Origin of the sequence: Rhodococcus sp. 14-2470-1b (genome assembly GCF_002259415.1) — a bacterium.
Classification (GTDB): domain Bacteria; phylum Actinomycetota; class Actinomycetes; order Mycobacteriales; family Mycobacteriaceae; genus Rhodococcoides.
Genome location: NZ_NPFY01000019.1, coordinates 169,331 through 282,081 on the forward strand (window position 1 = coordinate 169,331; position 112,751 = coordinate 282,081).

The window sequence follows — 112,751 nt, forward strand, 5'->3', positions numbered from 1 at the left end:
GGCAGTTTCCGCCACCGCGACATTGATCGACGTCCGAAGTGAGAAGTCGCGAATCGAGTTCGGCACCGTCGCCGGAGCCATCGTCGTCGACAAGGCTGCCGTCGAGGCAGAGTTCGGCGCCCCCGACCGTGATCGCGACGAGCCGATCGTCGTGTTCTGCGGATCCGTCCAGGGCTCCGGCCCCGTCGTCGACGAACTGAAGGGGCTCGGCTACACCGACGTCTCGCACGTGGACGGTGGGTTTCCTGCACTGAAAGAGCACGGCGTCCCCACGGTCGACTGAGTCCATCAGCAGAGAAGGGTGCACACGCAGTGAGCAAAGAAAACGGACTACTTCTGGCTGTCGAACTGGACGGCCGCAACGAATCGCCGAGGGCACTGAAGGAAGCGGTGACGGCCGCCGAACGCGCCGGATTCACCCTCGTCACGTTCGGGGATGCGCTCGTTCCCGAAGCCGACGAAAAAAACCGCATCGACGCGGGGACCCGTGCCGCGTTCGTCTCGTCCACGACGTCGACGATCGGACTGGCGCCGACGGTCCACACGCTCACCACCGAGCCGTTCTTCCTCGCCACCCAGCTGGCCAGCCTCGATCACACCTCGCACGGACGCGGTGCCTGGGTCGTCGGCGCCGACAATCGCAGCGCCGCCCACGACGCAGTGGGATCCACCGTGCGCGACGCCGACGCGATCACGCCGGAGGTACGCGACGTCGTCGATCTCGCACGGCGACTGTGGGATTCGTGGGAGGACGACGCCGTCATCCGCGACACCGCGACCGGCAGGTACCTCGACCCGGACAAGGTTCACCACGTTCGATTCGAAGGAGAGTTCTTCGATGTCGTCGGACCACTCATCACTCCGCGCTCGCCGCAGGGCCAGATCGTCGTCATCGGTCGCGCGGACCTCGGTATCACCGATCTGCTCGACATCGTCCTCGTCGACGATCCGACCTCGGCCGCCGAGCACGACCGGCTGGTGTTCACGGATGTGTCGGTGACGGAGGATGTTTCGCCGCTCGTCGGCGTTGTCGACGGAGTTCGGTTCACGCCGGCATCCGCCGGGGAGTTCGGTGACCTGATCGACCGGGTCGCGCCCGCACTGGCCGAGGCGGGGGCACTGCGCCGCCCGGAACCGGGCCGCACACTCCGAGAGAACCTCGGACTCGACCATCCCGTCAGCCGCTACGCCGTGACGGCACAGAACTAGGAGAACTCTTGTCGACCATCGACAGCCATCCCGACACCGGTGCCGCCTACGACGAGAACGCACAGATCCACCTCGGAGTCTTCTACCCCGGCATCGGTGCCCAGACCGTGTGGGAGGACCCGAACGCCCCCGACCAGGTCGCCGCGGACACGTTCGTCGAGGTCGCACAGAAGCTCGAACGCGGACTGTTCGACGCCTTCTTCCTCGGTGACGGCCAGCGCGTTCGCGAGAACCGCGGCGCCATCCTGTCCACCGACATCGCGGGCCGCCCCGACGCCATCACCCAACTCTCGGCACTCGCGAGCGTCACCGAGCGCATCGGGCTCGTCGCAACGCAGAACACCACGTACAGCCTTCCGGTCGAACTTGCTCGGCGCCTCGCGAGCCTCGACGCGCTCTCCGAGGGGCGCGCAGGCTGGAACATCGTCACCACCGACAATGCCTGGACCGGTGAGAACTTCCGGCGCGGCGGGTGGCTCGCCCACGAACGTCGATACGAGCGCGCAACACAGGTCGTCGAACTTGCCAAGCAGTACTGGGCCGGTGAGAAGATCGGCTCGGACACCGACCTTCTGACGGCGCACGCGACGCCGAACGTCCCGGCCAGTGCACAAGGTCGACCGATACTGTTCCAGGCCGGCGACTCGACGGGCGGACGCGATCTCGCTGCGCGTCACGCCGACGTCGTGTTCTCGGCCAACAACGCCTACGACGACGCCGTCGCCTACGCCCGCGATCTCCGTACCAGAACCGCGGCGTTCGGGCGGGCGGCGGATGCCGTGAGGATTCTGCCCGGCGTGACAGTCGTCCTCGGGGACACTCCCGACGAGGCCGAGGAGAAGGTACGCTGGCTGCGATCCAACGCGCACAACGGTGTTCGCGCCATCGCGTTCCTCGAACACTACTGGGGCAAAGACCTGTCGGCGTACGACCCGGAGGGTCCGCTCCCGGACATCGATCCGGTGGACACCGAGCTCGATCCGTCCAGAGGCACGCTGTCGATCGACGCGCGCACCGGGAAGTTGGACCAGATCGAGCGGTGGCGAAAGCTGGCGTCGGACAAGGGGTTGTCCATCAGAGAGCTCGTTCTCGAAGTATCGCCTGCGTCGCGTTTCCACTCGGGTACGCCGGCCCAGGTCGCAGACCGCTGGACCGAGCTGGTGCGCCACCGCGTCGTCGACGGATTCAACATCAACCCCTACCACCTGCGCGACGGTATCGACGACCTCGTCGACAAACTCGTTCCTGCCCTTCAGGAACGTGGCGTCCACCGCACCGAATACACATCCACCACATTGCGTGGCCACCTCGGTCTGGACGACGAGCACGCCGCATCGGACCGAAAAGCGTCGTGACCTACTCAGCAGCGGAGAACCGCTACGACAACGCGCAGTTTCGCCGAAGCGGCAGAAGCGGATTGACGCTTCCCGAGTTCTCGCTCGGTCTGTGGCAGAACTTCGGCGACAACCGCAATTTCGAGACCCAGCGCGAGATCATCCTGCGTGCCTTCGATCTGGGAATCACGCACTTCGATCTCGCCAACCGCTACGGTCCACCATTTCGTGCCGCGGAGAAAGTGTTCGGTCGCGTACTCGGTAGCGATCTCGGGCAGTATCGCGACGAGATCGTCATCGCGTCGAAGGCAGGCAACCCCATCGGCGCGAGCCCGTACCTGGCCGGTGGCGGACGGAAGACACTGCTCGATTCCATCGACATCACCCTGCGTGACCTGGGAGTCGATCACGTCGACATCTTCTACTCGCACAGCCCGGACCTCGACACGCCGCTGGAAGAGACCATCGGAGCCCTGGCCTCCATCGTGGCGCAGGGCAAAGCCCACTACATCGGCATCTCCAACTACACCGCCGAGCGCGCTCACGACGCGGCGATCATCGCGGAGAAGCTGGGCACACCTCTGCTCGTGCACCAATCCAGGTACTCCATCTTCGATCGGACCGTCGAACGGAGTGGTCACCTGGACACTGCAGCTCAGGACGGCACCGGTGTGGTCGCCTACTCGCCGCTGGCACAGGGACTGCTCACCGACAAGTACCTGCAGGGCACCGTGCCTGCGGATTCACGCGCCGCCGACAGTGCTTTCCTGAACGCCGACGACATCTCCGACGTCTACCTCGCGCGAGCCGCCGCGCTGAACACGATTGCGCAGGCACGTGGTCAGTCGTTACCTCAGCTGGCGTTGCAGTGGGTTCTTCGCCGTCCGGAGGTCACCACTGCGCTCATCGGTGCGAGCTCGACCGCTCAACTCGAACACAACCTGGCAGCAACCACTTTCGCCGATCTGGACGACGCCGAGCTCGCCGCCGTCGACGAGCACGGAGTGCACGGAACGGTGCTGCGCCCGAAGAAATAGCGCGTCCACCCGATGGTGCATCATGTGGAGTGTGACCGACGAGCCGCCTGCTGGACCCGCCACCCGTCCGGACGAACGATTCACCCTGGCCAGCGAACGCACCTTCCTGGCGTGGATGCGCACGTCGCTCGGCTTGCTCGCAGGCGGTATCGCCATCGTCCACCTCGTTCCCGACTTCAGCACGGGGTGGGTGAGAACGACACTCGGACTGGTGTTGATCGGGTTGGCGGCCTCGGCCGCGGCCGTCGGATTGCGACGTTGGTCGAAAGTCCGCCGGGCACTCGAAGCCGGAGCGCCGATGCCCGACGCCAAGGAACTCTGGGTGTTCGCCGTCGGAATCGGTGCAGTTGCCGTCCTGGCCGGAATTGTCACGGTGCTGGGGATCCGCTAGCCCACCGTTTCCATCGGGAGTGCACAATCGAGGTACTAGTGACTTTCGACGAGGGAGTAGCGCGTGGCACAGGCTTTGAAACTCGGATACAAGGCGTCGGCAGAGCAGTTCGGTCCACGTGAACTCGTGGAACTGGGCGTACTCGCCGAGCAGCACGGCATGGACTCGGCGACGGTCAGCGACCACTTCCAGCCGTGGCGTCACGAAGGCGGACACGCACCGTTCTCGCTCGCATGGATGACGGCCGTCGGCGAGCGAACCACGACCATCCAGCTCGGCACCTCGGTCCTCACCCCGACCTTCCGCTACAACCCCTCCGTCATCGCGCAGGCATTCGCCACGATGGGCTGCCTGTACCCGGGACGCATCATGCTCGGCGTCGGCACCGGCGAAGCACTCAACGAAATCGCCACCGGATTCACCGGAGAATGGCCCGAATTCAAGGAACGCTTCGCGCGCCTCCGCGAATCCGTGCGCCTGATGCGAGAACTGTGGCTCGGTGATCGCGTCGACTTCGACGGCGAGTACTACACCACCAAGGGTGCATCGATCTACGACGTCCCCGAAGGCGGAATCCCCGTCTACATCGCTGCGGGCGGACCCGTCGTCGCCCGGTACGCAGGCCGCGCAGGCGACGGCTTCATCTGCACCTCCGGCAAGGGCATGGAGCTCTACACCGACAAGCTGCTCCCCGCCGTCGAAGAGGGCGCAGGCAAAGCCGAACGCGACGCAGGCGACATCGACAAGATGATCGAAATCAAGATCTCCTACGACACCGACCCGGACCTCGCGCTGGAGAACACCCGATTCTGGGCGCCACTGTCACTGACCCCGGAGCAGAAGCACTCCATCGACGACCCGATCGAAATGGAGAAAGCAGCCGACGAACTGCCCATCGAGCAGGTCGCCAAGCGGTGGATCGTCGCCTCCGACCCCGACGAGGCCGTGGAGAAGGTCAAGCAGTACACCGACGCGGGCCTGAACCACCTGGTCTTCCACGCTCCCGGACACGACCAGAAGCGCTTCCTCGAACTCTTCGAGCGCGACCTGTCCCCGCGGCTTCGCAAGTTGGGTTAGTTCGGCCGCTCCCCGCCGGCATGGATGTTCCACCGCAACGCGTAGACGGTTGCGGTGGCACATTCATGCGGGTGGTCAGGGATGCACGGCCGCCAGTTCGAACATGCGCATGTCCCGGTCGGTGCGGTTCTTGTACTCCCCGTAGACGCGGACCATGTCGTTGAACGCCGCGTAGATGCGAGCTTTCTCCGCGCCGACGACGGGGGTGGCGGTGACGGGGATCTTCCTGCCCCCGATGGCGACGGTGGCGTTGGGGTCGGCGAGGAGATTCGACGTCCATGCCGGGTGGTGCTGTTGCCCGAAGTTGCTGCCGACGACGTACAGCTTGTCGCTCTCGCGGTAGTAGAGCAGTGGCGACGTCCTGGGTCGGCCGGATTTGCGGCCGGTCGTCGTCAGGAGCACGACGGGTGCAGCGATGGGACCGAGGATCGTGAATCGGCCGTTCGTTCGCTCGAGCAGCCTGCGGTCGACGCCTGCGAGATTTCGGATCACCCACGATCCGGGTTTGGTCGCGGCGAACGCGACGGCGGGTGTGCGGATGAAGCTCGTTTCGCTGCCCCAGCGCACATCGGGAAACGGTGATTCGGCCATGACCGATCTGACTACCGCAGGTCACCTTCTGTCAACAGTGGAACCAGTACGCTGACTCCCATGGCCGAGCCTGCATCGAGCATCTACATCGCCTCACCCGAGGGCGACACCGGTAAGTCGACCATTGCACTCGGAGTGCTCCAGATGCTGTGCGCGTCTGCGGCCCGGGTCGGTGTCTTTCGGCCCATCGCGAGGTCGACGACGGAAACCGACTACATTCTGGAACTTCTCGTCGATCACACGACGGCGGATCTGTCCTACGAGCAGTCGCTCGGCGTCACCTACGAGGCCGTGCACGCCGATCCCGACGCCGCTCTCGGTGAGATCGTCGCACGCTTCCACGACGTCGCCGCGCAATGCGATGCCGTGGTGATCGTCGGCAGCGATTTCACGGACGTCGGCAGTCCGTCGGAGCTGAGCTTCAACGCCCGTGTCGCTGCCAATCTCGGTGCGCCTGTGCTGCTTGCACTTCGAGGTTCGGAACGGTCGACGGGGGAGATCGTCCAGTTGGCACAGTTGTGTCAGGCCGAGCTTCGCCAGCACCACGCGCACCTCGCCGCGATCGTCGCCAATCGATGCGACCCCGACAAGCTCGACGAGGTGACCGAAGCGTTGACACCGCTCGGAGTGCCGGCGTGGAGCCTGCCGGAGATCCCGCTGCTGATCGCTCCGACGATGGCCGAGCTGCTCGAGGCCGTCGACGGAAAGCTCTACAGCGGAGACCCCGAGCTCATGCAGCGCGAAGCTCTTCGGGTCATGGTCGGCGGTATGACGGCCGAGCACATCCTCGAGCGTCTGACGGATTCGGTGGTCGTCATCGCCCCGGCCGACCGCTCGGACGTGCTACTGGCACTGGTCAACGCCCATGAAGCAGAGGGCTTTCCCTCGCTCGCCGGCATCATCATGAACGGGGGCATCGAGCCGCACCCGGCGATCGCCAGGCTCGTGTCCGGTCTCGGACCCAAACTGCCGATCCTGACGACCGATCTCGGTACGTTCGACACCGCCTCCGCGGCCGCGAAAGCACGTGGCCGGGTGGCCGTCGGCTCGCAGCGCAAGGTGGACACCGCACTGAGCCTGATGGAACAGCGCGTCGACGCACGGGCCCTGCTGGATCGGCTGGAGCTGAGCATCCCGTCGATCACCACCCCGCAGATGTTCGAATATCAGCTGATTCACCGGGCTCGTGCCGATCAGAAACACATCGTGCTCCCCGAGGGCGGAGACGACCGCATCCTGCGTGCGGCGGGCAGGCTGCTGCAGCGGCAGGTGGCCACGTTGACGATCCTCGGCGAGGAAGGCCCCATCCGGCGTCGCGCTGCGGAACTCGGTGTCGACCTCGGTGACGCGCAGGTGCTCGACCCCAAGACCTCGGATTACGCCGAGGACTTCGCCGCCGAGTACACCGAACTACGCAAGCACAAGGGCATGCGCATCGAGCGGGCACGCGAGATCATGACCGACATCTCGTACTTCGGAACCATGATGGTGTACAAGGGAATTGCCGACGGCATGGTGTCGGGTGCCGCCCACACCACAGCTCACACGATCCGTCCGTCGTTCGAGATCATCAAGACGGCCGACGGCGTCGACACCGTCTCGAGCATCTTTCTGATGTGCCTGTCCGACCGCGTTCTCGCCTACGGCGACTGCGCTATCGTGCCGGACCCGACGGCCGAACAGCTCGCTGACATCGCGATCTCGTCGGCGACGACATCGGCTCAGTTCGGTATCGAGCCCCGCATCGCGATGCTGTCCTACTCCACCGGGGACTCGGGAACCGGCGCCGACGTCGACAAGGTGCGCGAGGCCACCAGGCTCGTGCGTGAACGAAACCCGGAACTGCTCGTGGAGGGTCCGATTCAGTACGACGCAGCGATCGAGCCGTCCGTCGCGAAGTCCAAGCTGCCCGATTCCGACGTCGCCGGCCGCGCAACGGTGTTCATCTTCCCGGACCTCAACACGGGAAACAACACCTACAAGGCGGTGCAGCGGAGTGCGGGTGCCGTCGCGGTCGGGCCGGTCCTGCAGGGTCTACGCAAACCTGTCAACGATCTCTCTCGCGGCGCACTCGTCGAGGACATCGTGAACACCGTTGCCATCACGGCTATCCAAGCACAGGGGCAGCAGGCATGAGCGTTCTCGTCGTCAACTCCGGCTCGTCGTCGGTGAAGTTCCAATTGGTCGAACCCGAGACCGGCCGGTCCGTCGCCTCCGGGCTGGTCGAGCAGATCGGGGAGCCGGAAGGCCGCGTCGTCCTCGAGTTCCACGGCGAGGAGACCGAGAACCGCCGGGAGATAGCCGATCACGGTGTCGGTCTCGCCGTCGCGTTCGACATGCTGGAGAACGCAGGAGTGGAGCTGGGTTCCGACGTGACGGCGGTGGGCCACCGCGTCGTACACGGCGGTGAGATCTTCTATCGGCCGACACTGATCGACGACGAAGTGGTGAAGCCGATTTCCGACCTCAGTGCGCTTGCGCCGCTGCACAATCCACCGAACGTGCTCGGTATCGAGGTTGCCCGCGAGCAACTGCCGTCGATCCCGCACGTCGCCGTGTTCGACACCGCGTTCTTCCATTCGCTGCCCGCCGCCGCGGCCACGTATGCGATCGACCGAGAGGTGGCCAGGAAGAACGGGATCAGGCGCTACGGCTTCCACGGCACGTCGCACGAGTACGTCTCCGGTCGGGTGTCGGAGTTCCTCGGCCGAGACGACCTGAACCAGATCGTGTTGCACTTGGGCAACGGAGCGTCGGTGTCGGCTGTCCGCAGCGGCGTTCCCATCGACACGTCGATGGGTCTGACACCCCTGGAAGGCTTGGTCATGGGCACTCGCAGCGGTGACATCGACCCCGGCGTCGTCATGCACCTGCGGCGCAACGCGGACATGGACGTCGACGCGATCGATGAATTGCTGAACAGGCATTCCGGGCTCAAAGGACTGGCAGGTGTCAACGACTTTCGAGTGCTCGCTCAGAAGATAGACGATGGTGACGACAATGCCGCACTCGCCTACGACGTCTACATTCACCGACTCCGCAAGTACATCGGTGCGTACATGGTGAATCTGGGCCGTCTCGACGCCATCACGTTCACGGCAGGCGTCGGCGAAAATGCCTCCGCTGTGCGCGCGGACGCACTGGCATCCCTGGAAGGGTTCGGCATCGTCGTCGACCCCGAGCGAAATGCCGTACGCAGCAAAGACGCTCGCGTGATCTCGGCCGATGACTCGGCGGTGACCGTCCTCGTCGTCCCGACCGACGAAGAACTCGCCATCGCCCGCGCCACCGAACAGGTCGTGTCGGAGCAGAACGTGTCAGAGCAGAACGTGTCAGAGCAGAACGTGTCAGAAGAGTGACTGTGGCCTGATGGCGTTGGCGAGGTCGACGAGCGTGTAGCGGTGCGCGCGGTCGGTCGCGTTCCGGGCAAGGGCGCGTAGCCCGGTCTCGGTGCCCGAGCGCAGGCCCGTCTCGGTGAACGGAGCGCCGAGAATCGGCTCACGTTCGGCTTCGACAGCCTGACCGGACCGAACCCAGTCCATTGCCATCGCCAACACCAGCGTGCGCATCTGCAACGCTCGTGGTTCTCGCCGCGGGAGCATGGCGACACGTCTCGCGGCCTCGCGGAAGTCGTCCTCCTCGAGGTCGGGGGACGGCCGATCCATCAACAGCGTCAGCACACTCGTCATACGAGCGACGGCGTAGTGCCGCGAGCTGATGGGAACCTGATCCAACACTCCGACAGCCGCGGTGGGGTCGCTGCGGTACATCATCTGGCGCGCAAGGCCGAAGGCGGAGCTGACGACGGCGCGGTTGGTGCGCCACACCGAGAGATAGTACGACTCGGCGCAGGCCCGCCACTTCTCGCGCTCTTCCGGATCCTGGACCGACGTGCCCTCCATGATCAGCTCGGCGCTCGCCGCCAGGGCAATCTTGGGCGCCAGCTCACCCGGCATCGCATCCAGAACGTTCTCGAAATGTGTGGATGCATCCGAGAACTCGGTGCGCAACAGGTCGAGAAGGCCGGAGTACCACTCGACGCGCCACGGATCGGGGCCGTCGGTGATCACCTGGTTCAGCACCGACTGCGCGGTCCCGGTATCTCCGAGGTCGATGTGCGCCTTCACCTCCGCGAGCGTGATCTCGAGCCCGCCCGGCGATCCGTCGGCAAACCTCTCGATACCGTTACGGCGCGCGTGCGCAAGGGAATCCAGCGTCTGCTGCGGTTCGCTGTGCACCGCCGCCGCCAGCAGAGGCGCACTCGGATCGAGTGGATCGACCAGTGGAACAGGAAGAGCAGAGACGACGTCGCGAGCGCTTATCCTGTCGCCGCGCACCTTGCCGTCGACGTACGTGTCCGTGCGCCCGACGGACTCCTCGGTGCCGAACGTGGTGCGCGGCGGACTGAACGCCGTCGACAGGCCTGGACGTTCCGTTCCGGTCTGCAGAGACAGAATTTCCCGGAGCACACCGGTGGCTTGGCTGGCCAGCACATCCGCGGTGGAGAAACGCTGTGCTGGATCGGGATTAGTGGCACGCAGCAGCAATCGATGGAACGAGGGGTACTTGCGGAGCAGTTCGTGATCGTCCGGCGACGGTATGCCCGGGTCGTACTTCCCCTTCGTCTGAGGCATGTCCAGAGTGAGAACCGCCAGCGTGCGCCCGACGGTGTAGATGTCCGATGCGACCGTCGGGCCGGTCTCGACGATCTCCGGTGCCTGATACCCGGCGGTGCCGTAGAGATACCCGAAATCCTCGATACCCGCGACCGCGCCGAGGTCGATGAGCTTGATCTGATCGTCGGTGACCATGATGTTCTCGGGCTTGAGATCGTTGTACACCAACCCGATGGAGTGGAGGTAGGACAGCGCGGGCAGTACTTCCAGAACGTAGGCGATGGCTTGTTCCACCGGCATCCGAACCCGCGCACCCGACTCCGCGTCCTTGCGCGAGGACAGGATGTCGCGCAGCGAACGCCCACCCACGTACTCCATGACGATGAACCCGATGCGGGTGCCGTCGGTGCGTGGCTGCTCGACGAAGTTGTAGATCTTCACGACACCCGGATGCGCCACCTCCGCGAGGAATTGACGCTCGGCTACGGCGACCGCGTGGGCTTCGTCGTCGCCGAAGTGCAACAGACCCTTCAACACCACCCAGCGATCGCTGACATTGCGGTCGATGGCCAGGTAGATCCAACCGAGACCACCGTGAGCGATGCACCCCTGCACCTCGTACTGCCCGACGACGAGATCGCCCGGCTCGAGCAACGGCGTGAAATCGTACGTCGAACCGCAGTGAGGACAGATCCCCGACGGCATGTCCGGCTCGCCATCGGCGCTGCGGCCTACCGGTGAATTGCATTTCCAGCAGAACCGTTTGCGTTGCGGAACAGTGGGATCGGACATCACCGCCGTCGCCGGGTCGACGGGATCGACGCGAGGAATGTCCACCAGGCCTGCGCCGAGGCGTCGGCGAGGATCCGTTCGATTCGACCGACTCGGCCTCGTCCTCCCGGACGTGCGCGACGAACGAACCTGCGATACAGGAGAAGCCTGGGTTCGGTCGGCGGCCTGGGTTCGGTCGGCGGCCTGGGTGCGCTCGGATGCTTCGGTTCGGGCGACTGCTTCGGTTCGGGCGACTGCTTCGGTTCGGGACACTGCTTCGGTTCGGGACACGGCTTCGGTTCGGGACACGGCTTCGGTCCGCTGTGAGGGTGCGGTGGCTCGACCGGTCGGGGTCTCGGGGTCTCTGGTGCTCATGTCAGTCCACGTACTGGGGGAACGGCGGGCCGGGCGAGCTGCCCAGGACGGAAAGCCAACGGTTGTAGAGGCGGTTCCAGGTTCCGTCACCGCGGATTCGCTCCAGGGTGCCGTTGACGAACCGCACCAGATCCTCACTCTCCTTCTTGATTCCGACACCGTACGGTTCGGGGCTCAGGCTCTCGCCGACGAGTTCCAGGTACGGGTCCTGGGCGGCGAGGCCGGCGAGGATGGTGTCGTCGGTGCTGATGGCGTCGACCTGGCGCTGTTGGAGGACGACGAGGCAATCCGACCACATCGCTGCCGTGGTGATCTGCGCTGTCGGGACGATGCGTTGCAGCCGTCGCAGCGACGTCGTTCCGTCCACCGCGCACACTCTCCGGTTCGCCAGGTCCGCAACGCCGTTGATGCCGGAATTCTTGACCGCGAGCACCCTGTGCTGCGCCTGGAAGTACACCGTCGAGAACGACACTTCCTGTTTGCGCGCGCAGGTGATGGTCATTGTCTTGACTACGACGTCGACCGTCGAGTTCTGCAGTGCCTCGATGCGTTCCGCCGAGGTCAGGATGCGAAAGTCCACTCGATCCGGATCGCCGAACAGGTCGCGGGAAATCTCGCGCGCGATGTCGACGTCGAAGCCGACGAGTTTGCCGGTCATCGGATCACGAAAGCTGAAAAGGTTGCTGCCCGTGTCGAGACCGACGATCAGACGGCCCCGCTCGCGGATCTGGTCGACGGTCGGAGACGGAGGCGTGCTCTCCGGGGCCGGACCGGACTGTCCTGAACCGAACTGTCCTGAACCGAACTGTCCTGAACCGAACTGCATGGGACGAAGACTGGCCGTCGGGCGCGCGCACTGAGGGTCGGGAGAGTCGACTTCCGGTGCATCCGTGGCGGGCCCCGCTCCGTCGGGCATGGGCGGTTCGGTGTAGCTGATGTCCGGCTCGGGCGGCAGCGCCTCCGGTGCAACGCAACTGGTGGTGAGCAGACCCACGAGGATCGCAGCGACGACGAGAAGGGTTCGGTTCACAGGTACTCACGCAACCTTGGAACGAGACCGCCTGCGACACCCGCCGCAGCGGCGATCGTGAGGACGATGGCTCCGGAGCTCAACGCGACGAGAGAGGTCTTGGCCCGCTCGACGTTGCCTCGAAGCTCGGTACGGCCCTGCTCGATACCGGCGATCAGCATGTCGTCGAGAGCCTTGAACTGAACCGCGGAATCCGCGACGCCGCTTCCCGTCGCGATGGTGACGGCGGTGTTGAAATCGCCGACGGCCAAGGCGTCGTCGATCCGTTGGTGCGCGGTCTTCCACTTGGCCAGCGACTCCGTCATCGCCGTATCACCGTGGAACAGATCGGCCAGTTGCTGCGTGTTGTCGTTGAATTCGGCGTCGTACTCGCGTGTGCTGCCGCGGCGCACGAGGTTGAGCGTCTCGTCGGACCTCGCCTGCTGAGCGAGGATGAACCCCGTGGTGAGCTTCTGCAACGGGGTGACACCACGGTCGAGCGCACGATCGGTCGCGGTCGCGGAGATGAGCCCGGCCACGAGCATCCACCCGAGGAGCACCGTCACCAGACCGGACGCCGTGAGAAACCCCCAGTTCAGCGTCCGGTGCGTGCGCCGCGACAAGTACATCTGTGCCAACACCAGCAATCCGAGGACGACGATGATCGTCGCGATCGCGAACACCGGTGGGTGCACGAATCTTTCCTGATCGGCCGACACCCGCGACGCCTGTGCCGTGTACAGCCCTTCGGCTCGCGGGAGCAGCGAGGTCTGCATCAGCGTGGACGCCTCACCGAGATACGACGATCCGACGGGGTTGCCACTTCGATTGTTGGACCGGGCGGTCTCGACGAGGCCCGTGTACACCGGCAGTGCCGCACCGATCTCCGTGAGAGCTTCCCTGGCCTCGGTGTCGGACTCGCCGAGGCCACCGGACGCACGAATCAGCTCGGTGCCTGCGTCACCGATGGCCTGCGCATACCGGTCACGCACCGCCTGAGGTTCCAGGCCACCCGAGATGAATGCCGTCGACGCCGCGGCATCCGCGACCGACAGGGCGCCATACAGGTTCTGCGCGGAATTGGCCAGCGGCTCGGTGCGCACCAACAACGAATCGAGAGTGGACTCGCGATCGGACACAGCCTCGCTCGTCACGAACCCCGTCGCGACCAGCAACACGATGAGCAGACCGCCCATGGCGATCATGCGCGCAGGCGTCGACCGTGCCAGGCGCCGCAACTCGCGCCGCGAGTCGCTCTCCGAGGCCGTGGTGGCCGTCGTGGGAGGTACGGCAGCAGTAGGTGTAGTGCCGACCACGTTCACAGGTTCGAGCATATAAGTTTCCGCCCGCGGTGCGTACGTGGACGGCGAACACACCGAAGGTCCAGTCCCCTAAGGTGTGGAGGTATGCGCGGCGACGGTGACGGGTGGGTAGTCGGGGAGAACGGCACGCGGCACTGGGGAAGGTACGGAGCCGCAGGTCTGCTCCTTCGTGCGCCGTCCGCGGACGGCGAGCCGACAGTACTGCTTCAACACCGCGCCCTCTGGAGCCACCAGGGCGGTACGTGGGCGCTTCCCGGCGGCGCGAAGGACTCGCACGAGAGCGCAGTGACGGCCGCCGTACGCGAAGCCGACGAAGAAGCAGGAATCGGCGCGGCTCGGCTGAACGTCCGCGGAGAGAAGCTCACCGCGACGGCTCCCAGTGGCTGGACGTACACCACCGTCGTCGCCGACACCGACGCACAGCTGCTCACCACCCCGAACGGTGAAAGCACCGAACTGCGTTGGGTTCCTGAAAGCATGGTCGACGCACTACCGCTGCACCCCGGCTTCGCGGCGAGCTGGCCCACCCTGCGGACCGAACCCCTGCGCGTCCTTCTGGACACCGCAAACGTGCTCGGCTCCCGCCCCAACGGCTGGTGGAAAGACCGCAGCGGCGCAACAGGAGACCTGTTGACCTCTCTCGCCGACGCGCTGCCACGCACCGTCGAACTTCCGGGCGGCACCTACGGGTGGCTCACCACCATCGAAGCCGTCCTCGAAGGCGACGCGCGCGCTGCCCGATTCGACGACGCCAGAGTCCCCGTCATCCATGCGTCGGGCAGCGGCGACGACGAACTCGCCAGGCGCGCACACGACGGCAGCGCGTTGACCGCGCTCGTCACCGCGGATCGCGGCCTGAAAGAACGGCTTCCGACGGCGGTGCAGGTGCTCCCGCCGTCGACTGTCCTCGGCTGGTTGAGCTAGTTGCTCTTCAGCTTCTCCGCCAGCGCCTGAGCTGCAGCCTGCGGGTCGCGGGCCTGTGTGATGGCGCGGACGACGACAACACGGTCCGCGCCGGCCGCAAGAACCTCGTCGACGTTGTCGGCGTCGACTCCGCCGATGGCGAACCATGGCCGAGACGGAGCCGAGTCGGCCGTGCTGCGCAGAAGTTCCAGACCCGCAGCCTTGCGATTCGGTTTCGTCGGCGTCGCCCACACGGGCCCGGTCGCGAAGTAGTCCACACCGTCCTCGATGGCGGCAAGACTCGCCTGGCTACGGTTCTGCGTCGAGCGCCCGATCACCACGTCGGGTCCCAGAATCTGCCGCGCGTAATGCACCGGCAGGTCGCCTTGGCCCAGATGCAGGACATCGGCGTTGGATGCCAGCGCCAGGTCCGCCCGGTCGTTGACGGCCAGCAGCGCGCCATGACGCCGTGTCGCCGCGGACAGAACGGCCAGCGCAGCCAGTTCGTCCTTGGCCTCCAGCGGACCGAACTCGCGCTCACCGGCGGAGTTCTTGTCGCGAAGCTGAATGATGTCGACGCCGCCGGACAGTGCCGCCTCGGCGAACTGAGCCAGATCGCCGAGCTCGCGCCTGGCGTCGGTGCACAGGTACAGGCGGGCAGAGTTCAAGCGTTCACGGGAGCTCTGAGTGGGATGCACGTCTCCAGACGGTAGTCTTCTCGTCGGAAAGACAGATACACGGGAGTCCCGAGGTACGCGGGGCTGAGAGTGGACACGCCCGTCCTTACCGTCAATACCTGAACCGGATCATGCCGGCGCAGGGAGTGAGGGTGGTTCTCGGTGAAGTTCGAACAGTCGCAGCTCGGAACTCTCGCTGTCGTCGGAGGCGGTGTCATCGGCCTGGCCGTCGCAGCCAGGGCGCAGCGCGACGGGTGGTCGGTGCAGCTCTACGACCCGAACATCGGGTCGGGCGCGTCCTGGGTGGCGGGCGGAATGCTCGCGCCGCTGTCCGAGGGATGGCCAGGCGAACACGAACTTCTGCACCTCGGAGCGCACTCGCTTGCCCGTTGGCCTGAATTCGCACGCGAGCTCGGAGTCGACGTGTTCACCGCATCGGGCTCCCTGACCGTCGCACTCGACGCCGCCGACGCCCAGGATCTGCGGACCATCGCAGAATTCGTCGGCGCACACGGGCATCAGCTGGACATCCTGAACCGGGCGGAGATCCGCGAACTCGAACCATCGCTCGCGCAGAACATCCGCCTCGGGCTTCTGGCGCCGACGGAACTGGCCGTCGACAACCGCGCCCTCGTCGACGCACTGACAGCATCCGCAGCCGGCGTCGACTTCGTCGCCGAACGGGTGACCGACCTCGACGCCCTGACCGCCGACCGAATCGTCGTCGCCGCCGGAGCGCAGGTCCCCGCCCTTCTCCCGGACATCCCCGTCCGACCCGTCAAAGGCGAGATACTCCGACTCAGACGACGACCCAGCGCGACGGCACCGCCCAGCCGAACCATCCGAGGCAGCGTCCACGGCCGCCCCATCTACCTCGTGCCACGAGGCGACGGCCTCGTCGTCGGCGCCACCCAATACGAATCCGGCCACGACACCCAGGTCACCGTCGCCGGAGTCCGAGACCTCATCGCCGACGCCGAACGCCTGATGCCCAGCATCGGCGAATACGAACTACACGAAGCCGCCGCCGGACTGCGCCCCATGAGCCCCGACGGCCTACCGCTCGTCGGCCGCATCTCCGAACGCGTCATCGTCGCCGCCGGGCACGGACGCAACGGAATCCTGCTGACACCCATCACCACAGACGCTGTCGCCGCACTACTCACCGGCGACACACTCCCCGAAGCCAAGGCTGCAGATCCAGCCCGATTCGAGACAGGAAGGCACCGATGATCACCGTCAACGGCGAAGAACACGCACTTTCCGAGGGGCTGACGATGCGTCGACTCCTCGCCGATCTGTCCATGCCGGACACGGGCATCGCCGTCGCCGTCGACGGAACAGTCCTGCCGAAGAGTCGATGGGACGCCACCACTGTCGAACCCGGCTGGACCATCGAAATCCTCACCGCGGTGCAGGGTGGCTGACGTGCTGACGATCGCGGACAGAACCTTCGAATCCCGACTCATCATGGGCACCGGGGGAGCGGCGAACCTGACCGTCCTGGAAGAGGCGCTGGTGGCGTCGGGCACCGAGCTGACCACCGTGGCCATGCGACGCGTCGACGCCGCAGGCGGCACCGGTGTCCTCGATCTACTGCGCAAGCTCGACATCGCACCCCTGCCCAACACCGCCGGTTGTCGCGGCGCCTCCGAAGCCGTTCTCACCGCACAGCTCGGACGTGAAGCGCTCGAAACCGACTGGGTGAAGCTCGAAGTCATCGCCGACGAGCGAACACTGCTGCCCGACGCCATCGAATTGGTCAAGGCCGCAGAGCAACTCGTCGACGACGGGTTCAACGTACTCCCGTACACCACCGACGACCCCGTCCTGGCACGCAGACTCGAAGACATCGGCTGCGTCGCCGTCATGCCACTCGGTGCACCGATCGGCACCGGTCTCGGCATCTCCAACCCGCACAACATCGAGATGATCGTCGACGCGGCAGGCGTGCCCGTCATCCTCGACGCAGGCATCGGCACCGCGAGCGACGCAGCCTTGGCGATGGAACTCGGGTGCGACGCAGTCCTTCTCGCCACCGCCGTGACCCGCGCCAAGGACCCCGCACTGATGGCGTCGGCGATGCGGCACGCGGTGAGCGCCGGCTTCGAGGCCCGCCGCGCGGGCCGCATTCCCAAGCGTTTCTGGGCTCAGGCCAGCTCCCCTATGTGAGTGGTCATCCGAAAGGATGAGTCGAGTCGAGACTCGCGGGCGATGTGCGAGCACCCCTCGGCCTGACACAGTGGATCCCATGATTCAAGTGACGGGGTTGACGAAGCAGTACGGTGCGGTGAAGGCGGTCGATGATCTGTCTTTTTCTGTGAAGCCGGGGATTGTGACGGGGTTTCTCGGGCCTAATGGTGCGGGGAAGTCGACGACGATGCGGATGATTTTGGGTCTGGATCGTCCGACGAGTGGTCAGGCGTTGATCGAGGGTAAGCCGTATGGCGAGTTGAAGCAGCCGTTGCGGAGTGTGGGTGCGTTGTTGGATGCGAAGTGGGTGCATCCGAATCGTTCTGCGCGTGCGCATTTGGAGTGGATGGCTGCGTCGAACGGTATTCCGAGGTCTCGTGTGGACGAGGTGCTTCGGTTGGTGGGGTTGAGTGAGGTTGCGAAGAAGAATGCGGGTGGTTTTTCGCTCGGTATGTCGCAGCGGTTGGGTCTGGCGGGGGCGTTGTTGGGGGATCCGAAGGTGTTGTTGTTCGATGAGCCGGTGAATGGTCTCGATCCTGAGGGCATTGTGTGGATTCGTAAGTTCATGCAGCGTTTGGCGGCGGAGGGTCGGACGGTGTTGGTGTCGAGTCATTTGTTGTCGGAGATGGCGCAGACGGCGGAGCATCTGGTGGTGATCGGGCGGGGTCGGTTGGTGTCGGATACGTCGGTGCAGGATTTCATCGATCATGCGTCGGAGGCGTCGGTGAAGGTGCGTAGTCCTCAGTTGGATGCGTTGCGGAGTGCGTTGACGTCGGCGGGGTTGACGGTGCGTGAGCCTGCGGGGGTGGATCAGTTGCAGCCGGCGATCGTGGTGACGGATTCGTCGACCGAGGTGATCGGTGATATCGCTGCTCGGCATCAGATCGTGTTGCATGAGTTGTCCTCGCAGCGTGGGTCTTTGGAGGAGGCGTTCATGAAGCTGACGGGTGAGGATGTTCAGTATCACGGTGCGGGTGCTGATGGTGTGGATGGTCAGGGGTCGGATTACAAGGCGATGGGTGGTGCTCTCTGATGGGTGTGTTGGCTGCGGAACGTATCAAGATCACCTCGACGAAATCACCCTGGTGGTGCACAATCGCCATCATCGCCCTCGGACTGGGGCTCGCATTCGCAGTGGGACTGGCGGCCAAACTGGGTCTGCAGTCCTACAACAACCAGATCGCCGAGGGCAACAAACCCGAATTCGAGCCCTACCTACCGTCGGTCTTCGAAGTGGTCGGCAGTGGCGTCGGCGGCATGGGGCTCATGGTCCTCATGATCCTGGCTGCGCTGACGGTGACCAGCGAATACCGCTTCGGCATCATCAGAACCACGTTCCAGGCGGTCCCGAACCGCGCCGCAGTGCTGGTCGCGAAAGCGTCGCTCATCGGTGTCTTCGGTTTCGTGCTGACGTTCGTTCTCGGATTGCTGGCGTTCTACATCGGTAAGGCAGTCGCCGGACCGGATGCAGGCGCTCTGCTGAGCTTCGACATCGACGGCACGTGGCGAGCGATCTACGGAACCGCCATCCTGGCCTTCCTGCAGGTGTTCATCGCCGTCGGAGTCGGTGCTCTGCTGCGCCAGTCCGCAGGCGCCATCGCACTGCTTCTGCTCTGGCCGCTACTGGTCGAGTCGCTGTTCGGCCTGTTCGGATCCTTCGGCCGCGCGGTACAACCGTTCCTGCCCTGGCTCAATGCCTCTCACTTCCTCGGATCCGACGGCGGAGTCGACTTCCACTGGGGACCGTGGGGGAGCCTGGTCTACTTCGTGGTCTTCACCGCCATCGTGTTCGGCGCCGCAGTGTTCGTCACCGATCATCGAGACGCCTGACGGCCGGAGAAGCTAGGGTGCTTCCATGCCACGGAAGACCTTGCTTGCAAGTTTCGCAGTCGGCGCGCTCGTCCTGGCCGGTTGCTCCACGTCCTCGGACAACTCCGGGGCCGAGGAGCAGCCGGCCGTGTCGGTTCCGACGCCGATCTCCAGTCCCGACGGCCCAGGGCTCGCGGACGCCGTCACCGGCGACGCCGTGGTCGCTCACCTCGAGGAGCTCGAACGGATCGCGTCGGAGAACAACGGCAACCGCGCCGCCGGCACCTCCGGATACGACGCCAGCGTCGACTACGTGAGCGGAAAACTGCAGGCAGCCGGATTCGAGGTCGAGACACCGGAATTCGACTTCGACCAATTCACCGTGGACACCGAGTTGCTGACGGCCGGAGACGAGCAGATTCCGGTCGGAGCGCTCGAGTACTCACCGGCCACGCCCGAGGACGGCATCACCGCGCGGGTCGTCGCAGCTCCCGCCGACGAGTCACCCGGTTGCGAGGCAACCGATTACGACGGACTGGACGTCGGCGGCGCCATCGTCGTGGTGAACCGGGGTGTGTGCCCGTTCGCGGCGAAGCAAACCATCGCGGCGGACCTCGGCGCCGTGGCGGTCGTCGTCGTCAACAATGTTCCCGGGCCGGTGGACAACGGCACTCTCGGTGGTAAGGAAGACGCGAGGATTCCGACGGGCGGCGTCTCGCAGGAGGACGGCGCGGCCGTCGCGTCGGCGCCGGAACTGACGCTCACACTGGACACGGTCACCACAACGACCAAGAGTCGCAACATCATCGCGCAGACCTCGACGGGAGACACCTCGAACGTCGTGGTCGCGGGCGCCCACCTGGACAGCGTCGAGGATGGCCCAGGCATCAACGACAACGGAAGTGGCACCGCGGCCGTGTTGGAATCCGCACTGCAACTCGGCAGTGAACCGGAGGTGACCAACGCCGTACGCTTCACGTTCTGGGGCGCGGAAGAGAACGGTCTCGTCGGATCGACCGCCTACGTTGACGGGCTGAGCGACGAGGACAAGGCGAACATCGCGTTGTACCTCAACTTCGACATGATCGGATCGCACAATGCCGGGTACCTCGCCTACGACGGAGACGACTCCGACAAAGTCGGTGAACCCGCGGGACCGGCGGGCTCCGACGCCATCGAGCGCGTGTTCGTGGATTACTTCGGTGGTGAGGGCATAGCGGTCGACGGAACCGATTTCGACGGCCGGTCCGACTACGGCCCGTTCATCGCCGCCGGTATCCCGGCAGGCGGCGTGTTCAGCGGTGCAGACGACGAGAAAACACCCGAACAGGCAGAGAAGTGGGGCGGCACGGCAGGGGAGACGTACGACGAGAATTACCACACGGCCGAGGACACACTGGCGAACATCGACCGCGAAGCGCTGGCGAAGAACGCGTCGGCGATCGGCTTCGGAATCGGAACGTACGCGCAGTCGGTCGAGGGACCGAACGGCGTTCCTGTCGGTGACGCACGCACCCAGGCGCGTTCGGGCCAGTGACCCACGAACCGGGGACCTTCGGTCTGAGGAGTGTCTGTAACCCTCGGTTACGCTTCGTGTCGTGAAACTGTCGTCGATGGTCGGCTGGGTGCAGGATGTCAACCGCAGCCCAGGGATCGTCGACGTGGTGCGGAGGTTCCGGCGTGTTCTGCCGGGCGACCCTACGTTCGGTGATCCGCTGTCCCTGGCAGGTGAAGGCTCGGCACTCGCCGTGGCCCGTGTCGCCGACAAGTTCCGTGGTGATGAGCCGGGTGCCACCCGTGAAATCGGTCTCGGAGCGCTGCAGGTGTGGCAGGCAGTGCTCGAGCGGACCGGCCGCGGCCGGGGTGAACGCGACGTGACCATCGTCTTCACCGATCTGGTGGGGTTCTCGTCGTGGTCCCTCGTCGCAGGCGACACCGCAACTCTGACGCTGCTGAGGAAGGTTTCCCAGGCAGTCGAGCCGGCCGTCGCCGCGGGCGGTGGACACGTCGTCAAGAGGCTGGGCGACGGCATAATGGCGGTCTTCTACCGGCCGGACCAGGCGCTCGAAGCGGTGGTCGCGGCACGAACGGCGCTCTCGGACGTCGACATCGACGGATACACACCGACCATGAGAGTCGGCATTCACACCGGAAACCCTCGGCAGATCGGATCCGACTGGCTCGGCGTCGACGTCACCATCGCCGCCCGTGTCATGCAGACCGGCGGTAACGGCAACCTGATGATCTCCAGGAACGCGTTCGACGCAATACACCCCGACACGGTCGACGCACTCGGATTGGCTCCGCGGCCCTACCGTCGCGGATTCTTCGCCCCCAAACTCACCGGCGTACCCGAGGACCTGAAGATTCTCCGGCTGGTACCCCAGCGCTGACCGGGATTCGGCGCCCTACGAATTCTGGACGTGGAGTCGCCACAGCGGAGAGACGGGCCCGTGGCCTGCGCCCAGGTCGTACGACGCTGCGAGGCACTCGGTGACCCAGTCCTTGCCGAACTCGACCGCATCCGGCACCGAATATCCGTTGGCGAGCGCGCTGGCGATGGCGGCAGCCAGGGTGTCTCCACCTCCGTGATCGTTGCCCGTGTCGATTCGCGGCCGGGAGAACTCGGTGAAGGTGTCGCCGTCGAACAGGATGTCCGTGCTGGTCGTCGACGTGCGTAGGTGACCGCCCTTCACGATCGCCCACCCCGCGCCCAACGCATGGAGAGCCTCTGCCGCACGGCGGGCGGTGGCGTCGTCGATCACGTCGATTCCGGTGATGAGGCGAACCTCGTCGAGATTGGGAGTGACAACCGTCGCGATCGGGATCAGAACGTTGCGGATGGCGTCCAGCGCCTCCGCGTGCAGAAGCGGATCACCGTGCATCGACGCGCACACCGGATCGACGACGAGCGGAATCGTGCCGTTCTTTCCGATGCCGACCTCGGTGCATACGTCGGTGACCGCCTCGATGATGGCTGTCGACGCGAGCATGCCGGTCTTGGCGGCGCTGATTCCGATGTCGCCGACGACGGTGCGGACCTGGTCGGCGACGACGGCCGGGGGGATCTCGTGGAAGCCGCTGACGCCGACGGTGTTCTGCACGGTCACCGCGGCCACGGCGACACAGGCGTGTACGCCGCACATCGCCATGGTGCGGCTGTCCGCTTGAATGCCCGCACCGCCGCCGGAATCGGTCCCGGCAATGGTCAGAGCGCGAACAGGCGTGGAGCCGTTGGGGGTCAGCGGTAGGAACTTCACATCGCGACAGTACCGGCACGGCTCGTGCGGAGGACGCCGGGTTTTACCGCACCTTCGGGAGATGCACGATAGTGCATGAATGTTGTTGCATCACAACGGCGATGGAAACTCTGTATGACCGATACCAGGGTCTGTGTTGTATGGAGGTTGCATACCTACGGAACCGAAGGTTTGTTGCTACAAACGGGTGACAAGCTATCTCATCGCATGTTTAATAGTGGTGCACGTCACATGTAATTGCTTCACTGCACATCCCGGAAATGTAAAGGAGGTGACCCATGCTTGCCAGTACTCCCAGTGCTGATGTCTCCATCAACACCGACCAGAATCGTTTCGAGTTGCGGCTCAACGGTGATCTGGTGGGAATTGTCGGCTATTTCGAAGTCGAGAACACGCAGAAGCGCGGCGCCCGTACGCACGTCGTGTCGTTCATGCACACCGTCGTCACCGAGGACTTCGGCCATCAGGGCCTCGCGGCTATCCTCGTTCGCCGATCCCTCGACAGTGCGCGCTCGTATGGATGGAAGGTGAAGCCGGTGTGTACGTACGTACAGCGGTTCCTCGCCGCCAATCCGGATTACTCCGACGTGGTCGTTCCACTCTGAGTCTTCCGGTAACGGTCCGGGTTCGGCGCGACGTCGAATTGCTATCCAAGTAGCCGACTGTCCCTCGTGAAGGGCCGACCTCCGCTCTACTCGGGGGATGGAACACACGTCGAGCACGCTGGCAGCGTCGGTTCGCATAGTGGACAACGCCGAGCATCACCGATTCGACCTGTTCGTCGGGGACGATCTCATCGGCATCCTGGGATATCGCCAGTCGGGGAGTGACGCCTCCGTGGCGTTCATGCACACGGTCGTCACGGAAGATTTCGGTGACCGCGGCTGGGCGGGGGTGCTCGTCAGGGGTGCACTCAACACCGCACGCGACCGGGGCTGGTCCATTCGTCCGGTGTGCACCTACGTCCAGCGCTATCTGGCCCGGAACCCGGAATTCCTCGATCTCGTCGCACCGGACTGAGAGAGCAGTGCTCTTGTTTTCTTCGTACCCCTCGTGAATACTCACTTCAGAACGAGAGCACCGCTCTCGCATCCTGAGGGAGAGCACGCATGCGATCGACTGTCGGGCTTCTGGTCGCCACGGGCGTCCTGTTCGCGATCTATCCGATACTGAGGCCCTACACCTCCGAGTCAGGGCAGGCCGGCGCCGACACATTCGCGTCCGGACTGTGGGTAGCGGCGCACGTCAGCGCGATGCTCGGCTTCATCACGCTCGCTCTCGCCGTACGCACGATGAACGTCGGCGCCGTCGCCGAAGTAACGACGTGGGTCGGTGTCGGACTGACACTGCCGTACTACGGCGCCGAGACGTTCGCGCTCCACGTACTGGGATCCGACGCGCTCGACACTGGCGATCTTCGGCTGATCGACCTCGCCGAACCCATCCGCTACGGCCCCACGCAAACGGTGATGTTCGGTGCCGGACTGATTCTCGTGACCGTCGGCGCCGTGGCGGTTGCACGGGGCCTGCCTGGCTGGCAGTCCGCGCTGTTCGCGTCGGGATTCGTCCTGTTGCTTCCGCAGTTCTTCGCGCCGCCGTGGCTACGTGTTGCGCACGGGCTGCTCGTTCTCGCCGGCGCAGCAGCGCTGGCGGTGTACTTCGCTGCGGGCCGTGATCGTCAGGAAATATCGACGACGACGGGCGCGTGATCGCTGGCGCCCTTGCCCTTGCGCTCCTCACGATCGATCGAAGCGCCCGTCACCCGGGACGCAAGAGCCGGGGAAGCCAGAGCCATGTCGATACGAAGTCCCTGCTTCTTCGGGAAGCGAAGCTGCGTGTAGTCCCAGTAGGTGAACGTCCGCGGCTCGGGCGTGAACTGCCGAGTCACCTCGGTGAATCCGACCTCCGCGAACGACTCGAACGCATCCCGCTCCGGCTGCGACGTGTGGGTCTTGCCCTCGAACAACGCCGGATCCCAGACATCGTCGTCGGTAGGCGCGATGTTCCAATCCCCGACGAGCGCGATCTGCGCGTCCGGGTCCGCCGACACCCAGGCCTGAGCGTCGGCCCGCAGCTTGGCGAGCCACTCGAGCTTGTACGTGTAGTGCGGATCCGCCAGCTCGCGTCCGTTGGGTACGTACAGGCTCCACACACGAACCCCGTCGCACGTGGCTCCGATGGCCCGCGCCTCGCGTACCGCCTCGACCTCAGGGTCCTTGCTGAACCCGGGCTGATCCTCGAAGCCGATCCGTACGTCGTCCAACCCGACCCGCGACAGCAATGCAACACCGTTCCATTGGCTGAGGCCGACATGGGCGACCTCGTACCCGATCTCGGTGAATCGCTCGTACGGAAACTGCGCGTCCTTGCACTTGGTTTCCTGCATTGCCAGCACATCGACGTCGGATCGATGGAGCCAGTCCACGATCCGATCCTGACGAGAGCGGACGGAGTTCACATTCCACGTAGCCAATCGCACGGCGATCAGACTAACGGGTGCCCACTCACACAGGGTCGGCGTAGCGATAACGATGATGCTCGGTGAAGCCGAGGCCCTCGTACATCGCCACGGCGCCTGTATTGGCCGCCGACACCTGTAGGTACGCGTGCGTCGCACCCTGCGTGCGACCCCAGGCGACCAGCTCGCCGCACACTCTCGTCCCCAGGCCGTGACGACGATGCACTTCCGCGACCTCGATGGCCGTCAGTCCGACCCAGCGTCGACCGTCGGGGGCGTCCGTCACCGCTGCGCGCCCGATCGCGAGCATCTCGCTGGACGCCGAGCCGATTCGGCCGAACGCCGCCACACCGTCACGCACCGACGAAATGACCTCGAGCGCACCGTCGGGCAGGGGTTGTCCGCGGTAGCGGTACAGGCCGAGCCAGTCGGCGTCGGGCACGTCGGAGAAGACCGACAGGGTTTCGGTGGGCAGCTCCAGCCTGGAGATGTCCGCGGCCATGACCTGTGTTTCGTCCCGCGTCACCCACCCGGCGGGCGGTGAACCGAGCCGGTCGGGGAGGAGCAACACTGCAGGCAGGCCTCGCTCGGAGAACCATCGGACGATGTCGTCGAGGGACGCAAGACCGGCCGACGGCTCCAACGGCAACGCGGAGTTCGCCCGGCCGGTGAACCCGTGCCCGGCGCGCAGGAGCCACCCGTCGATCCAGGCCTGTTCGACGCCGGGCCAGCCGTCCGCGGCCGCACGTTCCAGCGATCGAATCTCCGACGTGCGAATCGGACGCGGGCCGAGCTCCTTCAGCGCGACGACACGATCGGGCGCGACTCTCACTTCGCGACCGTCCGCGGACTGCACCGCGACCACCGACCGGCTGTGCTCGATCAGTTCGCCGATGACGTCCGTCATCGGGTGGCTGTGGCCGGGTGGCAGCCGGTAGCGCAGCATGACCCGCGGTCCCACCGCGTCAGTCCTCGTGGCCGAACGGATCTTCGACGGTGCCGGGGACCCAGGACAGGCCCGGCTTGCCCCAACCAGCGCGTTTGATCGCCTTCTTCGCGGCACGCGCATTGCGGCCGATGAGGACGTCGACGTACAGGAAACCATCGAGGTGCCCGACCTCGTGCTGCAGCATGCGAGCGAAGAAACCCGTTCCTTCGATGTCGACGGGCTCGCCCGCGGCGTCGGTGCCCGTGACGCGTGCCCAGTCCGCACGTCCGGTGGGGTACTGCTCGCCAGGAACCGAGAGACAGCCTTCGTCGTCGTCCTCGGGATCCGGCATCGTCTCGGGGATCTCCGACGTCTCCAGGACGGGGTTGATCACCTCGCCGCGGCGACGGACGACTTTGCCGTCCTCGCCCTCGTCGGGGCAGTCGTAGATGAAGAGCCGAAGGGGTTCGCCGACCTGATTGGCGGCGAGTCCGACGCCGTTGGCGGCGGCGAGCGTGTCGTACATGTTCGCGATAAGGTCGGCGAGTTCGGCGGGCGTCTCGGTGACGGGCCGGGTGGGGGTGTGCAGTACCGGGTCGCCGACGATCCGGATCGGGAGAATTGCCATGGTCGACAAGAATACTGGCGTGAAGCCCCTCGCCGTGCACACGGTGAGGGGGCGCGACTCGCCGCACGTCCTGCGAGCTGTGCCCAAGCACTGCGCACCGTGGTTCAATAACTACCGAAACACACGTGTGTAATTTCGTGCCGACTGCCCGCCCCTCGGGTGCGTCGACGCGGGTCTGGGGCTCGTGGCAAAAGGTGGGGACCGGCATGACGGCACAGGACAGCATCACGGCACAGGATCGGGATCCGGCGACACGGATCCGCGAAGTCGAGGAGTGAGATGGACGGCGCAGCAGCGCGTGACTCGAACCAGTCTCAGCAACCGGGAAACACGGGGGACATCAACGAGGTCGGAGCAGACGGCCTGACCCGTCGTGAACACGACATCCTGTCCTTCGAGCGCCAGTGGTGGAAGTACGCAGGCGCAAAGGAAGAAGCCATCAAGGAACTCTTCTCGATGTCCGCGACTCGCTACTACCAGGTGTTGAACGCACTCGTCGACCGCCCGGAATCACTGGCAGCCGATCCCATGCTGGTGAAGCGTCTGCGCAGGCTCCGCGCGAGCCGTCAGAAGGCAAGGGCTGCGAGGCGACTCGGCTTCGAGGTCTAGCCGTCAACTAGTGTCTTCCAGTGTGAGCAGTCCCAACCCGGAATCGTCCGGCCCTCCGCTCCGCGCCTTGGCAATGGTTCTCATTTCGCTTGCGATTCTGTTCGCGGCGATCGGTGCACTGTCGTTGACCGGTTCCGGAGACAGTGAAAAAGCGGCCGCCCCCGAGGCCACCAGCGAAGTCGCGGAAGCGACCTCCCCGGCAGCTCAGGCACCGGCCGCGACCACCAGCGCCCCGACGACGTCCGTCGCACCGGCCGAGGTCGAAGTCCGCGTGCTGAACAACAGCGACGTATCCGGCCTGGCAGCCACGACGGCGGATACGCTCACCGCCCAGGGCTGGGCGATCGCCGAAACGGGCAACTACGCCCAGACCCAGGTCGCCGCGACCACGGTGTACTACGGAGACGCCTCCGGCGCGGAGGCCGCGGCGCAGGAGATAGCCCAGCAATTGGGCGCCACCGCCGAAGCCATGCCGGCCACACTGACCGGCTTCGGAGACAGCGTCGTCGTGATGGTCACTCAGTAGAAGCATGGCCTGCCCGGTGACGACCGGACTACACCCGACCGGACTACTGCCGACTGGACTACTACCGGGGATAGTTATGATCTACGCAACGCCCAGCCTGTCCGACGAAGGAGCATTTTCCATGGCATCGACCAGCACAGCCCGATCCCGGACGATCAGGTCGTGGCGCATCGCTACTCCCGTCGTCGCTGTCGCCGCATTCGGGCTGGTCGCGTGTACGGCCCCGGAAACCCCGTCCGACGTAGCGGGCACGACGCCTCCCGTCTGGACCGGCCACGAAGATCCGTCCGGTCACGGCGTCGCCGCCGACAGCCCCGAAGGCACCGTCGAAGCCGAGTTCGAGAACGCAGCAGGCACCACCGTCGGCACCGTCTCGTTCGTCGAAGAAGGCGACCACCTCGTCGTCACCGTCGAAGCAGAAGGCCTCACCCCCGGATTCCACGGTCTGCACATCCACACCGCAGGCCTCTGCGAGCCCAACTCCGTGGCACCCGCAGGCGGCGAGCCCGGCAACTTCCTGTCCGCCGGAGGGCACCTGCAGGTCGACGGCCGCACCGAACACCCGGCCAGCGGTGACCTGACGTCGCTGCAGGTCGGCGAAGACGGAACAGCGATGCTCGTGACGACCACCGACGCCGTCACCATGGACGACCTCCGTGCCGACGGCGGACGCGCCGTCATCATCCACGAGGGCCCGGACAACTTCGCCAACATCCCGCCGCGCTACACCCTGCCCGACGGCGCAGCCGTTCCCGACATGAATACCCTCATGACCGGCGACGCGGGTGGCCGCGCCGCCTGCGCGGTCCTGGAATAAGCGGTTCCCGCACACATGCCGGGCCGCCCCACCCACTCCGCAGGCTCCGCTCCCGCTACATCGGGTCACTCCGCAGGCTCCGCTCCCGCTGCATCGGGTCACTCCGCAGGCTCCGCTCCCGCTACATCGGGTCACTCCGCAGGCTCCGCTCCCGCCATAGCGTTCAATTCCTCCCCGCGCCCGACCCTCGGCGTGGAGTGGGAGATCGCGTTGGTGGACAAGGATTCGCTGGATCTCGTCAACTCGGCCGCCGAGGTCATGGACGGCGTGACCGAGCTGGCGGGCGCGGAAACCCCGCGGGTGACGAAAGAGCTGCTGCGCAACACCGTCGAGCTCGTCACCGGAGTGTGCGAGAACGTCGGTGAAGCGATGGACGACCTGGGCGAGTCGCTCGACCTGGTGAGGCGCGCCGCGGCCCCGCTGAACATCGACCTGTTCAGTGCAGGCACTCACCCCTTCGCGGAATGGTCGACGCAGGTGCTCACCAGCACCCCCAGCTACGACGAGTTGATCGCCCGCACACAGTGGTGGGGCAGGCAGATGCTCATCTGGGGCGTGCACGTCCACGTCGGCGTGTCCTCTCCGGACAAAGTATTTCCCATTCTCAACTCGCTTCTGCTGCAGTACCCGCACCTGCTTGCACTGTCCGCGTCGTCGCCTATCTGGTCCGGCAACGACACCGGATACGCCAGCAACCGCGCACTGATGTTCCAGCAGCTCCCGACCGCAGGCCTGCCGTTTCAGTTCGAGGACTGGACTCAGTTCGAAGGCTTCGTCCGAGACCAGATGAAGACCGGCGTCATCGAACAGCTCGGCGGAATGCACTGGGACATCAGGCCGGCTCCGAAGTGGGGAACCATCGAGGTGCGGGTCTGCGACGGCGCATCCACCAAGCGTGAGCTCGCCGCGCTCGTGGCGTTGACACATTGCCTGATCGTCGACCTCGACCAGCGCCTCGAAGCAGGGGAGACGCTGCCGAGCATGCCCCCGTGGCATGTTCAGGAAAACAAATGGCGCGCAGCTAGGTACGGGCTCGACGCCGAGATCATCCTCGACGCGGACAGCAACGAACGCCTCGTCACGGACGACCTGAACGATCTTCTGGAACGCCTCGCGCCTACCGCGGTGCGGCTCGGATGCGCCGACGAGTTGGCCTCGGTTGCCGACATTCCCCGGCGGGGCGCGTCGTATCAACGCCAACGCAAGGTGGCGTTGGACTCCGATGGAAACCTCCGCACAGTGGTGCAGTCGCTGGTCGACGAGCTGCGCCGGTGATCGACCTTCGATCGTGACCTTCTGCATGTAATTCTCTGTTCATGCTCCGTTTACTATGAACGACGTGCTTCAGGGGGATGAGCGAACTTCACACGTCGAAAGAGCGGCGCCGGGCGCGTTACGCATCTACGGTGTGGGCGCCGTCGTCGTTCTGATTTTCCTCGCATCGCTGCAGGCGGTCGCGTTGTGGAAGGGTTTCCCGGGTCCGCTTCCGAGCATCTGGAACGACGTCGTCGGTACTCCCAAATCCATGGCCGTGCCGTGGGGCGGTCTGGCGTTGGCCCTCGTCGGAGTGCGCATGCCGATTCGACTGTGGGCACTCGGAATCGCCGTACTGATCGACGCAGTGGGCGCGCTCGCTCGGTTGGAAGCCGGGCATCCGTTCGCCGTCGGCAACGGAGCCGTGATCGCGCTGGTCGGACTGGCGGTGTTCACGATCTGGCGCCGCGACGTCGGAGGCATCCGAGCAGTGTGTCTCGGCGGACTTCTCATCCTCGCCACCAAGGGCGGGGACGCATGGTTGCAGATCACCACCATCGTCCGGCCCTACGTCCTGGACGAGTACGCGCAACTCGCCGACCATGCGCTCGGCAACCCGTCGTGGATCGTCGGAAGCTGGCTCGATGCGCTCGGCCCGGTCGTCTTCGCGGTCCTGCACTGGGTCTACATCCAGCTTCCGGTCGCCGCGATCGCCATCGCGATCTACCAACTCCGTGGCGTCTCGCGCACCGGGTTGTGGCCGTCGCACTACCTCGTCAGAACGTTTCTCCTCATCGGCCTCGTCGGACCCGTCTTCTACGTACTCTTCCCCGTCGTCGGCCCGGTTTTCGCGTTCGGTTCTGCTGGCGACGGGTTCCAGCTCGGAAACTACTGGCCGACGCTGGTGCCGTTCGATGCCTCGCCGTCGGCGATCGGTTTCGACGAACTCACTCCGCGCAACTGCATGCCGTCGCTACACACAGCCTGGGCGCTGAGCTTGTTCATCCACTCCAGGCGCGGGCCGTGGTGGCTCCGATGGGGTGGCACGGTCTGGTTGGTGTGCACCCTGGCCGCCACGCTCGGCTTCGGATACCACTACGGCGTCGACCTGGTCGCAGGTGTCGTACTGTGCCTGACCCTCGAGTCGGTACTGCGCAACCCCGAGCGCGGCCTGAAGGATCCCGCTCGGATCCGGATGATCGCATACGGCGCTGCGACGATGGTGGCGTTGTTGCTCTGCTACCGCTACCTCGCCGTCCCCATGGGCACGTACCCGGAGCTGTTCGGGCCGCTGATCCTGATCGCGATGGGATCGGTGATCGGGATGTTCTACACGACGTTCTTCGCGAACAGCGACGTCAGCGATCGTCCCCTTCGTTCGTCTCCATCTCGTTGACGATCAACAGTCCGTCACGTCCACGCTGCTCGCGGTAGGCGACGCGACCGACGGTGTGCGCGATGACCGGTGCCGTCACCAGGGTGAACACCCCGACGAGTACGAGCATCCAGATGTCGACGTTGCCTCGCAGTTGGATCACGGCGCCCGCCAGGACCAGCAGAAGGCCGACGACCTGAGGCTTCGTCGCGGCGTGCATGCGTGACAGCGTGTCCGGGAAGCGCACGATCCCGACGGCCGCGGTGAACGCAAGAGTGGCGCCGAGCAGAATCAGAATGCCCGAGATTACTTCCAATACCGTGTTCATTCGTCCCTCACCCTGAACCTCGCGACACTGACGGATCCGATGAAACTCACCAACGACAGGGCGACGATCGCGGGCACGATCGTGGTGTCGGCGCTGTAGACAGCCCACACCGCCAGCCCGCACATCGACACCGCGAGGATGGTGTCCATGGCGACGAGGCGGTCGAGTGTGCTCGGCCCGTCGAGTAGACGGTAGGCGGTCACGACGGCTGCAGCGACGAGAAGGATGCCCGAAATAGCAAGTACGACAGTCACTTCCACTCACCCTTTCGTTCGTCGTCGGTCTTCTTGTCGTCCCGGAAAGTGCCGTCCGTTCCCGGTGCCGGCGTGATGTCGTCGCCCAGGACTCCGTGGTATCGCTCGTATTCCTGGAAGTGAAGCGGACTCGGCTTCCAGTCCGAATCACGTTCGAACGCGGCGATGAACAGTTTCTCCAGGTGGCGTACGTAGGCGTAGAAGGAATCGACTGCCTTCTGGCTGCCCATGTCCAGCACGTGTACGTAGAGCAGGCGCCTGGTCTGGTCGATCTCCAGAACCATGGTTCCCGGAACGAGATTCATGGCGTCGACGAACAGTGTGAGAACCAGATCGGACTTGATGGCGATACGGCACCGGAGAACACCGGTGACCGGCGGGGCTTTGGGGCGCACCGCAAGCCAGGCGACGTTCACCGAGGACTCGGCGGCGTAGTAGAAGAACCAATAGGTCAGTTTCAGCAACGACCACAGGTGAATTCGACCCTCGACGGGTACCTTCGGCAACGGAAGCAGGATCATGATGCCGAGGCCGACGACGATTCCGCCCAGTACGTTGGCCGCACTGACGTTGCCCCACAACAACACCCACACGGCAGTGAGCCAGCCGAGGATCCACAGGCGCAGAAGGACGAAGCGATTCAGATATTTCATCGTCCAGCCTCTTCTCCGGCGACCTGGTCCATGGATTTGTCTCCGAGGAACTCCGCACCGCGCACGGCGTCGATGTAGACCGACCGATCACGAAGATCGGCGGCGGCACGGTCGCTGATGTCGATGATGCGGCCGGCGAAGACGGTCAACGCCAACCCGACGGCGACGAGCCCGACCGTCGGAATGAGCATGAAGGCCGGCATCCGGCCCACGTCCTCGCGGTCGGCGAGCTGGATGTCACTGGAATCGTCCAGCAGAGCCGACGGGCTGTTGTCCGCGAGGTCACCCTCGGGGGCATCGGCACGAGCACGCCAGAACGCCTTCGTCCACACGCGAGCCATCACGTACAGCGTCAGCAAGCTGGTGATGGTGCCACCTGCGACGAGGATCCACGCGAGGACACTGCCCTCGGCGCTACCGGCCTGCAACAGAGCCACCTTGCCGATGAAGCCCGAGAACGGAGGAATTCCACCGAGATTCAGTGCAGGTACGAGGAAGATGATCGCCAGTACGGGGCTTGCCGCGGCGAGACCACCGAGACGGCGCAGCGAGGACGACCCGGCCTGGCGCTCGATCAGACCGACGACCAGGAACAGCGTCGTTTGCACGATGATGTGGTGCGCGACGTAGTAGATCGCTCCCGACAATCCGGACTGCGTGGACAGAGCGACACCGAACACCATGTACCCGATGTGGCTGACGAGAGTGAACGACAGCAGTCGTTTGATGTCGCTCTGCGCGATGGAACCGAAGATGCCGACGAGCATCGTGAGCAGACCACACACGAGCAGTACGTTGTCCAGGCCCCCGTCGGGGAACAGCAGCGTGTGCGCGCGGATGATCGCGTACACACCGACCTTGGTGAGCAAACCGGCGAACACCGCGGTGACCGGGGCCGGTGCGGTGGGGTAGGAGTCCGGAAGCCACGTGGACAGCGGGAACACGGCGGCCTTGATACCGAATGCGACGAGAAGAACCGCGAAGATCGCCGTCCTGGTGCCCGACGGTACGTCGTCGAGGCGCGTGGCGATGTGAGCCAGATTCAACGTGCCGGTCGCACCGTAGACCAGCGCGATACCGAACAGGAAGATCAGCGACGAGACCATCGACACCATGACGTAGGAGACACCTGCACGCACCCGGTCCGCGCTTGCTCCCAGAGTCAGCAGCACGAACGACGCGGCGAGCAGAACCTCGAATCCGACGAACAGATTGAACAAGTCGCCGGCGAGGAACGCGTTGCACACGCCCGCGCTCAGAGCCAGATACGTCGGAAGAAAAATCGAGACGGGCTGGTTCTCGTTTCCGTCGCGAATACCCTGACCGATCGAGTACACCATGACCGCCAGCAACACGATCGCGCTGACCAGCAGCATCAGCGCGGACAGACGGTCGACGACGAGTGAGATACCGATCGGTGAGTCCCACCCGCCGACCTGTAGTGCGAACGTTCCGTCGCGGTCGGCCAGGTACAGCAGGAATGCGGATACGACGACGATCGACGTCAGAGCGACCATCGTGATGAGGCGCTGTGCCCGTGGCCTCCTGCCTGCGACGAGTGTCAACGCCGCAGCGAACAGGGGGATCAGGACGGGTAGGGGCGTGAGAGCGCTGATGGTGCTTGCGGGGATGCTCATTCGGAGCCTCCCTTCTTGCGCTTCTTGGCGCTGGGTTTGGATGTGTCCTTCACTGCGCTGTCTATGCCGTCGAGGCCCTTCAAGTCCGGTTCGTCGTCGTCGTCGAAGTCACCTTCGTGCAGGTCCTCGTAGCACTCGAGGTCCTCGATGTTCTTGAGGTCCTCGATGGGAATCGGGTTGCCCTGGCTGTCGAAGGCGTCGCCACTGAAACTCGGCTCGCCGGTGACCGGGTCGTCGGACCGGTCGCGGTCCGGCATGTCGGCCATGGACCGGCGCTTGGAGACCTTGGTGTCCTCCGGGTCGTTCTCGACGTCGTCCTTGGTGTTGAGCGTGAACGAGCGGTACGCGAGTGCCAGCACGAACGCCGCGATACCCATCGTGATGACGATGGCGGTCAGAATCATGGCCTGCGCCAACGGATCCGCCATGGTCTCGTGAATCGACGTCGTTCGGCCGACGATCGGGGGATTGCCCGTCGGTCCACCGACGGTCAGCAGCAGAATGTTGATTCCGTTGCCGAACAACAGGAGTCCGAGCAGCATCTTCGTGATCGAGCGTTCCAGGAGTAGGTACACCCCCGTCGCGACGAGGATGCCGACGACTATCAGCATGCCGAGGTTCGCGGTCATCGGGCCTTCACCTGGCTCTGCATCTCCACCTGTGCGTCGAGACGTGCGCCGAGACTTCGGAGAACGTCGAGTACGAGACCGACCACGATGAGGTAGACACCGAGGTCGAAGAACAACGCGGTGACCAACTTGATGTCACCGAGTATCGGCAGGGTCACCTCGAGCGTCGCCGACGACAACGCCGGGGCGCCGAGGAACATCGACGCGATCGCGGTGCCCGACGCGAGGATCAGGCCGAGACCGAGGATCTTGCCCGCGTCGATAGGAACGGCTTCGCCGAGCTCGTATCGACCGCCTGCCAGGTACCTCAGCACCAGCGCGAGTCCCGCGGTCAGTCCGCCGGCGAAACCACCGCCCGGAGCGTTGTGTCCGGAGAAGAAGAAGTACACCGACAGCACCATGATCGTCGGGAAGATCAGACGAGTCGTGACTTCGAGGATGAGCGACCGATGCCGCGGGTCGATCAGGTCTCCGCCCAGCAACCACGTCGTGTCGGTGCCGGACGGGCTGTCGGAATCCGTTGCAGGCGCATCCGAGACGCGAGGTGCGCTCCCGAAGCGTCGGTTGCGGAAGACCAGCGATGCGACGCCGGTGGCTGCTACGAGCAGCACCGAGATCTCGCCGAGGGTGTCCCACGCGCGAATGTCCACCAGGAGCACGTTGACGATGTTCTTGCCGTCACCCAACAGGTACGCCGCGTCCGGAAGCTGCAGTGAGATGGGGGCGGTACTGCGCGCGTTCATCGCGAATGCACCGAGGACTGTGACCGTCGCGCCGACGGCGATCGCGAGGGCTGCGCGTGGCAACCGCGAGCCGGCTGCGCCTCGGTCGTCGACCTCGGCAGGTAGCTTTCGCAGCACGAGAACGAAGACCACCAATGTCAGCGTTTCCACCAGGAACTGAGTCAATGCCAGATCCGGTGCGCCGTGCACAGCGAAGATCACACCGCAGCCGTAGCCGGTAAGCCCGACGAGGATGACGCTGGCCAGGCGGTTACGCATCACCGTCGCACCGAGCGCTCCGGAGATCATGATGAGCGAGATGATGACCTGAAGTGGTGTGTCGAACAGGACGAAGTCCAGTCCGGGTTCGCGGCCGAACGCCAGTACGGCCATCGGAAGCAGCACCAGCGTCAGCAGGATCGTTCCCTGGGTGAGCGGCAGCGATCCTCGCTGGGTGGTGCCGGTCAGGCGGAGCGAGATGGTGTCCATCGACTTGAGCACCGCGTCGTAGACCCGGTCCGCGTTTCCGAGTGGTGGATGCTCGAACTTGAGGCGGTTGACCATGCGGTGCGCGATGAAGAGACCGACACCGCCGGTGACGACGACGACCGTCAACCCGAGTGGCAGGTTGACGCCGTGCCACAGTGCCAGGTGGTAGGGCGCCTGGCCGTAGGAATCGACGGTGCTCGCGTACGGGCTGACGATGGCGTCGACGACGGGCGAGAAGATGCCTGCGGCCGCACCCAGAAGTGCGAGGAACGCCGGTGCTGCGAGGAACAGCGCCGTCGGCTCGTGCATGTTCTTCACCGCGGGGCTCGGTCGCTTGAGTTGCTTGCGCCCGAACGCTCCCCACACGAACCTGATGCTGTAGGTGACGGTCAGAATGGACCCGACGACCATGCCCGCCACGACGATCCAGGCCACGGCAGGATTGAGCGTCGGGGTGTCGATGACCGCCGACAGTGCAGTCTCCTTGCCGACGAACCCGAGGAACGGGGGCAGGCCCGCCATGCTCGCCGCGGCGAGTGCGGCGATGGCACCCAACAGCGGTGCCTTCTTGCCCAGGTGTGCGAGCTTGCGGATGTCGCGCGTGTGCGTCGTGTGGTCGATGATGCCGACCACCATGAACAGTGCGGCCTTGAACATCGCGTGGGCGATGACCATGGTCAGACCGGCAAGCATCGCCTTCTCGGAGCCGATGCCCACCAGGACCATCAGGAAGCCGAGCTGACTGACCGTGCCGAACGCGAGGATCAGCTTGAGGTCGAACGCGCGCAGTGCACGCCACCCCGCCAGAATCATCGACAACAGACCGAGGGTGATGACCGTCGCACGCCAGGGGCCGGAATCGGCGAAGCCCGGGGCGAGGCGCGCGACGAGGTAGATGCCCGCCTTCACCATCGCCGCCGCGTGCAGATACCCACTGACGGGTGTCGGTGCGGCCATCGCGCCCGGAAGCCAGAAGTGCAGCGGCACGATCGCGGACTTCGACAGCGCACCGATCAGGATCAGCACGATCGCAACGCCGGCAAGCCACCCCGACGGGGCGTCGGCGACCACGTCGGACAGGTTGTAACTGCCCGCCACCTGACCGAGGACGATGATTCCGACGAGCATCGCGAGGCCGCCCGCGGTGGTGACCAACAGAGCCTGGGTGGCGGCGCGTCTCGAGGACGCGCGCTCGGCGTAGTGCCCGACGAGCAGGAACGACAGGACGGTCGTGATTTCCCAGAAGATGTAGAGCACCAGCATGTTGTCGGCAGTGATGAGCCCGAACATCGCACCGGCGAACGCGACCATTTCGGCGGCGAAGATGCCGAGTCGTGGTTCGTCGTCCTCGAAGTAGCGGGCGCAGTAGACGAGGATCAGCGCACCGATACCGAGCACGAGCAGCGACATGATTGCGGCCAGTGAATCGAACCGCATGTCCAGGTCCATCGACAGGCCGGGGACCCACTCGATGTTCAGAGACTGTTCGGTGTTCCAATTGGCGAACACCCATACCAGGCTGACGAGTGGCACCAGTGCAAGCGGAAAGAATGCGTTACGGCCCCACCAGCGGACCAACAAGGGCGCGAACACGGCCGCAACCGTGTGCGCGAGCAAAATAGCGAGCAAAAACGTACTCCGTCGTCTCGGGTCGCGTCATCCTGGCGCGGATCACGCGGTGGTCGTGGGGCGGCGTCGAGTAGGCGAACAAACGGAAAATATGCTCGCGAGCCGTGTGCTCGGCCGGCGAGTATAAGTTCACTCCATCCTACTTTGCGTGGTCGACGCGCTGCCATTCGGTACTGTTTGCACCTTTTCGTTGACTCGGAGGCGTTCGCGTCCTACTGTAATCAACAGACCGGTTGATAAAGGAAGTGGTTGACAATGGGCGCTCGACCCGCCGACGACGATCGACTCGACGATGCCTTCATGGCCCTCGCCGACCCGGTCCGTCGGGCACTCGTCGCCCGTCTCAGTCGCGGTCCGCAGACGGTCAACGACCTTGCCGAGCCGTTCGAGATCAGCAAGCAAGCGGTGTCCAGGCACATCCAGGTCCTCGAGAATGCGGGTCTGGTGACGCGGACCCGAGACGCACAGCGTCGGCCGGTCCATCTGAACCCCGACCGGCTCGAACAGCTCACCGCATGGATCGACAGGTACCGCATCGTCCACGAACAGCAGTTCCGAAAGCTCGACCAGCTGCTCGCAGAGTGAGTGGAGCCTGCGGAATGAATCCAGGCAGGAGTGAGTGGAGCCTGCGGAATGAATCCAGGCAGGAGTGAGTGGAGCCTGCGGAACGAATCCAACACAAGCTGCTTGGCAGTGAGTCGAAAGAACACTTCGAGAAGGAGAACTCATGACGAATCCAGTTGCCATCACCGTCCCCGACGGCCTGCCGTTCATCACCATCGCCCGGGAATTCGACGCTCCCGTCGACGCTGTGTTCCGGGCGCACAAGGAACCCGAGCTGGTCGAGCAGTGGCTCGGGCCCAACGGATACGACATGGCGATCGAGCGCTACGAGTTCGTGACCGGGGGTAGTTACCGATACGTGCACACCAATCCCGAGGGAGCGACATTTGCGTTCCGTGGCGTCTTCCATGTCGTGCGGGAGAACGAGTTCGCCATTCAGACGTTCGAGTACGAGGATTTTCCCGACGTCGTCAGCCTGGAGGCGTTGACCTTCGTCGACCTCGGTGACGGTCGCACTCGGCTCGAGATCGAGTCGGCCTATCCGTCCGTCGAATCGCGCGACGGAATGGCACAGAGCGGAATGGAGAGAGGCGTCTCCGAGGGGTACGAGCGTCTCGACGCGATCCTCGGAAGGAGCTGACCGTCGTGGATTGGACTTTGGAAGTGGTCGTCGTACCGGTGTCGGATCTCGATCGGTCGATCGAGTTCTACCGGGACAAGGTCGGATTCGATCTCGACCACGACACCCGCAACGAGCACATGCACATTGCGCAGCTGACGCCGCGGGGGTCGGGATGCTCGATCGTCGTCGGGTCGCTGGCGTCGCAGCGTGAGATGGAACCCGGTTCGTTGAAGGGGTTGCAACTCGTCGTGTCCGACGCGCATGCCGCCCGTGAGGAGTTGCTGTCCCGCGGCGTCGAGGCAGGCGAGATCACTGTGTTCGACGACAGGGACGGGGGCACCTTCTTCGGGTTCGCCGATCCCGACGGCAACACCTGGGCGGTGCAGCAGTTGAAGGTGCGGGCGGACAAGCCGCTGATCCCGCTGATCCCGCCGATCCCGCGGAACCAGTGATCAGGACTGCTGGGCTGGCGCTCGTGCGGGATCGACGAATGATTCAGGCTCGTTCGGTGGGGAAGTCGGCGTTCTACATGGCGGGAGGCAAGATCGATCCGGGAGAGACGCCTCTCGAGGCGCTGCACCGTGAGATTCGCGAGGAGCTCGACGCGGCGGTGGTCGACGCCCGGTTGCTGGATGTGTTCGAGTGCGAGGCGTGGGGGCATCCCGCGGGAACCGAGCTCGAGATCCATTGCTTCATCGCGGGATTGGCGTCGGAACCGACGCCGACCAGCGAGATTGCCGAAATTCGCTTCTTCACTCGCGACGAGTACGCGTCGATGCGGGATGTCGCTCCTGGGTCGCTCATGGTGTTCGACCGGATGCAAGCGCTCGATTTGATCGACTGATGCTGTTACGTTGTCGGTAGGAGAACGCACGTTCTCCCGCCTCGACGCATTAGGAGTCTCAATGACGAGCTTGTCCCAGAAGGCAACAACCCTCCTCGAACTCCACCAGCCCGGAAATCCCGTCGTGCTGCCGACGGTATGGGACGCATGGTCGGCCAACCTCGCGGTCTCGGCTGGATTCACGGCACTCACCGTCGGAAGTCACCCGGTGTCCGACTCCATCGGCAAGCCCGACAACGAGGGCATCACCTTCGACGAGCTGCTCACGCGCATCTCCCAGATCACCTCCGCTGTCGACGTTCCGTTGTCCGTCGACGTCGAGTCCGGATACGGCGAGGACCCCAAGCGCCTCATCGACGGCCTCGTCTCCGCGGGCGCCGTCGGCCTCAACGTGGAGGACACCGTGCACAGCGAAGGCGGACGTCTGCGTGAAGCGCAGGAGCACGCCGATTTCGTGGGCGCCCTGCGTGCAGCCTCCGACGCGACCGACGTTCACGTCGTTCTCAACGCCCGGACCGACCTGTTCGTCAAGCAGATCGGTGACGAGAGCGACCGCGTCGACCGTGCGATCGCTCGGCTGAAGCTCGCTGCCGAGGCCGGTGCAGACTCGCTCTACCCCGTCGGCTTCCACAACGACGCGGACTACAAGCGTCTGGCCGAGGAGCTTCCTCTGCCCATCAACGCCATCGCCAACCCCGCGGACGGCGACCTGAAGCACTTCGCCTCACTCGGTGTCGGCCGCATCAGCTTCGGCCCGCTGTTCCAGGGTGCCCTGGCCGGAGAGGCGAGCAAGATCCTGGCGCGCTGGAGCTAGTGAGTGCGAGAGCCGTAGGCCTCGAGGTGCGCCACTTGCTCGGGATCGAGCGAGGGGCGCACCGTCGCGCGTGCGGTCGCCACGTCTGCTGCGGTGACGTCGGCTGCATCCATCGACCGGCGCATGGCCGTCAGAGCGGCCTCGCGCAGGAGTGCCGCGCAGTCCGCCGCCGAGTATCCGTCCAGATCTTCGGCGAGAGCATCGAGATCGACGTCGTCGGCGAGAGGGACGGCTTTGCCTGTTGCACGCAAGATGTCCTTGCGTGCGTCGGCATCCGGAGGTGGCACGAACACGAGACGTTCCAGTCGGCCCGGACGAAGAAGTGCCGGGTCGATCAGGTCCGGTCGGTTGGTTGCGCCGAGTACGACGACATCACGCAGAGGTTCGACGCCGTCGAGTTCGGTGAGCAACGCTGCGACGACGCGATCTCCGACGCCGGAGTCCGACGATTGTCCGCGCCTGGGTGCGAGCGCGTCGACCTCGTCGAGGAAGATCAACGACGGCGCTGAGTCTCGGGCGCGCTGAAACAGCTCTCGCACGGCCTTTTCCGAGGAACCGACCCACTTGTCCATCAGCTCGGCACCTTTGACGGCGTGCACGCTCAGCTGGCCGGAACTGGCGAGAGCGCGAACCAGGAATGTCTTCCCGCATCCTGGTGGCCCGTAGAGAAGAACTCCGCGCGGAGGCTCGATTCCCAACCGCGAGAACGAGTCCGGATGTCGAAGGGGCCACAGGACGGCCTCGGTGAGGGCCTGTTTGGTTTCCACCATGTCGCCGACATCGTCGAGCGTGATGCTGCCGATCGCCAATTCCTCGGAACCCGAGCGGGACAGCGGACGGATGACGTCGAGGGCGCCGAGCAGATCGCTCTGCAGGATCTTCGGATCCGACTTGTCGGCGCTGGCTCGCGATGCCGCGCGCAGAGCCGCCTCGCGCACCAGAGCGGCTAGATCTGCGACAACGAATCCTGGTGTACGCAGAGCGATGTCGCCGAGGATCAGACCCTCGGTAGGCGACGCCCGCACCAGATGTTCCAGTAATGCAGTTCGGCCTGCGCCGTCGGGTAGCGAGAGCGTCAGTTCTCGATCGCACAGGTCCTGTGACCGAAGGCGTCCGTCGGTGCCCTCGGGGTGCGCGGTGGTGGCCACCAGCGCAATTCCGGGCGTGTCGACACCCCGTTTCAATTTCTCGAGCACCAGAGTCGACGCCGGTTCAGCGGCCGCGGGTAGCAGGGCGTCGATGTCGGTGACGAGCAGGACTCCGCCGGCGCCCAACCGCTCGAACGCGGACGCGACGGCGTCGACCCGCTCGGAAGCGTCGAGCGCACCGATCGACGGACCGTCCAGTTCGACGACCGGCCGCCCGGCGAGAACCGCACGAGCGAGCGTCGACTTTCCGACTCCCGCCGGACCGGTGATCAGGACTCCGAGATGCGGCGACGCACCCAACGTGGCAAGCAACTCCGACTCGTCGAGTGCCAACCGAAGCCACTCGGTCAACTTGGACTGCTGGGCCGCCACCCCGACCAGCTCCTTGACCTCGACCGGCGCGGGGTCGGCTGCGGCGGGTGGTTGTCGGTTGCGGTCCGTCATGGGTGTCCGCACTCCGTTGCCCCAGCTCACCGCCGAGTTGGGTTGCACGCTGACCGGCCCACCGCTCGGATCGGTGGCCGAGACCGTCAACAGCTCGCTGGTCCACGCAACCCCGAACGAACGTGACAACGCCTGCGTCGCAGCACTCGTACTGGTACCGGGACCGAGATCCCGTGGCAGCAGCGAGACGGTGTCGCCCGCCGTCAGCACCTTGCCGAGAAGCGCCTTACGCAGCGTGGCGTCGGGAATGGATCCGACGGCCAGCGTCGAACCGGACAGCGTCACCGTCCTGGCCCCGTAGACGGTGACGGGCGCGACGGCGATGGAGCCGTCCTCCTTGATCCCCGCGTTGGACAACGTGACGTCGTCGAGCAGTGCTGTGCCCTGCGGGGTGCCGTCGGGTGCCGTGCCCGCGACAGCCGAGGTCCGGCGCGCGCCGATCAGTGCAACGGCGTCCCATTCGCGAATCCCCAGGGCCGCCAACACCTCCGGGTGAAGTCGTACGACTCCTCGGCGCGCATCCGCAGCCGACGTGTTGAGCCGAGCGGTCAGCACCAACTCCGGTGCAGTCATAGTGAATTCTCGCTCATCGGGGGCTCTTCGGGCGACGGAGACCGAGCCTGGCTGCGGACCTACGGTTGTTGCCCGGAGCCCGGCGGATGGCCCGGCGCTCCGCTCTACGCTCTGCAGGCTTGGCGTCCCAGGTGTACGGGCGCGCGGCGACCCAGCGCTGCGACCGAACGGCGAACGGAATGTGCGCCAGGTACATCGCGACGAGAACCATCAGCAGAACCAGCGGATACGTGATCAACGCGGCAGCGGCCAGCGCTACCAGAATCAGAAGCGCCGCCGCCATCCGCGGCGGTACCGAGACCGTTTTGAGAGCGAGAGTCGGGATGCGACTGACGGCGAGGCCTGCGGTGAACACAGTCCAGCCGACGACGACGTAGAAGGACGACCACCAGCCGTCACCCCATTCCTGGAACGCCGCGATCGGGGCCAGCACGATCAGCGCACCGGCGGGCGCAGGAACGCCGGTGAAGAATTCACTCGCGTAACCGGGAGAGTCGTCCTCGTCGAGAAGTGTGTTGAACCGTGCCAGACGCAGCACCATCGCTACCGCGTACACCAACGCGATGATCCATCCGCTGCTCGAGCCCTCCAGTAGCGTCACGTACAGCACGAGAGCCGGTGCCACGCCGAAGGAGATGGCGTCGGCGAGGGAATCGAGTTCGGCACCGATGCGGCTGGTGGCGTCGAGCAATCGGGCGATTCGGCCGTCGAGTGCGTCGAGAATCGCGGCCGCGCCGATCATCGCGAGCGAGGTTCCCAACTCGCCGTCCAGGGCGAACTTGACCGCGGACAAACCGGCGCACAATGCCAGAATGGTGACGACGGACGGCAGCAATCGGACGGCTGCGGTCGGGCGGGCGCGTCTGGTGATCATCGCCGGCTATCGGGGAAGCTCGCCGAGCACCGTCTCGGCTCCGACTGCCCGCTGACCCGGCTCGACCAGCAGTGTCGAACCGGACGGAAAGTACGTGTCCACCCGGGAGCCGAATCGGATGAGGCCGTAGGTGTCGCCGATGGTCAAGGTATCGCCGACCTTTGCGTTGTTGACGATGCGTCGAGCGATCAACCCGGCGATCTGGACAATCCCGAGGTCGTGTCCCGACGGGGTGCGGATGTGCATGCTGTTGCGTTCGTTGACCTCGCTGGCCTCGGCCAGATCCGCGGACTTGAACTGGCCCTTGCGGTGCACGACCTCCACGACCTCACCTGCGACGGGCACGCGTTGCACGTGTACGTCCAGGACCGAGAGAAAGATGCTGACGCGGGGAACGGCCTCGGTTCCGAGATCGAGCTCGGCGGGCGGTACCGCGGTGTCGACGAGCGTGATCAGCCCGTCCGCAGGTGCGACGACGACGCCCTGGCGGTTCGGTGGAACGCGGCTCGGGTGGCGGAAGAACGTGGCGCACGCGCCTGCTGCAGTCAGACCGGCGCGGCGGATCCACTTGTTCCGACGGCCGAGCGCAGCGACCGCCAGCGGCCCGGCGACGAAGGGAAGGCCTGCTGGATGCAGCGGCGGAACGGTGTTTTTCACCAGCTCGGCGACATGCGCTATGCCACTGCTGGGTGGTTGACCGATCGGGGCTGGACGGCGGGCCACTTCGCTCCTTAGAACATCTCTGGGGGCAGTGCCTGAAACGGACACTGCCGGGGCTTCACACAGTACGTGAGAAGCCCCGGCAGCCGGGAACGAGCAGTGACCGTCAGGCCCTCGAGCGACCCGTCACAGCCTTGACGATGAACAGCAGGATCACTGCGCCCAACAGGCAGGTGAGGAAGCTGAAGATGAGGCCGCCGCCCTCGACATCGACTCCGAAGACGCTGAGCAACCAGCCTCCGAGGAAACCTCCGATGATGCCGACGACGATGTTCAAGATGATGCCCATCGATGCGTCCGTCTTCATGATCTTGCTACCGATCCATCCGGCCAAGCCGCCGATGACGATCCAACCGATGAAACCGAGTGCGGGTGTCATGTCATGCCCCTTTTGTTTGTTGCCGTTTGACAACTGGGGCTGCCCAGAAACTTCACTCGTCAAACATTTACCGCGTGCGTTCGCTTTCCGACTTGATGCGCTGCAGGGTCTTGTTCATTCCGTCGACGAGTTCCACGTCGAACTGTTCGATGCCCCCGAGGACGTTCTTGACGAGGAAGCCCGATACGGCGCTCGTGCCCGTCGGTGCCTCGCGCTTCTCCACGACCGTGGTTCCCGTTTCCGAGGGGGTGAGGGTGTAGGACCAGATCGTCTTGTTCTCCACGATGCGGAACGCGATGGCCTTGTTCGGCTCGAATTCGACGACCTTTGCCGTGGTCGGCCAGATCAGCAGGCCCTTCCGGTTGATGTTCAGCGTCGTCGTGCCCTTGCGAACATCGCCACCGAAGACCTTCATCTTCTTGCACTGGGGACTCCACTCACCCATGCGCTTCAGATCCGAGACGACCTTCCACACCTGCTCGGGACTGGCGTCGACGTCGATGCTGGCTTCGAGGGTCTTGCTCACGTGTTCCTCCGTAGATGCAACTGTCGGTTACAGACAAACCTAGCCGACCGGCCGTGCGTGGCGTAGCACTTCCGCTCGTTCGGGCGGGAATCCCCGACAGTAACCGAGCACGTGGAACATCACGTCCGCCCGAGCATCTCCAGGTAGTGGGGGGTTGTTCATGATGCCGAGGACGTTGCCGAAGGGATCGACCACGGATGCAGTGTTGAAGCCTTCGCCGCGGGCTCGGATCTCGTCGTGCAGTGTTGCGCCTGCGGCGAGAAGCTTCTCGAGTGATCCGGCGAGGTCGTCGACGTGCCAGAAGGTGATGGATTCGGACCTCGACGTTCCCGGGATCGCGTACGTGCGGTCGACGATGCCCAGCTCGTGCTGGAAGTCGCCTACTCGGAACTCGATGTATCCCGGTGTTCCGTCCGGGTTGTCGCGGCGAAAGTACGGAGCGATTCCGAGAATGTCGGTGTACCAGTCGCCGGCTGCGGCGACGTCGTCTGCATAGAAGCTGATGTTGCTGAGTCCTCTGAGCATTGCGTTCTCCTTTTGCGGTGGTGTGGAAACGACTATCCACGACAAAGTGCTCATCTTCTGAGCACTTTGGAAGGGATACTTCGGGCATGCGCGCAGACCGGCTGGTTGCAACACTTCTTCTGATGCAGACCCGCGGGCGGATCACCGCAGCCGAGGTCGCCGAGGAACTGGAGGTGTCGGCCTCGACTGCGCGCCGGGACCTGGAATCGCTGTCGTCCGCCGGAATCCCCGTCTACCCACAACCGGGTCGCAACGGCGGATGGCAACTGATCGGTGGCGCGCGAACGGACTTGACCGGACTCAGTTCCACGGAAGCGCAGGCTTTGTTCACGTTGGTCGGTCCGGGCGCCGCGTTGTCGCCGGACGCCAAGGCCGCGGTGCGCAAGCTGGTGAAGGCGTTACCCGAACCCTTCCGGGTCGACGCGCAAGCCGCGGCCGATGCGACGACGATCGATCCCGCCAGGTGGGGGCAGGAGTTGTCCGCAGGCTCGGAGCATGTCGGACTGCTGCAGCGCGCGGTGGTTCGGCGAGTGAACGTGACGTTCGGTTACAAGACGTTCGGTCACACCGGGCCCGGGCACCGCGAGGTCGGTCCACTCGGGCTGGTGGACAAGAACGGGCACTGGTATCTGATCGCCTCGACGGCTCACGGCCTGCGCACGTTTCGCCTCGACCGGATGTCCGAGGTCGCGCTCACCGACTCGGTGTTCTCGCGTCCGGCGGATTTCGATCTCGCCGACGCGTGGGCGTCCGTCGTCGAGACGGTGGAAGACCGGCAGCGCGCGACGTCGGCCGTCGTCGAGATCCCGGAGAAGTTGCTGTCGGTGCTGCAGGCGCAGTTCGGCAAGCACTGCGTGGTGCAGCACGTCGTCGACGGACGGCTGAGGGCGACGGTGTCCGCGCCCGCGCCGGTGATGATCGCGCAGCATGTCGCGGGCTGGGGTGCCGAGCTCGAGGTCGTCGAATCCGATTCGGTGCGAGCCGAGCTCGCTCGAATCGGATCCGAGCTCACGTCCCTCTACGGGTAACTGTCTTACATGCGTGCGTGACGAGCGAGGACGAAGGCGTACAGGCCGTAGAGCGCGATGCCGACACCGGCGAGGACGAGCAGCACCTGGCCGAACGGTTGTTCACCGAGCGTCTTGACGGCTCCGTCGATGCCGGTGGCCTTGCTGGGGTCGGAGGTGAACACCGCGACGACGACCAGCGCGCCTGCGCCGATCAACGCGGCACCCTTGGCTGCGTAACCGGCGATGCCGAGGTATTCGACGCCTTTGCTCTGGTTGCCCTCGAGGTCGTCGAGGAAGTTCTTCGATACGCCTTTGTAGACGTGGTAGCCGCCGACGCCGATCACGACGAGTCCGACGACGATCAGCACGACCTTGCCGAATCCGTTCTCCATCAACCGTGCGGTCATGCCTGCGTTCTGCTGGCCGCTCGATTCGCCGGATCCTCTGGCGAAGCCGAATGTCGACCAGGCGAATGCAAGATAGACGACGGCGAGTGCGCCGGCCTTGAGCCGGTCCATCGCGCTGCCCTCGTCCTGGTCCGACTTCTTTCCGACGATCGCTTCCATGACTCGCCACAGTGCGAGTGCGAGGAATGCGACGACGGCAATCCACAAGGCGATGGCGCCTCCGGGTTTGCTGCCCAGCTCGGCGAGGGCACCGGATTGGTCGGCGTTGCCGCCCTGTCCGAAGGCGAGTCGAATGGCGATGTAGCCGATGAGGATGTGCAGCAGCCCGCTGACGAAGTGGCCGGCTCGGGCTGCTCGTTCGAACCACGTGTTGTTCTGGACCGTTTCCGCGGCGCCTGTTGCGCTCATTTCGTGCCCCCGACTTGTCGATTGGTAATCCACCTCTTTACCCGGCTGTGAACCCGACGAAACGCACCTACGTCGAAACTTCTTCAGCGCGCCTCACCCGCGAACGGTAACGAGAGGCGAACACTGGGCGATGCAACGAACGAGGAATCAGGCCAAAACGAATTTTGTTCGGAGTGATCGATCGTGAACCTTCATTCGATCTTGCGTCGTCCAGGCTCGGGCGTGCCGCTGCTCGAATCGGCGCGGATGAGCGGAAGTCCAAGGAAGTGGCCGAGCGAAAAGCTCGAGCGCTTGTTGACCGCCCAGGAAATCGACCTCATTCGGCGCGGGCAGGTCTGACACCCCCTGCTGGCACCAAGGCGCGGTGACGCCCGGCGCGGCATACTTGTCCTCGAGTAGCTGCCCGACCGGGAGGGTCATGAAGCCTGCAATTCTCAGCGTCGACGACGATCCGGGTGTATCCCGATCCGTCGCACGCGATCTTCGTCGCCACTACGGCGAGAACTACCGCATCATCCGCGCCGAGTCCGGTGCTCAGGCTCTCGATGCGCTGAAGGAACTGAAACTGCGCGGCCGGCCTGTCGCGATCCTGCTGGCCGACTATCGAATGCCGCAGATGAACGGCATGGAATTTCTCGAGCAGGCGATGGACCTGTATCCGTCGGCTCGTCGAGTCCTGCTGACCGCGTACGCCGACACCGACGCGGCCATCGACGCCATCAACGTCATCGACCTCGACTACTACCTCCTCAAGCCGTGGGATCCGCCGGAGGAGAAGCTCTACCCGGTGCTCGACGCGCAGCTGGAGGCGTGGGCGTCGAGTGATCATCGGCCGGTGGAGGAAACCCGGGTCATCGGTCACCGTTGGTCCGCGCGGTCGTCGGAGGTCCGCGAATTCCTGGCCCGTAATCAGCTGCCGTATCGCTGGTACATGGCCGACGATCCCGAGGGAGTGCGGCTACTGACGTCGGCGGGTGTCGACGACACGGTGTGCCCGGTGATCGTGACCGCGGATGGCACAGCATTGTGTGCGCCGTCCGATTCGGAACTCGGCAGCCATCTCGGTCTGACGACGACACCGTCCGGTGAGTTCTACGATCTGGTTGTCATCGGTGGTGGCCCGGCGGGTCTCGGTGCGGCGTTGTACGGCGCGTCGGAAGGACTGCGCACGACACTCATCGAGCGCACCGCGACGGGTGGGCAGGCAGGCCAGAGTTCCCGCATCGAGAACTACCTGGGATTCCCCGACGGTGTGTCCGGCGCTCAGTTGGCCGAGCGTGCGCGCCGGCAAGCGTTGAAGTTCGGCGCTGAGGTGGTGACGACGCAGGACGTCGTCGGTCTCGAGGCCAACGGTTCGGCCAGGACGATCCGGTTCGCGGACGGTCGGAGCATCGACGCTCAGACCGTGATTCTGTCGACGGGGGTGGCGTACCGGCAGTTGGCGACGCCGGGCATCGAGAAGTTCACCGGCCGCGGAGTGTTCTACGGATCGGCGATGACGGAGGCCGCGCGCTGCGCGGAGCAGGACGTCTACATCGTCGGCGGCGCCAACTCGGCCGGTCAGGCAGCGGTGTACCTGGCCCGCGGAGCGAAGTCGGTGACGATTCTGATCCGTGCGCAGTCGCTCGAAGCATCGATGTCGTACTACCTGATCAAGCAGATCGAGGATCATCCGCGGATCACGGTGCGGACGTGCACCGAGGTCGTGGGCGTCGGCGGCGACGATCACCTGGAGTCCATCACCCTGCACAACCGTGCGACCGGCACCGACGAGACGGTTCCCGGGCAGTACCTGTTCCTGTTCATCGGTGCGGCTCCTCGGACGGAGTGGCTCGACGGTGTCGTGGTGCGCGACGAGCACGGCTTCGTCGTCACGGGACCCGATCTGGTGGTCGACGGCAATGGCCCGACGGGATGGGATCGCGACAGGTTGCCGCACCATCTCGAGACCAGTGTTCCCGGCGTGTTCGCGGCCGGTGACGTGCGATCCGACTCGGCGAAACGCGTCGCGTCGGCTGTGGGAGAGGGAGCGATGGCCGTGATGCTGGTGCACAGATACCTGGCGAACCCATGAGCCTGCAGAGCGGTCCCGGGTCGCTGCGCTGTAGCCCGGAAGAGCTGAAGACGCTGTTCCTGTTCGAGAAGTTGTCGGACGAGCAGGTGGAGAAGCTGTGCCGCGAGGGGCACATCGAGATCATCGAGCCGGGTCCGGTGTTCAGCGAAGGTGAGCCGGCGACGTGTTTCTACGTGCTGATGGACGGTTCGTTGGTACTGACGAAGAACTCCGGTGGCGAGGAGATGGTGATCAGCCGGACGTCTCAACGAGGTGTGTACGCGGGAGCGTGGCAGGCGTATCTACGTGATCGGGTGCCGCAGACCTATCCGAGTTCGATGCGTACGACCGAGACGTCACGGTTCTTCGTGCTCGACGCGGAGTGCTTCGCGGAGATCGTCGAGGAGTGGTTCCCGATGGCGTTGCATCTGCTCGAGGGCTTGTTCGTCGGTGCCCTCAACACCAAGCAGATCGTCGACCAGCGTGAGCGTCTCTTGGCCCTCGGGTCGTTGTCCGCCGGCTTGACGCACGAGCTGAACAACCCGGCCGCGGCAGCGGTTCGGGCGACGGATGCGCTGCGGGATCGTGTTGCCCACATGCGTCAGAAGCTGAAGATGATGGCAAACGGTTCGCTCGACCCGGCGTCGCTGACGTCGCTGGTCGGGTTGCAGGAGGAAGCCGTCGAACTGGTCGCGAAGGCTCCCAAGCTGTCGCCGCTGGAGGCGTCGGATGCGGAGGACGAACTGGGGGACTGGTTGGACGATCACGGCATCGCGGGCGGGTGGGACCTGGCTCCGACGTTCGTACAAGCCGGACTCGACATCGCGTGGTTGGACAAGGTCGCGGCCACCGTCGACGAGTCCAAGACGCTCGAAGGTGCCATCCGCTGGCTCAACTACACCGTCGAGACCGAATTGCTGATGAACGAGATCGCCGATTCGACGACCCGCGTGTCGACGCTCGTCGGTGCGGCCAAACAGTATTCGCAGATGGACCGAGCGCCTTACCAGACGATCGACTTACGCGAACTGCTCGACAGCACTCTGGTGATGCTCGCACGGAAGATCGGCGACGATATCTCCGTGGTCAAGGAATACGACCCGGCAGTGCCTCCGATCCCCGCCTACGCAGCGGAACTGAATCAGGTGTGGACCAACCTCGTCGACAACGCCGTGCAGGCGATGAACGGAGTCGGAACACTGACCGTGGCAACGAGACTCGACCACGATCACGTGTTGGTCGAAATCGGCGACACCGGGCCTGGAGTGCCGGAGGACATCCGCTCTCGAATCTTCGAGCCTTTCTTCACCACCAAACCCGTCGGTGAGGGAACCGGCCTCGGACTCGACATCTCGTGGCGCATCGTCGTCAAGAAACATCACGGTGATCTGCGCGTCGAGTCCGAGCCGGGCAACACACGTTTCGTCGTCAGGCTTCCTGTCGAGCCCGCAACGGAAGCAGAGCCCACAACCGAAACGACAGAAGGGGAGTCATGACCGAGCCGATTCCTGGAATCGATGTCACCGCCGAGCCGTCGGGACCGGGGTGTCTCGAGTGTTCGGCCACCGAAGGATGGTGGTTCCACCTTCGCCGGTGTGCGCAGTGTGGGCACATCGGATGCTGCGATTCGTCACCGTCGCAGCACGCGAGCAAGCACGCTGAAAGCACCGGCCATCAGTTCATCAGGAGCTTCGAGCCGGGTGAAACCTGGTACTACAGCTACGCCGACGAGCAGATGTACGACGGGCCCGAACTGGCTCCGCCGCAGCATCATCCGCTCGACCAGTCGACGCCGGGGCCCGCAGACCGCGTGCCGTCGGGCTGGCAGAACTACCTCAACTGACATGAGCGAGAACAAGACCGTGCCGACGGTGACGGACGCAGTCGCGTAGCTCGAGAGCGTCGAGCTGTCGTATCCGTACGTGGTGGGTACGCTCGGTGCATGACTCTGATCGCGGAGGATCTGTTTCTGGTTCTGGTCGGCGACGTGACGGGTAAGCCGATCGTCGACAGTACGAAATTTCCGCGTGTGCTGGCGGGTGCATTGGTGCTCGAGCTGGCCATGAACGGCGCCGTACGCATCACCGCGAAGGGGGAGGCGGTCAAGGACGGCAGGCTCGTGGTGTCGGGGCCGCCTCCGCAGGATCCGCTTCTCGCGCGGGTCCACGCGTTCATCGGAACCGAGAAGAACCCGCCGAAACCGCAGAAGGTCATCGAGAAGCTGCACAGGAACTTGAAGCAGGAGATCGGGGTCCGCCTGGTACATCAGGGTGCGGTCACGCAGCACGAGGACAGAGTCCTCGGCCTGTTCCCGACGACGTCCTGGCCTGCGCGCGACACCACCCGCACAGCATGGCTCACCCAGTGGATTCACAGCGCGATCGTCGACGGGACGACGCCGTTGCCGGAGATATCGGCCGTGGTGTCGATGTTGTCCGCGATCGACGCCGTCCACAAGGTGTTGCCTGCCGCCGACAAGAGAGCGGCGAAACGTCGAGCGAAGGACATCGCCGAGGGCGACTGGGCGGGCGAGGCCGTCCGGAAGGCAGTGCAGGATGTGAACGCCGCGCTGGCGGTGGCGATCGTCGTCCCCGCCATCGCTGCGTCCGGTAGCTGAGCACTGGGCAGCGGGTCCTGCGATGATCGTGCGATGACGCGATCTCTCGCCATTCTGATGTTCGACGACGTCGAGGTACTCGACGCATGCGGGCCGTTCGAAGTCTTCTCGGTGGCGAACCGAATCACCACGCGGGACGGGGGATTGCGTGCGTTCGACGTGGTGCTCGTCGGAGTCGACGACGGTCCGGTGCATGCCCGCGGTGGCATGCGCATCGCGGTGGACACCACGATCGACGACACCAGGCGTTACGACGTGGTGCTCGTGCCGGGTGGTGTCGTCGACGAGGTACCTGCGGCCGCTGCGGCGTGGATCCACACGCAGTTCGGCACAACGGAAGTGACCGCGTCGGTGTGCACCGGTGCGTTTCTGCTGGCCGACGCCGGGGTGCTGGATGCACGTCCGGTGACGACGCACTGGGAAGACGTCGACGACCTCCGGCGGCGGTGGCCGAGTCTCGATGTCCGCGAGGGTGTCCGGTATCTCGATCACGGCGACATCGCGACGTCCGCGGGCATCAGTGCAGGATTGGACCTGGCGCTGCACCTGGTCTCGCGACTGGTGAGTCCGGACGTCGCAACGAGCACCGCTCGGCAGATGCAGTACGAATGGTCAGACGGTCAGTAAACGCAGGACCAGTGCTGCGACAGCGACGACCGTCAGGAAGGCCGACGGTCCGATGCCTGCGGTGTCCTTGACCCGAAGGTGCGAGATCACGGCCCCGACGAAGTACAGGATGACGCCGACGGCTGCGGCCGCTCCGATGGGCCACCAGAAGAGTCCGACGATCAGGCCGACGCCGCCGGCGATTTCGAGGTAAGCGAGGACAGGAATCTTGTCCGCCGGAACGCCGACCTTCTCCATGATGGGGATGACGGACGGATTCATGGTCAACTTGCCGACTGCGGAGAAGGTCAGTGACACGGCAAGAAAGATCGAAACGACAACGGTTGCAGCGAACATGGTGGTCAGGCCCAATCGAGTGTGTCGGCGGGATCCGATCGCGACAGGCGATCGAACCATGGGTTTTCACCGGGGTGTCCGATGTCGACGACCAGTATGGCCTTCCACCCGCCGTCTGGGAAATAGTCGGCGCGCTCACTGTCCGGGTCCACGACAACCTGTCGCCGCCGGAAGACACGAAAAAGGGGCCCGGTCGAACCGGGCCCCTTTTTCTACTTCTCGCTCAGGAATTCGACTGCGTCTGTCCCTCGTGGGAATCGGCGAATTCGGGAGTGTCGAACACTTCGCCTCCGAGCGGGTCGACGGGACCGCTGTCCGCCGAGTACTCCACTGCGCCGGTATCGGGATCGACCTCGAGCGATTCCGTCGACACTTCGTGCACGGCGAGGACGACTGCGCCGTCGGTGGGTGTTGTCAGGCCGACTTGCGACGGTGCAAGACCGGAGAAGGTCGAGGAGATACCCGCTCCGCGTCGGCGCTTCGGCGCTTCGCTCCCCTCAGCATTCGTGGGCGTTGCGGTGACCCGCACATACCGTGGTGTCGTGGCCACGTCGTAGCGAAACGCCTTGAGCAGCGAGACGCAAGCCAGAACGAGGACTACCGAGAACGGCACCGCCGTCGCGATGGACATCGTCTGGAGCGCGGTCAACGACCCCGCTCCGCCGATCAACAGCAAGACTGCTGCGACGATTCCTTCGAGAATCGACCAGTACATGCGGGTGATCTTCGGTGTGTCCAGGTCGCCACCTGTGGACAGAATGTCGATGACGAGCGATCCCGAGTCCGAGGACGTGACGAAGAAGAAGACGATGACGAGAATCGCCAGCACGCTGGTGATGATGCCGAGCGGCAGACCGCCGAGAAGCTGGAAGAGGCTGGTGTTGGTGTCGACCGCTCCGTCGACCAGCATGTCGCCTTCGTCGCGCTGACGGAGAATGCCCGCGTCACCGAAGATGGTGAACCACAGCGAACCGATGATCGTCGGGGCCAGCAGAACGCCGAAGACGAACTCACGGATGGTGCGTCCACGCGAGATGCGCGCGATGAACATGCCGACGAAGGGCGCCCAGCTCATCCACCAACCCCAGTAGAAGATAGTCCACGCGCCTGCCCAGCCGTCGTCGGCGAAGGGAGACGTACGCAGCATCAGCTCGGGGAGGGCCTGTACGTAACCACCCAGGTTCTGCACCCACGACTGCATCAGGAACAGTGTCGGACCGAGAAGCAACACGAACACTGCAAGACTGGCAGCGAGAACCATGTTGATGTTGGACAGCCACTTCAGACCCTTGGACACACCTGACACGACCGAGAAAGTCGCGAGACCTGTGACGCAGACGATGAGAACAACGATCAGCCAATTGTTGGTCTCGACCCAGCCCAGGTAATCGAGACCGGCCGAGATCTGTTGCACACCGAATCCGAGTGAGGTGGCGACACCGAACAGCGTGCCGACGATGGCGATCGTGTCGATGGCGTGGCCGATCGGCCCTTCGATGCGTGTACGGCCGAGCAATGGCTCGAGGAGCCAACGAATCGACAGCGGCCGTCCCTTTCGGTACGTCATGTACGCCAGGCCGAGCCCGACGACGACGTAGATCGCCCATGCGTGTAATCCCCAGTGGAACAGTGTCAATTCCATCGCCTGATTCGCCGCGGCGTCGGTCGATCCAGTGATACCGCCTGCCTCCGGTGGAACCACGTAGTGAGACAGGGGTTCGGCGACTCCGTAGAACACGAGGCCGATACCCATGCCGGCACTGAACAGCATCGCGAACCAGGAGAGGACGCCGAACTCGGGTTTCTCGTCGTCACGACCCAGCCGGATGTTTCCGACGCGGCTGATACCGCAATAGACGGCGAACAAGACGAATCCGGTCGCGGACAAGATGTACCACCATCCGACACCGTCCGTGATCGCCGTGTTGAGAGTTTCGAACGCGCCCTCTGCGGTGCCGGCGAAGATGACCGAGAACGCGATCATCGCGAAGATGATGATGGATGCGGGGATGAAAACGGGCTTTTTCAGCCCTTTCCAAGCCTCGGCAACCACGTTGGGTCGTTTTTCTGAGTTCACTGCCGCTGTCGTCCTCACGTTTTCGTATGCGATACGTGGACGGCGGACGATGCTGAGGTGGCAACCGCGCCGGGCCGACCACATCGGTTCTCGTGCTTTTTCATGTATTCGGTCAAGTGCCGGTAAACACGATAACCGACCTGTTCGACTCGAGCGAATTCGGCGTTCGACCGAGAACTCGCTGACGTGGCGATCTGCCATTAATGTTTCGTCGTGCCGCAAACAACGACGGTGGTGGTCCTCGCACTCGGTGCAGCGCTGTGCATCGCAGTCGGGACAGTGGTTCGGCAGCGCACGGCAGCGCAGGTTCCGGTGGAGTCCAACGGTGCGCTGGGGCCCATCGGGTCGCTGGTCAAGCAGCCGATCTGGTGGGTGGGGACCGTCGTCGGGATCCTCGGCTACGCGCTCCAGGCGGCCGCGCTCGGGATGGGATCGCTGCTGCTGGTCCAGCCTCTGCTGGTGCTGTCGTTGCTGTTCGCGCTTCCGCTCGGCGCACGGTTTGCGCATCGGACGATCTCCGCCGCCGAGTGGATGTGGGCCGCGGCTCTGACCGCCTCGGTGGCGATTCTCGTCGTGGTCGGGGACCCGAAGCCCGGAGTGGAGAGGGCCGAGGCTCGGCACTGGATCGTCGTCTGCCTGATCGGACTACCGTTCGTCGCACTGTGCGTCCTTGCGTCGCGTAAGGCGAGCGGTCCTCGAAAAGCGTTGCTGCTCGGCATCTCCGGGGGTGCACTGTTCGGCGTCGCCGCCGTGCTGACCAAAGGCGTGGTCCACCTCGTGAGCCGCGGAGTCGTTCCTCTGTTGACCTCCGTCGAGTTGTACGCGCTGATAGCCGTGGCGGTCGCGGCGATCACCCTGCAGCAGTCCGCTTTTCAAGCCGGCGCTCTGCAGGCATCGCTTCCCGCCACCACAGTGATGGAACCGGTGGTGGCGTCCGCGCTCGGGTTCGTGGTCCTCGGGGAGTACCTCGCCACGGGCAGAGGAGGCGGTGCGGTCCTCGTGGTCGCTCTCGTCGCGATGGTCGCCGCCACGGTTGCACTCGCCCGATCGTCGGCACGCGACGAAGCGCCCGCAGTGAACTCGCCGTGACCCGCGGCCGCTTGTCGCCGGGACAGACGTTCGCCGGATACACGGTCGAACGGCTGCTCGGGGTGGGTGGGATGAGCGAGGTGTACCTCGTCGACGGCCGTGAGACGCTCAAGATTCTCGATGCCGACGCGTCGGGTGACGAGCATCTCCGGGCGAAGTTCGTCATGGAGGCGGAGATCGCGGCGCGGCTCCATCACCCGAACATCGTGTCCGTGCACGCTCACGGCGAGTTCGGCGGCCGGCTCTGGATGACGATGCACTACGTCGAGGGATACAGCGCGGCGAGGCTCGTCGCACGCGGCCAGATCGCCCTGGACGTCGACCGTGCTGCCCGCATCGTCAGCGAAGTGGCGAAGGGCCTGGACTACGCCCACGGTCAGGGCGTACTGCACCGCGACGTGAAACCGTCGAACATCCTGATCAGTACCGAACCCAGCGGCGGTTTCGAGCAGGTGATGGTGTCGGACTGGGGGATCGCGCGGTTCCTCGACGCCGGGCCGGTTGCGCGAGGCGGATCGGTCTTCGCGTCCATCCAGTACGCCGCGCCGGAACTGCTGCGCGGTGAGCGTCTGTCCGCCCGCACCGACATCTACGCGTTGGGTGCAACGCTCGTGGAATTGCTCACCGGCAAGCCCCCGTATCCTCTCGCGACGCCGCTCGCGATCACGGACGCCCAGCTGAACGCGTCGCCTCCGTCGGTGACCGCGCGCCGACGAGACCTGCGGAAGGGGCTCGACGGCGTCGTCGCAACCGCGTTGGCCAAGAAGCCGGAAGATCGTTTCGCGACGTGCAAGGAGCTCAGTGATGCCGTCGCCGCCGCCCTTGCTGCCCCCGCTCCGGAGCCCCCGCCCCGAAAGTCGCCCTTCGGGGCGGGGTGGCGTCGGAGGTTCTAGTTGTCCGGCCCGTCAGTTGTCCGGCCCGTCAGTTGTCTGGGTCGTCAGTTGTCTGGGTCGTCGTCGAGTGGTCTGTTGGCGACGACGGGGTACTGCCCGGTGTAGCCGAGACGTTCCTCGGCGACGGCGAGGACCTTCGTCCGCACCAGGAACCAACCGCCGATCAGTGCCGGGATGATGACGACGAGGGTGGCGATCGTCCACGACCCGATCGGCGCGTCGAAGGCCATCAGAACCAGCACGCCGAACAGGAACACCAGCGTCGCGTAACTGGTGTACGGAGCGCCGAAGAGACGGAACTTCGGACGCTCGAGGATGCCCTTCTTGGACCAGCGGTAGAGCTGGATCTGGCACAGCACGATCGTCGCCCAACTCGCGATGATGCCGAGGGCGGACATGTTGAGCACGATCTCGAACGCCTCACCCGGTGCGATGGCGTTGAGCGCGACGCCGAACAGCGTGATGAAGCACGTCAGCAGAATGCCGCCGAACGGAACGCCGCCCTTGGTCATCTTCTTGGTGAATTCCGGGGCGCTGCCGTTCATGGCCATCGAACGAAGGATGCGACCCGTCGAGTAGAGGCCGGCGTTCAACGAGGACAGAGCAGCGGTGAGCACGACGATGTTCATGATGGTGCCTGCGCCGCCGAGGCCGATGCTCGAGAAGAACGTCACGAAAGGTGATGTTCCTGCTGTGTACGCCGTGTACGGGAGCAGCAGCGCCAGCAGGACGAGTGAGCCGACGTAGAACAGCGCGATACGCGCGATCACCGAGTTGATCGCGCGCGGCATGATCTTCGCCGGGTTCTCGGTCTCACCGGCGGCGGTGCCGACCAGTTCGACGGCGGCGTACGCGAACACGACGCCGGAGATGACGATGACCAGCGGCCACGCACCCGACGGGAACAGCCCGCCGTTGTCGGTGATGAGGCTGATGCCGGGCATCTCACTGCCGACGGGGATGCGTCCGGCGAGGAAGACGATGCCGACGATCAGGAACGTCACGAGCGCGACGACCTTGATCATCGCCGCCCAGAACTCCATCTCGCCGAACCACTTGACCGAGACCAGGTTGAGGCTCATGACCAGCACGAGTGCGATGAGTGCAATGACCCACTGCGGGATTACCTCGAACGATCCCCAATAGTGCATGTAGGTGGCGACGGCCGTCACGTCGACGATGGCCGTCATCGCCCAGTTGAGGAAGTACATCCAGCCTGCGACGAATGCGGCTTTCTCGCCGAAGAATTCACGGGCGTACGAGACGAACGATCCCGACGACGGGCGGTGCAGGACCAGTTCGCCGAGGGCGCGGAGAATGAAGAAGACGAAGATGCCGCACAGGGCGTAGGCGAGGAACAGGCCGGGGCCTGCGCTGGCGAGTCGCCCACCTGCGCCGAGGAACAGGCCGGTGCCGATGGCGCCACCGATGGCGATCATCTGGAGCTGACGAGGTTTGAGGCCCTTGTGGTAGCCCTCTTCCTCGTGGTCCATGGCGGAGTTGTCGTACTTCGTGTCGACCGAATCGGACATGTGACGATCCTTGCTGTCGATGCGTGTATGGGTGTTTTGTCCGAAATGACTAGTGGTGAATGTTGCTGTCCCCGAACGTTATTTCCGTATTGCATCGAGCCGAAAGGCGTGGAATGTAAACAACGCGCCTGCATGTAAACAGTGCGTGAAAGCGTGAGCATCTGCTCGAGCCCAGCCGTGGCGTCGGACTCGGCCGCGCTTCTGCGCCGTAGGCGAACAGTTCGGCGACGACCTTGCACTCGCCATGGTCGAGTGCTAGAAATGCAGTTGGCACTCGCGCCTTGTGAGTGCCAGGTCGGGACGGTGAGGCTGGGAATCATCGACACCCCTGGTCGTCCGTCGCGGGCACCGAACTCGGCCGAGCAAGTGCAGAAGAGCGACTGAACACGGTCGCTCTGCGCAATTGGAGCGACCCGGCAAGCGGTCGCTCTGCGTGTCACCCCCTATCCGGAGGATCACTTCGCAATGGCCAAGATCATCGCGTTCGACGAAGAGGCACGCCGTGGCCTCGAGCGAGGCCTCAACGCCCTCGCCGACGCAGTAAAGGTGACGTTGGGCCCCAAGGGTCGCAACGTCGTGCTCGAGAAGAAGTGGGGCGCCCCCACGATCACCAACGACGGCGTCTCCATCGCCAAGGAGATCGAGCTCGAGGATCCCTACGAGAAGATCGGCGCCGAGCTCGTCAAAGAGGTCGCCAAGAAGACCGACGACGTCGCAGGCGACGGCACCACCACCGCTACCGTTCTCGCCCAGGCACTCGTTCGTGAAGGCCTGCGCAACGTCGCAGCCGGCGCGAACCCGCTCGGCCTGAAGCGCGGCATCGAGAAGGCTGTCGCAGCCGTCACCGAGTCGCTGCTCGCTTCCGCCAAGGAGATCGACACCAAGGAGCAGATCGCTGCTACCGCCGGCATCTCCGCAGGCGACCCGTCCATCGGCGAGCTCATCGCCGAGGCCATGGACAAGGTCGGCAAGGAAGGCGTCATCACGGTCGAGGAGTCCAACACCTTCGGCCTGCAGCTCGAGCTCACCGAGGGCATGCGCTTCGACAAGGGCTACATCTCGGCGTACTTCGCCACCGATGCAGAGCGCCAGGAAGCCGTCCTCGAAGACGCGTACATCCTGCTCGTCAGCTCCAAGATCTCCACGGTCAAGGACCTGCTGCCGCTGCTCGAGAAGGTCATCCAGTCGGGCAAGCCGCTCGTCATCATCGCCGAGGACGTCGAGGGCGAAGCTCTCTCCACCCTCGTCGTGAACAAGATCCGTGGCACCTTCAAGTCCGTTGCCGTCAAGGCTCCCGGCTTCGGTGACCGCCGCAAGGCTCAGCTCGCCGACATCGCCATCCTCACGGGTGGCGAGGTCATCAGCGAAGAGGTCGGCCTCTCGCTGGAGACCGCAGGCCTCGAGCTCCTCGGTCAGGCACGCAAGGTCGTCATCACCAAGGACGAGACCACCATCGTCGAGGGCTCGGGCGACTCCGACGCCATCGCCGGACGCGTCAGCCAGATCCGCGCCGAGATCGAGAACTCCGACTCCGACTACGACCGCGAGAAGCTGCAGGAGCGCCTGGCCAAGCTGGCCGGTGGCGTTGCAGTCATCAAGGCCGGAGCAGCGACCGAGGTCGAGCTCAAGGAGCGCAAGCACCGCATCGAAGACGCAGTGCGTAACGCCAAGGCTGCCGTCGAAGAGGGCATCGTCGCAGGTGGTGGCGTCGCGCTGCTGCAGGCTTCGCCCGCACTCGACAACCTGAAGCTCGACGGCGACGAGGCAACCGGCGTGAACATCGTCCGCGTCGCCCTCGAAGCACCGCTCAAGCAGATCGCGTTCAACGCAGGCCTCGAGCCCGGCGTCGTCGCAGAGAAGGTCCGCAACCTCCCGTCCGGTCACGGCCTCAACGCCTCGACCAACGAGTACGAGGACCTGCTCGCTGCAGGCATCAACGACCCGGTCAAGGTCACCCGCTCGGCACTGCAGAACGCAGCGTCCATCGCGGCTCTGTTCCTGACGACCGAGGCCGTCGTCGCCGACAAGCCCGAGAAGGCCGGAGCGCCCGCAGGCGACCCGACCGGTGGCATGGGCGGCATGGACTTCTAGTCCGTCTCTCGAATCGGCCCGACTCCACTTCGGTGGGGTCGGGCTTTTTCGTGCTCGTGGCCTGGGTGTACGTGTGCCCTGGATGCACACAAATCGGGTTCGCAAGGCCGGATGTGACTCCGGAGCTCGATCTGTGTGCAGCTAGGCGCTGGATGTCTAGGCTCGAGGGATGGCAGCAGCGTCGGAGGCGATCGAACTCGAGGTGGGGGAGCGCATCGTGCGTGTCTCCAACCCCGACCGGGTGTACTTCCCCGAGAGCGGGGCCACCAAGCTCGATCTGGTGAACTACTACCTCGGCGTCGGCGACGGCATCGTCCGTGCTCTACGGGAGCGGCCGTGCATGATGCACCGGTTCCCGAAAGGCTTGGCGGGAGACAAGGTTCACCAGAAGCGTGTGCCGAACGGCGCCCCGGACTGGCTCGGGACCGTGCGGGTGACGTTCCCGCGCTACAACCGAACCGCCGACGAACTGTGCGTCACCGAGTTGGCGCACGTCGTATGGGCGGTACAGATGTCGACGGTGGAGTTCCACCCCTGGAACTCCCGACGCGCGGACGTGGAGATGCCCGACGAGTGGCGCATCGATCTCGATCCCATGCCGGACTGCCCGTTCGATCGGGTTCGCCGAGTCGCCGGCGTCGCCGCCGAGGTCCTCGAAGATCTGGGTGCGACGGGCTGGCCGAAGACATCTGGTGGACATGGGCTGCACATCTACGTGCGGATTGCGCCGGAGTACGGATTCAAGGATGTTCGACGCGCTGCGCTCGCGTTCGCCCGTGAGGTGGAGCGCCGCGCCCCCGACGACGTGACGACGGTGTGGTGGCGCAAGGACCGCGATCCGACGAAGCTGTTCGTCGATTACAACCAGAACGCGCGGGACCACACCATTGCCAGCGCTTACTCGGTGCGAGGCAATCAGCAAGCGACGGTGTCGACGCCGATTTCCTGGAACGAGGTGCCGGACGTCGATCCGCGTGACTTCACGATCTTCACGGTGCCGGAGCGGTTCGCGACACTCGGCGACCTGCACGACGGCATCGACGAGGCGGTGTTCTCGCTCGACCCCTTGCTGGAGTGGGCAGAGCGCGACGAGCGAGAAGGGCTGACGGAACCGTCGGAGTAACCGATTCGAGTCTCCATCGTTATCCGTGATCGGTTAATGGCTTCGTAAAACAGACCGATAGGACGGGTAGACGAGTGGGCGCGCGGCCGGCTCGGGACGAGGAGAACCGATGTCCGTCGCTCGAAAGACTGCACTTGTTGCTGCACTGTCTGCTGTCTTGGCTGTAAGCGCCTGCTCCGGCGCGGATTCCGACGCTGCTGCACCGGACGGTGCTGCAACAACCGACACGTCGGCCGTTGCCACGACGGAGGCAGCCGCGCCGCCGTCGCAATCCGACGTCCAAGCTGCGCCGACACCCGAGCCCCAGCAGCAGGCCGCGGCGTCGGCGACGACGCGGACACCCGAGGAAGTGTCGGATCTGTTCCCGTGGAATCAGCCGCGGCCGAGCCTCGATTCCGGCAATGTCGACCCGGCACTGTTCGCTACCGATCTGTACCAGTACAACTTCACCACGCCCTCGGGCAATGTTCAGTGCGGGATCTGGGCTGGGGGATCACCTGCAGGCCAGGTGGGTTGTCAGGCGCAGACGAGTGTCGCGCCGTTCGAAGGCCGCACATGCACCAATGCCGAGAACGACAAGTACGCAGTGCGGGTCAACGACGTTGGGGCGCAACACATCTGCACGACGCAAGGGATCTACACGGCCGACGAACCTCGAGTGCTCGAATACGGTCAGGTGTTGTCCGCGGTCGGCGTGGTGTGCGAATCCGACGAGATGTTCGGCGTCACCTGCTGGGGAACCGAAGGCGCGTTCATGTTCGCGCGTGACTGGAACGTGAGCTGGAGCTAACGGCGGAGCGATTCCACGGCGCCCCGGACGGCGTCGAGGTGCGCGGCCATGGCCTCGGCGGCCTTCTCGTAGCTGCCGGACCGAATGCCCTCGACGATGAGGTCGTGTTCGGTATTGGACTTCTGCTGGCGTCGGGCGACGAGGTTGAGCGTCTCCGATTGGCGGGTGAGCGCGCCGCGGATGTCGACGATGATCGCTTCGAACACGCGGTTCTTGCTGGCTCGGGCGATGGCGGTGTGGAATTGGCCGTCGAGCAGAACCCAGGCCTGGTGGTCGTCCTCGCCTCGCATTTCGTCGGTGAGCCCTTCGAGGACGGCCAGGTCTTCGTCGGTGCGACGCTCGGCTGCCCAGCCGGCCGACGGGATTTCCACGTGGGGGCGGGCTTCCATCAGTTCCCGGGCGTCGTAGTTGCCGATGTCGAGATCGCCGGTGACGCGATCTCGGGTGACGAAAGTGCCGCGGCCCGTTTTGGTTTCGGTGAGCCCGAGTGCGTTGCACGATCGAAGTGCCTCTCGGATCACGGATCGGCTGACGGCGTATCTGGTGGCCAGTGCGCTCTCGGCGGGGAGTCGTTCGCCGATGGCGATCTGGCCGGCGACGATGGCGTCGCGGATGTCGGCGAACACGGCCTCTGCTGCGCTCAGTCTCGTTGCGGTCGGCTGACTGACCGCCCAGCTGTCCGACAGGTTCATGTCTGAATAGTCCTCTTCCTGCGGCGGGGGAGTCAAGGTGACGGTTGACGGACGGACGTGTCTTGGTTCACACTCTAACCTGTCAGACAGCCGGACAGCCGGACATCAGAAGGAGCAGGACGTGGTGGAGACTCGAATCGAGAAGGACCTTCTCGGTGAACGCGAGATACCCGCGGAGGCGTACTGGGGCATACACACCCTGCGCGCTCTGGAGAACTTCCCCATCACGGGACGTTCGATAGGTACCAACGCCCACCTGATCCGCGGCCTGGCTGCCGTGAAGTGGGCCGCGGCCTCCGCCAACGAGGATCTGGGGATTCTCGACGCCACCCGAAGTGACGCGATCCGTCGGGCATGCGACGAGATTCTGGACGGGCAGTGGCACGACGAGTTCGTCGTGGACGTCGTTCAGGGCGGTGCGGGCACCTCCACCAACATGAACGCCAACGAGGTGATCGCCAACCGGGCGCTCGAGATTCTCGGTCATGCGCACGGTGACTACAGTCATCTGCATCCCAACGAGCACGTCAACGCCAGTCAGTCCACCAACGACGTGTACCCGACGGCCGTGAACATCGCGACGATCTATGCGGCTCACGAGCTGATCGAGTCCATGAAGTTTCTGCGCGACGCGTTCCGCCGCAAGGCATCCGAGTTCGCCACCGTCGTGAAGATGGGACGCACTCAGTTGCAGGACGCGGTTCCGATGACGCTCGGTCAGGAGTTCGGAACGTACGCGATCATGATCGACGAGGATTGCTCGCGGCTGGAGGAAGCTGCGCTGCTGGTGCACGAGATCAATCTCGGTGCAACGGCCATCGGTACGGGTCTCAATGCACCCGCCGGATACACCGCGGCCGCATGCGAGCATCTGCGCGCCAAGACGGGCCTTCCGCTGGTCACGGCGACCGATCTGATCGAGGCGACGCAGGACGTGGGGCAGTTCGTTCACTTGTCCGGCGTGCTCAAGCGGATCGCGGTGAAGCTCTCGAAGATCTGCAACGATCTGCGTCTGCTGTCCTCGGGTCCTCGGGCCGGTCTGAACGAGATCAATCTGCCTCCGATGCAGGCGGGTTCGTCGATCATGCCGGGCAAGGTCAACCCGGTGATCCCGGAAGTCCTCAATCAAGTGGCTTACGAGGTGATCGGCCACGACGTCACCATCACGATGGCCGCCGAGGCGGGGCAGCTGCAGCTCAACGCCTTCGAGCCGATCATCGTGAAGTCGCTGTCCGAAGGCATGGCGCATCTCGGCGCAGCCTGCCGTACCGTCGCGACGCGATGCGTGGACGGCATCACCGCCAACGCCGATCTGCTCCGCGAGCGTGTGGAGAACTCCATCGGCCTCGTCACCGCACTGAGCCCGTACCTCGGTTACGTCGAGTCCACGACGATCGCCCAGGAGGCGTTGGTCAGTGGCCGCAATGTCGTCGACCTCGTGCTCGAGAAGAAGCTACTGGCCCGTGAAGAACTGGATCGTCTGCTCAGCCCGCAACATCTCGCCAATCTCCGCGTCGCGCCTGCACCGCACGCCGATGCCCCCGAAACTTCGACAAGGTAGCCGCACATGACAGTCGACACTCGACATTCGGAAGACCTCGGATACCGTAAAGCTCTGGTACCGAGACAGATTCAGATGATCGCCATCGGAGGTGCGATCGGAACCGGCCTCTTCATGGGCGCAGGCGGACGGTTGCACGACTCCGGTCCGGCCCTGGTGCTCGTCTACGCTCTCTGCGGGTTCTTCGCTTTCCTGATCCTCCGCGCGCTCGGCGAACTGGTGATGCACCGACCGTCGTCGGGAAGCTTCGTGTCCTACGCACGCGAATTCTTCGGGGAGAAGATGGCGTTCGCGGCCGGCTGGCTGTACTGGATGAACTGGGCCATGACGGCCGTGGTCGACGTGACAGCGGTTGCGCTGTACATGAACTTCTTCAAGAAGTACTGGGCGCCACTCGGAGATGTGGACCAGTGGGTCTTCGCGCTGATCGGCCTGGTTCTCGTACTCGGTCTGAATCTGGTGTCGGTCAGGGTCTTCGGAGAGCTCGAGTTCTGGTTCGCGCTCATCAAGGTTCTCGCCTTGGTCACCTTCCTGGTCGTCGGCGTGTACTACGTCATCTTCGGAACTCCCATCGACGGTCAGGCTCCAGGCTTGTCGGTCATCACCGACAACGGCGGACTGATCCCCAACGGGCTGCTGCCCGCGATCGTCGTGGTGCAGGGCGTCGTGTTCGCGTATGCGTCGATCGAGCTCGTCGGCACCGCGGCGGGAGAGACCGCGAACCCGGAGAAGGTCATACCCAAGGCGATCAACACGGTGATCGTCAGGATCCTGGTGTTCTACGTGGGTTCGGTGCTACTGCTGTCGCTTCTGTTGCCGTACAGCGCATATCACGCAGGGGAAAGTCCGTTCGTCACGTTCTTCGGCGCGATCGACGTGCAGGGCGCCGACGCCATCATGAACCTCGTGGTGCTCACCGCAGCACTGTCCTCGCTGAACGCCGGGCTGTATTCGACGGGCCGCATCCTCCACTCGATGGCCGTCGCCGGATCCGCACCGAAGTTCGCGGCTCGGATGAACAAGGCCGGAGTTCCCTACGGCGGAATCGCCTTGACAGCGTTGGTGGCGCTCGCCGGCGTCGGACTCAACGCTGCAGTACCGGCACAGGCGTTCGAGATCGTGTTGAACTTCGCGGCCCTCGGTATCATCAGCGCATGGGCGGTGATCATTCTGTGTCAACTGAAGCTGTGGTCGCGCTCTCGCTCGGGAGACCTCGCCCGGCCGAAGTTCCGGATGTTCGGCGCTCCCTACACCGGTATCGCGACGTTGGTCTTCCTCCTCGCCGTGTTGATTCTGATGGCGTTCGACAAGCCGGTCGGTACCTGGACCATCGCGTCGATCCTGATCATCGCACCGTTGCTCGTCGGCGGATGGTTCCTGTGCCGCAATCGGATTGCCGCAGTGGCCGAAGAACGAGAGGGATGACGGCTTGTCTCACATTGCCCTGCTGACAACAGGCGGAACCATCGGGAGCAGCCGCGACGAGGACGGCATCTCGAGGCCCGGCTCCGTGGGTTTCGACCTGCCGGGCGAAGTACGGGTCCGCACCCTGATGTCCAAGGACAGCTCGGCGTTCGACTTCGCGGACCTGGACCGCATCGTCGACGCCGTGTTCGACGAGCTCGACGACCCGGCCTGCCTGGGTGTGGTGGTGCTGCACGGCACGGACACGATGGAAGAGTCCTCGCTGTTGGTGGATCTGTTCCACGGGGACCCGAGGCCCGTGGTGTTCACCGGTGCACAGCGCACGTCCGACCACGCGGACGCGGACGGTCCGGGCAACGTCGCCGCGGCCGTCGACGCCGTTCTCGACGAGGCGAACCGTGGCCGCGGTGTACTCGTCGTGTTCGGTGGACGGACGCTGCCTGCGCGGGGACTGTCCAAGTGGCACACAACGGAACTCGACGCATTCGTCAGCTCCGGTGAGCCGCGCGATGTCGTGCCTCGGACTCCGATCTCCGGTGTCCGCGTGGACATCGTGGCGCTGTACCCCGGCGCCGACGCAGTGGCCATCGACGCCTTCGTCTCCGCGGGCGCTCAGGGCATCGTGCTCGAGGCCACCGGGTCCGGGAACACCAATCCGTCCGTCGTGGCGGCGGTGAAGAGCGCGGGTGTACCGGTCGTCGTCACCACTCGCGTGCCCGTCGGGACCATCGAGCCCACGTACGGCGGTGGCGGCGGCGGAGCGGATCTCGTGGACGCCGGGGCCGTGTTCTCGCCGTTGCTACGCGCAGGCCAGGCGCGGGTGGTGCTCGCGGTACAGATCGCACACCGGGCCTGACGCTCCATTATCGGTCGATTCCGGGCAAGATCGGTCGTATCGGCCTCCAAAGTGGAGCGTCAGGCCCGCCTACAGTTCCGATTCGCCCCAGGTCGTGACGTTCACGCTGTCCCCGACGGAGAGTGTGCCGCCGTCGACCACGCTGAATTTCGCGCCGAAGGCAACGCCCTTCTGCCGTGCCTTTCGGTACGTGCCGAGGGTTTTCAGTGGTTCGCGTCCGTCCCGCACTCCGCGCGCCTGGTCGACAGTGGTGACGGGGCAGCGGATCGCGAGTTTGGTGTAGGCGAGCTCTGTCTCTCCGATCGAGACGTCGCGGACGAGGTCCTCGGTGTGGGGGTCGTCCCAGCCGGTGACGACGATGTTCGGCCGGAATCGATTCATCGGAAGCGGCGCGTCCATCCGGGTGTTCAATCCGTCCAGCGTGGACTCCGAGAGGATGTGGACCGCGGAGCTGTCCGCGAATGCCGCTGTCCCTGGGGTGATTCCGTCGGTGACGCGGTGGAAGTCGGAGGGGACGGCAACCAACCGCGACGCCTCGCCGACGACCTCGCTCAACCACGACGCGACGTCGTCGCCCTGATCGATGCCGAGGAACGGCGCGCGGAACATGGTGACGTCGATCGGCCGTGACCGTCGATCGATCGTGCAGGTGACCGATCCGAATTCCTCGTGCGTGAGCGTCAGTTCGTCACCGTCGATCGACGGCGTCACCACGGCGAGGACGGGGTCGCTGCGTTGGCTGCGGAACGCGAAGTCGTCGTCGACGATCATGAATTCTCGATCGTGTTCGATCCCGCGGACCGTCATCCGTGCGGTATCGAGTGACTGCCCGGCGCAACCCTTGACCGGGTAGCAGACCAATTCGGACACTGTGGCACTCCGACCTGTGGCACTCACACCGGCGAGGATACTGGGGGCCATGACACGTGCATTGTTGGTAGTCGATGTTCAGAACGATTTCACCGAAGGCGGTGCTCTCGGAGTCGTGGGCGGTGCAGATGTCGCGCGTCGGATCAGCGGACTTCTCGCGCGGCAGGGCGACACGTACGACGTCATCGTCGCATCGCGTGACTGGCACGATGCCGACAGTGACAACGGTGGCCACTTCGCCACCGACGAGCAGCCCGACTTCGTGACGACGTGGCCGGTGCACTGTGTTGCGGGCACTGCCGGCGCCGAGTACCACCCGGAGTTCGCGACGGACTCGGTCGACGTGCATGTCCTGAAGGGGCAGGGCGAGGCGTCCTACTCCGCGTTCGAGGGCAGCACCGAGGACGGCACTGCGCTGCGAGACGTGCTGGATGCCAACGAGGTCACCGACATCGACGTCGTCGGCATTGCGACCGACTACTGCGTGCGGGCCTCCGCCCTGGACGCGATCCACCATGGCCTGACCGTCCGAATTCTGACCGAGTTCGTTGCAGGGGTCGCGCCGGAGTCCTCCGAGACCGCCCTGAAAGAACTGTCCGACGCCGGTGCCGTGCTGGCCTAGGGCGTGTCGATGGTGGTCGTGATCGACGTGACCGACGGTGCCGCCGGGGTACTGCCGAACCCGAAAGTGACCGGGGGAGTGACGGGCGTCAGGTGGCCCAGGTCATCGCCGCGCCAGGACGCGGAGGCGCCGATGATTCGGTGTTGGTGCTTCGCGCCGTAGTACTCGCGCCTGTCGTTTCCTGCACTGCCGCGGGTGCGTACACCTCGGAGGACGACCCGTGCGATGGGATCGGAGATGCGGCAGAACCACGGTGCGGTGGAGATGGAGGACGGGACCACCGCGAGGAGTGCGCCGAGTGCGGTGGAGCGTCCCGTTCTCAGGGTGAGTCGTAGGGCGTCGGTGTTCACGGTCACCGTGTCGCCGACTCGCGTGAAGACGACCGGGGTCAGTGACACGTCGTCGAACGTGTATGTCGCGGTGACGAATTCGCGTACGTTGTCGTCCGGTGCGAGCAGAAGGCGGTGGCCGCCGGAGAACTGGATCATGACGTCGGTGAACTCTCCGAGCGGAGATCGGGTCCAGTGCCCGACGACGATGCGTACGCCCGACGAGGTACCTACTCCGAATATCTCACCGTGAAACCGTGATCTTCCCATCACACCGACTGTAACCCTGCGGCGTTGTTCTGGGTGCATGATGGATTCATGGCGTCCACGCGTTCCGATTCGCAGCAACCCACGATCTTCGTCCTGTTCGGTGCGACAGGCGACCTTGCCAAGCGCATGGTCCTGCCGTCGTTCCATCAACTCCATGTCGAAGGACTGCTCCCGGAGGAGTGGCTTCTCGTCGGCAACGGCAGGCACGACACGTCCGACGACGAGTTCCGGGATCACGTGCGTAGTGCACTCGAGGAGTTCGGCTCAGGGGCGGACGACTGGGATTCGTTCTCCGAGCGAATTCGGTTCGCAGGCAACGGGTTCACCGTGGACGACCCGGGTGATCTCGTCGACGTCGTCGCGAAGGCTCGTGAGGACATCGGCGACGCGCAGCTCGTGCACTACATCGCACTGCCGCCGAGCACGTTCGAGGATTACACGGCCGCGCTGGGTGCACACGGCCTCGCCGACGGCGCACGGGTGGTGTACGAGAAGCCGTTCGGCACGTCGCAGAAGGCATTCGAGCAGCTCGACAAGGCTGTGCACGACGTGTTGGACGAGAAGCAGATCTACCGGATCGATCACTTCCTGGGCAAGGAAGCGACGCAGAACCTGCACGTGCTGAGATTCGCGAACGGCATGATCGACGGGATCTGGAACTCCGAGCACGTCGAGCAGGTGCAGATCGACGTACCGGAAACGCTGAACATCGACGACCGGGCCGAGTTCTACGACAGCACCGGTGCCGTACTGGACATGCTGGTGACGCACCTGTTCCAGGTTGCCGCGGAGGTCGCGATGGAACCGCCCGCGACGCTCGATGCGGAGGACCTGCAGTCCGCGCGTGAATCCGTCATCGGGTGTTTCAAGCCGATCGACACCTCCGAAGTGGTGCTCGGTCAGTACGACGGGTACCGCGACGTCGAGGGCGTGGCCGACGATTCGATCGTGGACACGTTCGTCGCCGCGACGCTGTGGGTCGACACCGACCGATGGCGTGGAGTCCCCTTCTTGCTGCGCACCGGAAAGATGCTGGGGGTCGGTGCCCAGCGTGTGTCGCTGGTGTTCAGGACTCCGGCGAACAGTCCAGTGAAGGACCTGCCCCGCGACGGTGCGGTGTTGTCCTTCGACCTGTCCGGCAACGGTGCGATCGACGTCGCGATGACGGTGAAGGAGCCGGGCCCGGACTTCGACCTGTCCGTCGGCCACCTGTCCCTGCCGCTGCCGTCGGTGCCCGATGCCGAACCGTTGTCCCCCTACTCACGTCTGATCCTCGACGTGCTGAACGGAGACCGGTCGCTGTTCACCCGGCCCGACGGCTTGGCTCACGTGTGGGAGGTCGCCGCGCCGCTGCTGAACGATCCTCCCGCAGTGAAGTCGTACGCACCGGGGTCGATGGGACCGAAGGAGGCAGACGACCTCGCCGCGCCGTGCGGTTGGTTGGTGCACTGACCGCTGTACCAGGTGGAAGGTCAGCGCTGGGGCATCAGCATCCACGCCGCGAGGTAGACGAGGGCGACGGTGCCGGCCGAGACGAATGCACCGATGACGGTGAGCACTCGAACGAGGTTCGGGTCGATCTCGAAGTACTCGGCGACACCGCCACACACACCGGCGATCATCTTCTGCGAGTCGGAGCGAACGAATTCCTTGGGGGCGTTGGTGTAAGTCATGACACGAAGTCTGCGCGATGTCAGGGCCCCGGCACATCGGGAACAACCCCCATCTCGACCCTGATTCGTAGCGCATGTCCACGCTTCTCGGGGTGAACCGCGTCCGTCGTTCACCGAAGTGTCACCGGTTCGTTTCCGTATCCGGCTAGCTTCTGCGGTCATGACGCAAGATTTCAGCCTCCTCGGCGACCTGGCCACGGCGGTCGACCTGACGGACACCTCCGGGTTCGTCGTGGACGACAACGACGACGACGACCCCGTTCTTCTGACCGTCCCCGACGGTCGGATCGTCGACACCTGGCGTGAGGACTACCCGTACTCGGAGCGGATGACGCGGGCAGAGTACGACCTGCAGAAGCGGTTGTTGCAGATCGAGCTGCTGAAGCTGCAGATGTGGATCAAGGACACGGGGCAGCGTCACGTCATCGTCTTCGAGGGCCGCGACGCCGCAGGCAAGGGCGGCACCATCAAGCGATTCATGGAGCACATGAATCCCCGAGGCGCACGCGTCGTCGCGCTGGAGAAGCCGTCGGTTCGCGAGTCCACGGAGTGGTACTTCCAGAGATACATCCAGCATCTGCCCGCCGCGGGCGAGATCGTGATGTTCGACCGCTCCTGGTACAACCGTGCAGGCGTCGAGCGCGTCATGGGCTTCTGCACCGAGGACCAGCACGCTCGATTCGTTCGTCAGGCACCGCTGTTCGAGCAGATGCTCGTCGACGACGGGGTGAGTCTCACGAAATTCTGGTTCTCGGTGTCGCAGCTCGAGCAGCGCACTCGGTTCGCCATTCGTCAGGTCGATCCTGTTCGCCAGTGGAAGCTCTCGCCGATGGACCTCGCGTCGTTGGACAAATGGGATGCGTACACCGCGGCGAAGGAGGAGAACTTCAGGGCCACCGACACCGACGTCGCACCGTGGACCGTCGTCAAGAGCAACGACAAGAAGCGTGCTCGTATCAACGCGATGCGGTTCATCCTCAACAAGTACGACTACGCGAACAAGGACCCCGAGATCGTCGGGGAAACAGACCCGCTGCTCGTCGGCCGGGCTCGCGACGTGATCGGTGAGTGAATGCGCAGTTCAAGCAGGTGATCGAACCGTTGTGGTGCTCAGCCGTTACCAAGTTTGTTTCTGGATTTAACGGGGTTGGAGCCGAGACCGCCCGTTAATACGGTAAAAACGTACATGGGTCGTGATCGATCGGCTCGTTTCCAAATTCAAGGAGATCTCATGGGTTCTGCAGCAGGCTTCATCGGTGACATCGTCAGCGGCGTGTACGACGGCATCGTCGACGCCATCGTCGATCAGATCGTCGGCGTTCTGACCTCGGGCAGCGCAGCCTGACCGGTTGAATCACGCGCGGTGTCGGGGGCCGCGGTGATTCGATAGTTATCAGTGAAAACAAGTTTCCTGTTTACTGTCGATTTGAGTGCATTCGGTTTTTTATCGTTGTGGCTGTAGCCAATTCGATATTCGGTTGGTAGGAATGTATTCGGAAGTGATCGTTTCGTGACTTTCACATTCCGAGTACCTGACCTCGAATCGAAGGAGCTCACAGGATGTCCATCAAGCCGTCGAACAAGATCGAACTTTCCGAACTTCTCGGCCTTCTGGCCCTCCTTTCCACGGGCAGCTCGGACAGCGGATCGAGCGAGGCGACCATTCCTGGCACGCCTCCCGTCAGCTGATCGGCCGACCGCACTCTGCGGTCTCCGCGCAACATCTTCCGTCAGCCCGAACCGCGATCCGGTTCGGGCTGACGTTTTTGTATTCGCACCGAATCCTCGCGCGGAAAAAAACTTCACGAAGGTTTGTCGGTCGATACGGATTATTTGATCCGGTAAGCATTCATTCGAACGACGCAATTGTGATCTCTTCGCTTTCCTCACGGTCGGTCCGATTGGTAGAACTTTCCTCAGCCCGCCCATTCGTGGCATGGCCTTCCCCCTCAAGGAGATCCTCATGCTTGCTGCACTTCTTTCCCTCCTCGCCACCGGTAGCGCCGGAAGCTCCGAAGGCGCCGACACCGACGGTGGGCTGCTCACGGTGATCGGTGGGCTGCTCGGTGGTCTGCTGGGCGGCTGACCCACGCTTCGAGGCACACGAACAGCCGGCTCGCGTCACGCGAGCCGGCTGTTCGACTGTCTGGGCCTAAGGTGTCGACGTGGAGACAGTGCCGATTCAGATGCCCGACGGGACGAGCGTCCCTGTTCGCTTGTTCGAAGCCGAGACTCCGAGGTCCGACCTGCCGGTCATCGTCGTGGTGCCTGGCCTCGGCATCCCCGGTGGGTACTACGCGCTGTTCGCGCAGGCTCTCGCGGAACGGGGATTCCACGTCGCGACGGCGGACCTCCGAGGACAGGGAGACAGCAGACCGAAGCCGAGCGGGGTCAGCACGTACGGCTATCAGGAGCTCGTCTCGGTGGATTTTCCCGCAATCTTCGAGGTGGTCCGCGAACGGTTTCCCGACGCCACGCCGTACGCGCTCGGTCACAGCATGGGTGGCCAGCTCAGTTCCCTGTACGCGTCGAGGATTCGGGGACGGCTCGGCGGGTTGATCCTGGTCGCGTCCGGTTCGCCGTTCCATCGCGGGTTCGGTGTGGCCCGCGGGGCGTCGCTGTTCCTCGGCGCAGCGGCGATGTCGTTGACCAGCAATATCGCCGGGTTCTGGCCCGGTGATCGCATCGACGTCGGCGGGTTCGGACGCCAATCGAAAGTACTCATCGAGGACTGGTCGAGGTTCGCCCGCACCGGGCGGATCGAACCGACCGGCGCGGACATCGACTACGAGGAACGCATCGCTCGGTTGACGCTCCCGATCCTCGCGGTCACGCTCGCCGGTGACGACCTCGCACCGCGCGCGTCGATGGCCAACCTGTTGAAGAAGTTCCCGCGCGCGGAGATCACCACACGGCACCTCTCGTCGCCGCGCGGACACAACGAATGGATTCGACAGCCGGCGACGGTCGTCGCGGAGATCGAGGCTTGGTTCAGTCGCTGAGGGTGTTCCACAGGAACTGGTACGTCAGCGCGGTCTTGAACGCGAGTTGCGCGTTGTCGGCTGCGCCGCCGTGCCCGCCTTCGATGTTCTCGAAGTAGCTGACGGTGTGCCCTGCTTCTTCGAGCCGAGCCGCCATCTTGCGGGCGTGACCCGGATGGACTCGGTCGTCGCGGGTGGAGGTGGCGATCAGGATGGGTGGGTACTTCTTCTCGGTGGGTGACACGATGTTCTGATACGGCGAGTACTCGGCAATGAACGCCCACTCGTCCGGGTCGTCGGGGTTTCCGTACTCCGCGACCCACGACGCCCCGGCCAGCAACAGGTGGTAGCGCTTCATGTCGAGAAGCGGAACCTGGCAGACGATCGCACCGAACAACTCGGGGTACTTGGTGATCATGATGCCCATCAGCAGGCCGCCGTTGCTTCCGCCCTGCGCGCCCAGCTGATTCGGCGTCGTTATACCCCGGTCGACGAGGTCGCGAGCCACCGCTGCGAAGTCCTCGTGCACCTTGTGGCGTCCCGCGCGGAGGACCTGTGTGTGCCAGTCCGGGCCGTACTCACCACCGCCGCGGATGTTGGCGACGACGTAGGTCCCGCCCTTCTCCAGCCAGGCCAGTCCGGTGGCTCCGCTGTACGACGGGGTCAGCGAGATCTCGAAGCCGCCGTAGCCGTACAGCAGGGTCGGGGCCGGTGAGCCGTCGGTGGGCTCCTTCCGGACGACGAAGTAGGGGATCGCGGTGCCGTCGAGGGACGTGGCGAAGTGCTGTGCGACGGTCAGGCCGTCGGTGTCGAAGAAGGACGGGGCCTGCTTGAGGGCCTCGACGTCGCCGCCGACGGTTCCGAACAGCAGCGTGGCGGGCGTCAGATATCCGCTCGACGACAGGAAGAACTCGTCGCCGTTCTCTTCGCCGTCGGTGCCGACGATCTCGATCGACGTCAGCTCCGGCAGGCCGGTGAGTGGCGTGTTGCTCCATCCGTCGGCGCTCGGGGTGTAGATGCCGATTTCGGTGGCGACGTCGACGAGGGTGACGACGAGCAGGTGGTTCTCGGTCCATGCCCACTGATGCAACGACCGATGGGCGTCGGGCCGGAAGAGGACCGTGATGTCGCGGCTGCCACCGACGAAGTCGTCGAAGTTCGTGGCGAGCAACGCGCCCGACGGGTACGTCACGTCGCCGACGGTCCACGCGGTCATCGTGCGGATCAGAAGCCACTGCTTGTGCACCGAAGTGGTTGCGTCGGTCGGGGTCTCGACGAGCGTGAGTGCGTCCCCCTCGAGGAGGTACAGCTCCGCGTTGTAGAAGTCGGTGGCACGCTGAACGAAGTCGCGTTCGAAACCGGGCGTTCTGTCGTGCCACGCCGAGATCGAGATGTCCGACGCCTCGCCCTCGAAGACCGTCGTCGCCTCGGCCAGGGGAGTGCCACGGTGCCAGCGCTTGGCGATCCGCGGATAGCCCGAATCGGTCAGGGAACCGTCGCCGAAATCGGTTCCGACGTAGACGGTGTCCGCGTCGATGTACCCGACGTCGGTCTTGGCCTCCGGAACGAAGAACCCGTCGCCGCGAAAACTCCTCGACTCCAGATCGAACTCGCGCACGACGGTGGCGTCGGCGCCGCCCCGGGACATCGTCACCAGCGCGGTCTTCTGATCGGGACGCAGAACCTGCGCGCCGCTCCACACCCAGTTCTCGCCCTCCGCGGCGGCGACGGCGTCGAGATCGAGGAGGACGTCCCACTCGGGCTCGTCCTTGCGATAGTCGTCCATGGTCGTGCGACGCCAGATGCCTCGGACGTGGGATGCGTCGCGCCAGAAGTTGTAGAGGAACTCGCCGCGCCGGCGCGCGTACGGAATCCGCGCGTCGGTGTCCAGGACCTCGAGGATCCGCGCTTCGGTGGCGTCGAACTCGTCTCCGGCGAGTGCTGCAGTGGTCGCGGCGTTGCGAGTGCGGACCCAGTCGAGGGCCTCGTCGGCGGTGACTTCTTCGAGCCAGAGGTACGGATCGATCGCGTTGCTCATGCACCATTTCTACCGTCTGCGAGTACTGTCCGTAGGTCATGGCCGGCCATGCGCTGACGTTCGCACTCGTGGGTCTTGTCGTCATGGTGTGGCCGTGGTCGGTGGTGCCCGCGTTTCTGCTCGCGGCCACCGACAACGGTCCGAGAAAGCTTGTCGCGTACGTCCTCGGGTACGTCCTCGCCCTCGCCGTCGTGATGGTCCTCGCGGCAACTCTGCTGCCGCCGGGGCCGCGGGCGAAGTCGACGTCTCACGCCCTTGCCTGGTTCGAGCTCGCCGTCGGCCTCGTCCTGGCGTTGTCTGTCCTGGTCCTGTGGATCCGTGGGCGGCGCACGGCGGGGCAGACACCGAAGTGGCTGAGAGGTCTCGATCGGCTGTCGGTGATCGCGGCGTTCGTGCTGGGCTTGTGGGTGCCCAATTACATGCTGGTGACGGTGGCCGTGGCCGAACTGTCGCTGTGGGAGTTGCACGGCGCGGAAGCCGTCGCCGCTGCGGTGGTGTGGGTCGTGGTCGCGACGCTCGGGGTCGTCACTCCTCTCGTGGTGCTGGCGAGGTCGGGCCGCAACTCCGCTGCCGTCCAGCAGTCCTGGCGAGAATGGCTCGTGAAGCACAGTTCTGCGATCGTCTGCCTGGTGCTCGGACTGGTATCGGTGGTGTTGATCCTGAAAGGGGGCGCGTCTGTATGAACGTGCGGGATGCGAAGCTGTGGGAACAGCACTGCTGTCTGCCTCTGGTGACCGCCTCGTCGGATGGAAGTGGCGCCGACATCGCGGAGGTCGCACGGTATCCGCTCGGTTCGTACGTGTCGGTGAACGTCGGGTTCTCGCCGCACTCGTATGCCGTCGCGACGGCATTGGCCGAGGATTTTCGTCGTAAAGCGCTGTTGGACGGTCGATTTCGAATGGTCGACGAGGTGCCCGACGACAACCTGATCACGCTCGCCTTCGACCTGGAGGATTCCGGTCCGCTCGAAGGGGACCTCGACAACGTCGCGCACTTCCACCGCCTCGGTGTCCGATCGATGCTTCCGTCGTACAACTGGGCCAACGCGGCAGGCTGCGGATGCCTCGACGCCGACGACACCGGCCTCACCGGCTACGGACGCGACCTCGTCGCGGAGATGAACCGTGTCGGCATGGTGGTCGACGGCTCGCACTGTTCGACGCGAACCGGCCTCGACCTGGCGTCGGCGACGCAGGTTCCGATGATCTACAGCCATTCGAACTTCTCTGCGCTCTGGGAGCATCCGCGCAACATCACCGACGAACAGGCAGTCGAATGCGCTCGGACCGGAGGAGTCGTCGGCATCAACGGCGTCGGCATCTTTCTCGGACCGAACGGACGGGACGAGGGTGCGCAGCGAGTCCGGGCCATGGCCGACCACATCGAGTACGGCGTCGACCTGCTCGGTATCGACCACATCGGAATCGGCTCGGACTACTCGTTCGATCACGAGGATTTCAATCTGGAACTCGCGACGCATCCCGAGGCGTTCTCGGAGGAGTACACCAAGTACGGGATGCTGCAGTGGGTGCCGCCGGAGGACGTCGTGACGCTGCCTGCTGTGTTGCGTGATCGAGGGTTCGACGAGGCGTCGATCGCCGCCGTGTACGGAGGAAACTTTGCGCGGGTTGCCGTCCGGAGCCGTGCTACCGGCCGGTAACCGGACCGTCTGGAGACAGTGATACACGACGGGACTATCCTGGGGAATCGTGACCTCACACTATGACGTCGTTGTCCTCGGAGCCGGTCCCGGTGGGTACGTCGCTGCTATCCGCGCGGCACAACTCGGACTGAGCACTGCCATCATCGAGCAGAAGTACTGGGGCGGTGTCTGCCTGAACGTCGGCTGCATCCCCTCGAAGGCTCTTCTCCGTAACGCCGAGCTGGCGCACCTCTTCACCAAAGAGGCGAAGCTGTTCGGCATCTCCGGTGAAGCGTCCTTCGACTTCGGCGCAGCGTTCGATCGCAGCCGCAAGGTTGCCGAGGGCCGCGTCAAGGGAATCCACTTCTTGATGAAGAAGAACAAGATCCCCGAGTACGACGGCAAGGGCACGTTCACCGACGCCAACACCATCGAGGTCGAGCTCACCAAGGGCGGCACCGAGACCATCACGTTCGACAATGCCATCATCTCGACCGGCAGCACCACCAAGTTGCTGCCCGGTACCGAGCTGAGCAAGAACGTCGTGACGTACGAAGAGCAGATCATGACGAAGGAGCTCCCGGGCTCCATCCTCATCGTCGGCGCGGGCGCCATCGGCATGGAGTTCGGCTACGTCCTCAAGAACTACGGTGTCGACGTCACCATCGTCGAGTACCTCGATCGCGCGCTGCCGAACGAGGACAAGGACGTCTCGAAGGAAATCGAGAAGCAGTACAAGAAGCTGGGCGTCAAGGTCATCACCGGCGCGGGAGTGCAGAGCATCGACGACGACGGCTCCAAGGTCACCGTCGAGATCAAGCACAACAAGTCCGGTGAGAGCGAAACCTTCACCGTCGACAAGGTCATGCAGTCCGTCGGCTTCGCACCCCGCGTCGAAGGCTTCGGCCTCGAGAAGACCGGCGTCGAGCTCACCGACCGCGGCGCCATCGGCATCACCAACACGATGCAGACCAACGTCCCGCACATCTACGCCATCGGCGACGTGACCGCGAAGCTGCAGCTCGCACACGTGGCGGAAGCTCAGGCCGTCGTCGCTGCGGAGACCATCGGCGGTGCCGAGACACTCCCGATCGACGATTACCGCATGATGCCGCGCGCGACGTTCTGCCAGCCTCAGGTCGCCAGCTTCGGTCTCACCGAAGACCAGGCCCGTGAAGAGGCTCAGGCTCGTGGCTCGGACATCAAGGTGGCGAACTTCCCGTTCGCAGCCAACGGCAAGGCACACGGTCTCGGCGACGCCACCGGCTTCGTCAAGCTCATCGCCGACACCGAGCACGGCGAGCTGCTCGGTGGCCACCTCATCGGCCCCGACGTTTCCGAGCTGCTGCCGGAACTGACGCTCGCGCAGAAGTGGGACCTGACGGTCAACGAGTTGGCTCGCAACGTGCACACGCACCCGACCCTGTCGGAAGCACTGCAGGAAGCCATCCACGGCCTCGCCGGACACATGATCAACTTCTGATCCAGCGTTCACCGAAGAACATCCGCCCACAGCCTCGGCCGTGGGCGGATGTTCTCGTTTTTCGGTCGGGTGCTCCCTGGGCGAAAGCTCAGAAATCGCGCTCGATGCGAAGGGTGCCGATGGTGGTGGCCAAGCCGTCGTATTGGCTTACCAACAACAGGAATTCGATGAGTTGGCGTTCGTCGAATTCCTGGGCCAGGACGGTCCAGGTCGGGTCGGACAGGTTCTTGGTCTTCAGGAGTTCGTCGGTTGCCGTGAGGATGGTTCGGTACCGGGGGGTCAGACCCGGGGACTCAGGCCCCTCTTTCACCTGTGCGAGAAGCTCTTTCGTCACGCCGAATCGGCGTCCGATGCGGCTGTGGTGGTCCATCTCGTATCCGCAGTCCCGTAGGTGAGCGACGCGGTTGATGACCAGTTCGGTTTCCTTCTTCGAGATGCGGCCACCCGGCATCAAGCGCCCGCTGAAGAACAGCCATCCCCGGAACAGGCCTTTGTTGCGGCCGAGAGTGCTGAACAGGTGAGCGTTGGGTGTGCCTGCGACTTTCGAGAGAATCCGACACAACGCCCAGTTGATCGGGCCCAGCTCCTTGAACGTGCCTGTCGGAATTCGAGGTGTGGAGAGGCGGGGTGTCGTCACCGGACCGACGCTACCGCCCGACCCCCACCCCGCACCAGGTAACGCGAGTCGTCGGCGTGGAACGAGTCAGGACTTCCGCCAATGGTCGAAGCGTTCCTTGATGTCCGACGCCACGTCGCCGATTCCGTTTCCGACGGCATCGACGGCGCCGGTGAAGCCACCACCGAGATCGCGGATCGTCTTGATCAAGGGGTCTTCCGACTCGTCGAAGTTCTGCTTGTAGGTTCTTGCCGCGTTCTTGAATTCCTCCGACGCCTTGGCTCGGTGGTCCTGAGATTTGAGCGGGTATTCACCGCGGAGCACGGCGGCGTACTCTCCGCTGTCCACCCACTTCTTCAGCTCCGCTGCGCGGAGAACCGAGAACGGGTGGGACAGCAGCTCGATGTTGAGGAGTTTGAGGACGCCGTCGCGTAGGTCGCCGCTGGACTCGTACTCGGCGGCCTGCGCAAGGAACGCGTCGACGTCGATTTCGCTGATGCGGGCACCGCCTGCCAGCTTGAGTTGCACGCGGATGGCGGTGTGGACGTCCTGGCCGCAGAGGAGCCCGGCGCGGTCACCCGAAAGTTCGGATTTGCGTTGCCATTCCATCAAGCCTGCGATGATCGCCCGCAGGGCCCAGCCGCCGACGGGTATCCAGCCGATGGTTCCGGCGAGACGCATGAGGTGCATCAGAACGGTGCGGTAGACGGCGTGTCCGGACAGTGCGTGCCCCAGCTCGTGACCGACGATGAATCTCTGTTCCTCGTACGTCATGATGTCCAGCAGGCCGGTGGTCACGACGATGAACGGGCGGTCCATTCCGATCGTGAACGCGTTGACCACGGGCGACTGCATGACGAACAGTTCGGGCGTCTGATCCGCGCCGAGAATGCTCACGCAGTCGGAGCGAAGATCGTTCAGATCCTTGAACTGCTTGTCGTCGACGCGTACGGCCGTGGCGAGGTACATCAGCCGGTGCTGGCGTTCCCTGAGCAGCCCGGAGAGGGTGCGGAGCACGGTGTCGAAACCCTTCAAGCTGCGCAGGGTCACGAGCGCGGCCCTGTCCGAGGGGTGTTCCCACGCTCGCGAGCTGATGTCCGGAAACTCGATACGGGTGCGGTCCGGTGCGGCAGTCAAGCGGTTCTCCCAGCGTCGAAGATTCGCAGTCCAAAGTATCAGTAAAACGGGCTACATGGTCTGCCCATCGGCTACGCAAGACAGGCTAACCTTCATTGAACTTTCACTCATCGAGGTACGGAGGAATGCACGATGTCGAGGTCTGATTACCGCGGCGTGGCGGTAGCGGTCGGAATACTGGCCTTCGGCCTCGTCGCGTGCTCGTCGGGCGGCGGGGGATCGGCGAGCGAGTCCAGCGGCAGCGCCGACGAGCAGGGCACGCGGACCGTCGAGACCGTTCGCGGCAACGTCGAGGTTCCGAACAGTCCGATGCGCATCGTGACGTTGGAGCCGGTCGAGTTGGATACGTCCGTCGCGCTCGGTGTCGTCCCGGTCGGCACCGCAGTTCTCAGCGAAGCGACCGGTGTCCCGGCATATCTGGGCGACGAGGCTGCGTCGATCGAGACGGTCGGGACCGTCGCCGAGCCGAGGATCGAATCCATCGCTGCGTTGAAGCCGGATCTCATCCTCGGGACCGAGACGAGGCATTCCGAGTACTACGACCAACTCGCGGCCATCGCGCCGACGGTGTTCATGGCCTCGCAGTCCGATCCGTGGCAGGACAACGTCGACTTCGTCGGTCGTACGCTGGGTAGAGAGGTCGACGCGCAGGCCCTGCTCGGGGAATATCGAGACCGCTGCTCCGACATCGCAACTCGATTCGACACCGAAGGTCGCACCGCGCAGTTGATCCGGCCTCGAGACGACGTGCTCACGCTGTACGGTCCGCTGTCCTTCGCCGGCAGCACGCTGGAATGCGCAGGCTTCACCACACCGCCGCGGCCGGAATGGGCCGACGAGATCTCCGTCGACCTGTCTCCCGAGCTCGTCACCGAGGCGCGCGCCGACGTCATCGTCGTCACCGCAACCGATCCGTCCGACCCGGCGGCGATCCCCGCCGCGATCACGGCGAACCCGGGAGCCCTGCCGAACCCGCAGGCCGTCGATCAGTCCTACTGGATCACCGGAGTCGGACCGAAGGGCGGGCAAGCAGTCCTCGACGACATCGAACGCATTCTCTCGCAGCCGAACTGAGACGTATCACGTGTAGGGGTACGGCAGGTCGGTGTCGACGTTCTCGTCGACGTGGACCTGCCGCCCCAGCTGTGGGAACGCCCGCTGCGCGCACGAGGTGCGTTCGCACACCTTGCATCCCGGGCCGATGGGCACCGCGGCGGCACCGGAGTCCAGCGGCAACCCGTCCGCGTAGACGACTCGGCTCGCGTACGCGATGTCGCAGCCGAGCCCGATGGCGAAGTGCTTGCGGGGTGAGCGAAACCCGAGCCCACCGCTCTCGGTGGTGCGGGCGATCCACAGATAACTGCGATCGTCGGGCATCGTCGCGACCTGGGTGAGAATTCTCCCGGACGCCGCGAACGCGTCGTGAACCACCCACAGCGGGCAGCTTCCGCCGACCCGGGAGAAGTGAAATGCGGTAGCGGACTGGCGCTTCGAGATGTTCCCGGCGCGATCGGTGCGGACGAAGAAGAACGGGATGCCTTTGGCGCCGCGTCGTTGCAGAGTCGAGAGTCGATGGCAGACGGTCTCGAATCCCACTTCGAACGTCAGCGACAGCAACTCGATGTCGTAGCGCACCGACTCCGCCGCGTCCAGAAAAGTCTCGTAGGGGAGCAGGAGCGCACCTGCGAAGTAATGGGCGAGACCCACTCGGGCGAGCTCGCGTGCGGGTGCGCTCAACGACGAATCGGCGTCGACGAGAGCATCGATCATCGTTGCCTGCGACAGAAACGCCAGTTGAGTAGCGATCTGGTACGCCCGCTGGCCCGCGGTCAATCGCCTGGCGAGAGTGAGCCTTCCCTGCGAGTAGATGCGCTTGGGGCCCAGCTGTTTGAGGCCCAGCTGTTCCTTGGGGCCCAGCCGTCCTTTGGGTCCCAGCCGTCCATCGCCGTCGTCCTCGATGTCGACGGTGACGCCGTAGTTCGCCTCGATGACACGGGCCAGCTGTAGATCGAGAGCGCCGATGGTCAAACCCTCGCGTGCGAACAATTTTTCGGCCGCGAGGTCCAGCTCCGGTATGTGATTGCGCCGATCGTAGAAGAAATCGCGCACCTCCTCGTAGGGCATCGGCGAACCGTCGACGGGCAGATCGGTGCCGCGGCCGTCGACACCCGCGGTGAGACGTTCCAATCGATCCGTCGTGGCGTGCAACCGCCGATGCAGACCGACGAGTGTGCGGCCGATGTCCGGCATCCGCGACACCAACTCCTGCACTTCCGACATGGAGACTTCACCGTCGTCCGAGGTCTCGGCGAGCACGTCGTGCAGATCGGCGACCAACCTGGCGTCGGTGTCGGTGGCGAAGAACGTGGGATCCAGGTCGAACGTGCTGTTCAGGCGCAGCAGGACCGGCACGGTGAGTGGACGCTGATCGTTCTCGAGCTGATTCAGATAACTCGGCGACAGCTCGAGCGTCCTGGCCAGGGCGAGCTGAGTCAACCCGCGGTCGGCGCGCAACCGTCGCAGGCGACTGCCGGCGTAGATCTTCTGCACTGCGACCTCCTCGTGCTGGAGACAGTATCCGACGGGCATTCGCAACATTCGCAAATTTGCACCCTGCGCATCGCAAAAATAGGCACGGGCCACACCTTTCGCAGGTGAGGCCAGGTGCGTACGTTTGCAAAAGAAGCGTGACCGCACAGCAGAAGAGGACCAGTCAGTGAAGACCCATCTGGTACGTACCCGTCGATCCGCCGAGGACTTCCCCCGGTCCGAGCACCTGGCGTGGAAAGTCGCGGAGGTGGCGGCCGATGCCGTCCCGGTACCCGAGGACACGACCGACATGATCGTGAACCGCATCATCGACAACGCGTCGGTGGCCGCGGCCTCCCTGGTGCGTCGACCGGTCACGAGTGCGCGCACCCAAGCGCAGGCGCATCCGTACAGCCCCGGTGCGACCGTGTTCGGCGTACCCGGCACGTTCTCACCGGAGTGGGCGGCCTGGGCCAACGGCGTCGCCGTGCGTGAACTCGACTTCCACGACACGTTCCTCGCGGCGGAGTACTCGCACCCCGGCGACAACATTCCGCCGATCCTCGCCGTCGCCCAGCATTCCGGGTGCTCCGGCCGAGACCTGATCCGCGGACTCGCCACCGGCTACGAGATCCAGATCGACCTCGTACGAGCGATCTCGTTGCACGAACACAAGATCGATCACGTCGCCCACCTCGGGCCGTCGGCAGCAGCGGGTATCGGAACGCTCCTCGGACTCGACACCGAGACCATCTACCAAGCCGTCGGCCAGGCACTGCACACCACGACCGCTACCCGTCAGTCACGTAAGGGCGCAATCTCGAGTTGGAAGGCGTACGCGCCGGCTCTGGCCGGAAAGGTCGCCGTCGAAGCCGTCGACCGGGCGCTGCGCGGCGAGGGGGCACCGTCGCCGATCTGGGAGGGCGAGGACGGCGTCATCGCATGGCTTCTCGGTGGACCCGACGCCGAATATCAGGTGCCGTTGCCCGGACCGGGCGAGGCCAAGCGCGCGATTCTCGACAGCTACACCAAGGAGCACTCGGCCGAGTACCAGAGTCAGGCGCCGATCGACCTGGCCCGCCGAATGCGCTCTCGCATCGACGATCTCGACCGGATCGAGACGATCGTGCTGCACACCAGTCACCACACGCACTACGTCATCGGCACCGGGTCGAACGATCCGCAGAAGTTCGATCCCACAGCATCCCGGGAGACGCTCGACCACTCGGTGATGTACATCTTCGCCGTGGCGCTCGAAGACGGCGAGTGGCACCACGAGCGGTCCTACGCTCCCGAGCGTGCGCAGCGACCGGCGACCATCGCACTGTGGAACAAGATCTCGACGGCGGAGGATCCGGAGTGGACCCGCCGGTACCACTCGACCGACCCGGACGAGAAGGCTTTCGGCGCTCGTGCCGAGATCACGCTGAAGGACGGGACCGTCATCGTCGACGAACTCGCGGTCGCCGACGCCCATCCGCTGGGCGCCCGGCCGTTCGCTCGTGAGCAGTACATCGACAAGTTCAGGACGCTCGCCGACGGGATCGTGGCTCCCGACGAGCAGGACCGCTTCCTCACCGCTGCGCAGAACGCGCCGACGCTGGCGGCCGGGGAGCTCGACCGACTCACGTTCACGGTCGGCGGCGACGTGCTGGCCCGGGCGCCGAAGACCCCGAAGGGCATCTTCCGATGACCGGCCTCATTGCCGCATCGACGTCGGCGTCGGACAAGCGGGCGGCGTTTCGCGCCGGTCTCGCCTCGGGCACGATCCAGCGATTGCCCGGTGCCTTCTCGCCTCTCGTCGCGAAACTGGTGCAGGAGATCGGGTTCGAGGGTGTGTACGTCTCCGGTGCAGTGCTGTCCGCGGACCTCGGACTGCCCGACATCGGACTGACGACACTGAGCGAGGTCGCTGGCCGAGGACAGCAGATCGCACGCGTGACCGACCTGCCGGTGTTGATCGACGCCGACACGGGCTTCGGTGAACCGATGAGCGCCGCACGCACCGTCACGATGCTCGAGGATGCAGGCATCGCCGGCTGCCACCTCGAGGACCAGGTCAATCCCAAGCGCTGTGGCCACCTGGACGGCAAAGCCGTCGTCGACACCGAGACGATGGTGCAGCGCATCCGGGCCGCGGTGTCTGCGCGGCGCGACCCGAACTTCGTGATCTGCGCGCGCACCGACGCGCGCGCGATCGAGGGAATCGACGCTGCGATCGCGCGGGCGAAGGCATACGCCGACGCCGGGGCCGACCTCATCTTCACCGAAGCATTGGCCGACGAGGCCGAGTTCGCCGCGTTCCGCGGTGCCGTCACCACGCCGTTGCTCGCCAACATGACCGAATTCGGCAAATCCGAGCTGATACCGGCACACGTACTCCAGGACCTGGGGTACAACGCGGTCATCTACCCGGTCACGACGCTGCGGCTGGCGATGTTCGCCGTCGAGAACGGGCTACGTGAGATCGCCTCCACCGGAACACAAGCCGCCGACCTGGACCGCATGCAACACCGCAGCCGCCTCTACGAACTGCTCGAGTACGACCAGTACAACCGATTCGATCGAGGGATCTTCACCTACACGAGGGACGCGAGATGACCTATCCGACAACGAGAGCTGCCCTGGCCGAGACGAAGACGATCCACAAAGGCCTGGCCGGAGTGGTCGTCGACACGACGGCCATCTCCAAGGTGGTCCCGGAGACCAACTCCCTGACCTACCGCGGGTACGCCGTGCAGGACCTCGCGGAGCACTGCAGCTTCGAGGAAGTGGCGTACCTGCTGTGGAACGGCGAGCTACCGACGAACCCGCAACTCGAGCTGTTCTCGCAGCGAGAGCGGGCTCACCGCCGCGCCGACCGATCGTTGTTGTCGCTGGTGGCGAAGATGCCGGACAACTGCCACCCGATGGACGTCGTGCGCACCGCGATCAGTTATCTGGGCGCGGAAGACCCGGCGGAAGAGGACAATTCGGCGTCGGCGAACCTGAACAAGGCGCTTCGGATGACCGCCGTACTACCGACCATCGTCGCCGCGGATCACCGTCGTCGACGCGGCCTCGATCCGATCGCACCGCACACCCACCTGGGGTTCGCCGAGAACTTCCTGAACATGTGCTTCGGGAGCGTGCCCGACCCGAAGATCGTCGAGGCGTTCGAGGTGTCACTGATCCTGTACGCGGAGCACAGCTTCAACGCGTCGACGTTCGCAGCCCGAGTCGTGACCTCGACACTGTCGGACATCTACAGTGCCGTCACCGCGGCGATAGGCGCACTGAAGGGAACGTTGCACGGCGGGGCCAACGAAGCGGTCATGCACGCCATGCTCGACATCGGCGAACCGCACCTGGCGAGGCAGTGGCTCCTGGACAAGCTCGCGGCCAAGGAGAAAGTGATGGGCTTCGGGCACCGTGTCTACAAGAACGGCGACTCGCGGGTGCCGACGATGCGAGCAGCCTTCCAGGACGTGGCCGAAGCAACGAACGGCCGCAAATGGGTACGGATGTACGACGTACTCGAACGCACGATGAACGAGGAGACCTCGATCGAGCCGAACCTCGACTTCCCCACCGGGCCGACGTACTACCTGATGGGCTTCGACATCGACGTCTTCACCCCGATCTTCGTGATGAGCCGAATCACCGGTTGGACGGCCCACATCATCGAGCAGGGTGCATCCAATGCGCTCATCCGTCCGCTCAGCGACTACTCAGGCGTTCCGCAGCGCGCCGTCGGTGCATGACGCCGTCAGAGCTTCAATTCTGCACTGCCAGTGCGATCTTCGCCATCGACAGAGCCTGAGTTGCTCGGTCGATGACGATCCGCTGCGCGAGGTCGATGTGCGCCAGCAGCAACGCGCGTGCCGCAGCGAGATCCCCCTCCACGACGGCCGCACAGATGGCAACGTGTTCGTCGACGGTGGACGCGATGCGCTCCCGAGTCAGGGAATCGAACATCCGCACCGGTCGTATCCGTGCGTTCACCGCACGAAGAGCCTCGGCCAACGCAGGATTGCCCGACGCCGCCAGCAGCGTCACGTGGAACCATTCGTCCCGCGCGACGAAGTCCGCGTCCGGGTGCGGAAGCGACGACCTCGCCTGCGTCCAGTCGTTCAGGACCTCGCGGACCGCGGTGGCGTCGTGCGGCTGGGTGTCGACCCGGTCGATTCCTCGGAGCTCCAATGTCGTGCGGAGTTCGTAGAGGTCGGCCAGATCGTCGAGACGTGGCCGGTACGGAAAGAGGCCCGCGTCGAGTCGCTGCACCAACCCGTCGGCGAGAAGACGCGCCATCGCTTCTCGGACGGGCGTGCGCGACACCCCGTACGCCTCGGCGAGTTTCTCCTCGCCGAGGCGTGTCGTCGGATCGAACACTCCCGCCATCAGATCCTGGCGGAGCGCGACGTACACCTGTTCGCGCAGAGGTCCTCCGCCGCTGATCGCGGTGTAGGGCACATCTGTCATGTTCGTGGTCGCCGCTCAGATCGCCATCGCTGCACGAACGTCGGCTTCCGAATCGGCCCCGCCGGTGCCGCTCGACGTGATTCGGCCGGCCTCGAGAATGTAGTAGTTCTGTGCGGATTCCAGAGCGAAGCCGATGTGCTGCTCCACCAACAGGACACCGAGACCGCCGCGCCGGGTCAGATCCAGGATGGTGCGCTCGATCTCGGCGACGACCGACGGCTGAATGCCCTCGGTGGGCTCGTCGAGAATCAGCATCTTCGGTTCGGTGATGAGTGCCCGGGCGATCGCCAACTGCTGACGCTGCCCGCCGGACAACAGTCCGGCACGACGGGTGAGGAGCTCCTTCAACGCGGGGAAGAGGTCGAGGGCCTCGTCGATCAGCGCTTTTCCGCGTTTACGGCCGTCGGCGACGACCTGCAGGTTCTCGGCCGTCGTCAACTGCCCGAAGGACTGTTGCCCCTGGGGGACGTAGGCGAGACCACGCGCGACGCGGGCACTCGGGCGTAGCGCGCTGACGTCCTCACCGTCGAACATGACCTTGCCCGAGGTGACCTTCAGCAGTCCGACAGCGGCGCGGAGCAGCGTCGTCTTCCCTGCACCGTTGTGTCCCATGACGGCGGCGACGCCGTCGGCCGGAACGGTGAGCGACGCACCGTGGATGACCTCGCTCCGGCCGTACCCGGTGCGTACGTCGATCAGCTCAAGCATGACTGTCTCCTTCTTCTGCGATCTGATCGAGTTCCTCGCCCGCCGCTGCGGTACCGAGATACACCTCCTGGACCTTCGGGTCGGCCTGGACCTCGGCGACGGTTCCCTCCGACAGGATTCGGCCTCCGGCGAGGACCGTCACCGACGTCGCGAACGCGCGCATGAAGTCCATGTCGTGCTCGACGACGACGACCGTGCGCTCACCGCCGATGCGGCGCAGCAGTTCACCTGTCTCCTCCCGCTCCTCGTGACTCATACCGGCAACGGGCTCGTCGAGCAGAAGCACATCGGCGTTCTGCACCAACAACATTCCGATCTCGAGCCACTGCTTCTGGCCGTGCGCGAGAATGCCCGCCGGCTTGTCCCGGTGTGCCTTCAGACCGATCGTCTCGAGCGCCTCCTCGATCTCGTCCGACACCGTCTTGCGTTTACGCAGCATCGTCGACCACGTGCGTCCCGATCCCGCTGCGATGTCGAGGTTCTGCAACACGGTGAGCTGCTCGAAGATGCTGGCGGTCTGAAACGTTCGACCGACGCCGAGCCGCGCGATCTGGTGCACCTTCTTGCCGAGCAGTTCGACGCCGGACTTGGTGACCGATCCCGTAGCCGGGACGAGTCCGGTGATGGCGTCGATCAGCGTCGTCTTGCCTGCACCGTTCGGGCCGATGAGAAATCGGAGATCACCCTGCATGAGAGTGAGATTCACGTCGGTGTTGGCCTTGAAGCCGTCGAAACTGACGGTGAGACCGCGGACTTCGAGGTACTGGCTCGACATGCCTGCGTTGCCACCGAACGTGGGCTGATGCCCCTCCACGTGGATCATTTGACGAGCTCCTTCTCCACGGTGTCGACGGTGACCACGTCGTCACCTGCCTTCTTTCGTTTCCGGAGTGCGAACAGTCCCGCCACACCCGCTGGGAAGAATCCGACGACGACGACGAACAGCAATCCCTGTGCGTAGGTCCACCCGGACGGGAACTGCTCCGAGAGTGTGGTCTGAGCCCACGCGACGCCGAGCGCGCCCAGCACCGGCCCCAGGAGTGTGGTGCGTCCGCCGATCGCAACGCCGATGAGGAAGGCGATGGACGGGACGATGCCGACGTCGTTGGGTGAGACGATCCCGACGATGGGCACGAACAGGGCTCCGGCGAGGCCGGCGAAGAACGCGGCTGCGACGTACGCGACGATCTTGATGTTCGCCGGGTCGTATCCGAGGAAGCGGACGCGCTCCTCCTGGTCGCGAACGGCGACGAGCAGCTCACCGTACCGCGAGTACATCAGCTGACGAGTGATGGCGACGACCGCGAGCAGAACACCTGCCGCGATGAAGAAGAGCATCTGCTTGTTGGCGGGGTCGTTCAGGTTGAAACCGAAGAACGTGCGGAATCGGTTGAGCCCGTTGGACCCGCCCGTGCTCTGCTGACCGATCAGCAGGATGGCGAACGCAGCGGCCAGCGCCTGACTGAGGATGGCGAAGTACGCACCCTTGACCCGACGCTTGAAGACGCCGAGACCGAGGACGAGTGCGACGAAAGCCGGGATGAACAGGATTCCGAGGATCGTGACGAGCGGAGACTGGAACGGAACCCAGTACGACGGTAGCTCGCGAATACCGGCGATGGACATGAAGTCCGGGACCGCGTCGCCGCGGATGTCGGCGTCGGAGATCTTGAGGTGCATCGCCATGATGTACGCACCGAGCCCGAAGAACACACCCTGACCGAGGGTGAGCATTCCGCCTCGGCCCCATGCCAATCCGATGCCTACCGCAACGATGGCGTAGCAGATGAACTTGCCGAGAAGATTGAGCCTGAACTCGCTCAGAACAGCCGGTGCGACGGCGAACAGGAGGATCGCGGCGATGGCGAAACCCAGCCATGCTCCACGTTTCGCGACGAAGGTTTTCACACCAAACTCCTTGTCTTGACCGCGAACAGACCCTGCGGGCGGGCTTGGAGGAAGATCACGATGAGGACGAACAGAATGACCTTGGCAATGGACGCCGTCGTGTTGTACTCGATGAACGAGTTGACGATGCCGAGTGTGAACGCGGCGATCACCGCGCCCTTGATCTGGCCGAGGCCGCCGACGACGACCACCAGGAACGCGTCGATCAGATAGCTCTGCCCGACGGTGGAACTGGTGGAGCCGATCAGCGTCAACGCCACACCGGCGACGCCGGCGAGGCCGGACCCGATGAAGAACGTCGAGATGTCGGTCTTGCGGGACGAGATACCCGACGTCTCGGCGAGATCGCGGTTCTGCACGACCGCGCGGATGCGTCGACCCATCGGTGTCGTCTTGAGCGCGAACGACAGTGCGAGAACGCAGAGTACGGCGAGAACGAGAATGAAGATCCTCGTCTTGGGGACGACGGCTCCGAGGATGTCGACACCGCCGGACAACCAGCCGGGGGAGACGACGTTGACGGCCGGAGCGCCGAAGATGTCGCGGGCGAGCTGCTGGAGAACCAGACCGACACCGAAGGTGACGAGCAGTGTGTCCAACGGCCGGTGATACATGCGCTGGATGAGCGTGACCTCGAGCAGGACGCCCATGGCGCCGCCGACGAGGAATCCGACGATCAGAGAGATGAACAGCGACGCTCCGCCGGTGGAGACGATCTGCTGCACGACGTACGCGGTGTACGAACCGGCCATGATGAACTCACCATGAGCCATGTTGATGACGCCCATCTGACCGAACGTCAGCGAGAGTCCCAGAGCGGCGAGCAAGAGAATCGATCCGATACTCAGGCCGGTGAACAGCTGCCCGACTACGACATCCATGTAAGGCTCCTTTACAGGCCCCTCCGTGCGCGCACATGCCGGCCCTGGCCTGCATGTGCGCGCACAGCGGGGACCGGGGTCAGTTGAGGTCGGCGGCCCAGTCGTAGGTCTCCAGGAACGGGTCGGGCTCGATCGGTGCCGGCGACTCCCAGACCGTGTAGATCAGGCCGTCGGGACGGATTTCACCGATGCGCGCGGTCTTGGAGATGTGGTGGTTGTCGCCGTTGATGACCACTTCACCCTCGGGGGCTGCGAAGCTCACGCCGTCCGCCGCGGCCTGAATGTCGGCGACTGCGAACGAATCTGCCTTCTCCACGGTGTTCTTCCACAGGTACACCGAGGTGTACGCGGCTTCCATCGGATCGGAGGTCGGCTTGTCGGCGCCGTACTTGGCCTTGTAGTCGGCGACGAACTTCGAGTTCTCCGGTGTGTCGACCGTCTGGTAGTAGTTCCACGCCGTCAACTGACCCGCGATGTTCTGCGCACCGATGCCCGCGACCTCTTCCTCGGCAATGGACACCGAAATCACCGGCATGTCAGCGGCATTGAGGCCGGCATTGGTGTATTCACGGAAGAACGCGACGTTGGAGTCGCCGTTGAGCGTGTTGAACACGGCGTCCGCGTCGGCGGAGCGAACCTTGTTGACGATGGTGGAGAAGTCGGTGGACCCGAGCGGCGTGTAGTCCTCGCCCTTGATCTCGATGCCGTTGGCTGCGGCGTACGCCTTGATCTCGCGGTTGGCGGTCTGCGGGAAGACATAGTCGCTACCGACCAGGTACAGCGAGGTGACGCCCTGCTCCTTCAGGTAATCCAGGGCGGGGATGATCTGCTGGTTGGTCGTGGCGCCGGTGTAGAAGATGTTGTCCGACGCCTCGAGGCCCTCGTATTGCACCGGGTAGTACAGGAGTGCGTCGTTGTCCTCGAAGACCGGAAGCATGGCCTTGCGCGACGACGACGTCCACCCGCCGAATACTGCTGCGACACAGTCACTGCTGATGAGCTTCTCGGCCTTCTCCGCGAACACGGTGGGCTCGGACGCGCCGTCCTCGGCGACCACCTCGATCTGCTTTCCGTTGACGCCTCCCGACGCGTTGATCTCCTCCACGGCCAGGGCGATCGAATCACGTACCGTCACTTCACTGATCGCCATCGTGCCGGACAGGGAGTTCAGCGAACCGACCTTGACGGTGTCGCCCGAGGTGTCGACGCAGGATTCGGTGGCCCCGCCACCCTCGCCCGATGCCGTGTCACCGGCCCTGCTGCCACATGCAGTGAGGGTCAGTCCGACCATCGCCAGCGCTGCGGGGAGCACCAGTGCCTTGGTGGCGAACTTGCTGGAAGGAAGAGCAGGCATCGCGGAAGCCCTTTCGCTTGTATACGGAGTTGTATTCGCGATTGCAGACAGTAAAGGGGAAGTATTGCGCCGATATGTTCCGCGGTGACGAGTTCGTTGCACGGATTACGCGGGTGTAAACAACCGGCCGTCGATCGAAATGACAAGCAGGGTTGACATCCGGTGACAAGTTCGCTTGACTTTTACCTATGAGAGACGCGGCGAAGACCACCGACGCGCTGAAGATCAACTCGGTGCGCGAGCACCGCAAAGCGGCGCGGCTCACCCAGGCCGAGCTGGGCAAGATCTGCGGAGTCAGCAGGCAGAGCATCGTGTCGGTCGAGGGCGGCGATTACGCCCCGAGCGTCTACCTCGCGATCAAGCTGGCAAAAGCACTGGGAACGACCGTCGAAACACTCTTCGAAACGGAGTAGAGATGAGCACCTTCACAGCGGTGATGCAGTACATAGGTGACCTCGACGACGAATTCTACGACGACGAACGTCAGCGCGATGTGTGGAACGAGGCCTCGGCCATAGGGTTTCAGCTGTTCGTCTGGACTCTGCTGATCGCCGGATCCGTTCTCCCGTGGGTGGCAGGCGTGACAGGCAGTTGGATCACGCTCGGCGTGCTGGCCGTGTTCTTCACGGTGTCGTCGATGGTTCTGATGTACGCGAAGGCCCGAGGCCTCGACATGTACACCTCCCAATCACTGGCTCGCCCACGGATCTACCTGTGCACCGGCGTGTACCTGATCGCGGCGTTCGGCGCGATGATCACCCTGGCTTCCGAATACCTGAGCGCAGGAGGTACAGCCGTGTTCGTCGGTATGGCCATCGGAGCGTGCGTCGGCGTCGGGTGCGGGGTGCACGGCCTCGTTCGCAAGCGTCGACTCGGCCGCGAGGCCGAAGCTGCTGCCGAAGCAACCGAGTTGCAGGAACTGACGAAGGAGCAGATATGAACGCGTTCGTGAAAGCACTCCGATTCGTCGGCGATCTGGACGACGAGTTCTACGACGACGAACGTCAGCGTGATGTGTGGAACGAGGCGTCGGCCATAGGGTTTCAGCTCTTCCAGTGGGCCTCGCTCGTCTCTGCCGCGGTGTTGCCGTGGGTGGCAGGCAGCACCGGGGCATGGGTCGGCCTCGGCATCCTCGTCACCCTCACCGTGATCAACGTCCTGACCATCGGTTACTCGGCGGCGCGGAAGGTCAACCTGTACACCGCGTCCAAGATCAACCGGGTGCGCGGACTCGTCGTCGCGGTGGTGCTGGTCATCGGATACGTCGGGGCGTTGATCAGGGTGCAACCGGACACGTTCTCCGACGCGAGTTCCTGGGCAGGCGGTGTTGTCGGGGCCGTCGTCGGCGGTGGAGTCGTCGGGCTCGGGGTGTGGTGGATGCGTCGTCGCAACGCCCGCTTCGAAGCCGAGGCGGACCAGTGACCCGATGGCTAGGGTCGAGTGCATGAACGCACAGCAGATCGCCGACGGTACCTGGGCTCACCTGTGGACGCCTGGAGGCTGGGGTCAGACGAACACCGGCCTGATCGTCGGCGACGGTGCGGCGTCGATGGTGATCGACACCGTCTGGGATACTGGCAGGGCCGACGCCATCGCATCCGAAAATCGCTCTCTCACAAGACGATCACCGGTCACCGACGTGGTCAACACGCACTCGGACGGCGACCATTGGTGGGGTAACGACACGGTTCCGTCGGACGCCAGAATCATCACGAGCACAGCGTCGTTGCACGCGATGAAGGAGGAGACACCCCCGTCGGGCGTACACCTGTTCGCGTCGTTGGGGGCATTGGCAGGTCGGCTACCAGGGCCCGTCGGAGCAACCGGGACTTACATGGACCGTGTGCGGGGCGGCGCGACCTTCCCCCGTACCTCGCCGCGGCTACCGGATCACACCTTCGACGTGACGGAACGGATCGACGTCGGAACCAGAGCCGTACAACTCAGATACCTGGGGCCCGCGCACACGGCGGGAGACCTGATCGCCCACGTGCCCGACGTCGGTGTCGTGTTCAGCGGTGACCTACTGTTCATCGGTTCGACGCCGATCCTGTGGCACGGGCCCTTGTCCAACTGGATCGACGCACTCGATCATCTACTGGCGCTCGACGCCGCCGTGTACGTGCCCGGTCACGGACCACTGTGCGGTGCCGACGAGATCCGCGCGGTCCGCGAGTACTGGACCTGGGTCGACGACGCCGGCCGCCAACACTTCGACGCCGGTGTCGAGTATGCGCATGCGGCACGAAACATGATGCAGTCGAGGGACTTTCAGCCATATCAGGCGTGGGGCTCGCCCGAACGGCTCGTGCTCACCATGTCCACCCTTTACCGCCTGTGGAAGGGCGAGCCTGCAGCCCCGCCGACCCTGCTGCGCCGCGCACGAGCGTTCGCCGACGCAGGGGCGCTGCTGCGGGCAATAGAATCACGCTGAGTCCAACACTGTGCACGCTGCACCGACGCGGCAATCATCGTCCGAGTGACTCCTGCTCCAGTATTTCAGCGCTACCGCGACCCGGACCTACGCGAGCTCGCGCACCGGAACGAGACGCTGGAGGTGCTGCTCTCCCATCGCTCGGTGCGCAGTTTCACCTCGGACCCGATCGACACCGCCACCATCGAGACCATCGTCGCAGCAGCACAGTCCGCGCCGACGTCGTCCAACCTGCAGGCCTGGAGCGTCGTCGCCGTCCGTGATCCAGAACGCAAGGCACGGATCGCGACGCTGGCAGGTGACCAGGCCTTCATTGCCCAAGCTCCGGTGTTCCTGGTGTTTCTCGCCGACCTGGGCCGTGTCCGGCGCCTGGCCGAACGCCGGGGTGTGCCGTCGGAGGGTGCCGACTACCTGGACTCGACGCTCCTGGGCGCGATCGACGCAGCATTGGCCGCGCAGAACGCCGTCGTCGCCGCGGAGTCACTCGGTTGGGGGACGGTGTACGTGGGAGCCGTCCGCAACGCGCCCGAAGAGATCTCCGACGAGCTCGACCTGCCTCCCGCGGCGTTCCCGGTGTTCGGGCTGTCCGTCGGCCGCTCCGCTGTCGCCACCGACGGCACCGGTCCCGGTATCAAGCCTCGACTGCCGCTGGCGTCGGTTCTCCATCACGACGTCTACGACGCCGAGACGGCCGACTCCGGCATCGACGTCTACGACGAACGATTGGGGGAGTACAACCGCGAACAGGGGCGCACGACGGCATGGACCACCGCCGTGCTCGCACGGCTGCGCGACGCGACATCGCTGAAAGGCCGCGACACCATTCGGGATTCACTCTCCGCCCGCGGCTTGCTCTCCAAATAACAGAAAGACACTCGACGTGCGATTTCAGATTCTGGACATCATCTTCAACCCACCGCACCCGGTGACCGGGGAGGTCGTCCATCCGTCGGACAGGCTGGGTCGCGTCGTCGAAACGGCAGTTCTCGCCGAAGAACTCGGCTTCGATTCCTTCTCCGTCGGAGAACGTCACGCCGGGGACGTCCTGTCCTCGTCGCCGACGGTGATTCTCGGTGCCATCGCCCACGCGACCGACCGGATCCTGCTGTCGACCGGAGTATCCGTCGTCGCCGTCCTCGATCCGATCCGTGTCGCCGAGGACTTCGCGACGATCGACCAACTCAGCCGCGGACGATTCGAACCCGTCATCGGTAAAGGCAACGAAGCACTGCAGTACCCACTGTTCGGCCTCGACATCTCCAAGCAGTACGAGTACCTCACCGAGAACTACGAGCTGCTTCGGCGGCTCGTTCGTGAAGAGCACGTCGACTGGAACGGGACGCACCGGCACCCACTCGTCGACGCGACCACCCTTCCACGGCCGTTCGACGGGCCGTTTCGAATCTGGCACGGATCCGCGACGTCGGTGGAGGCGGTGGACCTGGCCGCGAAGTGGGGAGATCCCATCGTCACCGCCAACGCACTGCAGCCGCGAGAGAACTACAAGGTTCTCATCGATCGATACCGGGAGCAGTACCTCGCACACGGCCACGACCCGGAGAAGCTCTACGTCGGATCGGGTTCCGGCGGACTGTTCCTCGCCGACACCACCGAACAGGCAACCGACGAGTTCCGGCCGATCTACGAAGGGTTCGTGGCCCAGCAGGACAAGCGGCTGGAGCGTAGCCTGCGGAGTGACCTCGGTGGCAAGCACGACCCGGCCGCGAAGGGGAAGGTGACGAGTTTCCGGACCATCGAGGATGCTGTCGAGCGCGGCCCGGCACTGGTGGGATCCCCGGACAGGGTTGCGGAGAAGATTCTCGACTACCACAACAGTTACGGGCACGATCTGCAGTCGGTGTCGGTGAATCATGTGCTGGACTTCGAGCAGCAGAAGGACACGCTTCGCCGCTTCGCGGAGGAAGTGATCCCTCTGGTGAAGAAGGAACTGTCCACGACACTGTGGAGTCCGTTCGACGCCGACCGAGCCAAGGGCTTCACCGCCTCCTGACCCGCTGCGAGTGCGGCGACGCCGCTCAGCGAACGAGGTAGGGAGACACAGAACTACGATGCTCGTCGATGTCCAGGTCCTTGCCCAGGGGAGGGAAGGCGCGTTGAGGGCAGTTCGCCCGCTCGCAGACACGGCAACCCGCTCCGATGGGCGTGGCCACCGACGATCCGTGTAGATCCAACCCGTCCGCGTAGACCAATCGGCTCGCATGGCGGAGTTCGCACCCGAGACCGATGGCGAAGGTCTTGCCCGGTTGGCCGTACCGCGCCGCGCGGCGCTCGACGGTCCGAGCGATCCACAGATAACTGCGCCCGTCGGGCATCTCCGCGATCTGAGTCATGATCTTGCCCGGGTAGGCGAACGTCTCGTACACGTTCCAGAGCGGGCACGTTCCGCCGCTCGACGAGAAGTGAAAGCCTGTCGCCGACTGCCGTTTCGACATGTTCCCGGCGCGGTCGACCCGGACGAAGGAGAACGGAACTCCGCGGAGCTTCGGCCGCTGCAGCGTCGACAAGCGATGGCATATCGTCTCGAAGCTCACCGAGAAGAAGGCCGACAATCGTTCCACGTCGTAGCGGAAATCCTCGGCGATGTCGTGGAACTGGTGATACGGCAGAACGGTCGCGGCGGCGAAGTAGTTGGCGAACCCCAGCTTCGCGAGCTTCTTGGACGCCTCGGACGTGAAACCGCCCTCCTCGACCATCTGCTCGAGCAGGTCCGCGCACTCCAGGTAGGCCAATTCTGCCGCGAACTTGAACACCCGCTGCCCGCCGGACAGGTGGGGCGAGATCTCCAGCAGCCGAGTCTTCGGGTCGAACCGGTGCAGAACGTTCTCGCCCAGATCGATCCGATTGACGATCTGCACCTCGTGCACCGTGCGTAGGCGTTTGGCGATCTCGTTACCGACGTCGGCCCGGTGGAAGCGGATCCGCGACGTCAATTCCTCTGCCGCTGTGTCCAATTCGTGGAGATAGTTCTGCCGCTGATAGAAGTAGTCACGTACCTCCTCGTGCGGCTTGCTGATCGACCCGCTGCCACTACCGTCGGCGAACCGCTCCTCGGTCGCCGCGGCGAGCTGAGCGGTGGTGTTGCGATACCGACGATGCATGTTGACCATCGCTCGTGCCAACTGCGGATGGGAGGACACCATCTGCGCGATCTCGTGTGCGTCGGCGACGATGCCCATGTCCTGATCCAGCGCGACTTCGCGCAACTCGGCCACCAGCCTGGTGTCGTCCTCGGACGAGAAGAACGACGTGTCGACGCCGAACACCTCGGAAATTCGCAGCAGGACCGGGACGGTGAGAGGCCGCACGTCGTGTTCGATCTGGTTCAGGTAGCTCGCGGAGATCTCGAGCTGTCCGGCAAGTGCGACCTGACTCATCTTGCGTTCCGTGCGTAGTTGGCGCAGGCGCACGCCGACGAACGTCTTGGGCATGCGCTCAGGTTACGCCTGCGAAGAAATGCGTTAACAGGCTTTGCCTGCAGTGCACGAACAAATTCGCGGTGGTCCGTGGATCACAATTCGGGGCCTGAGCGGAACAACCGGGCGCCGGGAGGCGTATACCGATAGGTGTTGTTTCGCATAAGTAATTAAGAGGGAGGCTCATCATGTCCGACAATTTTCGTGAACTCGTCCGCGACGCCGTCGTGCTCGTGGCAGGCATCGTTTTGGTGGCCTCGACCATCTGGCTTCCGGTCGACGGTGACACCGGCGTATCCGGAGCCATTCTGATTCTCGGTCTGCTGTCCGCAGGCACCGCGCTGTGGGCGATGTCCGCGGCGTCGCGGTCGAGTCATTGGGCGCATGTCGTACTCGGAGCGGCTCTCGCTGTGTCGCCGGTAGTGCTCGCGTTCCCGGCGGGACTCGTCACGGCAGATCTGTTCGCGCTCGTCGGCGGCGTCGTCATTGCGGCAATGGGTGTTCTCGGCGTAGCAACCGGCCGGAGTGACATCCGGCCGAGCGTGCTCCTGGCGTCGTCCCCCGGACGTGTGCGGGTGCGTAGCTGACGCTGTTCACTTCTCGACCGAAAGCAGCCCCGGCACGATGCCGGGGCTGCTTTCTGCGTACAGGACCGAGCGACCGTGTGTGATACTGGTCACAGCTGCTGTCATCTGGCTCGATTCAGACGATTTCATGAAAACAGTACGTTTGTCCGGTTGGAACGGTCGGACGGTTTTCGTAAATTGCGTTCATGAACTGCGCTTTCGTCCTACTGGCGAGTAGCAAAGCTCTCCGATCGGGCGGTGGCGATCCAGCGTCGATCTTCGCAAAGTTAGCAAGGGTTGATTGAAACCTAACCAAGATTGGCACTTGTAACAGGTGGACGGCCCTTTTTGGGTGTGCCACTCTGTGGAAGAACACCCGCACGGCCTGGCAACGATGTGAAGAATTCGAGCACCGAGTCGGCCGTATCGCACATCCGATAGAGACTGGAGCTGAGATGTCGACCACCGGCACCCCGAAAACTACAGAAGAAATCCAGAAGGATTGGGACACCAACCCTCGCTGGAAGGGCGTGACGCGCAACTACACCGCCGAGCAGGTTTCCAAGCTGCAAGGCTCCGTCGTCGAGGAAGCAACCCTTGCTCGCCGCGGCTCCGAAATTCTTTGGGACCTCGTCAACAACGAGGACTACATCAACTCGCTCGGCGCACTGACCGGCAACCAGGCCGTTCAGCAGGTCCGCGCAGGCCTCAAGGCCATCTACCTCTCCGGTTGGCAGGTCGCAGGCGACGCCAACCTGTCCGGACACACCTACCCCGACCAGAGCCTGTACCCGGCCAACTCGGTGCCGCAGGTCGTTCGTCGCATCAACAACGCACTGCTGCGCGCCGACGAGATCGCCCGCGTCGAGGGTGACACGTCGGTCGACAACTGGCTCGCTCCGATCGTCGCCGACGGCGAAGCCGGCTTCGGTGGTGCCCTCAACGTGTACGAGCTGCAGAAGGCCATGATCGCGGCCGGCGTCGCCGGATCGCACTGGGAGGACCAGCTCGCCTCGGAGAAGAAGTGCGGCCACCTCGGTGGCAAGGTGCTCATCCCGACCCAGCAGCACATCCGCACGCTGACCTCGGCGCGTCTTGCTGCCGACGTCGCGGACGTTCCGACCGTCGTCATCGCCCGCACCGACGCCGAGGCCGCCACGCTTCTGACGTCCGACGTCGACGAGCGCGACCAGCCGTTCCTCGACGGCACCCGCACAGCAGAAGGCTTCTACGGCATCAAGAACGGTGTCGAGCCCTGCATCGCGCGCGCCAAGGCTTACGCGCCGTACGCAGACCTCATCTGGATGGAGACCGGCGTGCCGGACCTCGAGGTCGCCAAGCACTTCTCGGAGTCGGTTCGCTCGGAGTTCCCGGACCAGCTCCTGGCGTACAACTGCTCGCCGTCCTTCAACTGGAAGCAGCACCTGGACGACGCGACCATCGCTAAGTTCCAGCGTGAGCTCGGAGCGATGGGCTTCAAGTTCCAGTTCATCACCCTCGCGGGCTTCCACTCGCTCAACTACGGCATGTTCGACCTGGCGCACGGCTATGCCCGCGAAGGCATGACCGCGTTCGTCGACCTGCAGGAGCGCGAGTTCAAGGCTGCAGCAGAGCGTGGCTTCACCGCCATCAAGCACCAGCGTGAGGTCGGCGCAGGCTACTTCGACTCCATCGCCACCACGGTCGACCCCAACACCTCGACCGCAGCGCTGAAGGGCTCCACCGAAGAGGGCCAGTTCCACTGAGCTAGTCCGCCTCCCCGGATAGTCAGCGCACCAGTCAGGCGGTCCCAGCGTTTCGCTGCGGGCCGCCTGATCTGTATCGCCCGGGTTCTGGGGGTACCCGGTCAGAGTTACCCCACCTCGCCTACAGCTGTTGTCGTGTATGCATCGAAGGAGTCCGCCGTGACGGTCGAGAGGGTGGGGATTGTCGGCGCCGGCCAGATGGGGGCCGGGATAGCAGAAGTCTGCGCCCGGGCGCACCTCGACGTTCTGGTCTACGAGCACACTCGCGAGCTGACGACCGTAGGACGCACACGCGTCCTACGATCGTTGGACCGCGGCGTCAGCAGCGGCAAGATCACCGAACGCGAACGCGAACAGGCAGCGTGCACACTGCGCTTCACGACCGATCTCGACGACTTCGCGGATCGGGAACTCGTCGTGGAAGCCGTCACCGAGGACGAGGACATCAAGTCCGACATCTTCGCTCGTCTGGACGCAGTGGTGACGGACCCCGGCGCAGTCCTCGCGTCGAACACGTCGTCGATCCCGATCATGAAACTCGGTGTCGCGACGGCCTCGCCCGACCGAGTCGTCGGGCTGCACTTCTTCAATCCGGTGCCGGTTCTCCCTCTCGTGGAGCTGGTCACCACCGTGAAAACCAGTGACGCAGTGGCCGAACGCGCCGAGAAATTCGCCGGCGACGTACTCGGCAAGCAGGTCGTCCGCTCGGCGGACAGATCCGGGTTCGTGGTCAATGCGCTGCTCATTCCTTACCTGCTCTCCGCTGTTCGGATGGTCGAGTCCGGGTTCGCCACCAAGGAAGACATCGACAAGGCGACGGTGCTCGGTCTCGCGCATCCGATGGGGCCGCTCGCGCTCGCAGATCTGATCGGACTCGACACGGTCAAGTCCATCGCGGATTCCATGTACGCCGAATTCGGCGAACCACTCTTCGCCGCCCCGCCGCTGCTTCTTCGTATGGTCGAATCGGGTTCGACCGGTAAACGCACAGGCGCAGGGTTCTATCGCTACGAGAACGGCCGGGTAGTGAAAGAGCCCTCGTGAGCGAATGTAGGTGTCGGGACACATTTCCACTCACGACCGCGATAACTTGGTGGTGCGCACACGGCGCGTCCGACGACGTTAGGGGAGAGCGAATGAGCAAGTCGAAGAAGTCCGGTGGAGTGCTGCCGAAGGCGTTCGGTATCGGACTGGCCGCGACGGGCGCAGCTCACTTCGTAGTTCCCGAGGCATTCGAGCCCATCACCAAGCGGCCGTTCCCGAAGGACACCCGCGACTGGATCACGCGCAACGGCGCAACGGAACTGGTCGTCGGAGCCGCCATTGCGTACCCGAAGACACGCAAGATCGGTCTGGTCGGCCTCGGTGCGTACGTCGGTTGGCTCGGGTACAACATCGCTCGCAACAGCTGAAGCCCGGACGAGAATGTAGCGAACGCCTCCCGCCGAACGGGAATTCCCTGCTCGCAGTGCTTTCACCTGGCTAAACATGCCTCGGCCGTTTGCCAAGCTACTGATGCGTAGGTAGCAATGTAGTCATGACTTCAGCTACCGCGTACACAGCGACAGCCCCCGATGCACCGCTCGAGAAGGTGACGATCGATCGTCGCGAGCTCGGACCGAAAGACGTCCTCATCGAGGTCAAGTTCGCCGGCATCTGTCACTCCGACATTCACACCGCCCGCAACGAATGGGGCGGCACCACGTACCCGGTGGTCCCGGGCCACGAAATCGCAGGCATCGTTGCCGAGGTCGGCTCCGGCGTCACCAAGCACAAGGTCGGCGACCGCGTCGGTGTCGGCTGTTTCGTCGACTCGTGCGGCGAATGCGACGCCTGCCTGGCAGGCGAGGAGCAGTACTGCTTCAAGGGCGTCACCCAGACCTACAACTCCAAGCAGGCAGACGGGTCGATCACCCAGGGCGGTTACTCGACGCACATCGTCGTGACCGAGGGCTTCGTGCTGTCGATCCCCGAGGGCATCGAACTCGACGTAGCCGCACCGCTGCTGTGCGCCGGCATCACGCTGTACTCGCCGCTCAAGCACTGGGGTGCAGGCCCGGGCAAGAAGGTCGCCATCATCGGGATGGGCGGACTCGGCCACGTCGGCGTCAAGATCGCCCACGCCCTCGGAGCCGAGGTCACCGTGCTGAGCCAGACTCTGAGCAAGGAAGAGGACGGCAAGCGCCTCGGAGCCGATCACTACTACGCGACCTCCGACAAGGAGACGTTCAAGAAGCTGCGCGGCGAATTCGACCTGATCATCAACACCGTCTCTGCCGAAATCGACATGGACAAGCACATGTCGCTGCTCGCGATCAACGGCTCGCTCGTCATCCTCGGACTGCCGTCGGAGCCGATCGAGGTTCGTGGATTCACGCTCGCCGCGAACCGTCGTAGCCTCGCAGGCTCGATGGTCGGCGGTATCGCGCAGACTCAGGAAATGCTCGACTTCTGCGCGGAACACCACATCGGCGCCGAGATCGAAACCATCCCGGCCGACAAGATCAACGAAGCCTACGAGCGCGTCCTGAAGAGCGACGTTCGGTATCGCTTCGTCATCGACGCCGACACCTTCTGATCCATTCCTGTGGGCGGCAGGTAGCGACGGGCGCTACCTGCCGCCCACAGGCGTAACGTCGAAGTCGGGTCGGAAGATGTTCTCCGCAAGGAAAGGACACTTTCATGAAGACTTCGTCCAGCCGTCACGGCAAGATGGCCGCTGCCGGGCACAGTTCTGCCGGCCATGCACTGGTCGACGCCCATCCCGACGCCGCGCGGTATGCACTGATCACGGTCGGTGTGCTCGCGCTCGTCCTGTTCGCACTGTCGGCCTTCAACGGTCTCGGCACCGTCGCCGTCATCGCAGGTTGTGTGTGCGTCGTCGCGATGGCGTCGGCGATGGGTCTCGTCGGCGGAACAGGGCACCCCGACTCCTGACCCGGTCGGAGAAGTCCGTCGCTAGCTGTCCGCGAGACGCTGTTTCTCCACCTCGACGTCGAAATCGGCTTTCGGCCAATCGAGGTCGAGCTTCTGCAGTGCATCGATCAGCAGCTCGGTCACCGCCAAGCGTGCGTACCATTTGCGGTCGGCCTGAATGACGTGCCACGGTGCGTAGTCCGTGTTGGTCCTGTCGATGACACGCTGGTACGCGGTGCGGTACTGCGGCAGGAATCCGCGTTCGGTGACGTCTCCCGGGTTGTACTTCCAGTGCTTGTCCGGCCGATCCAACCTCTCCTGCAACCTGCTTCGCTGCTCTTCCGGAGAAACGAACAACGCGACCTTCACGATGTGCGTGCCGCCGTCGACCAACTCTTTCTCGAACGCGTTGATCTCGTCGAACCGCGGTTCCCAGACCTGACGCGGAACAAGGTCGTGGACGGCGACTACCAGCACGTCCTCGTAGTGCGAGCGGTCGAAAACCCCGATCCGTCCACCGCGGGGCAGGGCGTTTCGGATACGCCACAGGTAGTGATGCTGCTTCTCCGCCTGCGTCGGAACTCCGAACGACGCCAGGTCGACGCCCTGCGGGTCGACCATTCCGATGACATGGCGCACCATGCCGCCTTTGCCTGCGGTGTCCATGCCCTGAAGTACCAGAAGGATCGAGCGCAGATCACCGGACCGGCCGTTGGCGTACAGCTTCTCCTGCAACGCAGAGAGCACCTCGCCGCGCTCCGCGAGCAGCGCCTGCCCGTCGGTCTTGGTGCCTTCGAAACCCGGTGTCAGTGAACAATCCAGGTCCGCGACGGACGTCTCGTCGGTCGCGCGGAGGATCTCGGCCGCAGGGGTCGACCACAGGTTGCTGCTTTTCTTCGAATGCTTCGCCATGATTGGACCCTAGTAGCAGTGTGAACCCTTCTCCGCCGAGAACCGAGATCGCGTCGCGCTGCGCGGCTAATCTGGAGGCATGGCTCCGAAACTGGCAACCGCTGAATCCGTCGCACGTGAACAACTCCTCGACTTCATCCGCCCACGTCATCATTCGACGCTCATCACGCACAAACGCGATGGTGGCCTACAGGTTTCACCGGTGACATCCGGCGTCGACTCCGAGGGTCGCATCGTCATCGCGTCGTACCCCGAACGTGCCAAGGTGGCCAACATCAGGCGGAACTCCGCCGTCACCGTCTGCGTTCATTCCGACGAATGGAACGACGCCTACGTCCAGATCGACGGAACCGCTGAAATCCTCGACGTGCCGGATGCCGTCGAACCGCTCGTCGAGTACTTTCGCAGCATCGCCGGGGAGCATTCCGATTGGGACGAGTACCGCGAGGCAATGCTGAAGCAGGGAAAGTCGTTGATACGCATCACGATCGAATCCTGGGGTCCCGTCGCCGAAGGTGGCTTCCCGCCCGGGAGAATGTGACAAGCCCACCCGGGAAGAATGTGACAAGCCCGCCAGGGAGAATGTGACGGCTCAGCAGTTGCTGGGTGCGGGGCCGCCGGTGAAGCGGTCGTCGACCCAGGTTTCGACGAGGGTGCCGGGGTCGACGTCGTGGCCTTGGCCTTCGAGGCGGACGGCCAGCAGGGTGTCGCCGAGGCTGCATGCTCGTTCGAGCGCGGCTTCGGTCCAGGCGGGTTTCACCACGGTGTCCTCGGAGCCGTAGACGGCGAGGATCGGTGCGGGTGACGCTGTGCGTGGCAGCGAGTAGTCCTGCATGCGGCGCGTCAGTTGTTCTGCGGCTGCGGGAGTCGACGCGGTGGTGTCGCCCGGCTGGACGTCGGCGGCTGCGGCGGCTTGTGCCTCGCTGCTCGCGGTGCTGCATCCGACGAGGTCGTCGAGGTTGCCGGCGAGGGCTCCGTGCAGGTGGTCGGCGGGGTCGATGGACGGGTCGACGCGGGCGGCACCCTCGACGATCAGTGGGTACACCGCCCGCTGGCCATCTGCTTCGCCCGACGTTCCCGAGCTCTGGGCTTCGATGATTCCGGGCGAGATATCCAGCGCGGGAGACAGGACTGCGGCGCCGCGCAGGTCGAGACCGTCTCCGTACACGCCGTCCAATTCGTTTGCAGCCCATGCTGCTTGGCCACCCTGTGACCAGCCGACGGCGACCCACCGAGTCGACAGGCGCGGGTCGAGGTTGCGGGCGGCGCGGACGGAGTCGATGACGTCGAAGCCCGCGGTACGCGGTTCCAGATACGGGTGTGCCGGCGAGTCGACGGTGCTGCTCAAGCCCTGGTAGTCCGTGTATGCGACGGCGTATCCGCGTTCGAGGAAGCGCGACACCACATCGGCGTCTCCGGCGAGGTCTCGCTTCTCGGACGGGGCGCACCCGGGGGAGATCCCGACGGTTCCGTGCGCGTACGCCACGATGGGCCGTCCGCCGATGGGGACGGGGCCGTCGGGGACGAACACTGCTCCGCTCACCTGGGTCGGGCTACCGTCCACGCCGGATGCGGAGTTGTACACGACAGTCGCCGCGGTGGTGCCGGCCGGAAACAGTGCTGGATCGAACGGCGTCGTCGTGGAACTCGACACGACGGTGCCGCGCGCGGCGATGGTCTCGGCCGTGGCGGTGGGGATGCTCGTCGAATATGCGGGCGGCTGGGCGGCCGAGTGTGCGGGCGGCTGGGCGGGTGAGTGTGCGGGCGGCTGGGCGGCCGTGGAGCTGCACGCCGCTGTGAGTGCTGCGCATACGGCGATCACCGCCGCGCCTCCCGCCGGACCTGCTGTCGGTTTCGCCGGCAGGAACCGGGGAGCGCGAGAACCGAACACGCGTCGATCCAACCACGGTCGGCAGTGCGGAACCAAAGTGGTTTCGATGACAACGACGAGCGGCCCCGCTCCACTGTCGTGGGGCGAGGCCGCGGGAGCGTCGTTCGTCAGCCCTTCAGTGGAGCTGCGAACAGCGGCACAGCATTCTCGAGCGCGTACCGAGTACCTGCAACGGATGCGGCCGAGAAGGCGTTGCTGAGGTCGAGGTCACCGAGGATCACCAGACGGCCGTCGCGGGCGACAGGCAGACCCTGGATCGACGGGTCGTTCGCGATGGCGTCGGCGGTCTCGCCGATGGGGAACATCACCGTCAGGTCCGCGTCGAGCTGTGCTGCGTTCTCGGCGGACAGGTCGATGGCGAACTTCCCGTCCGACGCCTGGGCCTGGATCTCCGGCTTGTTGACGAAGCCGAGCCGCTTCATGAACTCGACGCGAGTGTCTCCGTCGACGTAGGCACCCAACTGCCCGCTGTACAGCGTGCCGACGACGACGTTCTTGCCGTCGAACTCTGGGTTGGCCGACGTTGCGGCGTCGAAGGCGGCGTTGGTCTCGTCGATGAGCGCCTGGCCTTCTGCTTCCTTGCCGAGGGCCTCGGCGACCAGTTCGGTCTGACCGTCCCACGTGGTGCCGTACGCGATCTCGGTGCCGGCGGGTGCCCCGACGGTCGGCGCGAGCTCGGACAACTTGTCGTACGTGGCTTGATCGTTGGTGCTCCGAGTCCACAGAATGAGGTCGGGGTCGAGTGCGGCCACGGACTCGACGTCCACCTCGTAGGTGCCCAGGATCGTGGGTGGAGTGTCGTAGGACTCCTCGACCCACGGGCCGAGGCCGTCGCCGCCGACCGCGAGCCAGTCACTGGCTCCCACGGGCTGCACTCCGAGAGCGAGCGCGGTCTCGGCGTCGGACCAACCGAGGGCCACCACACGTTGTGGGTTCTCGGGCACGGTGACGTCACCGAAGATGGTGGAGACGGTGGCACCTTCGGCGTCCGTGCCCGACGAGTCGGAACTACTGCAGGCGGTCATCGTGAGGGCCGCGACCGCGGCGACCGCGGGGGCGAGTAGAGCAAGGCGGGATGTGCGCATAGGCAACGCTAACCTACGGTCTCCGATTTCGAGAACTGTTCCACCAGAGCAGCACAGAAGGCGGGGAGATCATCCGGGTTACGGCTCGAGATCAGATTTCCGTCGACCACGACTTCCTCGTCCACGACGGTCGCGCCCGCATTCCGAAGATCGGTGCGGATACTCGGGAACGACGTCAAGGTGCGGCCCCGAAGAACGTCGGCCTCCGCGAGGGTCCACGGACCGTGGCAGATGACGGCAACGGGTTTGCCCGAGGACACGAATCGGCGGACGAACTCCACCGCGTCGGAGTCGGTCCTCAACTTGTCCGGGTTGGTGGTCCCGCCGGGCAGGATCAACGCGTCGAAATCCTCGGGAGACACGTCGGCGACGACTGCGTCGACCTCGAAGGTGTTGGAGGCGTCGACGTCACCGGTCATCGCCTGAATGTCCCCATGAGTCAGCGAGATCAATGTCGTTGTGCCACCGGCGGATCGGACCGCATCGCGGGGTTGGACCAGTTCTACTTCTTCGACGCCGTCGGTAGCGAGAATGGCCACCGTGCGTCCTGTCAACGAAGGGCTCATGGTGCCAGGGTGACCGCGGAATCAGCGTTTCAAACCGAGCGCTGGTCCTCCTGGTCCTTCGGGGTGACGAGAGGATGCGGCTGTGCGTTGAACTTCGAGGGAGAACCGTCCGCCATCGCGACGCCGTGGATTCCGCCCCACGTCATCATGCTGAGGTAGTCGATGAGGTCTTCCATCGACATCGACTTGTTCGAAATCCACCAGTGGGTGGCGAGTTGCACGGCCCCGACGATTGCGAACGCGAACGGCACCGAACCGCCGGAATCCATTTCGCGCTGGCGTAGACGCTCGCCCAGAACCGTCGCCAACAGCTCGGCGATCATGCGCTCCGACTCGGCGACGACGTCTCGGTTACTGCCCGCGTTGTTCGCCATCACGTACAGGTAGACCTCGGGATCGGTGGCAACCGTCTCCACGTACGCGGCGATGACCGCCCGGGTGAGGTGGTACTCGTCCAATTCCTCCGAGATCGCGAAATAGATCCTCGGCGCAAGCGTCGTCTCCACGTACCGCGTCATCGTCGCGTTGGTCAGGTCCGCCTTGTCGGTGAAGTACCGGTACAGCACGGTCTTCGAGATACCGATCTCCGACGCAATCTCGTCCATTCCGATCTCGCGCCCACGCAGACGGATCGCAGCGAGGGTGCCGTCGACCAACTCTTCCCGGCGTGCGATCTTGTGGTCGCGCCAGCGCCGCTTGCGGCCGTCCGGTTTCTCCGCCTTGGTGGCCTCGGTCTTGCCGGTTGCTGTGTCCTTGGCTGCTGCTTCGGTATCTTCTTTGTCCGCTGATGTTGCGTTTCTCGCCACGTGTGCCCGCCGTATCCCATCGCCTTCGTATGAAGATCAGCTTAGGCGTCCGTGCCGACAGAGGTATGCCATGGTGCGGCTCACGTTTGCCGCGCCGGTGCGCGGGCACAATGGCGCTGTGGAACTGATGAATATGGACGACGTGACCAAACGTCGTGATCTGCGCAAGATGAAGGTCGTAGCGACCGGATTCCTGGCGTTCGCGACCGTGGTCTATCTGATCTGCCGTTGGCAGGAATCCCGCGGTGCGGGGGAGTGGGTCGGGTACGTGCGCGCCGCGTCCGAGGCAGGCATGGTCGGTGCGCTCGCGGACTGGTTCGCGGTGACTGCGTTGTTCAAGCATCCGCTCGGCATTCCGATCCCGCACACCGCGATCATCAGGAAGAAGAAGGATCAGCTCGGGTCCTCGCTAGGGTCGTTCGTGGGGAACAACTTCCTCGCGCCCGACGTCGTGTCGGAGAAAGTACGGTCCGCCCAGATCCCGCTGCGGCTCGGAACGTGGCTGGCCGAGCCCCGCAATGCCGAACGCGTCGCAGCAGAATCCGCGACCGTCCTGCACGGTGCTGTCGAAGTCCTCAAGGACGAGGACATCACGCAGATCATCGACAGCACCATCGTCAAACGCCTCGGCGATCCGCAGTGGGGCCCGCCGATCGGACGAGTTCTCGACGAGCTGATCAAGGAGAACCGCCAGCTACCGCTCATCGACATGTTGGCCGAGCGCGCACACCAGTGGGCCCTCGGTAGCGAGGAGACCATCGAGCGCGTCGTGTCCCGTGACTCACCGACATGGTCGCCGAAGTTCGTCGACGCCCTGCTCGGCGAGAAGATCTACAAGGAACTCGTCGAGTTCACCTGGAAAGTTCGGTCGAACCCGCAGCACGAGCTGCGCCTCGCCGCCAACAAGTTCCTCGTCGACTATGCCCACGATCTGCAGAACGACCCCGCGACCATCGAGAAGGCGGAGTCACTCAAAGCGCAGATCATGGGCCGCGAGGAGATCACCGGGCTCGCCGCGGCAACGTGGAAGGTGGCCAAGCGGCTCATCACCGAATCCGTCGACGACCCGTCGAGCACACTGCGACGCAAGGTCAGCGAGAACGTCGCGAGCTGGGGCGCCAGAATCCGGGACGACGAGGAACTGCGAGCCAAAGTCGACGGATGGCTGCTCGGCGGGGCCCGGTACGTGGCATCGAACTACGCGGACGAGATCACGACGATCATCACCGACACCGTCGCACGATGGGACGCCGACGAGGCGAGCCGCAAGATCGAACTACAGGTCGGTCGCGATCTGCAGTTCATTCGGATCAACGGCACCGTGGTCGGGTCCATTGCGGGCCTGGTCATCTACACGTTGTCGCACCTGCTGTTCGGCTGACGGAAACCGCTGCTAGCAAAGTGCTTGCAATAGTTAGCACCCTTGGGTAGCCTCGGACGAGTACACCGAAGACCACAAGTTCGAGACACACGAATCGAGTGGTGACCATGACCCCCAGCAGTGAAGATCCGATCGACAGTCAGATCGACAACCAGGGGATAGTCGCGAAGGTGTCCGAGGCGACGGACGTCGTGGCCGAAGCGAGCGACCTCGTCGCAAGCGTCGTCACAACCGCGGCGTCGGACATCGGTAGTTACATCCGTAGCCAACGCGAGGCAGCCCAGGTATCCATGCGGCAACTCGCGTCGAGGGCGGGGGTGAGCAATCCGTATCTCAGCCAGATCGAGCGCGGGTTGCGCAAGCCGTCCGCCGAGGTGCTCACGCAGATCGCCAAGGGTCTGCGTGTGTCATCGGAAGCTTTGTACGTACGGGCCGGGTTCTTGGAAGAACGACCACACGGTCCAGTCCGGGACGCGTTGCTCGGCGACACGGAGATCACCGAACGGCAGAAACACGTGCTGATCGAGATCTACGACTCCTTCCGCCGAGAGAACGACCAGAAGAGCGCAGCCGGACCAGATCCGACAACCGACACCGAAACACCCTTACAGGAGTCTTCCCATGACTGATCCCAAGAACTTCGACAACGTCAAGACCCCCCTCTACGCCGCAGTCGGCGCAGGCGATGCCGTCGTTCAGGCCGTCGCCGACGTCGTATCCCAGGTACGCAGCCGCGCGGAGACTCGCGGCAGCGAGGTCACCGATCGCGTCGACACGGCACGGGCACGGATCGCAGACCTGTCCGAGGACGTCACCGAGGGAGTCGAGTCCCTCCGTGAGCGCCTGGCGAACCTCCCCGCCGAGCTGCCCGACGAAATCGCCGATCTCCGTGAGCGTTTCACCCCGGAAGAGCTGCGCAAGGTCGCCGAGGCGTACCTGAAGGTCGCGTCCGATCTCTACACCTCGCTCGCCGAGCGCGGCGAAGAGACCGTCGAGCGGATTCGCCGCACCCCTGCCGTCGAAGAAGGACTCGAGCGCGCCAATTCCGCCGCCAACGACGTCGTCGACCTGACCGAGCAGGCGCTCGGCACCGTCGCATCGCAAACCCGCGCCGTCGGTGAGCGCGCTGCCGCACTCGCAGGCATCGCGTCGGACAAGGTCCGGGACACCGCCGACGACATCTCCGATTCGGCCGAGGAACTGGCCGAGGGCATCGACGAGGCAGGCGAAGGCGCCAAGGAAGCCGCAACCGATGCATCGCAGAAGGTGAGCGGTGTGGCAGGCAAGGTCGAGTCCAAGACTCGTGGCACGTCGGGCGCCCCGATCAAGAAGGCCGCGCCCGCCAAGAAGGCGACGCCGGCAACCGCAGCGAAGAAGGCACCGGCCAAGAAGGCTCCGGCCAAGAAGACCACCAGCTGAGCGTCCGAACGGTATTCGACCCCTGCACCGAACGGTGCAGGGGTCGAATTGCCCAGTTCGAGTGGTTAGTATGGGCCATGTGCCAGCCGTAGACAGCCTCACCGGACTGATCCTTCTCGTCCTGCGCTTCATCGCGCTGGCGGGCGCCGCCTACGCGGTGTTCCACGCAGTAAGGCAGCGGCCTGACGCTTTCACCGCGGTGGACAAGCTGACCAAGCCCGTGTGGCTGGGAATCCTCGTTGTTGCGTTGTTGGTCATCTTCGCGTTCGGAATCAACTTCATCGGGCTGATCGGCATCGTCGCGGTCTGCGTCTACCTGGTCGACGTCCGACCGAAGGTCGACAGCATTCAGCGCGGCGGCTCGCGCTGGTAGATCCTCGCTCGTCGATCCCGCGAGGCGTGGGCCTATCTTCTAGGGATGATGGAGTACCGGGTCGACGATCTGGCGCGTCGCGCAGGGGTGAGCGTTCGTAACGTCCGTGTCTACCAGGACCGCGGACTGCTTCCGCCGCCGCGAAAAGAAGGACGAACCGGCTGGTACAGCGAGTCCCACCTTGCTCGGCTGGAGCTGATCAGTCGGATGCTGGACCGCGGCTACACATTTGCGACCATCAGTGAACTGCTGATCGCAGCGCAATCGGGGCTCCGTATCGAGGATGTTCTGACCACCGACGACATCGACGACACCGCTCGCCGGCAACGGGAATCGACACATCTGAGCCGCGAGGACATCACACGAAGATTTGCCCGGGGCATCACCGACGGCGAGCTCGACCGGGGAGTTGCCCTGGGCGTATTGGCCGAAAGCTCGGACGGCTACCGCGTCGACCAGCCGGATCTGCTCGACGCCGCGACACTGCTCCACGATGCGGGAACCTCGGTCGGTCGGATCCTCGACGAGACCGAAGCGGTGCAGAAGGACCTCGACGATGTCGCCGCAAGGTTTGTGTCGTTGATCACAGAC

118 protein-coding genes, 2 pseudogenes and 1 riboswitch (2 of these 121 running past the window's edge) are annotated in these 112,751 nt (G+C 64.6%); of the genes and pseudogenes, 74 read left to right on the plus strand and 46 right to left on the minus strand.

Annotated features, from left to right (window positions below; translation table 11 throughout):
- The 6 genes from CH293_RS15095 to fgd form a co-directional block, all read left to right on the plus strand.
- Nucleotides 1-283, plus strand: the 3' portion of a protein-coding gene (locus CH293_RS15095; RefSeq protein WP_094720674.1) for a rhodanese-like domain-containing protein. It extends 38 nt beyond the left edge of the window; 283 of the gene's 321 nt are visible here — the last part of the coding sequence; its start codon lies off the left edge, out of view; its stop codon occupies nt 281-283.
- Nucleotides 284-312: 29 nt separating this feature from the next.
- On the plus strand, nt 313-1,209 hold the full coding sequence (locus CH293_RS15100; protein WP_094720675.1) for an LLM class flavin-dependent oxidoreductase: 897 nt from the start codon (nt 313-315) through the stop codon (nt 1,207-1,209).
- 8 nt (nt 1,210-1,217) lie between these two features.
- On the plus strand, nt 1,218-2,564 hold the full coding sequence (locus CH293_RS15105) for an LLM class flavin-dependent oxidoreductase (RefSeq protein ID WP_094720676.1): 1,347 nt from the start codon (nt 1,218-1,220) through the stop codon (nt 2,562-2,564).
- Nucleotides 2,561-3,580, plus strand: coding sequence for an aldo/keto reductase (locus CH293_RS15110; RefSeq protein ID WP_094720677.1), 1,020 nt, complete (start codon nt 2,561-2,563; stop codon nt 3,578-3,580). The genes CH293_RS15105 and CH293_RS15110 overlap by 4 nt, the downstream gene beginning before the upstream one ends.
- Before the next feature lie 22 nt (nt 3,581-3,602).
- Nucleotides 3,603-3,971 carry a YidH family protein gene (locus tag CH293_RS15115; RefSeq protein WP_094720678.1) on the plus strand — a complete coding sequence of 123 codons (369 nt, stop codon included), beginning with the start codon at nt 3,603-3,605 and terminating at the stop codon, nt 3,969-3,971.
- 63 nt (nt 3,972-4,034) lie between these two features.
- Nucleotides 4,035-5,048: a glucose-6-phosphate dehydrogenase (coenzyme-F420) gene (fgd, locus tag CH293_RS15120; RefSeq protein WP_037107569.1), complete on the plus strand. Its 1,014-nt coding sequence runs from the start codon at nt 4,035-4,037 to the stop codon at nt 5,046-5,048.
- Nucleotides 5,049-5,123: 75 nt separating this feature from the next.
- Here the strand turns inward: fgd and CH293_RS15125 are convergent, their stop codons facing one another.
- Entirely contained in the window at nt 5,124-5,639 is a 516-nt protein-coding gene (locus tag CH293_RS15125; RefSeq protein WP_094720679.1) for a nitroreductase/quinone reductase family protein, read from the minus strand.
- A 60-nt stretch (nt 5,640-5,699) separates the two neighbouring features.
- On the opposite strand from CH293_RS15125, the gene pta reads away from it, so the two are divergent.
- On the plus strand, nt 5,700-7,775 hold the full coding sequence (pta, locus tag CH293_RS15130; RefSeq protein WP_037107564.1) for a phosphate acetyltransferase: 2,076 nt from the start codon (nt 5,700-5,702) through the stop codon (nt 7,773-7,775).
- Nucleotides 7,772-8,998 (plus strand): acetate kinase, encoded by a 1,227-nt coding sequence (locus tag CH293_RS15135; protein WP_094720680.1) that lies wholly within the window; start codon nt 7,772-7,774, stop codon nt 8,996-8,998. The genes pta and CH293_RS15135 overlap by 4 nt, the downstream gene beginning before the upstream one ends.
- On the opposite strand, the gene CH293_RS15140 is transcribed toward CH293_RS15135, so the two are convergent.
- The 3 genes from CH293_RS15140 to CH293_RS15150 are packed head-to-tail and all read right to left on the minus strand — an operon-like array spanning nt 8,987 to nt 13,744.
- Nucleotides 8,987-11,401 (minus strand): serine/threonine-protein kinase, encoded by a 2,415-nt coding sequence (locus CH293_RS15140; protein WP_255122869.1) that lies wholly within the window; start codon nt 11,399-11,401, stop codon nt 8,987-8,989. The two genes, CH293_RS15135 and CH293_RS15140, sit on opposite strands and share 12 nt — an antisense overlap.
- Nucleotide 11,402: 1 nt before the next feature.
- Nucleotides 11,403-12,431, minus strand: a complete 1,029-nt coding sequence (locus CH293_RS15145) for a glutamate ABC transporter substrate-binding protein (protein ID WP_094720681.1) — start codon at nt 12,429-12,431, stop codon at nt 11,403-11,405.
- Nucleotides 12,428-13,744: a hypothetical protein gene (locus tag CH293_RS15150; protein WP_255122870.1), complete on the minus strand. Its 1,317-nt coding sequence runs from the start codon at nt 13,742-13,744 to the stop codon at nt 12,428-12,430. The genes CH293_RS15145 and CH293_RS15150 overlap by 4 nt, the downstream gene beginning before the upstream one ends.
- Nucleotides 13,745-13,816: 72 nt before the next feature.
- On the opposite strand from CH293_RS15150, the gene CH293_RS15155 reads away from it, so the two are divergent.
- On the plus strand, nt 13,817-14,656 hold the full coding sequence (locus tag CH293_RS15155) for an NUDIX hydrolase (RefSeq protein ID WP_094720682.1): 840 nt from the start codon (nt 13,817-13,819) through the stop codon (nt 14,654-14,656).
- Here CH293_RS15155 and thiE read toward each other — a convergent pair.
- On the minus strand, nt 14,653-15,333 hold the full coding sequence (gene thiE, locus CH293_RS15160; RefSeq protein ID WP_094720683.1) for a thiamine phosphate synthase: 681 nt from the start codon (nt 15,331-15,333) through the stop codon (nt 14,653-14,655). The genes CH293_RS15155 and thiE overlap by 4 nt on opposite strands.
- Nucleotides 15,334-15,362: 29 nt before the next feature.
- Nucleotides 15,363-15,475, plus strand: a riboswitch (TPP riboswitch).
- Here thiE and thiO point away from each other — a divergent pair.
- From thiO to CH293_RS15195, 7 genes are all read left to right on the plus strand, one after another.
- Nucleotides 15,475-16,545, plus strand: a complete 1,071-nt coding sequence (gene thiO, locus CH293_RS15165; protein ID WP_094720779.1) for a glycine oxidase ThiO — start codon at nt 15,475-15,477, stop codon at nt 16,543-16,545. Its footprint overlaps the riboswitch before it by 1 nt.
- Nucleotides 16,542-16,739 carry a sulfur carrier protein ThiS gene (thiS, locus tag CH293_RS15170; RefSeq protein WP_019663278.1) on the plus strand — a complete coding sequence of 66 codons (198 nt, stop codon included), beginning with the start codon at nt 16,542-16,544 and terminating at the stop codon, nt 16,737-16,739. The genes thiO and thiS overlap by 4 nt, the downstream gene beginning before the upstream one ends.
- Nucleotides 16,732-17,484, plus strand: coding sequence for a thiazole synthase (locus CH293_RS15175; protein WP_094720684.1), 753 nt, complete (start codon nt 16,732-16,734; stop codon nt 17,482-17,484). The genes thiS and CH293_RS15175 overlap by 8 nt, the downstream gene beginning before the upstream one ends.
- A 79-nt stretch (nt 17,485-17,563) precedes the next feature.
- Complete coding sequence (locus tag CH293_RS15180) at nt 17,564-18,538, plus strand: ABC transporter ATP-binding protein (RefSeq protein WP_094653382.1); 975 nt, start codon at nt 17,564-17,566, stop codon at nt 18,536-18,538.
- Entirely contained in the window at nt 18,538-19,335 is a 798-nt protein-coding gene (locus CH293_RS15185) for an ABC transporter permease (protein ID WP_094720685.1), read from the plus strand. The genes CH293_RS15180 and CH293_RS15185 overlap by 1 nt, the downstream gene beginning before the upstream one ends.
- A gap of 25 nt (nt 19,336-19,360) precedes the next feature.
- Nucleotides 19,361-20,851: a M28 family peptidase gene (locus CH293_RS15190; protein ID WP_094720686.1), complete on the plus strand. Its 1,491-nt coding sequence runs from the start codon at nt 19,361-19,363 to the stop codon at nt 20,849-20,851.
- Nucleotides 20,852-20,927: 76 nt separating this feature from the next.
- Nucleotides 20,928-21,707: an adenylate/guanylate cyclase domain-containing protein gene (locus CH293_RS15195; RefSeq protein WP_255122881.1), complete on the plus strand. Its 780-nt coding sequence runs from the start codon at nt 20,928-20,930 to the stop codon at nt 21,705-21,707.
- A 15-nt stretch (nt 21,708-21,722) separates the two neighbouring features.
- Here the strand turns inward: CH293_RS15195 and thiD are convergent, their stop codons facing one another.
- Complete coding sequence (gene thiD, locus CH293_RS15200) at nt 21,723-22,574, minus strand: bifunctional hydroxymethylpyrimidine kinase/phosphomethylpyrimidine kinase (protein ID WP_037107529.1); 852 nt, start codon at nt 22,572-22,574, stop codon at nt 21,723-21,725.
- A gap of 278 nt (nt 22,575-22,852) precedes the next feature.
- Between thiD and CH293_RS15205 the strand changes: the two genes are divergently transcribed.
- The 3 genes from CH293_RS15205 to CH293_RS15215 all read left to right on the plus strand — a co-directional run bounded on the left by CH293_RS15205 (nt 22,853) and on the right by CH293_RS15215 (nt 24,283).
- Entirely contained in the window at nt 22,853-23,179 is a 327-nt protein-coding gene (locus CH293_RS15205) for a GNAT family N-acetyltransferase (RefSeq protein WP_019666650.1), read from the plus strand.
- Nucleotides 23,180-23,276: 97 nt separating this feature from the next.
- The gene (locus tag CH293_RS15210) at nt 23,277-23,594 is read left to right on the plus strand and encodes a GNAT family N-acetyltransferase (protein WP_094720688.1); all 318 of its coding nucleotides are present in this window, start codon (nt 23,277-23,279) and stop codon (nt 23,592-23,594) included.
- Nucleotides 23,595-23,683: 89 nt separating this feature from the next.
- Nucleotides 23,684-24,283 carry a hypothetical protein gene (locus CH293_RS15215; RefSeq protein ID WP_094720689.1) on the plus strand — a complete coding sequence of 200 codons (600 nt, stop codon included), beginning with the start codon at nt 23,684-23,686 and terminating at the stop codon, nt 24,281-24,283.
- On the opposite strand, the gene CH293_RS15220 is transcribed toward CH293_RS15215, so the two are convergent.
- From CH293_RS15220 to CH293_RS15230, 3 genes are read right to left on the minus strand one after another with little or no spacing between them, the layout of a single operon-like run.
- The gene (locus CH293_RS15220; protein WP_094720690.1) at nt 24,253-25,053 is read right to left on the minus strand and encodes an exodeoxyribonuclease III; all 801 of its coding nucleotides are present in this window, start codon (nt 25,051-25,053) and stop codon (nt 24,253-24,255) included. The genes CH293_RS15215 and CH293_RS15220 overlap by 31 nt on opposite strands.
- Nucleotides 25,054-25,078: 25 nt before the next feature.
- Nucleotides 25,079-25,978 (minus strand): GNAT family N-acetyltransferase, encoded by a 900-nt coding sequence (locus CH293_RS15225; RefSeq protein WP_176460030.1) that lies wholly within the window; start codon nt 25,976-25,978, stop codon nt 25,079-25,081.
- Nucleotides 25,979-25,997: 19 nt separating this feature from the next.
- Nucleotides 25,998-26,588, minus strand: a complete 591-nt coding sequence (locus tag CH293_RS15230; RefSeq protein WP_019666645.1) for a peptide deformylase — start codon at nt 26,586-26,588, stop codon at nt 25,998-26,000.
- A 279-nt stretch (nt 26,589-26,867) separates the two neighbouring features.
- Here CH293_RS15230 and CH293_RS15235 point away from each other — a divergent pair, with 279 nt between their 5' ends.
- The 5 genes from CH293_RS15235 to CH293_RS15255 all read left to right on the plus strand — a co-directional run bounded on the left by CH293_RS15235 (nt 26,868) and on the right by CH293_RS15255 (nt 31,190).
- Nucleotides 26,868-27,197, plus strand: a complete 330-nt coding sequence (locus CH293_RS15235) for a DUF3263 domain-containing protein (RefSeq protein ID WP_019666644.1) — start codon at nt 26,868-26,870, stop codon at nt 27,195-27,197.
- 22 nt (nt 27,198-27,219) lie between these two features.
- Nucleotides 27,220-27,723, plus strand: a complete 504-nt coding sequence (locus CH293_RS15240; RefSeq protein WP_255122871.1) for a LytR C-terminal domain-containing protein — start codon at nt 27,220-27,222, stop codon at nt 27,721-27,723.
- A gap of 121 nt (nt 27,724-27,844) precedes the next feature.
- Nucleotides 27,845-28,540 carry a superoxide dismutase family protein gene (locus CH293_RS15245; RefSeq protein WP_170945245.1) on the plus strand — a complete coding sequence of 232 codons (696 nt, stop codon included), beginning with the start codon at nt 27,845-27,847 and terminating at the stop codon, nt 28,538-28,540.
- 15 nt (nt 28,541-28,555) lie between these two features.
- Nucleotides 28,556-29,815, plus strand: coding sequence for a glutamate--cysteine ligase (locus CH293_RS15250; RefSeq protein ID WP_176460019.1), 1,260 nt, complete (start codon nt 28,556-28,558; stop codon nt 29,813-29,815).
- 55 nt (nt 29,816-29,870) lie between these two features.
- Nucleotides 29,871-31,190, plus strand: a complete 1,320-nt coding sequence (locus tag CH293_RS15255) for a phosphatase PAP2 family protein (RefSeq protein WP_094720693.1) — start codon at nt 29,871-29,873, stop codon at nt 31,188-31,190.
- Here the strand turns inward: CH293_RS15255 and mnhG are convergent.
- Genes mnhG through CH293_RS15285 form a run of 6 tightly spaced genes read right to left on the minus strand, consistent with a single transcriptional unit; the run spans nt 31,153 to nt 37,510 of the window.
- Complete coding sequence (gene mnhG / locus CH293_RS15260; RefSeq protein ID WP_037110818.1) at nt 31,153-31,497, minus strand: monovalent cation/H(+) antiporter subunit G; 345 nt, start codon at nt 31,495-31,497, stop codon at nt 31,153-31,155. The two genes, CH293_RS15255 and mnhG, sit on opposite strands and share 38 nt — an antisense overlap.
- On the minus strand, nt 31,494-31,751 hold the full coding sequence (locus CH293_RS15265; protein ID WP_094720694.1) for a monovalent cation/H+ antiporter complex subunit F: 258 nt from the start codon (nt 31,749-31,751) through the stop codon (nt 31,494-31,496). Before CH293_RS15265 ends, mnhG begins: the two co-directional genes overlap by 4 nt.
- Nucleotides 31,748-32,395 (minus strand): Na+/H+ antiporter subunit E, encoded by a 648-nt coding sequence (locus CH293_RS15270; protein WP_255122882.1) that lies wholly within the window; start codon nt 32,393-32,395, stop codon nt 31,748-31,750. Before CH293_RS15270 ends, CH293_RS15265 begins: the two co-directional genes overlap by 4 nt.
- 5 nt (nt 32,396-32,400) lie before the next feature.
- Nucleotides 32,401-34,041 (minus strand): Na+/H+ antiporter subunit D, encoded by a 1,641-nt coding sequence (locus tag CH293_RS15275; protein WP_037110821.1) that lies wholly within the window; start codon nt 34,039-34,041, stop codon nt 32,401-32,403.
- Nucleotides 34,038-34,670: a Na(+)/H(+) antiporter subunit C gene (locus CH293_RS15280; RefSeq protein ID WP_094720696.1), complete on the minus strand. Its 633-nt coding sequence runs from the start codon at nt 34,668-34,670 to the stop codon at nt 34,038-34,040. The genes CH293_RS15275 and CH293_RS15280 overlap by 4 nt, the downstream gene beginning before the upstream one ends.
- Nucleotides 34,667-37,510, minus strand: a complete 2,844-nt coding sequence (locus tag CH293_RS15285) for a Na+/H+ antiporter subunit A (protein WP_170945247.1) — start codon at nt 37,508-37,510, stop codon at nt 34,667-34,669. Before CH293_RS15285 ends, CH293_RS15280 begins: the two co-directional genes overlap by 4 nt.
- Before the next feature lie 255 nt (nt 37,511-37,765).
- Between CH293_RS15285 and CH293_RS15290 the strand changes: the two genes are divergently transcribed.
- From CH293_RS15290 to CH293_RS15310, 5 genes are all read left to right on the plus strand, one after another.
- Nucleotides 37,766-38,095 (plus strand): helix-turn-helix transcriptional regulator, encoded by a 330-nt coding sequence (locus CH293_RS15290; protein ID WP_094720697.1) that lies wholly within the window; start codon nt 37,766-37,768, stop codon nt 38,093-38,095.
- Nucleotides 38,096-38,237: 142 nt separating this feature from the next.
- Nucleotides 38,238-38,714 carry an SRPBCC family protein gene (locus CH293_RS15295; protein WP_037113955.1) on the plus strand — a complete coding sequence of 159 codons (477 nt, stop codon included), beginning with the start codon at nt 38,238-38,240 and terminating at the stop codon, nt 38,712-38,714.
- Between the two features lie 5 nt (nt 38,715-38,719).
- Nucleotides 38,720-39,148 carry a VOC family protein gene (locus CH293_RS15300; protein ID WP_094720698.1) on the plus strand — a complete coding sequence of 143 codons (429 nt, stop codon included), beginning with the start codon at nt 38,720-38,722 and terminating at the stop codon, nt 39,146-39,148.
- Complete coding sequence (locus CH293_RS15305) at nt 39,145-39,540, plus strand: NUDIX domain-containing protein (RefSeq protein WP_176460020.1); 396 nt, start codon at nt 39,145-39,147, stop codon at nt 39,538-39,540. Before CH293_RS15300 ends, CH293_RS15305 begins: the two co-directional genes overlap by 4 nt.
- A gap of 61 nt (nt 39,541-39,601) precedes the next feature.
- A complete protein-coding gene (locus CH293_RS15310) occupies nt 39,602-40,354 on the plus strand; it encodes an isocitrate lyase/phosphoenolpyruvate mutase family protein (protein WP_094720699.1) in 753 nt (250 codons plus the stop codon).
- On the opposite strand, the gene CH293_RS15315 is transcribed toward CH293_RS15310, so the two are convergent.
- From CH293_RS15315 to CH293_RS15340, 6 genes and pseudogenes are all read right to left on the minus strand, one after another.
- Entirely contained in the window at nt 40,351-42,519 is a 2,169-nt protein-coding gene (locus CH293_RS15315; RefSeq protein ID WP_094720700.1) for an AAA family ATPase, read from the minus strand. The genes CH293_RS15310 and CH293_RS15315 overlap by 4 nt on opposite strands.
- Nucleotides 42,520-42,532: 13 nt before the next feature.
- Nucleotides 42,533-43,393, minus strand: coding sequence for a CDP-diacylglycerol--serine O-phosphatidyltransferase (gene pssA / locus CH293_RS15320; protein WP_037113963.1), 861 nt, complete (start codon nt 43,391-43,393; stop codon nt 42,533-42,535).
- A 6-nt stretch (nt 43,394-43,399) separates the two neighbouring features.
- Nucleotides 43,400-44,116 carry a phosphatidylserine decarboxylase gene (locus tag CH293_RS15325; protein ID WP_176460021.1) on the minus strand — a complete coding sequence of 239 codons (717 nt, stop codon included), beginning with the start codon at nt 44,114-44,116 and terminating at the stop codon, nt 43,400-43,402.
- Between the two features lie 103 nt (nt 44,117-44,219).
- Nucleotides 44,220-44,492, minus strand: coding sequence for a GlsB/YeaQ/YmgE family stress response membrane protein (locus CH293_RS15330; RefSeq protein WP_037113967.1), 273 nt, complete (start codon nt 44,490-44,492; stop codon nt 44,220-44,222).
- Between the two features lie 67 nt (nt 44,493-44,559).
- Complete coding sequence (locus CH293_RS15335) at nt 44,560-45,018, minus strand: SRPBCC family protein (RefSeq protein ID WP_094720701.1); 459 nt, start codon at nt 45,016-45,018, stop codon at nt 44,560-44,562.
- A gap of 119 nt (nt 45,019-45,137) precedes the next feature.
- A pseudogene (locus tag CH293_RS15340) lies at nt 45,138-45,543 on the minus strand (VOC family protein).
- An 86-nt stretch (nt 45,544-45,629) separates the two neighbouring features.
- Here CH293_RS15340 and CH293_RS15345 point away from each other — a divergent pair.
- Complete coding sequence (locus CH293_RS15345) at nt 45,630-46,571, plus strand: YafY family protein (protein WP_094720702.1); 942 nt, start codon at nt 45,630-45,632, stop codon at nt 46,569-46,571.
- A gap of 5 nt (nt 46,572-46,576) precedes the next feature.
- Here the strand turns inward: CH293_RS15345 and CH293_RS15350 are convergent, their stop codons facing one another.
- A complete protein-coding gene (locus CH293_RS15350; protein WP_094720703.1) occupies nt 46,577-47,368 on the minus strand; it encodes a DUF1206 domain-containing protein in 792 nt (263 codons plus the stop codon).
- Nucleotides 47,369-47,786: 418 nt separating this feature from the next.
- On the opposite strand from CH293_RS15350, the gene CH293_RS15355 reads away from it, so the two are divergent.
- The 5 genes from CH293_RS15355 to CH293_RS15375 all read left to right on the plus strand — a co-directional run bounded on the left by CH293_RS15355 (nt 47,787) and on the right by CH293_RS15375 (nt 52,665).
- Complete coding sequence (locus tag CH293_RS15355; RefSeq protein ID WP_094720704.1) at nt 47,787-49,442, plus strand: FAD-dependent oxidoreductase; 1,656 nt, start codon at nt 47,787-47,789, stop codon at nt 49,440-49,442.
- On the plus strand, nt 49,439-50,917 hold the full coding sequence (locus CH293_RS15360; RefSeq protein ID WP_094720705.1) for an ATP-binding protein: 1,479 nt from the start codon (nt 49,439-49,441) through the stop codon (nt 50,915-50,917). Before CH293_RS15355 ends, CH293_RS15360 begins: the two co-directional genes overlap by 4 nt.
- Nucleotides 50,914-51,264 carry a UBP-type zinc finger domain-containing protein gene (locus CH293_RS15365; RefSeq protein WP_037113984.1) on the plus strand — a complete coding sequence of 117 codons (351 nt, stop codon included), beginning with the start codon at nt 50,914-50,916 and terminating at the stop codon, nt 51,262-51,264. Before CH293_RS15360 ends, CH293_RS15365 begins: the two co-directional genes overlap by 4 nt.
- Nucleotides 51,265-51,363: 99 nt before the next feature.
- A complete protein-coding gene (locus CH293_RS15370; protein ID WP_094720706.1) occupies nt 51,364-52,038 on the plus strand; it encodes a GPP34 family phosphoprotein in 675 nt (224 codons plus the stop codon).
- A 33-nt stretch (nt 52,039-52,071) separates the two neighbouring features.
- Complete coding sequence (locus tag CH293_RS15375) at nt 52,072-52,665, plus strand: DJ-1/PfpI family protein (RefSeq protein WP_094720707.1); 594 nt, start codon at nt 52,072-52,074, stop codon at nt 52,663-52,665.
- Here CH293_RS15375 and CH293_RS15380 read toward each other — a convergent pair.
- The 3 genes and pseudogenes from CH293_RS15380 to CH293_RS15390 form a co-directional block, all read right to left on the minus strand.
- Nucleotides 52,651-53,061, minus strand: a complete 411-nt coding sequence (locus CH293_RS15380; RefSeq protein ID WP_255122872.1) for a DoxX family protein — start codon at nt 53,059-53,061, stop codon at nt 52,651-52,653. The genes CH293_RS15375 and CH293_RS15380 overlap by 15 nt on opposite strands.
- Nucleotides 53,007-53,129, minus strand: a pseudogene (locus CH293_RS28590) (malonic semialdehyde reductase); the annotation flags it as partial. The gene CH293_RS15380 and the pseudogene CH293_RS28590, both read right to left, overlap by 55 nt.
- 95 nt (nt 53,130-53,224) lie before the next feature.
- The gene (locus CH293_RS15390; protein ID WP_094720708.1) at nt 53,225-55,078 is read right to left on the minus strand and encodes a BCCT family transporter; all 1,854 of its coding nucleotides are present in this window, start codon (nt 55,076-55,078) and stop codon (nt 53,225-53,227) included.
- 231 nt (nt 55,079-55,309) lie between these two features.
- Between CH293_RS15390 and CH293_RS15395 the strand changes: the two genes are divergently transcribed.
- Together CH293_RS15395 and CH293_RS15400 are read left to right on the plus strand one after the other, a co-directional pair.
- Nucleotides 55,310-56,167: a DMT family transporter gene (locus tag CH293_RS15395; RefSeq protein ID WP_094720709.1), complete on the plus strand. Its 858-nt coding sequence runs from the start codon at nt 55,310-55,312 to the stop codon at nt 56,165-56,167.
- Entirely contained in the window at nt 56,164-57,060 is an 897-nt protein-coding gene (locus CH293_RS15400) for a serine/threonine-protein kinase (protein WP_094720710.1), read from the plus strand. Before CH293_RS15395 ends, CH293_RS15400 begins: the two co-directional genes overlap by 4 nt.
- A 44-nt stretch (nt 57,061-57,104) precedes the next feature.
- Here CH293_RS15400 and CH293_RS15405 read toward each other — a convergent pair whose 3' ends face one another.
- Nucleotides 57,105-58,592 carry an amino acid permease gene (locus tag CH293_RS15405; protein ID WP_094720711.1) on the minus strand — a complete coding sequence of 496 codons (1,488 nt, stop codon included), beginning with the start codon at nt 58,590-58,592 and terminating at the stop codon, nt 57,105-57,107.
- A gap of 465 nt (nt 58,593-59,057) precedes the next feature.
- On the opposite strand from CH293_RS15405, the gene groL reads away from it, so the two are divergent.
- The 3 genes from groL (at nt 59,058) to CH293_RS15420 (ending at nt 62,596) form a co-directional block, all read left to right on the plus strand.
- On the plus strand, nt 59,058-60,683 hold the full coding sequence (gene groL, locus CH293_RS15410) for a chaperonin GroEL (protein WP_026348058.1): 1,626 nt from the start codon (nt 59,058-59,060) through the stop codon (nt 60,681-60,683).
- 169 nt (nt 60,684-60,852) lie between these two features.
- Complete coding sequence (ligD, locus tag CH293_RS15415; RefSeq protein WP_094720712.1) at nt 60,853-61,806, plus strand: non-homologous end-joining DNA ligase; 954 nt, start codon at nt 60,853-60,855, stop codon at nt 61,804-61,806.
- A 109-nt stretch (nt 61,807-61,915) separates the two neighbouring features.
- Nucleotides 61,916-62,596 carry a hypothetical protein gene (locus tag CH293_RS15420; protein ID WP_094720713.1) on the plus strand — a complete coding sequence of 227 codons (681 nt, stop codon included), beginning with the start codon at nt 61,916-61,918 and terminating at the stop codon, nt 62,594-62,596.
- Here the strand turns inward: CH293_RS15420 and CH293_RS15425 are convergent.
- A complete protein-coding gene (locus CH293_RS15425) occupies nt 62,593-63,288 on the minus strand; it encodes a FadR/GntR family transcriptional regulator (protein ID WP_094720714.1) in 696 nt (231 codons plus the stop codon). The genes CH293_RS15420 and CH293_RS15425 overlap by 4 nt on opposite strands.
- A gap of 121 nt (nt 63,289-63,409) precedes the next feature.
- Between CH293_RS15425 and aspA the strand changes: the two genes are divergently transcribed.
- Genes aspA through CH293_RS15440 form a run of 3 tightly spaced genes read left to right on the plus strand, consistent with a single transcriptional unit; the run spans nt 63,410 to nt 67,130 of the window.
- The gene (aspA, locus tag CH293_RS15430; RefSeq protein ID WP_094720715.1) at nt 63,410-64,849 is read left to right on the plus strand and encodes an aspartate ammonia-lyase; all 1,440 of its coding nucleotides are present in this window, start codon (nt 63,410-63,412) and stop codon (nt 64,847-64,849) included.
- A gap of 6 nt (nt 64,850-64,855) precedes the next feature.
- Nucleotides 64,856-66,274 carry an amino acid permease gene (locus tag CH293_RS15435; protein WP_094720716.1) on the plus strand — a complete coding sequence of 473 codons (1,419 nt, stop codon included), beginning with the start codon at nt 64,856-64,858 and terminating at the stop codon, nt 66,272-66,274.
- A 4-nt stretch (nt 66,275-66,278) separates the two neighbouring features.
- Nucleotides 66,279-67,130, plus strand: coding sequence for an asparaginase (locus tag CH293_RS15440; protein WP_037164629.1), 852 nt, complete (start codon nt 66,279-66,281; stop codon nt 67,128-67,130).
- Nucleotides 67,131-67,199: 69 nt separating this feature from the next.
- Here the strand turns inward: CH293_RS15440 and CH293_RS15445 are convergent, their stop codons facing one another.
- Nucleotides 67,200-68,027, minus strand: a complete 828-nt coding sequence (locus CH293_RS15445; protein ID WP_255122873.1) for an MOSC domain-containing protein — start codon at nt 68,025-68,027, stop codon at nt 67,200-67,202.
- A 22-nt stretch (nt 68,028-68,049) separates the two neighbouring features.
- On the opposite strand from CH293_RS15445, the gene CH293_RS15450 reads away from it, so the two are divergent.
- Nucleotides 68,050-68,622: an isochorismatase family protein gene (locus tag CH293_RS15450; RefSeq protein ID WP_037114016.1), complete on the plus strand. Its 573-nt coding sequence runs from the start codon at nt 68,050-68,052 to the stop codon at nt 68,620-68,622.
- Here the strand turns inward: CH293_RS15450 and CH293_RS15455 are convergent.
- The gene (locus CH293_RS15455; protein WP_037114017.1) at nt 68,619-69,221 is read right to left on the minus strand and encodes a hypothetical protein; all 603 of its coding nucleotides are present in this window, start codon (nt 69,219-69,221) and stop codon (nt 68,619-68,621) included. The genes CH293_RS15450 and CH293_RS15455 overlap by 4 nt on opposite strands.
- A 48-nt stretch (nt 69,222-69,269) precedes the next feature.
- Between CH293_RS15455 and CH293_RS15460 the strand changes: the two genes are divergently transcribed.
- Nucleotides 69,270-70,673: a glucose-6-phosphate dehydrogenase (NADP(+)) gene (locus CH293_RS15460; RefSeq protein WP_094720783.1), complete on the plus strand. Its 1,404-nt coding sequence runs from the start codon at nt 69,270-69,272 to the stop codon at nt 70,671-70,673.
- Between the two features lie 20 nt (nt 70,674-70,693).
- On the opposite strand, the gene CH293_RS15465 is transcribed toward CH293_RS15460, so the two are convergent.
- On the minus strand, nt 70,694-70,894 hold the full coding sequence (locus CH293_RS15465) for a PspC domain-containing protein (RefSeq protein ID WP_019666597.1): 201 nt from the start codon (nt 70,892-70,894) through the stop codon (nt 70,694-70,696).
- 160 nt (nt 70,895-71,054) lie between these two features.
- Here CH293_RS15465 and ppk2 point away from each other — a divergent pair, with 160 nt between their 5' ends.
- The 4 genes from ppk2 (at nt 71,055) to CH293_RS15475 (ending at nt 73,896) form a co-directional block, all read left to right on the plus strand.
- Complete coding sequence (gene ppk2 / locus CH293_RS15470) at nt 71,055-71,966, plus strand: polyphosphate kinase 2 (protein ID WP_019666596.1); 912 nt, start codon at nt 71,055-71,057, stop codon at nt 71,964-71,966.
- A gap of 488 nt (nt 71,967-72,454) precedes the next feature.
- Nucleotides 72,455-72,583 (plus strand): hypothetical protein, encoded by a 129-nt coding sequence (locus CH293_RS28595; protein ID WP_020112566.1) that lies wholly within the window; start codon nt 72,455-72,457, stop codon nt 72,581-72,583.
- 274 nt (nt 72,584-72,857) lie between these two features.
- Nucleotides 72,858-72,980 (plus strand): hypothetical protein, encoded by a 123-nt coding sequence (locus tag CH293_RS28600; RefSeq protein ID WP_254924961.1) that lies wholly within the window; start codon nt 72,858-72,860, stop codon nt 72,978-72,980.
- A 79-nt stretch (nt 72,981-73,059) separates the two neighbouring features.
- Nucleotides 73,060-73,896 (plus strand): alpha/beta fold hydrolase, encoded by an 837-nt coding sequence (locus tag CH293_RS15475; protein WP_094720718.1) that lies wholly within the window; start codon nt 73,060-73,062, stop codon nt 73,894-73,896.
- Here CH293_RS15475 and CH293_RS15480 read toward each other — a convergent pair.
- Nucleotides 73,886-75,913: a prolyl oligopeptidase family protein gene (locus CH293_RS15480; RefSeq protein WP_094720719.1), complete on the minus strand. Its 2,028-nt coding sequence runs from the start codon at nt 75,911-75,913 to the stop codon at nt 73,886-73,888. The two genes, CH293_RS15475 and CH293_RS15480, sit on opposite strands and share 11 nt — an antisense overlap.
- A 38-nt stretch (nt 75,914-75,951) precedes the next feature.
- On the opposite strand from CH293_RS15480, the gene CH293_RS15485 reads away from it, so the two are divergent.
- From CH293_RS15485 to lpdA, 3 genes are read left to right on the plus strand one after another with little or no spacing between them, the layout of a single operon-like run.
- The gene (locus CH293_RS15485; protein ID WP_094720720.1) at nt 75,952-76,596 is read left to right on the plus strand and encodes a GAP family protein; all 645 of its coding nucleotides are present in this window, start codon (nt 75,952-75,954) and stop codon (nt 76,594-76,596) included.
- Nucleotides 76,593-77,573 carry a dipeptidase gene (locus CH293_RS15490; RefSeq protein WP_094720721.1) on the plus strand — a complete coding sequence of 327 codons (981 nt, stop codon included), beginning with the start codon at nt 76,593-76,595 and terminating at the stop codon, nt 77,571-77,573. Before CH293_RS15485 ends, CH293_RS15490 begins: the two co-directional genes overlap by 4 nt.
- Before the next feature lie 49 nt (nt 77,574-77,622).
- A complete protein-coding gene (gene lpdA, locus CH293_RS15495; protein WP_019666588.1) occupies nt 77,623-79,038 on the plus strand; it encodes a dihydrolipoyl dehydrogenase in 1,416 nt (471 codons plus the stop codon).
- A gap of 88 nt (nt 79,039-79,126) precedes the next feature.
- Here the strand turns inward: lpdA and CH293_RS15500 are convergent, their stop codons facing one another.
- Together CH293_RS15500 and CH293_RS15505 are read right to left on the minus strand one after the other, a co-directional pair.
- Nucleotides 79,127-79,675, minus strand: a complete 549-nt coding sequence (locus CH293_RS15500; RefSeq protein WP_094720722.1) for a carboxymuconolactone decarboxylase family protein — start codon at nt 79,673-79,675, stop codon at nt 79,127-79,129.
- Nucleotides 79,676-79,741: 66 nt separating this feature from the next.
- Nucleotides 79,742-80,791: a M48 family metallopeptidase gene (locus CH293_RS15505; RefSeq protein WP_037114037.1), complete on the minus strand. Its 1,050-nt coding sequence runs from the start codon at nt 80,789-80,791 to the stop codon at nt 79,742-79,744.
- 132 nt (nt 80,792-80,923) lie between these two features.
- On the opposite strand from CH293_RS15505, the gene CH293_RS15510 reads away from it, so the two are divergent.
- Nucleotides 80,924-81,865, plus strand: coding sequence for an iron-siderophore ABC transporter substrate-binding protein (locus tag CH293_RS15510; protein WP_094720723.1), 942 nt, complete (start codon nt 80,924-80,926; stop codon nt 81,863-81,865).
- A gap of 6 nt (nt 81,866-81,871) precedes the next feature.
- Here the strand turns inward: CH293_RS15510 and CH293_RS15515 are convergent, their stop codons facing one another.
- On the minus strand, nt 81,872-83,341 hold the full coding sequence (locus CH293_RS15515) for a short-chain fatty acyl-CoA regulator family protein (protein ID WP_176460023.1): 1,470 nt from the start codon (nt 83,339-83,341) through the stop codon (nt 81,872-81,874).
- 166 nt (nt 83,342-83,507) lie between these two features.
- On the opposite strand from CH293_RS15515, the gene prpD reads away from it, so the two are divergent.
- From prpD to CH293_RS15530, 3 genes are read left to right on the plus strand one after another with little or no spacing between them, the layout of a single operon-like run.
- Nucleotides 83,508-85,013 (plus strand): 2-methylcitrate dehydratase PrpD, encoded by a 1,506-nt coding sequence (prpD, locus tag CH293_RS15520; protein ID WP_037114040.1) that lies wholly within the window; start codon nt 83,508-83,510, stop codon nt 85,011-85,013.
- The gene (prpB, locus tag CH293_RS15525) at nt 85,010-85,921 is read left to right on the plus strand and encodes a methylisocitrate lyase (RefSeq protein WP_037114041.1); all 912 of its coding nucleotides are present in this window, start codon (nt 85,010-85,012) and stop codon (nt 85,919-85,921) included. Before prpD ends, prpB begins: the two co-directional genes overlap by 4 nt.
- Complete coding sequence (locus CH293_RS15530) at nt 85,918-87,063, plus strand: bifunctional 2-methylcitrate synthase/citrate synthase (protein WP_020112560.1); 1,146 nt, start codon at nt 85,918-85,920, stop codon at nt 87,061-87,063. Before prpB ends, CH293_RS15530 begins: the two co-directional genes overlap by 4 nt.
- 13 nt (nt 87,064-87,076) lie before the next feature.
- Here CH293_RS15530 and CH293_RS15535 read toward each other — a convergent pair whose 3' ends face one another.
- The 6 genes from CH293_RS15535 to urtA form a co-directional block, all read right to left on the minus strand.
- Nucleotides 87,077-87,781 (minus strand): GntR family transcriptional regulator, encoded by a 705-nt coding sequence (locus tag CH293_RS15535; protein WP_176460024.1) that lies wholly within the window; start codon nt 87,779-87,781, stop codon nt 87,077-87,079.
- 15 nt (nt 87,782-87,796) lie between these two features.
- On the minus strand, nt 87,797-88,489 hold the full coding sequence (gene urtE, locus CH293_RS15540; RefSeq protein WP_020112559.1) for an urea ABC transporter ATP-binding subunit UrtE: 693 nt from the start codon (nt 88,487-88,489) through the stop codon (nt 87,797-87,799).
- Entirely contained in the window at nt 88,482-89,312 is an 831-nt protein-coding gene (gene urtD, locus CH293_RS15545; RefSeq protein ID WP_094720725.1) for an urea ABC transporter ATP-binding protein UrtD, read from the minus strand. Before urtD ends, urtE begins: the two co-directional genes overlap by 8 nt.
- The gene (gene urtC / locus CH293_RS15550) at nt 89,309-90,397 is read right to left on the minus strand and encodes an urea ABC transporter permease subunit UrtC (protein ID WP_094720726.1); all 1,089 of its coding nucleotides are present in this window, start codon (nt 90,395-90,397) and stop codon (nt 89,309-89,311) included. The genes urtD and urtC overlap by 4 nt, the downstream gene beginning before the upstream one ends.
- Nucleotides 90,394-91,278: an urea ABC transporter permease subunit UrtB gene (gene urtB / locus CH293_RS15555; RefSeq protein WP_037114051.1), complete on the minus strand. Its 885-nt coding sequence runs from the start codon at nt 91,276-91,278 to the stop codon at nt 90,394-90,396. The genes urtC and urtB overlap by 4 nt, the downstream gene beginning before the upstream one ends.
- A 79-nt stretch (nt 91,279-91,357) precedes the next feature.
- Nucleotides 91,358-92,632 (minus strand): urea ABC transporter substrate-binding protein, encoded by a 1,275-nt coding sequence (gene urtA / locus CH293_RS15560; RefSeq protein ID WP_020112557.1) that lies wholly within the window; start codon nt 92,630-92,632, stop codon nt 91,358-91,360.
- Nucleotides 92,633-92,820: 188 nt separating this feature from the next.
- On the opposite strand from urtA, the gene CH293_RS15565 reads away from it, so the two are divergent.
- From CH293_RS15565 to CH293_RS15590, 6 genes are read left to right on the plus strand one after another with little or no spacing between them, the layout of a single operon-like run.
- A complete protein-coding gene (locus CH293_RS15565) occupies nt 92,821-93,045 on the plus strand; it encodes a helix-turn-helix transcriptional regulator (protein WP_037114054.1) in 225 nt (74 codons plus the stop codon).
- A gap of 2 nt (nt 93,046-93,047) precedes the next feature.
- Nucleotides 93,048-93,572: a hypothetical protein gene (locus CH293_RS15570; protein WP_094720727.1), complete on the plus strand. Its 525-nt coding sequence runs from the start codon at nt 93,048-93,050 to the stop codon at nt 93,570-93,572.
- Complete coding sequence (locus tag CH293_RS15575; RefSeq protein ID WP_094720728.1) at nt 93,569-94,054, plus strand: DUF2029 domain-containing protein; 486 nt, start codon at nt 93,569-93,571, stop codon at nt 94,052-94,054. The genes CH293_RS15570 and CH293_RS15575 overlap by 4 nt, the downstream gene beginning before the upstream one ends.
- 22 nt (nt 94,055-94,076) lie before the next feature.
- Nucleotides 94,077-95,066, plus strand: coding sequence for an MBL fold metallo-hydrolase (locus tag CH293_RS15580; protein WP_094720785.1), 990 nt, complete (start codon nt 94,077-94,079; stop codon nt 95,064-95,066).
- 45 nt (nt 95,067-95,111) lie between these two features.
- A complete protein-coding gene (locus tag CH293_RS15585; RefSeq protein WP_019666570.1) occupies nt 95,112-95,930 on the plus strand; it encodes an NADPH-dependent oxidoreductase in 819 nt (272 codons plus the stop codon).
- A gap of 16 nt (nt 95,931-95,946) precedes the next feature.
- Nucleotides 95,947-97,077: an LLM class flavin-dependent oxidoreductase gene (locus CH293_RS15590; protein ID WP_037114061.1), complete on the plus strand. Its 1,131-nt coding sequence runs from the start codon at nt 95,947-95,949 to the stop codon at nt 97,075-97,077.
- Nucleotides 97,078-97,102: 25 nt separating this feature from the next.
- Here the strand turns inward: CH293_RS15590 and ramB are convergent, their stop codons facing one another.
- Nucleotides 97,103-98,515, minus strand: a complete 1,413-nt coding sequence (gene ramB / locus CH293_RS15595) for an acetate metabolism transcriptional regulator RamB (RefSeq protein ID WP_037114063.1) — start codon at nt 98,513-98,515, stop codon at nt 97,103-97,105.
- Nucleotides 98,516-98,688: 173 nt separating this feature from the next.
- Between ramB and CH293_RS15600 the strand changes: the two genes are divergently transcribed.
- From CH293_RS15600 to CH293_RS15625, 6 genes are all read left to right on the plus strand, one after another.
- Nucleotides 98,689-99,087 carry a hypothetical protein gene (locus CH293_RS15600; RefSeq protein ID WP_037114066.1) on the plus strand — a complete coding sequence of 133 codons (399 nt, stop codon included), beginning with the start codon at nt 98,689-98,691 and terminating at the stop codon, nt 99,085-99,087.
- Nucleotides 99,088-99,521: 434 nt separating this feature from the next.
- A complete protein-coding gene (gene aceA, locus CH293_RS15605; RefSeq protein WP_037114069.1) occupies nt 99,522-100,811 on the plus strand; it encodes an isocitrate lyase in 1,290 nt (429 codons plus the stop codon).
- 159 nt (nt 100,812-100,970) lie between these two features.
- Entirely contained in the window at nt 100,971-101,855 is an 885-nt protein-coding gene (locus CH293_RS15610) for a 3-hydroxybutyryl-CoA dehydrogenase (RefSeq protein WP_037114071.1), read from the plus strand.
- A 92-nt stretch (nt 101,856-101,947) separates the two neighbouring features.
- Nucleotides 101,948-102,223, plus strand: a complete 276-nt coding sequence (locus CH293_RS15615; protein ID WP_094720729.1) for a hypothetical protein — start codon at nt 101,948-101,950, stop codon at nt 102,221-102,223.
- A 125-nt stretch (nt 102,224-102,348) separates the two neighbouring features.
- Entirely contained in the window at nt 102,349-103,389 is a 1,041-nt protein-coding gene (locus CH293_RS15620) for an NAD(P)-dependent alcohol dehydrogenase (protein WP_037114077.1), read from the plus strand.
- 104 nt (nt 103,390-103,493) lie between these two features.
- Entirely contained in the window at nt 103,494-103,748 is a 255-nt protein-coding gene (locus tag CH293_RS15625; protein ID WP_094720730.1) for a hypothetical protein, read from the plus strand.
- A 21-nt stretch (nt 103,749-103,769) separates the two neighbouring features.
- Here the strand turns inward: CH293_RS15625 and CH293_RS15630 are convergent, their stop codons facing one another.
- Nucleotides 103,770-104,639 carry a polyphosphate kinase 2 family protein gene (locus CH293_RS15630; RefSeq protein WP_094720731.1) on the minus strand — a complete coding sequence of 290 codons (870 nt, stop codon included), beginning with the start codon at nt 104,637-104,639 and terminating at the stop codon, nt 103,770-103,772.
- A gap of 79 nt (nt 104,640-104,718) precedes the next feature.
- Here CH293_RS15630 and CH293_RS15635 point away from each other — a divergent pair, with 79 nt between their 5' ends.
- Nucleotides 104,719-105,180 carry a PPOX class F420-dependent oxidoreductase gene (locus tag CH293_RS15635; protein ID WP_037114084.1) on the plus strand — a complete coding sequence of 154 codons (462 nt, stop codon included), beginning with the start codon at nt 104,719-104,721 and terminating at the stop codon, nt 105,178-105,180.
- A 51-nt stretch (nt 105,181-105,231) separates the two neighbouring features.
- Here the strand turns inward: CH293_RS15635 and CH293_RS15640 are convergent, their stop codons facing one another.
- The 4 genes from CH293_RS15640 to CH293_RS15655 all read right to left on the minus strand — a co-directional run bounded on the left by CH293_RS15640 (nt 105,232) and on the right by CH293_RS15655 (nt 108,987).
- Nucleotides 105,232-106,461 (minus strand): lipase family protein, encoded by a 1,230-nt coding sequence (locus tag CH293_RS15640; RefSeq protein WP_255122874.1) that lies wholly within the window; start codon nt 106,459-106,461, stop codon nt 105,232-105,234.
- Between the two features lie 176 nt (nt 106,462-106,637).
- A complete protein-coding gene (locus CH293_RS15645; RefSeq protein WP_037114086.1) occupies nt 106,638-107,615 on the minus strand; it encodes an iron-siderophore ABC transporter substrate-binding protein in 978 nt (325 codons plus the stop codon).
- Between the two features lie 8 nt (nt 107,616-107,623).
- Nucleotides 107,624-108,181 (minus strand): type 1 glutamine amidotransferase domain-containing protein, encoded by a 558-nt coding sequence (locus CH293_RS15650; protein ID WP_176460025.1) that lies wholly within the window; start codon nt 108,179-108,181, stop codon nt 107,624-107,626.
- A 29-nt stretch (nt 108,182-108,210) separates the two neighbouring features.
- Entirely contained in the window at nt 108,211-108,987 is a 777-nt protein-coding gene (locus CH293_RS15655; RefSeq protein WP_037114089.1) for a TetR/AcrR family transcriptional regulator, read from the minus strand.
- A 127-nt stretch (nt 108,988-109,114) separates the two neighbouring features.
- On the opposite strand from CH293_RS15655, the gene CH293_RS15660 reads away from it, so the two are divergent.
- From CH293_RS15660 to CH293_RS15680, 5 genes are all read left to right on the plus strand, one after another.
- Nucleotides 109,115-110,368: a DUF445 domain-containing protein gene (locus tag CH293_RS15660; protein WP_170945259.1), complete on the plus strand. Its 1,254-nt coding sequence runs from the start codon at nt 109,115-109,117 to the stop codon at nt 110,366-110,368.
- Nucleotides 110,369-110,466: 98 nt separating this feature from the next.
- Nucleotides 110,467-110,997 carry a helix-turn-helix domain-containing protein gene (locus CH293_RS15665; protein ID WP_037114091.1) on the plus strand — a complete coding sequence of 177 codons (531 nt, stop codon included), beginning with the start codon at nt 110,467-110,469 and terminating at the stop codon, nt 110,995-110,997.
- On the plus strand, nt 110,990-111,787 hold the full coding sequence (locus tag CH293_RS15670) for a heparin-binding hemagglutinin (RefSeq protein WP_094720733.1): 798 nt from the start codon (nt 110,990-110,992) through the stop codon (nt 111,785-111,787). The genes CH293_RS15665 and CH293_RS15670 overlap by 8 nt, the downstream gene beginning before the upstream one ends.
- A 70-nt stretch (nt 111,788-111,857) precedes the next feature.
- Nucleotides 111,858-112,160, plus strand: a complete 303-nt coding sequence (locus CH293_RS15675; RefSeq protein WP_037114096.1) for a DUF2516 family protein — start codon at nt 111,858-111,860, stop codon at nt 112,158-112,160.
- Between the two features lie 45 nt (nt 112,161-112,205).
- Nucleotides 112,206-112,751, plus strand: the 5' portion of a protein-coding gene (locus CH293_RS15680; RefSeq protein ID WP_094720734.1) for a MerR family transcriptional regulator. It continues 234 nt past the right edge of the window; the window shows 546 of its 780 coding nt (coding positions 1-546); it begins with the start codon at nt 112,206-112,208; the stop codon falls past the right edge of the window.

Coding starts and splice junctions, on each gene's coding strand:
- CH293_RS15115 (WP_094720678.1), top strand. CDS start 3,603: ATGTGGAGTGTGACCGACGAGCCGCCTGCTGGACCCGCCACCCGTCCG.
- CH293_RS15125 (WP_094720679.1), bottom strand. CDS start 5,639: ATGGCCGAATCACCGTTTCCCGATGTGCGCTGGGGCAGCGAAACGAGC.
- pta (WP_037107564.1), top strand. CDS start 5,700: ATGGCCGAGCCTGCATCGAGCATCTACATCGCCTCACCCGAGGGCGAC.
- CH293_RS15135 (WP_094720680.1), top strand. CDS start 7,772: ATGAGCGTTCTCGTCGTCAACTCCGGCTCGTCGTCGGTGAAGTTCCAA.
- CH293_RS15140 (WP_255122869.1), bottom strand. CDS start 11,401: ATGAGCACCAGAGACCCCGAGACCCCGACCGGTCGAGCCACCGCACCC.
- CH293_RS15150 (WP_255122870.1), bottom strand. CDS start 13,744: ATGCTCGAACCTGTGAACGTGGTCGGCACTACACCTACTGCTGCCGTA.
- CH293_RS15155 (WP_094720682.1), top strand. CDS start 13,817: ATGCGCGGCGACGGTGACGGGTGGGTAGTCGGGGAGAACGGCACGCGG.
- thiS (WP_019663278.1), top strand. CDS start 16,542: ATGATCACCGTCAACGGCGAAGAACACGCACTTTCCGAGGGGCTGACG.
- CH293_RS15180 (WP_094653382.1), top strand. CDS start 17,564: ATGATTCAAGTGACGGGGTTGACGAAGCAGTACGGTGCGGTGAAGGCG.
- CH293_RS15185 (WP_094720685.1), top strand. CDS start 18,538: ATGGGTGTGTTGGCTGCGGAACGTATCAAGATCACCTCGACGAAATCA.
- CH293_RS15190 (WP_094720686.1), top strand. CDS start 19,361: ATGCCACGGAAGACCTTGCTTGCAAGTTTCGCAGTCGGCGCGCTCGTC.
- CH293_RS15195 (WP_255122881.1), top strand. CDS start 20,928: ATGGTCGGCTGGGTGCAGGATGTCAACCGCAGCCCAGGGATCGTCGAC.
- CH293_RS15205 (WP_019666650.1), top strand. CDS start 22,853: ATGCTTGCCAGTACTCCCAGTGCTGATGTCTCCATCAACACCGACCAG.
- CH293_RS15210 (WP_094720688.1), top strand. CDS start 23,277: ATGGAACACACGTCGAGCACGCTGGCAGCGTCGGTTCGCATAGTGGAC.
- CH293_RS15215 (WP_094720689.1), top strand. CDS start 23,684: ATGCGATCGACTGTCGGGCTTCTGGTCGCCACGGGCGTCCTGTTCGCG.
- CH293_RS15225 (WP_176460030.1), bottom strand. CDS start 25,978: ATGCTGCGCTACCGGCTGCCACCCGGCCACAGCCACCCGATGACGGAC.
- CH293_RS15230 (WP_019666645.1), bottom strand. CDS start 26,588: ATGGCAATTCTCCCGATCCGGATCGTCGGCGACCCGGTACTGCACACC.
- CH293_RS15235 (WP_019666644.1), top strand. CDS start 26,868: ATGGACGGCGCAGCAGCGCGTGACTCGAACCAGTCTCAGCAACCGGGA.
- CH293_RS15245 (WP_170945245.1), top strand. CDS start 27,845: ATGGCATCGACCAGCACAGCCCGATCCCGGACGATCAGGTCGTGGCGC.
- CH293_RS15250 (WP_176460019.1), top strand. CDS start 28,556: ATGCCGGGCCGCCCCACCCACTCCGCAGGCTCCGCTCCCGCTACATCG.
- CH293_RS15255 (WP_094720693.1), top strand. CDS start 29,871: ATGAACGACGTGCTTCAGGGGGATGAGCGAACTTCACACGTCGAAAGA.
- mnhG (WP_037110818.1), bottom strand. CDS start 31,497: ATGAACACGGTATTGGAAGTAATCTCGGGCATTCTGATTCTGCTCGGC.
- CH293_RS15275 (WP_037110821.1), bottom strand. CDS start 34,041: ATGAGCATCCCCGCAAGCACCATCAGCGCTCTCACGCCCCTACCCGTC.
- CH293_RS15280 (WP_094720696.1), bottom strand. CDS start 34,670: ATGACCGCGAACCTCGGCATGCTGATAGTCGTCGGCATCCTCGTCGCG.
- CH293_RS15290 (WP_094720697.1), top strand. CDS start 37,766: ATGGGCGCTCGACCCGCCGACGACGATCGACTCGACGATGCCTTCATG.
- CH293_RS15295 (WP_037113955.1), top strand. CDS start 38,238: ATGACGAATCCAGTTGCCATCACCGTCCCCGACGGCCTGCCGTTCATC.
- CH293_RS15310 (WP_094720699.1), top strand. CDS start 39,602: ATGACGAGCTTGTCCCAGAAGGCAACAACCCTCCTCGAACTCCACCAG.
- CH293_RS15315 (WP_094720700.1), bottom strand. CDS start 42,519: ATGACTGCACCGGAGTTGGTGCTGACCGCTCGGCTCAACACGTCGGCT.
- pssA (WP_037113963.1), bottom strand. CDS start 43,393: ATGATCACCAGACGCGCCCGCCCGACCGCAGCCGTCCGATTGCTGCCG.
- CH293_RS15330 (WP_037113967.1), bottom strand. CDS start 44,492: ATGACACCCGCACTCGGTTTCATCGGTTGGATCGTCATCGGCGGCTTG.
- CH293_RS15345 (WP_094720702.1), top strand. CDS start 45,630: ATGCGCGCAGACCGGCTGGTTGCAACACTTCTTCTGATGCAGACCCGC.
- CH293_RS15350 (WP_094720703.1), bottom strand. CDS start 47,368: ATGAGCGCAACAGGCGCCGCGGAAACGGTCCAGAACAACACGTGGTTC.
- CH293_RS15355 (WP_094720704.1), top strand. CDS start 47,787: ATGAAGCCTGCAATTCTCAGCGTCGACGACGATCCGGGTGTATCCCGA.
- CH293_RS15360 (WP_094720705.1), top strand. CDS start 49,439: ATGAGCCTGCAGAGCGGTCCCGGGTCGCTGCGCTGTAGCCCGGAAGAG.
- CH293_RS15365 (WP_037113984.1), top strand. CDS start 50,914: ATGACCGAGCCGATTCCTGGAATCGATGTCACCGCCGAGCCGTCGGGA.
- CH293_RS15370 (WP_094720706.1), top strand. CDS start 51,364: ATGACTCTGATCGCGGAGGATCTGTTTCTGGTTCTGGTCGGCGACGTG.
- CH293_RS15375 (WP_094720707.1), top strand. CDS start 52,072: ATGACGCGATCTCTCGCCATTCTGATGTTCGACGACGTCGAGGTACTC.
- CH293_RS15380 (WP_255122872.1), bottom strand. CDS start 53,061: ATGGTTCGATCGCCTGTCGCGATCGGATCCCGCCGACACACTCGATTG.
- CH293_RS15405 (WP_094720711.1), bottom strand. CDS start 58,592: ATGTCCGATTCGGTCGACACGAAGTACGACAACTCCGCCATGGACCAC.
- groL (WP_026348058.1), top strand. CDS start 59,058: ATGGCCAAGATCATCGCGTTCGACGAAGAGGCACGCCGTGGCCTCGAG.
- ligD (WP_094720712.1), top strand. CDS start 60,853: ATGGCAGCAGCGTCGGAGGCGATCGAACTCGAGGTGGGGGAGCGCATC.
- CH293_RS15420 (WP_094720713.1), top strand. CDS start 61,916: ATGTCCGTCGCTCGAAAGACTGCACTTGTTGCTGCACTGTCTGCTGTC.
- CH293_RS15425 (WP_094720714.1), bottom strand. CDS start 63,288: ATGAACCTGTCGGACAGCTGGGCGGTCAGTCAGCCGACCGCAACGAGA.
- CH293_RS15435 (WP_094720716.1), top strand. CDS start 64,856: ATGACAGTCGACACTCGACATTCGGAAGACCTCGGATACCGTAAAGCT.
- CH293_RS15450 (WP_037114016.1), top strand. CDS start 68,050: ATGACACGTGCATTGTTGGTAGTCGATGTTCAGAACGATTTCACCGAA.
- CH293_RS15455 (WP_037114017.1), bottom strand. CDS start 69,221: ATGGGAAGATCACGGTTTCACGGTGAGATATTCGGAGTAGGTACCTCG.
- CH293_RS15460 (WP_094720783.1), top strand. CDS start 69,270: ATGGCGTCCACGCGTTCCGATTCGCAGCAACCCACGATCTTCGTCCTG.
- CH293_RS15465 (WP_019666597.1), bottom strand. CDS start 70,894: ATGACTTACACCAACGCCCCCAAGGAATTCGTTCGCTCCGACTCGCAG.
- ppk2 (WP_019666596.1), top strand. CDS start 71,055: ATGACGCAAGATTTCAGCCTCCTCGGCGACCTGGCCACGGCGGTCGAC.
- CH293_RS28595 (WP_020112566.1), top strand. CDS start 72,455: ATGTCCATCAAGCCGTCGAACAAGATCGAACTTTCCGAACTTCTCGGC.
- CH293_RS28600 (WP_254924961.1), top strand. CDS start 72,858: ATGCTTGCTGCACTTCTTTCCCTCCTCGCCACCGGTAGCGCCGGAAGC.
- CH293_RS15480 (WP_094720719.1), bottom strand. CDS start 75,913: ATGAGCAACGCGATCGATCCGTACCTCTGGCTCGAAGAAGTCACCGCC.
- CH293_RS15485 (WP_094720720.1), top strand. CDS start 75,952: ATGGCCGGCCATGCGCTGACGTTCGCACTCGTGGGTCTTGTCGTCATG.
- CH293_RS15490 (WP_094720721.1), top strand. CDS start 76,593: ATGAACGTGCGGGATGCGAAGCTGTGGGAACAGCACTGCTGTCTGCCT.
- CH293_RS15510 (WP_094720723.1), top strand. CDS start 80,924: ATGTCGAGGTCTGATTACCGCGGCGTGGCGGTAGCGGTCGGAATACTG.
- prpB (WP_037114041.1), top strand. CDS start 85,010: ATGACCGGCCTCATTGCCGCATCGACGTCGGCGTCGGACAAGCGGGCG.
- CH293_RS15530 (WP_020112560.1), top strand. CDS start 85,918: ATGACCTATCCGACAACGAGAGCTGCCCTGGCCGAGACGAAGACGATC.
- CH293_RS15535 (WP_176460024.1), bottom strand. CDS start 87,781: ATGACAGATGTGCCCTACACCGCGATCAGCGGCGGAGGACCTCTGCGC.
- urtE (WP_020112559.1), bottom strand. CDS start 88,489: ATGCTTGAGCTGATCGACGTACGCACCGGGTACGGCCGGAGCGAGGTC.
- urtD (WP_094720725.1), bottom strand. CDS start 89,312: ATGATCCACGTGGAGGGGCATCAGCCCACGTTCGGTGGCAACGCAGGC.
- urtB (WP_037114051.1), bottom strand. CDS start 91,278: ATGGATGTCGTAGTCGGGCAGCTGTTCACCGGCCTGAGTATCGGATCG.
- urtA (WP_020112557.1), bottom strand. CDS start 92,632: ATGCCTGCTCTTCCTTCCAGCAAGTTCGCCACCAAGGCACTGGTGCTC.
- CH293_RS15565 (WP_037114054.1), top strand. CDS start 92,821: ATGAGAGACGCGGCGAAGACCACCGACGCGCTGAAGATCAACTCGGTG.
- CH293_RS15570 (WP_094720727.1), top strand. CDS start 93,048: ATGAGCACCTTCACAGCGGTGATGCAGTACATAGGTGACCTCGACGAC.
- CH293_RS15575 (WP_094720728.1), top strand. CDS start 93,569: ATGAACGCGTTCGTGAAAGCACTCCGATTCGTCGGCGATCTGGACGAC.
- CH293_RS15580 (WP_094720785.1), top strand. CDS start 94,077: ATGAACGCACAGCAGATCGCCGACGGTACCTGGGCTCACCTGTGGACG.
- ramB (WP_037114063.1), bottom strand. CDS start 98,515: ATGCCCAAGACGTTCGTCGGCGTGCGCCTGCGCCAACTACGCACGGAA.
- CH293_RS15600 (WP_037114066.1), top strand. CDS start 98,689: ATGTCCGACAATTTTCGTGAACTCGTCCGCGACGCCGTCGTGCTCGTG.
- aceA (WP_037114069.1), top strand. CDS start 99,522: ATGTCGACCACCGGCACCCCGAAAACTACAGAAGAAATCCAGAAGGAT.
- CH293_RS15615 (WP_094720729.1), top strand. CDS start 101,948: ATGAGCAAGTCGAAGAAGTCCGGTGGAGTGCTGCCGAAGGCGTTCGGT.
- CH293_RS15620 (WP_037114077.1), top strand. CDS start 102,349: ATGACTTCAGCTACCGCGTACACAGCGACAGCCCCCGATGCACCGCTC.
- CH293_RS15625 (WP_094720730.1), top strand. CDS start 103,494: ATGAAGACTTCGTCCAGCCGTCACGGCAAGATGGCCGCTGCCGGGCAC.
- CH293_RS15630 (WP_094720731.1), bottom strand. CDS start 104,639: ATGGCGAAGCATTCGAAGAAAAGCAGCAACCTGTGGTCGACCCCTGCG.
- CH293_RS15635 (WP_037114084.1), top strand. CDS start 104,719: ATGGCTCCGAAACTGGCAACCGCTGAATCCGTCGCACGTGAACAACTC.
- CH293_RS15645 (WP_037114086.1), bottom strand. CDS start 107,615: ATGCGCACATCCCGCCTTGCTCTACTCGCCCCCGCGGTCGCCGCGGTC.
- CH293_RS15650 (WP_176460025.1), bottom strand. CDS start 108,181: ATGAGCCCTTCGTTGACAGGACGCACGGTGGCCATTCTCGCTACCGAC.
- CH293_RS15660 (WP_170945259.1), top strand. CDS start 109,115: ATGAATATGGACGACGTGACCAAACGTCGTGATCTGCGCAAGATGAAG.
- CH293_RS15670 (WP_094720733.1), top strand. CDS start 110,990: ATGACTGATCCCAAGAACTTCGACAACGTCAAGACCCCCCTCTACGCC.
- CH293_RS15675 (WP_037114096.1), top strand. CDS start 111,858: ATGGGCCATGTGCCAGCCGTAGACAGCCTCACCGGACTGATCCTTCTC.